Source organism: Allobosea sp. CS1GBMeth4, from assembly GCF_900185715.1.
GTDB lineage: Bacteria > Pseudomonadota > Alphaproteobacteria > Rhizobiales > Beijerinckiaceae > Allobosea.
Genome location: NZ_FYAS01000007.1, coordinates 1 through 110,626, shown reverse-complemented (window position 1 = coordinate 110,626; position 110,626 = coordinate 1). Strand labels below are relative to the sequence as shown.

At 68.3% G+C, this 110,626-nt stretch carries 110 protein-coding genes and 1 pseudogene (1 of these 111 cut by a window edge); 46 read left to right on the top strand and 65 right to left on the bottom strand.

Annotated elements, in window-relative coordinates; translation table 11 throughout:
* Positions 1-877: the start of an alpha/beta fold hydrolase gene (locus CS1GBM4_RS03875; protein WP_186417371.1), read on the bottom strand. 920 nt of this gene lie to the left of the window's left edge; only the first 877 of its 1,797 coding nucleotides appear in the window; the start codon lies at positions 875-877; its stop codon lies beyond the left edge, outside the window.
* A 156-nt stretch (positions 878-1,033) separates the two neighbouring features.
* Between CS1GBM4_RS03875 and CS1GBM4_RS03870 the strand changes: the two genes are divergently transcribed.
* The 4 genes from CS1GBM4_RS03870 (at position 1,034) to CS1GBM4_RS03855 (ending at position 6,008) form a co-directional block, all read left to right on the top strand.
* Positions 1,034-1,423 (top strand): phasin family protein, encoded by a 390-nt coding sequence (locus CS1GBM4_RS03870; protein WP_186417370.1) that lies wholly within the window; start codon positions 1,034-1,036, stop codon positions 1,421-1,423.
* Positions 1,424-1,503: 80 nt separating this feature from the next.
* Positions 1,504-3,321: a heavy metal translocating P-type ATPase gene (locus CS1GBM4_RS03865; protein WP_348522309.1), complete on the top strand. Its 1,818-nt coding sequence runs from the start codon at positions 1,504-1,506 to the stop codon at positions 3,319-3,321.
* Positions 3,234-5,033, top strand: coding sequence for a bifunctional aminoglycoside phosphotransferase/ATP-binding protein (locus CS1GBM4_RS03860; protein WP_186417369.1), 1,800 nt, complete (start codon positions 3,234-3,236; stop codon positions 5,031-5,033). Before CS1GBM4_RS03865 ends, CS1GBM4_RS03860 begins: the two co-directional genes overlap by 88 nt.
* A 126-nt stretch (positions 5,034-5,159) precedes the next feature.
* Entirely contained in the window at positions 5,160-6,008 is an 849-nt protein-coding gene (locus tag CS1GBM4_RS03855) for a universal stress protein (protein WP_186417368.1), read from the top strand.
* Between the two features lie 273 nt (positions 6,009-6,281).
* Here the strand turns inward: CS1GBM4_RS03855 and CS1GBM4_RS03850 are convergent, their stop codons facing one another.
* Entirely contained in the window at positions 6,282-7,106 is an 825-nt protein-coding gene (locus CS1GBM4_RS03850) for a hypothetical protein (protein ID WP_186417367.1), read from the bottom strand.
* Between the two features lie 201 nt (positions 7,107-7,307).
* On the opposite strand from CS1GBM4_RS03850, the gene CS1GBM4_RS03845 reads away from it, so the two are divergent.
* Positions 7,308-7,568 (top strand): DUF6455 family protein, encoded by a 261-nt coding sequence (locus tag CS1GBM4_RS03845; RefSeq protein ID WP_186417366.1) that lies wholly within the window; start codon positions 7,308-7,310, stop codon positions 7,566-7,568.
* 128 nt (positions 7,569-7,696) lie between these two features.
* Here CS1GBM4_RS03845 and CS1GBM4_RS03840 read toward each other — a convergent pair whose 3' ends face one another.
* Positions 7,697-8,002 (bottom strand): hypothetical protein, encoded by a 306-nt coding sequence (locus tag CS1GBM4_RS03840; RefSeq protein WP_186417365.1) that lies wholly within the window; start codon positions 8,000-8,002, stop codon positions 7,697-7,699.
* Here CS1GBM4_RS03840 and CS1GBM4_RS03835 point away from each other — a divergent pair.
* On the top strand, positions 7,988-8,215 hold the full coding sequence (locus tag CS1GBM4_RS03835) for a hypothetical protein (RefSeq protein ID WP_186417364.1): 228 nt from the start codon (positions 7,988-7,990) through the stop codon (positions 8,213-8,215). The two genes, CS1GBM4_RS03840 and CS1GBM4_RS03835, sit on opposite strands and share 15 nt — an antisense overlap.
* 92 nt (positions 8,216-8,307) lie before the next feature.
* On the opposite strand, the gene CS1GBM4_RS03830 is transcribed toward CS1GBM4_RS03835, so the two are convergent.
* From CS1GBM4_RS03830 to CS1GBM4_RS03805, 6 genes are all read right to left on the bottom strand, one after another.
* Entirely contained in the window at positions 8,308-8,691 is a 384-nt protein-coding gene (locus tag CS1GBM4_RS03830; RefSeq protein ID WP_186417363.1) for a hypothetical protein, read from the bottom strand.
* Between the two features lie 172 nt (positions 8,692-8,863).
* A complete protein-coding gene (locus CS1GBM4_RS03825) occupies positions 8,864-11,575 on the bottom strand; it encodes a bifunctional acetate--CoA ligase family protein/GNAT family N-acetyltransferase (RefSeq protein WP_186417362.1) in 2,712 nt (903 codons plus the stop codon).
* Positions 11,576-11,683: 108 nt separating this feature from the next.
* The gene (locus CS1GBM4_RS03820) at positions 11,684-12,280 is read right to left on the bottom strand and encodes a helix-turn-helix domain-containing protein (protein WP_244607037.1); all 597 of its coding nucleotides are present in this window, start codon (positions 12,278-12,280) and stop codon (positions 11,684-11,686) included.
* Positions 12,281-12,431: 151 nt separating this feature from the next.
* Positions 12,432-12,821: a response regulator gene (locus tag CS1GBM4_RS03815; RefSeq protein ID WP_186417360.1), complete on the bottom strand. Its 390-nt coding sequence runs from the start codon at positions 12,819-12,821 to the stop codon at positions 12,432-12,434.
* Between the two features lie 308 nt (positions 12,822-13,129).
* On the bottom strand, positions 13,130-13,753 hold the full coding sequence (gene fixJ, locus CS1GBM4_RS03810; protein ID WP_186417359.1) for a response regulator FixJ: 624 nt from the start codon (positions 13,751-13,753) through the stop codon (positions 13,130-13,132).
* Positions 13,746-15,275 (bottom strand): PAS domain S-box protein, encoded by a 1,530-nt coding sequence (locus tag CS1GBM4_RS03805; RefSeq protein ID WP_186417358.1) that lies wholly within the window; start codon positions 15,273-15,275, stop codon positions 13,746-13,748. Before CS1GBM4_RS03805 ends, fixJ begins: the two co-directional genes overlap by 8 nt.
* A 355-nt stretch (positions 15,276-15,630) precedes the next feature.
* Here CS1GBM4_RS03805 and CS1GBM4_RS03800 point away from each other — a divergent pair, with 355 nt between their 5' ends.
* The gene (locus CS1GBM4_RS03800; RefSeq protein ID WP_186417357.1) at positions 15,631-16,578 is read left to right on the top strand and encodes a lipid kinase; all 948 of its coding nucleotides are present in this window, start codon (positions 15,631-15,633) and stop codon (positions 16,576-16,578) included.
* Positions 16,579-16,686: 108 nt separating this feature from the next.
* Here CS1GBM4_RS03800 and CS1GBM4_RS03795 read toward each other — a convergent pair whose 3' ends face one another.
* The 8 genes from CS1GBM4_RS03795 to CS1GBM4_RS03760 form a co-directional block, all read right to left on the bottom strand.
* Positions 16,687-17,070 (bottom strand): carboxymuconolactone decarboxylase family protein, encoded by a 384-nt coding sequence (locus CS1GBM4_RS03795; RefSeq protein WP_186417356.1) that lies wholly within the window; start codon positions 17,068-17,070, stop codon positions 16,687-16,689.
* Positions 17,071-17,151: 81 nt separating this feature from the next.
* Positions 17,152-18,384, bottom strand: coding sequence for an ABC transporter substrate-binding protein (locus CS1GBM4_RS03790; RefSeq protein ID WP_186417355.1), 1,233 nt, complete (start codon positions 18,382-18,384; stop codon positions 17,152-17,154).
* A gap of 90 nt (positions 18,385-18,474) precedes the next feature.
* The gene (locus CS1GBM4_RS03785; protein ID WP_186417354.1) at positions 18,475-19,182 is read right to left on the bottom strand and encodes an ABC transporter ATP-binding protein; all 708 of its coding nucleotides are present in this window, start codon (positions 19,180-19,182) and stop codon (positions 18,475-18,477) included.
* A complete protein-coding gene (locus CS1GBM4_RS03780; protein ID WP_186417353.1) occupies positions 19,169-20,926 on the bottom strand; it encodes a branched-chain amino acid ABC transporter ATP-binding protein/permease in 1,758 nt (585 codons plus the stop codon). Before CS1GBM4_RS03780 ends, CS1GBM4_RS03785 begins: the two co-directional genes overlap by 14 nt.
* Position 20,927: 1 nt before the next feature.
* Entirely contained in the window at positions 20,928-21,884 is a 957-nt protein-coding gene (locus CS1GBM4_RS03775; protein ID WP_244607036.1) for a branched-chain amino acid ABC transporter permease, read from the bottom strand.
* 126 nt (positions 21,885-22,010) lie between these two features.
* On the bottom strand, positions 22,011-23,441 hold the full coding sequence (locus CS1GBM4_RS03770; protein ID WP_186417352.1) for an MmgE/PrpD family protein: 1,431 nt from the start codon (positions 23,439-23,441) through the stop codon (positions 22,011-22,013).
* Positions 23,442-23,479: 38 nt separating this feature from the next.
* On the bottom strand, positions 23,480-24,367 hold the full coding sequence (locus CS1GBM4_RS03765; protein WP_186417351.1) for an NAD(P)-dependent oxidoreductase: 888 nt from the start codon (positions 24,365-24,367) through the stop codon (positions 23,480-23,482).
* Positions 24,368-24,497: 130 nt separating this feature from the next.
* The gene (locus CS1GBM4_RS03760; RefSeq protein ID WP_244607035.1) at positions 24,498-25,427 is read right to left on the bottom strand and encodes a LysR substrate-binding domain-containing protein; all 930 of its coding nucleotides are present in this window, start codon (positions 25,425-25,427) and stop codon (positions 24,498-24,500) included.
* A gap of 143 nt (positions 25,428-25,570) precedes the next feature.
* On the opposite strand from CS1GBM4_RS03760, the gene CS1GBM4_RS03755 reads away from it, so the two are divergent.
* Complete coding sequence (locus tag CS1GBM4_RS03755) at positions 25,571-26,326, top strand: SDR family oxidoreductase (RefSeq protein ID WP_186417350.1); 756 nt, start codon at positions 25,571-25,573, stop codon at positions 26,324-26,326.
* 29 nt (positions 26,327-26,355) lie between these two features.
* Here the strand turns inward: CS1GBM4_RS03755 and CS1GBM4_RS03750 are convergent, their stop codons facing one another.
* From CS1GBM4_RS03750 to CS1GBM4_RS03740, 3 genes are all read right to left on the bottom strand, one after another.
* Entirely contained in the window at positions 26,356-27,324 is a 969-nt protein-coding gene (locus CS1GBM4_RS03750) for a tripartite tricarboxylate transporter substrate-binding protein (RefSeq protein WP_186417349.1), read from the bottom strand.
* Positions 27,325-27,403: 79 nt separating this feature from the next.
* Positions 27,404-28,369, bottom strand: coding sequence for a sulfolactaldehyde 3-reductase (yihU, locus tag CS1GBM4_RS03745; RefSeq protein ID WP_186417348.1), 966 nt, complete (start codon positions 28,367-28,369; stop codon positions 27,404-27,406).
* A gap of 34 nt (positions 28,370-28,403) precedes the next feature.
* Complete coding sequence (locus tag CS1GBM4_RS03740) at positions 28,404-28,805, bottom strand: carboxymuconolactone decarboxylase family protein (protein WP_186417347.1); 402 nt, start codon at positions 28,803-28,805, stop codon at positions 28,404-28,406.
* 178 nt (positions 28,806-28,983) lie between these two features.
* Here CS1GBM4_RS03740 and CS1GBM4_RS03735 point away from each other — a divergent pair, with 178 nt between their 5' ends.
* Entirely contained in the window at positions 28,984-29,817 is an 834-nt protein-coding gene (locus tag CS1GBM4_RS03735; RefSeq protein ID WP_244607034.1) for an N-acyl homoserine lactonase family protein, read from the top strand.
* Complete coding sequence (locus CS1GBM4_RS03730; protein ID WP_244607033.1) at positions 29,814-30,608, top strand: SDR family oxidoreductase; 795 nt, start codon at positions 29,814-29,816, stop codon at positions 30,606-30,608. The genes CS1GBM4_RS03735 and CS1GBM4_RS03730 overlap by 4 nt, the downstream gene beginning before the upstream one ends.
* 46 nt (positions 30,609-30,654) lie before the next feature.
* Here CS1GBM4_RS03730 and CS1GBM4_RS03725 read toward each other — a convergent pair whose 3' ends face one another.
* Positions 30,655-32,004, bottom strand: a complete 1,350-nt coding sequence (locus CS1GBM4_RS03725; RefSeq protein ID WP_186417346.1) for an MmgE/PrpD family protein — start codon at positions 32,002-32,004, stop codon at positions 30,655-30,657.
* Positions 32,005-32,035: 31 nt separating this feature from the next.
* Positions 32,036-34,096 carry a TRAP transporter large permease subunit gene (locus tag CS1GBM4_RS03720; protein ID WP_186417345.1) on the bottom strand — a complete coding sequence of 687 codons (2,061 nt, stop codon included), beginning with the start codon at positions 34,094-34,096 and terminating at the stop codon, positions 32,036-32,038.
* A gap of 182 nt (positions 34,097-34,278) precedes the next feature.
* Here CS1GBM4_RS03720 and dctP point away from each other — a divergent pair, with 182 nt between their 5' ends.
* Positions 34,279-35,331: a TRAP transporter substrate-binding protein DctP gene (dctP, locus tag CS1GBM4_RS03715; RefSeq protein ID WP_210201523.1), complete on the top strand. Its 1,053-nt coding sequence runs from the start codon at positions 34,279-34,281 to the stop codon at positions 35,329-35,331.
* A 146-nt stretch (positions 35,332-35,477) separates the two neighbouring features.
* Entirely contained in the window at positions 35,478-36,161 is a 684-nt protein-coding gene (locus tag CS1GBM4_RS03710; RefSeq protein ID WP_186417344.1) for a GntR family transcriptional regulator, read from the top strand.
* Between the two features lie 21 nt (positions 36,162-36,182).
* Here CS1GBM4_RS03710 and CS1GBM4_RS03705 read toward each other — a convergent pair whose 3' ends face one another.
* The 8 genes from CS1GBM4_RS03705 to CS1GBM4_RS03670 are packed head-to-tail and all read right to left on the bottom strand — an operon-like array spanning position 36,183 to position 43,872.
* Entirely contained in the window at positions 36,183-36,875 is a 693-nt protein-coding gene (locus CS1GBM4_RS03705; RefSeq protein ID WP_186417343.1) for an RraA family protein, read from the bottom strand.
* A gap of 14 nt (positions 36,876-36,889) precedes the next feature.
* Positions 36,890-37,675 carry an SDR family oxidoreductase gene (locus CS1GBM4_RS03700; protein ID WP_186417342.1) on the bottom strand — a complete coding sequence of 262 codons (786 nt, stop codon included), beginning with the start codon at positions 37,673-37,675 and terminating at the stop codon, positions 36,890-36,892.
* 25 nt (positions 37,676-37,700) lie between these two features.
* A complete protein-coding gene (locus CS1GBM4_RS03695) occupies positions 37,701-38,534 on the bottom strand; it encodes an aspartate dehydrogenase (protein ID WP_186417341.1) in 834 nt (277 codons plus the stop codon).
* Positions 38,535-38,555: 21 nt separating this feature from the next.
* Positions 38,556-39,443: a polysaccharide deacetylase family protein gene (locus CS1GBM4_RS03690; protein WP_186417340.1), complete on the bottom strand. Its 888-nt coding sequence runs from the start codon at positions 39,441-39,443 to the stop codon at positions 38,556-38,558.
* A gap of 13 nt (positions 39,444-39,456) precedes the next feature.
* A complete protein-coding gene (locus CS1GBM4_RS03685; protein ID WP_186417339.1) occupies positions 39,457-40,413 on the bottom strand; it encodes a substrate-binding domain-containing protein in 957 nt (318 codons plus the stop codon).
* Complete coding sequence (locus CS1GBM4_RS03680; protein ID WP_186417338.1) at positions 40,410-41,375, bottom strand: ABC transporter permease; 966 nt, start codon at positions 41,373-41,375, stop codon at positions 40,410-40,412. Before CS1GBM4_RS03680 ends, CS1GBM4_RS03685 begins: the two co-directional genes overlap by 4 nt.
* On the bottom strand, positions 41,372-42,373 hold the full coding sequence (locus tag CS1GBM4_RS03675; protein WP_186417337.1) for an ABC transporter permease: 1,002 nt from the start codon (positions 42,371-42,373) through the stop codon (positions 41,372-41,374). The genes CS1GBM4_RS03680 and CS1GBM4_RS03675 overlap by 4 nt, the downstream gene beginning before the upstream one ends.
* Positions 42,370-43,872 (bottom strand): sugar ABC transporter ATP-binding protein, encoded by a 1,503-nt coding sequence (locus CS1GBM4_RS03670; protein WP_186417336.1) that lies wholly within the window; start codon positions 43,870-43,872, stop codon positions 42,370-42,372. The genes CS1GBM4_RS03675 and CS1GBM4_RS03670 overlap by 4 nt, the downstream gene beginning before the upstream one ends.
* A 135-nt stretch (positions 43,873-44,007) precedes the next feature.
* Here CS1GBM4_RS03670 and CS1GBM4_RS03665 point away from each other — a divergent pair, with 135 nt between their 5' ends.
* Positions 44,008-44,979 (top strand): LysR substrate-binding domain-containing protein, encoded by a 972-nt coding sequence (locus tag CS1GBM4_RS03665; protein ID WP_186417335.1) that lies wholly within the window; start codon positions 44,008-44,010, stop codon positions 44,977-44,979.
* Between the two features lie 169 nt (positions 44,980-45,148).
* Here the strand turns inward: CS1GBM4_RS03665 and CS1GBM4_RS03660 are convergent, their stop codons facing one another.
* Complete coding sequence (locus tag CS1GBM4_RS03660) at positions 45,149-46,117, bottom strand: MBL fold metallo-hydrolase (protein ID WP_186417334.1); 969 nt, start codon at positions 46,115-46,117, stop codon at positions 45,149-45,151.
* 143 nt (positions 46,118-46,260) lie between these two features.
* Between CS1GBM4_RS03660 and CS1GBM4_RS03655 the strand changes: the two genes are divergently transcribed.
* Positions 46,261-47,175 carry a LysR family transcriptional regulator gene (locus CS1GBM4_RS03655; RefSeq protein ID WP_186417333.1) on the top strand — a complete coding sequence of 305 codons (915 nt, stop codon included), beginning with the start codon at positions 46,261-46,263 and terminating at the stop codon, positions 47,173-47,175.
* A 92-nt stretch (positions 47,176-47,267) separates the two neighbouring features.
* Here the strand turns inward: CS1GBM4_RS03655 and CS1GBM4_RS03650 are convergent, their stop codons facing one another.
* Positions 47,268-48,260 carry a Gfo/Idh/MocA family oxidoreductase gene (locus tag CS1GBM4_RS03650; protein WP_186417332.1) on the bottom strand — a complete coding sequence of 331 codons (993 nt, stop codon included), beginning with the start codon at positions 48,258-48,260 and terminating at the stop codon, positions 47,268-47,270.
* A complete protein-coding gene (locus tag CS1GBM4_RS03645) occupies positions 48,257-49,210 on the bottom strand; it encodes a zinc-binding dehydrogenase (protein ID WP_186417331.1) in 954 nt (317 codons plus the stop codon). The genes CS1GBM4_RS03650 and CS1GBM4_RS03645 overlap by 4 nt, the downstream gene beginning before the upstream one ends.
* A gap of 102 nt (positions 49,211-49,312) precedes the next feature.
* Between CS1GBM4_RS03645 and CS1GBM4_RS03640 the strand changes: the two genes are divergently transcribed.
* From CS1GBM4_RS03640 to CS1GBM4_RS03600, 9 genes are all read left to right on the top strand, one after another.
* Positions 49,313-51,076 carry a hypothetical protein gene (locus tag CS1GBM4_RS03640; RefSeq protein WP_186417330.1) on the top strand — a complete coding sequence of 588 codons (1,764 nt, stop codon included), beginning with the start codon at positions 49,313-49,315 and terminating at the stop codon, positions 51,074-51,076.
* Between the two features lie 61 nt (positions 51,077-51,137).
* On the top strand, positions 51,138-51,407 hold the full coding sequence (locus CS1GBM4_RS03635; RefSeq protein WP_186417329.1) for a hypothetical protein: 270 nt from the start codon (positions 51,138-51,140) through the stop codon (positions 51,405-51,407).
* Between the two features lie 56 nt (positions 51,408-51,463).
* A complete protein-coding gene (locus CS1GBM4_RS03630) occupies positions 51,464-52,570 on the top strand; it encodes an SDR family NAD(P)-dependent oxidoreductase (protein ID WP_186417328.1) in 1,107 nt (368 codons plus the stop codon).
* Positions 52,567-53,637, top strand: coding sequence for an SDR family NAD(P)-dependent oxidoreductase (locus CS1GBM4_RS03625; protein WP_186417327.1), 1,071 nt, complete (start codon positions 52,567-52,569; stop codon positions 53,635-53,637). The genes CS1GBM4_RS03630 and CS1GBM4_RS03625 overlap by 4 nt, the downstream gene beginning before the upstream one ends.
* Before the next feature lie 44 nt (positions 53,638-53,681).
* Positions 53,682-54,764: a glycosyltransferase family 4 protein gene (locus CS1GBM4_RS03620; protein WP_186417326.1), complete on the top strand. Its 1,083-nt coding sequence runs from the start codon at positions 53,682-53,684 to the stop codon at positions 54,762-54,764.
* Positions 54,761-55,870, top strand: a complete 1,110-nt coding sequence (locus tag CS1GBM4_RS03615) for a glycosyltransferase (RefSeq protein WP_186417325.1) — start codon at positions 54,761-54,763, stop codon at positions 55,868-55,870. Before CS1GBM4_RS03620 ends, CS1GBM4_RS03615 begins: the two co-directional genes overlap by 4 nt.
* A complete protein-coding gene (locus CS1GBM4_RS03610) occupies positions 55,867-57,009 on the top strand; it encodes a glycosyltransferase (RefSeq protein ID WP_186417324.1) in 1,143 nt (380 codons plus the stop codon). Before CS1GBM4_RS03615 ends, CS1GBM4_RS03610 begins: the two co-directional genes overlap by 4 nt.
* Complete coding sequence (locus CS1GBM4_RS03605; protein WP_210201522.1) at positions 57,006-58,160, top strand: glycosyltransferase; 1,155 nt, start codon at positions 57,006-57,008, stop codon at positions 58,158-58,160. Before CS1GBM4_RS03610 ends, CS1GBM4_RS03605 begins: the two co-directional genes overlap by 4 nt.
* Entirely contained in the window at positions 58,157-59,209 is a 1,053-nt protein-coding gene (locus CS1GBM4_RS03600; RefSeq protein WP_186417323.1) for a UDP-glucuronic acid decarboxylase family protein, read from the top strand. Before CS1GBM4_RS03605 ends, CS1GBM4_RS03600 begins: the two co-directional genes overlap by 4 nt.
* 77 nt (positions 59,210-59,286) lie before the next feature.
* Here the strand turns inward: CS1GBM4_RS03600 and CS1GBM4_RS03595 are convergent, their stop codons facing one another.
* The 6 genes from CS1GBM4_RS03595 to CS1GBM4_RS03570 all read right to left on the bottom strand — a co-directional run bounded on the left by CS1GBM4_RS03595 (position 59,287) and on the right by CS1GBM4_RS03570 (position 65,253).
* Positions 59,287-60,225 carry a beta-xylosidase gene (locus CS1GBM4_RS03595; RefSeq protein WP_186417322.1) on the bottom strand — a complete coding sequence of 313 codons (939 nt, stop codon included), beginning with the start codon at positions 60,223-60,225 and terminating at the stop codon, positions 59,287-59,289.
* On the bottom strand, positions 60,222-60,977 hold the full coding sequence (locus CS1GBM4_RS03590; protein WP_186417321.1) for a TIGR04290 family methyltransferase: 756 nt from the start codon (positions 60,975-60,977) through the stop codon (positions 60,222-60,224). Before CS1GBM4_RS03590 ends, CS1GBM4_RS03595 begins: the two co-directional genes overlap by 4 nt.
* 14 nt (positions 60,978-60,991) lie before the next feature.
* Positions 60,992-61,588 carry a histidine phosphatase family protein gene (locus tag CS1GBM4_RS03585; protein ID WP_244607032.1) on the bottom strand — a complete coding sequence of 199 codons (597 nt, stop codon included), beginning with the start codon at positions 61,586-61,588 and terminating at the stop codon, positions 60,992-60,994.
* Complete coding sequence (locus CS1GBM4_RS03580) at positions 61,585-62,682, bottom strand: inositol-3-phosphate synthase (RefSeq protein ID WP_186417320.1); 1,098 nt, start codon at positions 62,680-62,682, stop codon at positions 61,585-61,587. The genes CS1GBM4_RS03585 and CS1GBM4_RS03580 overlap by 4 nt, the downstream gene beginning before the upstream one ends.
* A 90-nt stretch (positions 62,683-62,772) precedes the next feature.
* Positions 62,773-64,191: a Coenzyme F420 hydrogenase/dehydrogenase, beta subunit C-terminal domain gene (locus tag CS1GBM4_RS03575; protein WP_186417319.1), complete on the bottom strand. Its 1,419-nt coding sequence runs from the start codon at positions 64,189-64,191 to the stop codon at positions 62,773-62,775.
* A gap of 3 nt (positions 64,192-64,194) precedes the next feature.
* A complete protein-coding gene (locus CS1GBM4_RS03570; protein WP_186417318.1) occupies positions 64,195-65,253 on the bottom strand; it encodes a polysaccharide pyruvyl transferase family protein in 1,059 nt (352 codons plus the stop codon).
* A 233-nt stretch (positions 65,254-65,486) separates the two neighbouring features.
* On the opposite strand from CS1GBM4_RS03570, the gene CS1GBM4_RS03565 reads away from it, so the two are divergent.
* Complete coding sequence (locus tag CS1GBM4_RS03565; protein ID WP_186417317.1) at positions 65,487-66,047, top strand: DUF1003 domain-containing protein; 561 nt, start codon at positions 65,487-65,489, stop codon at positions 66,045-66,047.
* A 37-nt stretch (positions 66,048-66,084) separates the two neighbouring features.
* Here CS1GBM4_RS03565 and CS1GBM4_RS03560 read toward each other — a convergent pair whose 3' ends face one another.
* A complete protein-coding gene (locus CS1GBM4_RS03560; protein ID WP_186417316.1) occupies positions 66,085-66,639 on the bottom strand; it encodes a hypothetical protein in 555 nt (184 codons plus the stop codon).
* Positions 66,640-66,743: 104 nt separating this feature from the next.
* Here CS1GBM4_RS03560 and CS1GBM4_RS03555 point away from each other — a divergent pair, with 104 nt between their 5' ends.
* Positions 66,744-67,187, top strand: a complete 444-nt coding sequence (locus CS1GBM4_RS03555; RefSeq protein ID WP_186417315.1) for an NUDIX domain-containing protein — start codon at positions 66,744-66,746, stop codon at positions 67,185-67,187.
* A gap of 136 nt (positions 67,188-67,323) precedes the next feature.
* The gene (locus tag CS1GBM4_RS03550) at positions 67,324-68,496 is read left to right on the top strand and encodes a zinc-dependent alcohol dehydrogenase (protein WP_186417314.1); all 1,173 of its coding nucleotides are present in this window, start codon (positions 67,324-67,326) and stop codon (positions 68,494-68,496) included.
* A 112-nt stretch (positions 68,497-68,608) separates the two neighbouring features.
* Here the strand turns inward: CS1GBM4_RS03550 and CS1GBM4_RS03545 are convergent, their stop codons facing one another.
* Positions 68,609-71,074, bottom strand: a complete 2,466-nt coding sequence (locus tag CS1GBM4_RS03545; RefSeq protein ID WP_244607031.1) for an EAL domain-containing protein — start codon at positions 71,072-71,074, stop codon at positions 68,609-68,611.
* 455 nt (positions 71,075-71,529) lie between these two features.
* Between CS1GBM4_RS03545 and CS1GBM4_RS03540 the strand changes: the two genes are divergently transcribed.
* Positions 71,530-71,970 carry a CMP deaminase gene (locus CS1GBM4_RS03540; RefSeq protein WP_186417312.1) on the top strand — a complete coding sequence of 147 codons (441 nt, stop codon included), beginning with the start codon at positions 71,530-71,532 and terminating at the stop codon, positions 71,968-71,970.
* Positions 71,971-72,076: 106 nt separating this feature from the next.
* On the opposite strand, the gene CS1GBM4_RS24505 is transcribed toward CS1GBM4_RS03540, so the two are convergent.
* Entirely contained in the window at positions 72,077-72,223 is a 147-nt protein-coding gene (locus tag CS1GBM4_RS24505) for a hypothetical protein (RefSeq protein WP_244607030.1), read from the bottom strand.
* On the opposite strand from CS1GBM4_RS24505, the gene CS1GBM4_RS03535 reads away from it, so the two are divergent.
* Genes CS1GBM4_RS03535 through CS1GBM4_RS03500 form a run of 8 tightly spaced genes read left to right on the top strand, consistent with a single transcriptional unit; the run spans position 72,222 to position 79,370 of the window.
* On the top strand, positions 72,222-73,130 hold the full coding sequence (locus CS1GBM4_RS03535) for an ABC transporter substrate-binding protein (protein WP_244607029.1): 909 nt from the start codon (positions 72,222-72,224) through the stop codon (positions 73,128-73,130). The two genes, CS1GBM4_RS24505 and CS1GBM4_RS03535, sit on opposite strands and share 2 nt — an antisense overlap.
* A gap of 4 nt (positions 73,131-73,134) precedes the next feature.
* A complete protein-coding gene (locus tag CS1GBM4_RS03530; protein WP_244607028.1) occupies positions 73,135-73,959 on the top strand; it encodes an ABC transporter ATP-binding protein in 825 nt (274 codons plus the stop codon).
* Positions 73,956-74,789, top strand: coding sequence for an ABC transporter permease (locus tag CS1GBM4_RS03525; RefSeq protein WP_186417309.1), 834 nt, complete (start codon positions 73,956-73,958; stop codon positions 74,787-74,789). Before CS1GBM4_RS03530 ends, CS1GBM4_RS03525 begins: the two co-directional genes overlap by 4 nt.
* A gap of 25 nt (positions 74,790-74,814) precedes the next feature.
* Positions 74,815-76,164, top strand: a complete 1,350-nt coding sequence (locus CS1GBM4_RS03520; protein WP_186417308.1) for an FAD-dependent oxidoreductase — start codon at positions 74,815-74,817, stop codon at positions 76,162-76,164.
* Positions 76,161-77,327 carry a CoA transferase gene (locus tag CS1GBM4_RS03515; RefSeq protein WP_280177672.1) on the top strand — a complete coding sequence of 389 codons (1,167 nt, stop codon included), beginning with the start codon at positions 76,161-76,163 and terminating at the stop codon, positions 77,325-77,327. The genes CS1GBM4_RS03520 and CS1GBM4_RS03515 overlap by 4 nt, the downstream gene beginning before the upstream one ends.
* Positions 77,327-78,106, top strand: coding sequence for an enoyl-CoA hydratase-related protein (locus CS1GBM4_RS03510; RefSeq protein ID WP_186417306.1), 780 nt, complete (start codon positions 77,327-77,329; stop codon positions 78,104-78,106). The genes CS1GBM4_RS03515 and CS1GBM4_RS03510 overlap by 1 nt, the downstream gene beginning before the upstream one ends.
* Before the next feature lie 13 nt (positions 78,107-78,119).
* Positions 78,120-78,455: a ferredoxin gene (gene fdxA / locus CS1GBM4_RS03505; RefSeq protein ID WP_186417305.1), complete on the top strand. Its 336-nt coding sequence runs from the start codon at positions 78,120-78,122 to the stop codon at positions 78,453-78,455.
* A 12-nt stretch (positions 78,456-78,467) separates the two neighbouring features.
* On the top strand, positions 78,468-79,370 hold the full coding sequence (locus CS1GBM4_RS03500; RefSeq protein ID WP_186417304.1) for a LysR family transcriptional regulator: 903 nt from the start codon (positions 78,468-78,470) through the stop codon (positions 79,368-79,370).
* A gap of 513 nt (positions 79,371-79,883) precedes the next feature.
* On the opposite strand, the gene CS1GBM4_RS03495 is transcribed toward CS1GBM4_RS03500, so the two are convergent.
* The 11 genes from CS1GBM4_RS03495 to CS1GBM4_RS03445 form a co-directional block, all read right to left on the bottom strand.
* Complete coding sequence (locus CS1GBM4_RS03495) at positions 79,884-80,666, bottom strand: amino acid ABC transporter ATP-binding protein (RefSeq protein WP_244607027.1); 783 nt, start codon at positions 80,664-80,666, stop codon at positions 79,884-79,886.
* Between the two features lie 83 nt (positions 80,667-80,749).
* Positions 80,750-81,427, bottom strand: a complete 678-nt coding sequence (locus CS1GBM4_RS03490; protein WP_210201521.1) for an amino acid ABC transporter permease — start codon at positions 81,425-81,427, stop codon at positions 80,750-80,752.
* A gap of 9 nt (positions 81,428-81,436) precedes the next feature.
* Entirely contained in the window at positions 81,437-82,102 is a 666-nt protein-coding gene (locus CS1GBM4_RS03485; RefSeq protein ID WP_186417557.1) for an amino acid ABC transporter permease, read from the bottom strand.
* A gap of 82 nt (positions 82,103-82,184) precedes the next feature.
* Positions 82,185-83,120 (bottom strand): transporter substrate-binding domain-containing protein, encoded by a 936-nt coding sequence (locus CS1GBM4_RS03480; RefSeq protein ID WP_186417303.1) that lies wholly within the window; start codon positions 83,118-83,120, stop codon positions 82,185-82,187.
* Positions 83,121-83,245: 125 nt separating this feature from the next.
* A complete protein-coding gene (gene thrC / locus CS1GBM4_RS03475) occupies positions 83,246-84,388 on the bottom strand; it encodes a threonine synthase (RefSeq protein WP_186417302.1) in 1,143 nt (380 codons plus the stop codon).
* Positions 84,389-84,563: 175 nt separating this feature from the next.
* The gene (locus CS1GBM4_RS03470) at positions 84,564-86,207 is read right to left on the bottom strand and encodes an MFS transporter (protein ID WP_186417301.1); all 1,644 of its coding nucleotides are present in this window, start codon (positions 86,205-86,207) and stop codon (positions 84,564-84,566) included.
* Positions 86,204-86,653 (bottom strand): DoxX family protein, encoded by a 450-nt coding sequence (locus CS1GBM4_RS03465; RefSeq protein ID WP_186417300.1) that lies wholly within the window; start codon positions 86,651-86,653, stop codon positions 86,204-86,206. The genes CS1GBM4_RS03470 and CS1GBM4_RS03465 overlap by 4 nt, the downstream gene beginning before the upstream one ends.
* Positions 86,654-86,671: 18 nt before the next feature.
* Positions 86,672-88,534, bottom strand: a complete 1,863-nt coding sequence (locus CS1GBM4_RS03460) for an amidohydrolase (RefSeq protein ID WP_244607026.1) — start codon at positions 88,532-88,534, stop codon at positions 86,672-86,674.
* 104 nt (positions 88,535-88,638) lie between these two features.
* The gene (locus CS1GBM4_RS03455; protein ID WP_186417298.1) at positions 88,639-88,923 is read right to left on the bottom strand and encodes a XapX domain-containing protein; all 285 of its coding nucleotides are present in this window, start codon (positions 88,921-88,923) and stop codon (positions 88,639-88,641) included.
* Between the two features lie 54 nt (positions 88,924-88,977).
* Positions 88,978-89,814, bottom strand: a complete 837-nt coding sequence (locus CS1GBM4_RS03450) for an alpha/beta hydrolase (protein WP_186417297.1) — start codon at positions 89,812-89,814, stop codon at positions 88,978-88,980.
* Positions 89,815-89,817: 3 nt separating this feature from the next.
* On the bottom strand, positions 89,818-90,471 hold the full coding sequence (locus tag CS1GBM4_RS03445) for a hydrolase (protein WP_186417296.1): 654 nt from the start codon (positions 90,469-90,471) through the stop codon (positions 89,818-89,820).
* Positions 90,472-90,559: 88 nt separating this feature from the next.
* Between CS1GBM4_RS03445 and CS1GBM4_RS03440 the strand changes: the two genes are divergently transcribed.
* Both CS1GBM4_RS03440 and CS1GBM4_RS03435 read left to right on the top strand, forming a co-directional pair.
* A complete protein-coding gene (locus tag CS1GBM4_RS03440) occupies positions 90,560-90,916 on the top strand; it encodes a helix-turn-helix domain-containing protein (protein ID WP_186417295.1) in 357 nt (118 codons plus the stop codon).
* Positions 90,917-91,000: 84 nt separating this feature from the next.
* Positions 91,001-91,472 (top strand): annotated as a pseudogene (locus CS1GBM4_RS03435) (tyrosine-type recombinase/integrase).
* 2 nt (positions 91,473-91,474) lie between these two features.
* On the opposite strand, the gene CS1GBM4_RS03430 reads toward CS1GBM4_RS03435, so the two are convergent.
* Together CS1GBM4_RS03430 and CS1GBM4_RS03425 are read right to left on the bottom strand one after the other, a co-directional pair.
* On the bottom strand, positions 91,475-91,684 hold the full coding sequence (locus tag CS1GBM4_RS03430; protein ID WP_186417294.1) for a hypothetical protein: 210 nt from the start codon (positions 91,682-91,684) through the stop codon (positions 91,475-91,477).
* Between the two features lie 134 nt (positions 91,685-91,818).
* On the bottom strand, positions 91,819-92,028 hold the full coding sequence (locus tag CS1GBM4_RS03425; RefSeq protein ID WP_186417293.1) for a cold-shock protein: 210 nt from the start codon (positions 92,026-92,028) through the stop codon (positions 91,819-91,821).
* A gap of 465 nt (positions 92,029-92,493) precedes the next feature.
* Here CS1GBM4_RS03425 and CS1GBM4_RS03420 point away from each other — a divergent pair, with 465 nt between their 5' ends.
* Positions 92,494-92,934, top strand: a complete 441-nt coding sequence (locus tag CS1GBM4_RS03420; protein ID WP_186417292.1) for a MucR family transcriptional regulator — start codon at positions 92,494-92,496, stop codon at positions 92,932-92,934.
* Between the two features lie 1,061 nt (positions 92,935-93,995).
* Positions 93,996-94,271, top strand: coding sequence for a hypothetical protein (locus CS1GBM4_RS03415; protein WP_186417291.1), 276 nt, complete (start codon positions 93,996-93,998; stop codon positions 94,269-94,271).
* 27 nt (positions 94,272-94,298) lie between these two features.
* Here the strand turns inward: CS1GBM4_RS03415 and CS1GBM4_RS03410 are convergent, their stop codons facing one another.
* Positions 94,299-95,006, bottom strand: a complete 708-nt coding sequence (locus tag CS1GBM4_RS03410) for a hemolysin III family protein (RefSeq protein ID WP_244607025.1) — start codon at positions 95,004-95,006, stop codon at positions 94,299-94,301.
* A gap of 262 nt (positions 95,007-95,268) precedes the next feature.
* Here CS1GBM4_RS03410 and CS1GBM4_RS03405 point away from each other — a divergent pair, with 262 nt between their 5' ends.
* The 3 genes from CS1GBM4_RS03405 to CS1GBM4_RS03395 all read left to right on the top strand — a co-directional run bounded on the left by CS1GBM4_RS03405 (position 95,269) and on the right by CS1GBM4_RS03395 (position 96,225).
* Complete coding sequence (locus CS1GBM4_RS03405; RefSeq protein ID WP_186417290.1) at positions 95,269-95,622, top strand: hypothetical protein; 354 nt, start codon at positions 95,269-95,271, stop codon at positions 95,620-95,622.
* A 132-nt stretch (positions 95,623-95,754) separates the two neighbouring features.
* Positions 95,755-96,018 (top strand): DUF1488 family protein, encoded by a 264-nt coding sequence (locus CS1GBM4_RS03400; protein ID WP_186417289.1) that lies wholly within the window; start codon positions 95,755-95,757, stop codon positions 96,016-96,018.
* A 63-nt stretch (positions 96,019-96,081) separates the two neighbouring features.
* Positions 96,082-96,225, top strand: coding sequence for a hypothetical protein (locus CS1GBM4_RS03395; RefSeq protein WP_186417288.1), 144 nt, complete (start codon positions 96,082-96,084; stop codon positions 96,223-96,225).
* 481 nt (positions 96,226-96,706) lie between these two features.
* Here CS1GBM4_RS03395 and CS1GBM4_RS03390 read toward each other — a convergent pair whose 3' ends face one another.
* Together CS1GBM4_RS03390 and CS1GBM4_RS03385 are read right to left on the bottom strand one after the other, a co-directional pair.
* Positions 96,707-97,714: a glycosyltransferase family 4 protein gene (locus tag CS1GBM4_RS03390; RefSeq protein WP_186417287.1), complete on the bottom strand. Its 1,008-nt coding sequence runs from the start codon at positions 97,712-97,714 to the stop codon at positions 96,707-96,709.
* Positions 97,715-97,732: 18 nt separating this feature from the next.
* Positions 97,733-99,340 (bottom strand): alpha-amylase family glycosyl hydrolase, encoded by a 1,608-nt coding sequence (locus CS1GBM4_RS03385; RefSeq protein WP_186417286.1) that lies wholly within the window; start codon positions 99,338-99,340, stop codon positions 97,733-97,735.
* A gap of 95 nt (positions 99,341-99,435) precedes the next feature.
* Between CS1GBM4_RS03385 and CS1GBM4_RS03380 the strand changes: the two genes are divergently transcribed.
* On the top strand, positions 99,436-99,735 hold the full coding sequence (locus tag CS1GBM4_RS03380) for a hypothetical protein (protein ID WP_186417285.1): 300 nt from the start codon (positions 99,436-99,438) through the stop codon (positions 99,733-99,735).
* Between the two features lie 31 nt (positions 99,736-99,766).
* Here CS1GBM4_RS03380 and CS1GBM4_RS03375 read toward each other — a convergent pair whose 3' ends face one another.
* The 6 genes from CS1GBM4_RS03375 to CS1GBM4_RS03350 form a co-directional block, all read right to left on the bottom strand.
* The gene (locus tag CS1GBM4_RS03375; protein WP_244607024.1) at positions 99,767-100,027 is read right to left on the bottom strand and encodes a hypothetical protein; all 261 of its coding nucleotides are present in this window, start codon (positions 100,025-100,027) and stop codon (positions 99,767-99,769) included.
* 103 nt (positions 100,028-100,130) lie between these two features.
* Entirely contained in the window at positions 100,131-100,355 is a 225-nt protein-coding gene (locus CS1GBM4_RS03370) for a hypothetical protein (RefSeq protein ID WP_186417283.1), read from the bottom strand.
* Between the two features lie 55 nt (positions 100,356-100,410).
* Positions 100,411-100,650 carry a hypothetical protein gene (locus CS1GBM4_RS03365; RefSeq protein WP_186417282.1) on the bottom strand — a complete coding sequence of 80 codons (240 nt, stop codon included), beginning with the start codon at positions 100,648-100,650 and terminating at the stop codon, positions 100,411-100,413.
* The gene (locus CS1GBM4_RS03360; RefSeq protein ID WP_186417281.1) at positions 100,637-102,007 is read right to left on the bottom strand and encodes a glycoside hydrolase family 130 protein; all 1,371 of its coding nucleotides are present in this window, start codon (positions 102,005-102,007) and stop codon (positions 100,637-100,639) included. The genes CS1GBM4_RS03365 and CS1GBM4_RS03360 overlap by 14 nt, the downstream gene beginning before the upstream one ends.
* Before the next feature lie 37 nt (positions 102,008-102,044).
* The gene (locus tag CS1GBM4_RS03355; RefSeq protein WP_186417280.1) at positions 102,045-104,327 is read right to left on the bottom strand and encodes a glycosyltransferase family 4 protein; all 2,283 of its coding nucleotides are present in this window, start codon (positions 104,325-104,327) and stop codon (positions 102,045-102,047) included.
* A complete protein-coding gene (locus CS1GBM4_RS03350) occupies positions 104,324-105,280 on the bottom strand; it encodes a class I mannose-6-phosphate isomerase (RefSeq protein ID WP_186417279.1) in 957 nt (318 codons plus the stop codon). The genes CS1GBM4_RS03355 and CS1GBM4_RS03350 overlap by 4 nt, the downstream gene beginning before the upstream one ends.
* A 476-nt stretch (positions 105,281-105,756) precedes the next feature.
* Between CS1GBM4_RS03350 and CS1GBM4_RS03345 the strand changes: the two genes are divergently transcribed.
* Entirely contained in the window at positions 105,757-105,981 is a 225-nt protein-coding gene (locus tag CS1GBM4_RS03345) for a hypothetical protein (protein WP_186417278.1), read from the top strand.
* Between the two features lie 766 nt (positions 105,982-106,747).
* On the opposite strand, the gene CS1GBM4_RS03340 is transcribed toward CS1GBM4_RS03345, so the two are convergent.
* Entirely contained in the window at positions 106,748-106,924 is a 177-nt protein-coding gene (locus CS1GBM4_RS03340) for a hypothetical protein (RefSeq protein ID WP_186417277.1), read from the bottom strand.
* A 286-nt stretch (positions 106,925-107,210) separates the two neighbouring features.
* Here CS1GBM4_RS03340 and bcsN point away from each other — a divergent pair, with 286 nt between their 5' ends.
* Positions 107,211-108,266 carry a cellulose biosynthesis protein BcsN gene (bcsN, locus tag CS1GBM4_RS03335; protein WP_186417276.1) on the top strand — a complete coding sequence of 352 codons (1,056 nt, stop codon included), beginning with the start codon at positions 107,211-107,213 and terminating at the stop codon, positions 108,264-108,266.
* Positions 108,267-108,290: 24 nt separating this feature from the next.
* Positions 108,291-110,474, top strand: a complete 2,184-nt coding sequence (gene bcsA, locus CS1GBM4_RS03330; RefSeq protein WP_186417275.1) for a UDP-forming cellulose synthase catalytic subunit — start codon at positions 108,291-108,293, stop codon at positions 110,472-110,474.
* Positions 110,475-110,626: the final 152 nt, after the last annotated feature.

Genomic DNA, 110,626 nt, shown 5'->3' with positions numbered 1-110,626 from the left:
AGACGACGAAGACCGTGAAGCCCTGGTCGACCAGATGCCGGATCAGCGAGTTCTCCGGACGCAGGTCGAGGATATAGTACTTCATGATCCAGGCAGGGACGATCAGCACGGGCTCGGCCTGCACCGTTTCGGTGGAAGGCGAATACTGGATGATCTCCGCCAGCGGGGTGCGGTGAACCACCTTTCCCGGAGTCAGCGCGACATCCTTGCCGGGCCGGAAGCGCCGCACCTCCGGCGGCCCCTCGTGTCGTGCCAGATGCGCGGCGTCCTCGAGCGCGAAGGCGGCGCCGCGGAGCAGATTGAAGCCATGTTCCCGGACGGTCGCCTCCACAACTTCGGGATTGCTCCAGGGCCAGTTCGACGGCGCCAGCAGATCGAGCGTCTGCCTGCCGACGAAATTGAGCTGGGCGAGATGGTGCGCCGTGGCGCCGTGGACGTCGCGGGTCGCCTCGTCCCAGAGACGCTCCGCCGCCAGCAGGCTTTCGGCGTAGAGCGCGTAGGGCCATTTCTGCCAGGAGGGATGGCGAAAACGCTTGTCCTGCGGCAGGGAGCGTTCGCAGGGCGCGCAGACGCTGGCGTTGGTGCTCGCAGCCAGCTCGCCCAGGCGCACCACCTCCTTCAGTCCCTGGCGCGCGAGCTCGGTGATCCGCCCCGGCGAGACGGCCATGTGGAGGGCCCAGTCGTACCAGGCCTCGGCGAGGCCCATCGGCGAGAAGCCGGCGAAGGAACGGCCGATCGCCGCATGCAGCAACTGGTCCGCGCGCGGCTCGCCGCCGTCCGCCTCCAGCGGAGGGCGCCGCAGCTCCGCCGGTAGCGCGGCCGGCGCGGCCTGCCCGGCCGGCGCGAAGATGGTCCGTTCCGAAGTTGCGGTGGTCATGGCGGTTCCGTGCGGCCCGAACGATCGGCAAAGCATGCGCCGCGGTCCCGGTGGTCGCGTTGACGTGCATCAAGGCGAGACGGTGTGCAGGGCGGCCATTGTGCTTCGTGCAGCCTGGATAGATCATCGGACATTCGCCATCGCAGGGAGGCGGAGATGAGAAAGACCAAGTCGACGCGGCAGGCGGCGGCGGGCGCGGCCGCCGGTCTGGACACGATCGCCCGCACCACCCAGTCGCAGCTCAGGGCCGCGGCCGCGATCCCACAAGTGATCGCCGAGGCTTACTGGGCGATGGCCTCGGAACTGCTGAGCTTCGCCAGCCGGCGCCTGGAGGCCCAGGCGGAACTCTGCCGCAGCCTCGGCCGTTGCCAGGAGCTCGGCGAGGCCGTGGATCTGCAGCGCCAATTCGGCGAGCGGGTCACCCGGGACTACGCGGATGAAGCGGGCCAGCTCTCAGAGGCCATCCGCAGGAACATCGCCTCGCTGTCGGCGGCCGGTGCCGACCTGGCTGCCGCGGCGACCGACAAGGACAAGCTGGCGGCGTGACCGGCGCACCGCCGCCCCGGGCCCCGTCCGCTCGATCGAGGAACGGGACTGCTCCGGAGGCGGCCGCCCGATTCCGCGGCTTGAGCAAGCGCGGAATCGTCGCGGCACCGCTCGCCGGCCTGCCGCTCGGGCTGGGCCTGCACCTGGCCGGCGCGAACGAGGCGGCGAACCTGGCCTGGATGGCGGCGACGCTGCCTGTCCTCGCCAAGCTGGCCATCGACATCGTCGTCAGCCTGCGCCGCGGCGAGTTCGGGCTCGATCTCGCCGCGGCGCTGTCGATGAGCGCAGCCCTCGTCGTCGGCGAGAGCCTGGCAGCCGCGATCGTCGCGCTGATGTATGCCGGCGGGCAGCATCTCGAGGCTTTCGCCGAGGGACGGGCGCAGCGGGACATGACCGCGCTGCTCGCGCGCCGCCCGCTTCGCGCCATGCGCTTCGACCCCGACGGGTTGCGCGAGATTCCGGCGGAAAGCGTCGTTCCGTCCGACCGGCTCCTGATCAGGCAAGGCGACATCACCCCCGTCGACGGGGTCGTGGTGAAGGGCATCGCACAACTCGACATGTCGGCGCTGACCGGCGAATCGCTGCCGGTCCGTCGCGAGGTCGGCGCGGAGGTCGCGAGCGGAGCGGTCAATCTCGGCGAGGCCTTCGAGCTCGTCGCCTCGCATGCCGCGGAAGACAGCGTCTATGCCGGCATCGTGCGCCTGGTCGAGGCCGCGCAGCGCTCCAAGGCGCCGATGTCGCGGCTCGCCGACCGCTATGCGCTGGGATTCCTCGCGGTCACCCTCGCCCTCGCGGGCCTGGCCTGGCTCCTCAGCGGCGAGGCCGTCCGGGCCGTCGCCGTGCTGGTCATCGCCACGCCGTGCCCGCTACTGCTCGCGGTGCCGGTCGCGCTCGTCGCCGGCATGTCGCGCGCCGCCCGGCACGGCGTCCTGATCAAGGGCGCGCAGGTCATCGAGGGCCTCGCCGCAATTCGCGGCATCGTGCTCGACAAGACCGGAACCCTGACCGAGGGCCGCCTGCGCCTCGCCGGCATCGTCCTGGCCGACCCGCCCGTTTGCGATGAAGGCGCGCTGTTGCAGCTCGCCGCCTCTCTCGACCAGGCGTCGCCCCATGTCGCCGCCCGCGCCCTGGTCGACGGCGCGAACGACCGCGGCCTCGCCCTCGCCGTTCCCGACGCAGTGAGGGAAACGGCCGGGGAAGGAATCTCTGGCCGGGTCGGAGCGCACCATGTCGTGCTCGGCGGCTGGAATTTCGTCGCGAGCCGGATCGCGCTTCCGGAGCTGGCTGGCCAGACGCCCGTCCCCGACGGGGCGCCGGTCGTCGTCGTCGCGATCGACGGCAGGTTCGCCGGCCGCATCGTGCTGTCCGACCGCTTGCGCGACGGCGCGGTCGACGTGCTCGGCGAGCTCCGCGCCCTCGGCGTCGAACGCGTCGTGCTGGCGACCGGCGACCAGAGGAAGATTGCGGCGGCGATGGCTGCGGGGCTGCCGTTCGATGCCGTCCTGGCCGACCAGTCCGCGGCCGACAAGGTCGCGATCGTCGAGGCGGAACGGCGGCACGGACCGGTCCTGATGGTCGGAGACGGCGTCAACGACGCCCCCGCGCTGGCGGCCGCCGACATCGGGGCCGCGCTCGGCACGCATGGTTCGGCCGCCTCGGCCGAGACCGCCGACATGGTGCTGCTGATCGATCGGCTGGACCGGCTTCCGCTTGCCGTAAAGGTGGCGCAGCGCGCCCGCGAGGTCGCGCTGCAGAGCGTGGTCGCCGGAATCGGCCTGTCGCTGCTCGGCATGGTGATGGCGGCGTTGGGATGGCTGAGCCCGGTGCAGGGAGCGCTGCTCCAGGAAGCGATCGACGTCGCGGTCGTGCTCAACGCCCTGCGGGCCCTGAGCGACTAGAGACGGATTCACCGATCAGTATGCGGTGCAAGCTGATCGGAACGGGCTCTGGCGCCGGAACCGCGCCGCCGCCGCCGGGTTCGCCCGGTGCGGGAACGGGTGCGCTTGAGAGACATCAAGGTTGCCGGCGCAGGCGCCGTCTATCCTGCAGCGGCAGCCGGAGCAGGCCGATGAACGACGACGGGCAGAACGAGATCACGGCGCTGCTGTGCTCGCGGCAGGGCTTCGGCACCGGCCAGCCGCCGGACGAGACGATCTCCACCCATATCTCGACCGTGCTGCTGCTCGGCGAGCATGCCCTGAAACTGAAGCGGCCGGTGCGGCTGCCCTATCTCGACCTGTCGAGCCCGCAGCGCCGTTTGGAGCTGTGCGAGCGCGAACTGGAGCTGAATCGCCGGACCGCGCCGCACCTCTATCGCCGCGTGCACCGGATCACGCGCGAGCCGGACGGCCGCCTCGCGCTGAACGGGTCGGGGCCGCTCGTCGACGCCGTCCTTGAGATGCGGCGTTTCGACGGCGCCCTGCTGTTCGACAGGCTGGCAGCGGCCGGACAGCTGACGGCGGCGCAGATCGAGGCGCTCGCCAACGCCATCGCCGCCTTCCATCGCTCGGCTCCGGTCGCCACCGACCCGGACGGCGCCGCGCGCCTGCGCCATGTGCTGGACGTCAATGCGCGCGCCTTCGCCGCGGCGCACCTGCTTCCCCCGGGCGCCGTGGCCGAAGCCGATGCAGCCTGCCGGGCGGCCTTGCTGCGCCATGCCGACCTGCTCGACCGGCGGGCCCGCGACGGGCGCGTGCGGCGCGTGCACGGCGATCTGCACCTGCGCAACATCTGCCTGATCGGCGGCGAGCCGACACTGTTCGACTGCCTCGAATTCGACGAGGAGCTGGCGACGACCGACCTCCTCTACGATCTCGCCTTCGTGCTGATGGATCTGTGGCATCGCGGCGCGCACGATCTGGCGAACGTGCTGTTCAACCGCTATCTCGACGCGACCGGCGACGAGGCGGGCATTGTCCTGCTTCCGCTCTTCATGGCGGTTCGCGCCGCCGTCCGGGCCCATGTGACGGCCAGTGCGGCCGCCGCCGATGAGGCGGGTCCGCAAACGTGCGCCGAGGCTCGCGCCTATCTCGATCTCTGCCGCGACCTTCTGCGCGAGACCCCGGCGTCCCTCACCGCCATCGGCGGCTATTCCGGCTCGGGCAAATCGACGGTCGCGGCCGAGATCGCGCCGTCGCTCGGCGTCGCGCCCGGCGCGCGCGTAGTCTCGAGCGATCGCTTCCGAAAACGGCAGTTCGGGGCCACCCCGCAGACCCGTCTGCCGGCCGATGCCTATGCATCCGAGGTCTCCGCCCGTGTCTACGCCGAACTCGGCAGAACGGCGGAGCTCGTCCTCGCCGGCGGCCATGCGGTCGTCGCCGACGCGGTATTCGACCGGCCGGCCGATCGCGATCACTTCGCCGGTATCGCGGCCGCGGCCGGCGTCGCGTTCCGCGGCATCTGGCTCGATGCACCGGAGACGGTGCTGGTCGAGCGCGTCAAGGCCCGGCGCGGAGACCCGTCGGACGCGACCGCCGCGGTGGTCGCACAGCAGCTGGCGCGAGGCGGCGCGGCGACCGACTGGACCGTGATCCGCGCCGACGCCGACGCAGGGAGCGTCGCGGCCGCCGTGAAAGCCGCCCTCGCGGAGGTCGCCCGCCGGCGCGGTTGAGCCGACACGGCGCCGTCAACCCAGCCTGGTTGGCCGCGCGAGGCGCACCGAAGCTTGTGGCAGATCAATGTCGTTCCCGGCATCCGGGCCGAAACTCCATCGTCCAAAGGGAGCAGGGAGATCGTCATGGAACGGATCGGGGATGCACCACGGGAATCCGGTTTCGCCAGCATCATGGTACCGCTCAATCTCGGTGCCGGCGCGGCCGACCGGGTCAGGCTCTCTCTGTCGCTCGCCGAACGGTTCGGCAGCCGGCTGATCGGCATCGCCGCGCAGGAGTTCGTGGTGCCCTATCTGGGCGATGGCGCCGTCGGCGTCGACGCGCTGCTGATCGACGAAGCGAGGAAGGCCGCCGGTGAGGACCTCGCCAAGGCGGAGACGATCTTCCGGCGCGTCGCCGGCCACTACAACGACATCGTCTGGCGCAGCGCTATCGAGACACCCCTGCCCTTCGTCCTCGGCAATGCGCGGGCGGCCGACATCGTCGTGGTCGCCCGCCAGGGCTCGCTGGATGCGCCGCAGGGCCGGATGGGCCTGACGCCTGCCGATCTCGTCATGGATCTCGGCCGCCCCATGCTCGTCGCGCCGCCGGACGTCACGGAACTGGCCGCGGAGACCATCCTGATCGCCTGGCGCGACACGCGGGAGGCACGGCGTGCCGTCTGCGACGCCATGCCGTTCCTGAAGCGCGCCCGGGCGGTGACCATCGTCTGCGTCGGACAGGGAGCGGCCGAGCAGGGAGCGGAGGATGTCCGCAGCCATCTCGCCCTGCACGGCGTCACCGCCGATGTCGACGTTCGGCCCGACATCGCCAGCCACGCGGCGCAGGAGCTCATCGATTGTGCGCGCCGGCAGAATGCCGACCTGATCGTTTCCGGCGCCTACGGCCACAGCCGGATGCGGGAATGGCTGCTCGGAGGCATGACCGCCGACCTGCTCGAGGCGGCGCCGGTCTGTTGCCTGATGTCGCATTAGAGCCGGATCCGATCAGATTGAATCGATCTGATCGGTGAATCCGTCTCTCACTCTTAGCTTAGAGCCCGTTCCGACGGGGCCGACTCGTCATTGCGAGCGCAGCGAAGCAATCCAGGGGGACGTCGCGTTCTCCCGCCCTGGATTGCTTGTCGTTGCGCGCCTCGCAAGTCACGGTTCGCGCGATCCAAGCTGATCGAGAAGGCGCAGGCACGGCCGATCTGGCTCGCCCCGCCTCGCAGCCCGGCTGGCCGCCCCCGAGATGCCGCAGGTCGGTCAGTTGGCGAGAAGGCAGGGAATCCGGCAGCGCGTCAGCATCTGCGTCGTCTGGCGCACGAGCTCGGAACTGACGAGCTGATTGCTGCAATAGGCCGGCGCGACCAGCAGGTCGGCGTCCCGTTCGATCGAGCGAAGCAGGCCTTCGCAGAGCAGCGACGAGCCGGTGCGGTCGGTGGCGCGGGCGGGAACGCCGTGACCGTGCAGGAAGTCGACGACATCGGCGACGCTGCTGTCCGGCGTCACCGACAGCACCTCGTCCATCGCGATCACCGAGACCTGCTCGGCCCGGCGCAGCAACGGCAGCGCCTCGCGCAGGACGCGCCGCGCGGGCCGGCAATCGCGCCAGGCCACGGCGATGCGACGCGGCACGGCCGGCGCCGCGCAATCGGACGGAACGACCATGACGGGGCGACCGCCGAGGCTGAGGACGGCGCGCGCATCGCAGCGGTCGTGCTCGTCGTCGGACGGGACCGCCGGCCCGATCACGATCAGGTCGGCCCGGCGGCCATTGCGCAGGACCGCTTCGGTCATCGACCCGATTCCGCCGGTGAAGGACACCCGACCGACCCTCGCCCCGACCGAATCGCGGAATCGGGTCTCGGCTGCGGCGAGGTCGAGACTGCAGCAGGTCCGTGCCTCGGCCAGCAGTTCGCCGACCATTCCGATCGTGGCGCTCGGCTCGATCTGCGGCGTCCGCGGCCAGCGGGACATGACACCGCGGAGGCCTGCGCCCAGCTGGCCGGCGAGCGCCCCCGCGAACGCCGCGCGCCGGAAGGCGGGTTCGTCGTCGCCAAGCGCGACGAGAATCTCGGCATAGGACATCACCAGCCTCCGCTGAGAACGATTTGTCGAAGTCTATCCGCCGGACCTGGCTGCGCCTTGATGCGCGTCAAAGGCCCGCCCTTCGCGCTCTCGCGAGGCATGGCGCGCAGCCGCCGCGGAAGCCGGTTTGTTCGAGATCAAGGAGCGGCTTCGCGCCGTCGCTATGATGCCGCCATCCGGGGCAGCGACGGGATGAACGCCATGGATATCTGGCTCAGGAGACGTTTCGAGCGGCAGGCCCGGTTGATGGGCGCGATGATGGAGCGGATCGGCGTGACGCCGGAGCTGGCGGCGAGCCGCGGACGGCTCTACGAGGCGGCCAATCGGCGCTGCCTGTGGTGCGACGCGCAGCAGGAATGCAGCAGGTGGATCGAGGAGCATCAATCCGCCGAGCGCAGCCCCTCCTTCTGCCCGAACGGCACGTTCTTCGACGTGACCCGGCGAGACGGCCCGCGGCACTGATCGGCTGTTCGCGCAGCGCCGCCGAACCGGGTTCGGTCGACGGCATGCCAACGGCAGAGAAATTGCGCGTTCAGTAGGGACTTACCGCAGCTTCTTCATCCTTGCTGCTTGATCGCTTCGCCAGATTTCTAGCCGTGATAGCAGCGCGGCGGCATCGCGCAATATCGATCGACGAGATCGACCAGGGCCTTGCGCAGCTGGGGATCGCGCTGGAATTGCGCCGTGCGCCATATCAGGTCGACCAGCGCATTGAGCTTTCGAGAGGCGTCGAGATCCGGCGGCGCGGCTTGGGCCAGACGCTCGAAATCGCCGACGCGATAGCCGTCGCAGGCGGCGACTCCCGAGATCGTCTCGGCGTTGGCGGAGAGTCGTCGCAGCACATTGTCGGACGGCGCGACGAAAGCGAGCATGTGGACGCCATGCGCCAGGGTCACCAGGAAGCGCGTTTCGATCCGGCTTCGCTGCTCGGCTGGCAGCCGACTGAACAGACTGACGAAATCATCGTTCATGCCCCTGCCATCCACGCCATTCCCGCCATCCCGGCCGGCCGGCTGCGCGGGGTGGAACGCCCGGCTGAGCGAGCGCGCATCCCCGGCATTCCCCTGCTGCGCGCAGCCTTCCTTCCGAACCCCAAGCCGGCAGATTAGCAGCGCCGGCCGGCGGGTCCTTGACCGACCGCAAACGGATTGCGGCATGCAGCCGTGTGCGGCATTCGAAGCGACGTGCCGGTCACGCGGGCTCACGCCGCCTTGACGGCGAGGACTGCATAGGTCCGCAGCTTGCCGTCGGCGTCGTTGATCGAGAGATATTCACCCGGCGCCATCCGGTGGCTGTCGAGCCGGAAACCGCCCTCGTCGTCCGCGTCCGTCCGGTCATCATAGTCGAACACCCAGGTCGCTCCCCCGGCCCCACCGGCGCGATGGACCAGCCTGCCGTGACGCGTCGCTCCGTCGGGGCTCAGCCGGCGGACCCGGCAATGGTCGCGCAGAGCGTGCCAGGCGGCGGTGTCGAGCCGCCCCTCGGCGTCGATCGGAGCGACGATCTCGTAGCCGTCGTGCGGGTTGCCCTCCGGGAACTCCCGGCAGCGTGCGAGCCGCAGTGAAATCGCGCTGAGACCTTTCATCGGACGTTCTCCTCATGATGGGGCCGATTCGCTCCGTGCCCGGCGAAATGGGAGCCGCACGGACGAATGGGGTGGCCGCCTGCGGCGCAGCGAAGCGCCCCCGGCGGGAACCGCCGCCTGCGACCCATCGTCAAGCTGGAGCACGCGCCCCGCCGGCATGCCTTGATTTCCCTCAAACGGCAGCCGCGGCGCGCCCGACGCTGAGCTCGACATCGACCAGCTCCGGGTCGTTCGGGTCCGGCCGAATGTGGAAGCCGAGCTCCTGGCACATCTGCAGCATGGTCGAGTTGCCGCGCATGACCTGCCCCTGGATGGTCGACAGCCCCTCCTGCCGGGCCCAGGCGATCACCAGGCCCATCAGGGTCCAGCCCAGGCCCTGGCCCTTGAGATCAGACCGGACCAGCACGGCGTATTCGCCGCGCTCGTGATTGGCGTCGGCGTGCAGCCGGGAGACCCCGAGCAGGCGGCCGTCTTCCTGCGAGATGGCCGCGAACGCGATCGCGCGGGCATAATCCAGCTGCGTCAGGCGCGCGATGAAATCATGGCTGGGCTTGCCGGGCAACGCGAAGAAGCGCCGGCGCAGATCGTCATCGGTGACGCTGGCCAGGAAATCGGGATAGAGCGCCTCGTCTTCAGGGCGCAGCGGCCGGATCCAGAGCTTGCGGCCGTCCTTGAGCGCCGCCTCGCGCTCCCAATGGCGTGGATAGGGCCTGATCACCATGCGGGGATGGTCGCCCTCGCGCCGCTCGCCCGCCGGCATCAGCCTGATCCTGGCGTCGACGACGATGACGCCGTCAGGGTCGGCCAGCACCGGGTTGAGATCGAGCTCGCAGATCTCCGGGCAGTCGGTGGCGAGCTGGGCGAGCTTGACGAGCGTCGTCGCGACGGCGTCGAGATTGGCGGCGGGAACGTTGCGGTAGGCGGCGAGGACCCGCGAGACCCTGGTGCGCGCGATCAGGTCGCGCGCCCTGTCCAGATCGAGAGGCGGCAGAGCCAGCGCCTTGTCGGCGATGGCCTCGACCGCCGTTCCGCCCCGGCCGAAGACGACGACGGGGCCGAAGGTCGGATCGTCGGCGACGCCGGCGATCAGCTCGCGCCCGTTGCGGCGCCGGATCATCGGCTGGATGAGGAAGCCGGAGATCAGCGCATCCGGCCGCACGCCGCGGATGCGGGCCAGCATGGTCTCGGCGGCCGCGCCCACGGCCTCAGCAGTCGTCAGGTCGAGCGCAACCCCGTCGACATCCGATTTGTGCACGATGTCGGGCGAGTGCACCTTGAGCACCACCGTATGGCCCTCGGCGAGCACCTCCGCCCCGAGCCTCGCGGCCTCCTGCGGAGTCGAGGCCAGGCGCGGGGTCGCAGTCGGGATGTCGTAGGCCCTCAGCACCTGCGCCGTCTCGATCGGATCGAGCCAGCTCCGGCCGCCGCCGAGGGCGTTGCCGATGACCCTCCTCGCCGTCTCCGTGTCGGGGCTGAAGTCCTGCGGCATGGCGTCCGGCATGCGCGTCAGCTCGGACTGCGCCCGCCGGTAGGCGATGAGGTGCGTCATTCCCCTGACCGCATCGGCCTCGGTCGGGAAGTTCGGAATGCCCGCGGCGACGAAGCGGTCCGGCCCCGCCTCCCTGTCGGCTCCGATCCAGGCCGTGAAGACGGGCTTGGCGAACATGCGCTGGGCGCGGCGCTGCTCGACGACCCTGGCGATCGTCTCGGCCGCCTCGCGCTGGCTGGTCAGGCGGGTCGCGACGTCGAGCACGAGCACCGCGTCGCTGCTCTCGTCGTCGAGCAGGATGTCGAGCGCCCTGGCGAACCGGTCCGCGTCGGCGTCGCCGATGATGTCGACCGGGTTGGCGCGGGACCATGACGGCGGCAGGATCGCGTCGAGCCGGTCCTTGGTCTCCTGCGTCAGGGTCGCAAGCTCGCTGCCGAGATCGATCAGGCGGTCGACGGCCAAGACGCCGATGCCGCCGCCATTGGTCAGGAGGGCGATCCGGTTCCCCTCGAAGGGCCGCTGACGCCCGAGCGTCTCGGCAGCGGCGAACAGCTCCGCGACATCATAGGCCCTGACCAGGCCCGCGCGCCTGAAGGCGGCGTCGTAGACGGCGTCGGAGCCGGCGAGCGCACCGGTGTGCGTCGCCGCCGCGGCCGCCGCCGGCGCATGGCGTCCGGCTTTGATCACGACGACGGGCTTGACCCGCGCCGCGGCCCGCGCCGCCGACATGAACTTGCGCGGGTCGGCGATCGCTTCGACATAGAGCAGGATCGCGCGCGTGCGCGGATCCATCGCGAAATGGTCGAGGCAGTCGCCGAAATCGACGTCGATCTGGTCGCCGAGCGTGATCACCCCGGAGAAGCCGAGCTGATGCGTCGCCGCCCAGTCGATCAGCCCGGCGGCGACCGCGCCGGATTGCGAGATCAGGGCGAGATCGCCCTGCTTGAGCTGGCGGGAGGCGAAGCTGGCGTTCAGGTGGCCGTAAGGCGACATCAGTCCGATGCAGTTCGGCCCGACGATCCGCATGCCGGACGAGCGCCCGAGGTCGCGTATCGCCCAGGCCGCCGAACCGGGACCGCGGCCGAGCCCGGCCGTGAGGACCAGACAGGCCGGAATCCGAAGGCGTGCCGCAGTTTCGACGATGCCGGGGGCCGCATCCGGCGGCGCGCAGACGATGGCGAGATCGGGCGGCGTGGGCAGGGACGCGAGGTCGGGATAGCAGGTCGTGCCCGCGATCATGCGGTGGCGCGGATTGACCAGGCCGAGCGCGCCCGCAAAGCCTCCCTCGCGGAGGTTGGCGACGACGGCCTGGCCGACGGATCCGGCGCGTTCGCTGGCACCGACCACCGCGACCGAACGAGGCTGCATCAGCGCCTCGAAGCGGTATGTACTCATCGCCGGCTCCACGCTCGTTCCGACTGCAGGTTATCGCTGCTGCGAGCCGGCCTTCGCAAGCATGGCCGCTCCGCGGTCCGAAGGAGCGCGGAACCGCTCCGGGCGTGTTCAGGCGTCGAGACGGCGCAGCGCGGTCCGGTCGCGCAGGATGATCGAGCGGCGATGCGAAGGCAGTTCGATCACCCCCTTCCGCTCCAGCTGCGTGAGCGTGCGCGAAACGGTCTCGATCGTCAGCCCGAGATGGTCCGCGATGTCGCTGCGCGACATCGGCAGGTCCAGATGGCTCATTTCCGAGAGCCGCCCGGACATGTCGAGCAGGAAGGTGGCGATGCGCTCCAGCGCGCTCTTGCGGCCGAGCAGAAGCATATGGCTCTGCGCGCGCTCGATCGAACGCATCATCGCCGCCACCACACGCTGCGCGAACTCGCTGTCCTCGGCCAGCATCCGCTCGAGCTGGGAGCGCGGGTAGATCCGGAGCGTGACGTCGTCGATCGCCTCGGCACCGACCCGGTGCCAGGACGAGGATTCGAAGCCGAACAGATCCCCCTTCAGATGGAAGGCGTCGATCTGCCGCCGGCCATCCTTGAGAAGCTGCGAGGTCCGCACCGTCCCGGCGACGACTTCATAGAAGTGCTGCGCAGCCGCCCCTTCGGAAAAGACGGTCTGCCCCTTCCTGAATCGTGACGGCACATCGATGTAAGCCAAAGGCCGATACTGCGCGACGGCGCCTGGAATACCCTGGCTTGGCAGGGAAGACTGAAGAGCAGCGTACATCGGCTTTTCTCCGCTTGCGATCTACGATGATGTTGTAGACCGCGCGCCGTTTCCCCGAAATCCGATACACTCCTAAGGGATATTACTGAGGCCGCTGGGACGACTGGATCAGCGCGCTGCGAATGCCGTCGAGCAGCGAGCCGTCCTGCAGGGGCTTCTCGAGCACCTCGCGGAAACCCGCCTGCCTCGCGCGCTCCTTGAGCTCCTGGTTCAGCACGCCGGTGATCAGGATGGCCGGCAGCCGGACGTCGCTGCGCCGGAGCCGGCCGATCAGCTCGAACCCGTCCATTCCGGCCATGGCGTAATCGATGACGAGGCAGCCGGAGAGCGGCAACTCGCCGGCCGAGAGCAGGCTGTGCGCATCGCCATAGGTGTGCACGGTCAGGCCCTCGATCTCGAGGGCGAACTTCAGCGAGCGAAGGACGGCAGGATCGTCGTCGACGATGATCACCGGACCGGCACGTTCGGGCATTGGCGGTTTTCTCGACAGATATCGCCGGCCCTTATCGCGCCCGCAAAGCCGGCCGGAAATTCAGGAAAACCCCCTAGTATCGCAGGCAACGCGTCCTGGCCGCCGGCGGCTCCACCTGAGCGTGCAGCACGCCGCCGCTCCGTCCGATTCGGATATCCGTTCCGCGCGCCATCGGCGCGGCGACGTGCCGGGCAGGAGTCCCGGCCCCGGCACGAACGGCGCGAGTCCAGCCGTCGGCGGACGTGTCACGCGCTCACGGGCTGCGAGACCGACCGGCCGGCCCGCCGCGCGAACCGGCCGGAACGGCCCTATGGGCGCTCGGCCTTCGCGCCGACGAGGAGGACGAAGCGAACCAGTTCGGACAGGCTGCGCGCCTGCATCTTCGTCATGACGTTGGCGCGGTAGATCTCGACCGTCCGCGGGCTGATATCGAGATCGAAGGCGATGACCTTGTTGGGGTTGCCGGCCACCAGCCCGTCGAGCACCTGCCGCTCGCGTTCGGACAGCGACTGCAGGCGCTGCCTGATCTCCTGGGATTCGTTGTCGAGCCGGTGCTGTTCGCGGTGACGACTCAGCGCCAGGCGGACCGCGCCGAGAATCGTGTCGTCGTCGAACGGCTTCTCGACGAAGTCGAGCGCACCTTCCTTCATCGCCTCGACCGCCAGCGGCACATCGGCATGGCCGGTCATCACGATCACCGGCATGGCGTATCCGCGCTGCCTGAGCCGGCGCAGGAATTCGATGCCGTCGATCTCGGGCATGCGGACATCGGTGACGACGCAGCCCTGGCCGCCGGCGCCGACCTTGTCGAGGAAGGCGACGGCCGATTCGTGCAGCCTGACCGGCAACCCGTCCGAAGCCAGGAGGAACGAAAGCGACTGGCGAACGGCCGCGTCGTCGTCGACGATGTGAACCACCGGCTCTTCAGCCATCCTGGAGTTCTCCCGGATCGATCGCACGCAGGGTAAAGCTGAAGGTGCTGCCGTGGCCAGGACGGCTGTCCACCCAGATCCGCCCGCCATGCGACTCGACGATCGTGCGGCAAATTGACAGGCCGACCCCCATACCCTGCTTCTTCGTCGTCACGAAAGGCTGAAACAGCTGCTCGGCGATGGCGGGGTTGATGCCAGGGCCGGTGTCGGCGACGCTGACCTCGATCAGCTCGCTGGACGACACCTTCGTCGCGATCGCGAGTTCACGCCGCTGCGAGTGCGACATCGCATCGAGCGCATTGCGGATCAGGTTGAGGAGCACCTGCTGCACCTGAATCCGGTCCGCCAGCACATAGGCGGCTGCGGCATCGAGGGAGAAGGTTATGCGCACGCCCCGCTCCTTGGCGCCGACGAGCGCGAGCGCGCTCGCCTCCTCGATGAGCTTGGGCAGGGCCTCGACATGCCGCTCGCTCTCGCCCCTGGCGACGAATTCGCGCAGGTGCCGGATGACCTGACCGGCCCGCAACGCCTGTTCAGCGGCCTGGTTGACCCCGTCGCGCAGCATCTGGAACTGCTCGCCCTCGACCTTCTGCAGGATGCGATGGCAGCCCTTGAGATAGTTGGTGATCGCCGTCAGCGGCTGATTGAGCTCGTGAGCCAGCGTCGACGCCATTTCGCCGAGCGCCGTGAAGCGCGACATGTGCACGAGCTCGGATTGCAGCTCCTGCAGGCGGGTCTCGGTCTGCTGGCGCTCGGTCAAATCGCGGATGAAGCCGGTGAAATAGCGCTGGCCGCCGGAGCGCATCTCGCCGACGGCGAGTTCCATCGGGAAGGTCGAGCCGTCCTTGCGCTGGCCGACCACGACCCGGCCGATCCCGATGATCCGCTTTTCGCCGGTCGCCAGATAGCGGGCGATGTAGCCGTCATGCTGGGAGCGATACGGCTCCGGCATCAGGATCTTGATGTTCTGGCCGATGACCTCGCCGGGCTGGTAGCCGAACTGGCGCACCGCCGTGGCGCTGAACGACTGGACACGAGCCTGTTCGTCGATGACGATCATGGCGTCGGGCACCGTCTCGAGAATCGAGCGCAGATGCGCCTCGCCCGCGCGCGAGGCCACTTCCGCGCTCTGGTCCTGCAAGGTCTCGCTGATGACGACGGCGAAGCCGAAGAGCCGGCTCCGGTCCCCCTCCAGGGCCGAGATCACGGTTCGCGCACGGAAGCGGTCACCGTTCTTGTTGCGGCGCGGATCGCCGAATTCGATCTGCTTCACGTCGCGGCAGCGGCGCAGATCGATCGCCGGGCGGTTCGCCTGCCGGTCGTCATCGCCGTATAGCACCTCGTGGGAGCGTCCCTGCAGCTCGCCGGCGCTCCAGCCGATGACGCCCTCGCAACCGGCACTGGCGCTGCAGATCCGCCCGTCCTCGTCCAGCACGAGAAGAGCGAAGGTCGCGGCACTGGGCTGCGGGCTGGTCAAGCCCCTGTCGGCCGGCTCGCCATCGGCCTCCGAATCGCTCTGCATGAGGGCCTCATATCAAGACGGCATCGCCGCGCGGGTCCGGGAACACTCCGGTGACAAGGCCCTGCCCTGCCGACCACCGCCTTCGCCGTTCACGCGCTTCGGACTGAAAGCTTTACCGCCTGCCGGAGCGGCGGCGCAATCGTCCGCGAGGGATGGTCGGCATGTCGGCGGGAATGCGCAGCCGGCGAACCACGCATCCGGAGGGGTCTCGCAATCCGGCACGCGCGGCGGGCCGAAGGCCCCCCGGGCCGGTTCCGCGGCCTCTCGGCGCCCCCACGCGCCGTACGGAATCGCCCGCCGGGCGCGCGGCGCGCTCGGTTGACATCGGGAGGCATGGTCCCCACCTGCCTGCCGCATGGCCCACTCCTCCGACAATCCCGCACCCGGGCCGAAACGGGCCCTGCTCCTGCGCAATCCGAAGGCGCGCCGCGGCCAGGAATCGATCGCGCCGTTGCTCGAGCGCCTGAGGGACAGCGGCCTCGACGTGACCGTCGAAACCTTCGAGGCGCTGCCGGAGATCGCCCGCGACATCGTGCGCCTGCGCCATAGGGCCGATCTCGTGATCGTGTGCGGCGGCGACGGCTCGGTGTCGTCGGCCGCGCTGGCGGCGATGGAGAGCGGCCTGCCGCTGGGCATCATCCCGATGGGTACGGCCAACGATCTGGCACGGACCCTCGACATCCCGATGGACCTGATCGGCGCGGCTGACGTCATCGCCCGCGGCGAGACGCGCCGGATCGATGTCGGCACGGTCAACGGCCACGCCTTCTTCAACGTCGCGAGCATCGGATTGAGCAGCGAGCTGGCGCAGAGCCTCGACCCGGTGCTGAAGAAGCGGTTCGGACGGCTCGGCTACGCTCTGGCCGCCGTGAAGGTCATGGCGCGCGCCGCGAGATTCAGGGCGAAGATCATCGAGAAGGGCCGACCGATCGATGTCGAGACCTACCAGATCGCGGTCGGCAACGGCCGGCACTATGGCGGCGGCAATGTGGTGCAGGAGGACGCCGAGATCGACGACGGCCACCTCGACCTCTACAGCCTCGAGATGAAGAACCTGTGGACGCTGGCGCTGATGCTTCGCTCGTTCCGGTCAGGCACGCACGGCGCCTGGCGCGAGGTCAGGACGGCGAAATGCGTCGAGTTCGACATCGAGACGCGCAAGCCGATGCCGGTGAACACCGACGGCGAGATCGTCACTGCGACGCCCGCGCGCTTCAAGGTCCACCCGAGGGCGATTTCGATCTTCGCGCCGGCGGACCGGGAGCGCCCCGGGACCGTCCGCCCCGCTCTCTACCACCGCTAGCCGTTTCAGGCGAAGCGTGCCCCCGGATGTCTCACGGCGCTTGCCATCGTCCGAGAAAGACATACGGGGCGCGCATCTCGGCGGCCTCGGTGGTCCGGAGCGGCGAGATCACCCCCCGGCCTCCATTTCCTTGAAGGCCTCGCGCGCGATCCGGAAGGAATCGACCCCCGCCGGAATGCCGGCATAGATCGCAACCTGGAGGAAGACCTCGCGGATCTCGTCCTTGCTGACGCCGTTCCGCAGCGCGCCCTTGACGTGCATCTTCAGCTCATGAGGCCGGTTCAGCGCGCTGATCATGGCGAGGTTCAGCATCGAGCGCGTCTTGCGCGGCAGTCCCTCGCGCCCCCAGACGGCCCCCCAGCAATACTCCGTCGTGAGTTCCTGCATCGGCATGTTGAAATCATCCGCGGTCTCCAGCGACTTCTCGACGAATTCCCTGCCGAGCACGTCCTTGCGGATGGCGAGACCCCGATCGAAGACGTCCTTGCTCATGTCGTTCTCCAGCTTGAGCGGTGGGAAAGGCCCGGGCGGCGCCCGGGCGGGGCGGCCGGCGCCATGGCCGGCCGGGCTTCGTCACTTCTTGGACCAGATCGCCTGCGCCAGCGCGAGATCGGGCGGGAAGACGGTGTTGGGCACGCCGTTCTGCCACTGCACGATGGTGAGGCCGGCGTTCACGCGGCGGCCCTTGTCGTCGAATTTGATCAGGCCGCCCGGGTAGTATTTCGACGGGCCGAGATCGAGCGTGCGCAGCGCCTGGGCGACGGCTTCCTTGTCGGCCTTGCCCGCCTTCTCGAGCGCGGCTGCGACGACCCAGATGTCGGCATAGGTCGAGATTCCGTTCTGGGTCATCCAGGGCTCGCCGTATTTCGTCTTCAGCTCGGCGATCAGCGGCTCGTGGCCCTTGGAGCCCCAGCTCCCGACGCAGGTCATCACGCCCTGCAGGAGGTCGGCGCTCATGGTCTTGAGCATTTCCGGCTCGGCGATGGCGATGCCGAAGGAGATCGTCGGGATGCGGGCCTGGCCGAGGCCGAACTCGTTCATCTTCTCGAGGATGAGCTTGCCGTCGGAGATCACCGTCGGAAGGAAGAACAGGAGGTCCGGCCGGGTCGCGCGGACCTTCTGGACGAGCGGAGTCGCATCGGAGAGCGGCGGGGTGAAGGTCTCGTCGACGACGAGGTTCAGCCCGTGCTCCTTGAGCAGGCGCTCGCGCATCGGCTTGACGGAAGCGACGGAGGCACCGGTGTTGTCGGTGATGATCGCGACGGTCCTGGGCCGCACGCCCGTCGCCTTCTCGGCGACCTTCATCACCTCGGGCAGGCATTGCTCGGCCTGGGATGCCGCCGTCGCCGAGGTCTGGAAGACGTATTTGAATCCGCGATCGGTGATCAGGTCGGAATAGGACAGCGTCAGCATCGGCAGGCCGGCGCGCTCCGTGACCTCCGTCGCGGCGAGGGTGAAGGAGGAGAGATAGGCGCCGCTGGCGGCGACCAGGTCACTCTCCTGCGCGACCATGCGCTGAGCCGCGTTCTTGGCCTTCTCGACCGTGTCGCCGGAATCGAGCAGGACGAGCTTCAGCCGCGCGCCGCCGAGCGCCTTGATGCCGCCCTGCGCGTTGATGTGCTCGATCGCCATCTCGGCGCCCATCTTCATGACCTGGCCGGGGCGCGCGTAGAGCCCGGACAGCGGCACCAGCAGACCGACCTTCACCTCGGCCGGATTCTGGGCGGCCGCCGGAAAGGCCAGGCCGAGCGCTGCGACAGCGGGCAGAACGGTCAGGCTTGCGGTCACGGATCGTCTCGTCGTCATGTTCGGGTCTCCTCCAGTGTGTCGCCGCTGTGGCCGCGGCTTTCGGGTCGTCTTCCAGGTGTCTCGGCTCGATCGGATGCTCTCGCGCGGTCACATGCCGAGATAGGCCTGCCGGACGCGGTCATCCGCGCGCAGCGTCTCGTTGCCGCCTTCGAGGACCACGCGGCCGGCCTCGAGCACATAGGCGTGGTCGGCCGATTCCAGCGCCTCGGCGACGCGCTGCTCGACCAGCAGGATGGTCAGCCCCGTGTCGCGGCGAATCTCGATCAGCTTCTCGAAGATGAAGTCGGCGATCGCCGGGGCGAGCCCCATCGACGGCTCGTCGAGCATCAGGAGCTTCGGCGAGGAGGCGAGGCCGCGGCCGATCGCGACCATCTGCTGCTCTCCGCCCGACAGCGTGCCGGCGAACTGCCCGCGACGCTCGGCCAGCACCGGCAGCCAGGCGAAGATGCGCTCGATATTGTGCTTCCAGTCGCGCCGCCCGGCCGCCGTGTAGGCGCCCATCTCTAGGTTCTCGATCACGCTCAGCGAGGGAAAGACCTGCCGGCCCTCCGGGACATGGGCGATGCCGAGATGGGCGCGGCCCGATGGCGGGACATGGGCGAGATCGACGCCCTCGAAGGTGATGCGACCCCGACGCGGCGCGAGCACCCCCGAGATCGTCTTGAACAGGCTCGTCTTTCCGGCGCCGTTGGGGCCGACGACGGCGACGAACTGCCCGGCATCGACCGAGAGCGAAACCTCGCGCAGGACCGGAACGGCCGAGTATCCGGCCTCGACGTTCTCAAGCCGGAGCATCGGTCACCCACTTCTTGCCGAGATAGGCCTCGATCACGCGCGGATCGCGCGTCACGGCGAGCGGCTCGCCATCGACGAGGACGGCGCCGTGGTCGAGGACGAGGAAGTGATCGACCAGCTTCACCATGGCCTGCATGGTGTGCTCGATGATCACGATGGTGACGGAGTCGGCGGCGAGGCGCCGGATCACGGCGACGACCTCGTCGGCCTCGCCATGGCCGAGGCCGGCCAGCGTCTCGTCGAGCAGAAGGAGCTTCGGCTGGCCCGCCAGCGCACGCGCCAGCTCCATCAGCCGCAGTTCCTTGGTCATCAGTTCGCCGGCGAGCTTGTCGGCGACGTGGGAGAGGCCGACCCGCGTCACGGCCTCGGCGGCGAGGCGCCGGGCCTCCTCGTCGTCGGCCGTCGCGACATAGGCGCCGAGCACGACGTTCTCGGCGACGGACATGCGCAGGAAGGGGCGCATCACCTGGAAGGTACGGCCGACGCCGAGCGCGCAGATCTGGTGCGGCTTCATCCCGACCGTCTCGCGGCCATAGACCCTGACCTCGCCCTGGTCGGGCGCGAGGAAGCCGTTGAGCAGGTTGAACAGCGTCGTCTTGCCGGCCCCGTTGGGGCCGATGATGCCGAGGATGGCGCCCTCCGGCACGTCGAAGGAGATGTCCTGGTTGGCCTTCAGCCCGCCGAAGGATTTCGAGAGGTTGCGCACGCCGAGCGCGACCCGGGAGGCCCCGGCCGGCTTCTCGCGGGTCGGCGGGTCCGCCTGGTCCATCGCGGCGGATGCGACCGGGCGCGCATCGCCCTGCGCGCGCCGGCCGAAACGGTCGCGCAGCTTCCAGTAGACACCCTCCGGCGCGATCAGGACGACCCCTATGATGGCGAGGCCGTAGACGACGCCCTGAATCCCCGGGAAGCGCGCGCCGAGCTCGGCGTGCAGGATCTCGGCGACCGGAATCAGGAAGGCCGCGCCGATGACCGGGCCCCAGACGCTGCCGATGCCGCCGAACATGGCGACGGTGAGCGCCTGGGCCGAGACCAGCATGCCGAACACCGAAGGCGGCGTCACCACCAGCAGCACGGTCGCATAGAAGCCGCCGACCATCCCGGCGATCGCGCCCGAGATGGCGATGGCCTTGAGCTTCCAGGACAGCGTGTCGATGCCGGCGGCCTCGGCCGCCGCCTCGTTCTGCTTGATCGCCATCAGGGCGCGGCCGAAGCGCGAGCGCTCGATCCGTTGCGAGAACAGCATCACCGCGACGAGCAGCGCGAGCGCCAGCAGGGTGTAGACCCTGTGGTCGGCGAACTGCATGTAGGCCGCCGGGTTCTCGCGCTTGATCGGCAGCGTGAGCTCCTGATAGCCGAGCCATTCGAAGACGTAGAGCAGGGCCAGCGGATAGGCGAGCATGGCGAGAGCAAAATAGTGCCCGCGCAGCCGGAAGGTCGGGAAGCCGACCGCGAGCCCGGCCAGGCCGCCGACCAGCGCCGAGACCGGGATCATCAGCCAGGGCGTCAGGTCGAAATGAATCTGCCCGAGCGCGGTCGTATAGGCGCCGAGGCCGAAGAAGGCGGCGTGGCCGAAGGAGACGAGGCCGGTATAGCCGGAGAGCAGGTTCCAGGAGAGGCCGAAGCAGGCCCAGACGAGGACCAGCGTCAGCATGAGCTGATAGTAGGAGTTGGTCACCAGCAGCGAGAGCAGCGCATAGGCCGCGGCGAAGACCAGGACCGGCGCGAGCGAGGACAGGCGCATGTCAGGTCCTCTCCACGACGCGGCCGAAGAAGCCCTGCGGCCTGAGGAAGACGATCAGCAGGAAGACCACGAAGATCGCGGCGTTCTGGAGCTGCGTCGGCAGGATCAGGGTGGAGAGCTGCTGTACGAGGCCGATGGTCATGCCGCCCCAGAAGGCGCCGACGATCGAGCCCATGCCCCCGAGCACGACGCCGGCATACATGACGATGACGTATTCGAGACCGATATAGGGCTGGAACGGATAGTTGGTGGCGAGCAGCGCGCCGGCGATCGCGGTGATGCCGACGCCGAGCGCGAAGGCGATCCTGTGTGCCCTGTCGACGTCGATGCCCATGTAGGTCGCCGCTTCCGGATTGTCGGCGGCGGCGCGCAACGACTTGCCGAGCCGCGAGCGGGCGATCATCAGGGCGAGCACGGCGATCGTCGCGACCGAGAACAGGGCGGCGATGCCGCGCGACTTGTTGACGAAGACGCTGACGAAGTCGCCCCAGAACGGCCCGATCTCCCAGGCGCTGCTGGAGAGCGGCGTCCGGATCGAATGCAGCTCCGAGCCGAAGACGATCATGCCGCCGTTCTGCAGCACGAGCGCGATGCCGAGCGTCAGGATGAGCTGGGCGTAGTGCCCCTCCCCGTCGAGCTGGGCGGTGCGCGTCCCCGTGACCCTCGAGATCAGCGCCTTGTGGATGCCGTAGCCGAACAGGAAGAGCAGCGGCCCGGCCAGGAGGATTGCGAGATAGGGACCGGCGAAGCTGCCGGCGAGCGCCTGGATGCCGAATGCGCCGAACAGGAAATAGGCGGCGTACATGCCGAGCATCATGAAGTCGCCATGGGCGAAGTTGATCACCCGCATGACGCCGAAGATCAGGCCGAGGCCCACGCACATCAGCCCGTAGATCGCGCCGGCGAGCAGGCCTGCGGCGAGCGCCTGCAGGATGTTCTCGATCAGTTGCGCCGTCATCGCAGGGCCCTCCCCGCGGCCGCGTCGCGCGGCCGTCCGGTCACCACAGGCATGTCCCACTCCCCGTCCGTTCGCGCCGGATCGTGTCGCCCGGCCTCGGTCTTCCGCGCCTCGAGATGGCGCGGGTCAGGCTTTCGCCGGCATGCGCCGCGCGCGCGCCGGCGCGACGCCCTCGCCGGCCAGGCAAAGCCGGCCGATGCGGCCCGCGTCGGCCTCCGTCTCCAACCCGTCGATCAGCGCCTCGATCTCGTCCGCCCGGCGCAGGCCGAGCCGCTCGCCGGCCGCGCTCCGGAAGCGGGCCCGGATCTCGGATTCCGTCGCGGGCACGACATCGGACAGGCGATGGTTGATGCGCGTGCCGTTGCGCAGCGTGACCGCGACCTCGGCGCCCTGGCGCCCGGGGAACGCCGCCGTGAAGCCGGCGTCCCGGCGCAGACGGGCGAGCCGCGCGAGGTGGAGGATCATCGGCTCGTCGAGACGGGCATAGTTGGCCTCCTCGACGACACCGCGCCGGAGCGCGGCCGCGACGCCGTACTGGATGCTCATCTTGGCCTGCAGCGCATGGGCGAAGGGGCCGGCGAAATCGCAGCCGGGATAGCGGATCGCGGCGTCGGGCAGATCCACGGTCAAGGTCTCGATCTCGCCGGCATCCTCGATCTGCTCGGCGACGCGGAGCGCCGCCTGGCAGGCGGTCTGGGCAAAATTGCAGGCCGGAACCGGCTTGTTGTAGACCGCGAGGATCTCGGCCTCGCCGTCGCCGAAGAGGGCAAGCGGCGCGCGCGGCGGGCCGCGACGGAACGCTGCGAAGAGTCCGGCCTCGCCTTCGAGGATCGTCTCCGAGGCATGGGCGCCGGCGGCCGCCAGCTCGACGGCCGTCACCGCGCTGCGGGCGGCGAGGCCCGGATGGAAATACATGTCGCCGGCCCCGGTGTGGGGCCATTGGTTGAGCCCGCCCGACATGTTGGCCGCGAGGCCCAGCGCGCAGACGGCCCCGTCCTCGTCCAGGCCCAGCATGACGGCGCCGGCGAGCGCCCCGCCGATCGGCCCGACCGTTCCGGTCGGCCGGAAGAGACGCGCCAGATCGGCGTCGAACAGCGCGCGGCCGAGCCGCGCACCGCCCTCGTAGCCGACCAGCGCCGCCTCGAGCATCGCCGCGCCGGAGCGGCCGTGCTCCTGCGCGAGCGCCAGCAGGGTCGGCCATATGACGACGCCGTGGTGGCTGATGCTGCCGGCGTGCATGTCCTCCCGCACCAGGCCATGGCCGGCCACGCCATTGGCGAAGGCGGCCTCGCCCGGCGTCGCCAGGAGGTTCGAGCCGATGATCGTCACCCCGTCGGAGAGCGATCTGGCGACGGCGCGCGCCTGCCGGCTGGTCGGCAGGTCGAAGGCCTCGAAACAGCAGGAGAGGAAGTCGATCAGGCAGATCTTGAGCTTGGCCTCGACCTCCGGGCCAAAGCTCGCGAGCTCGGCCGCCAGCGCCGCTCGCGCCATCAGGCGCGTCAGCGAGGGAGCCGCTCCGGGCGCGGGCTTCGTCACGTCGGGGTGGGCAGCGGGCATGGCGCGCTCCTTCCGGGACCGGCCTGTTCGGGGCGGGGTCAGCCGCGAATCTCGACCCCGGCCCATTCCTCCAGGACCTTGGCAATGCTGGTGAAATCCGACTGCGCACCGAATTTCGCCTGCGTCACCGCCAGCATCTGTCGCACCGCGGCGCCGACCACCATCGGCACGCCCATGGCCTCGGCCTCGTCGACGCAGAGGCGCACGTCCTTGTAGGAAAGCCCGGTCGCGAAGCCGAAATCGAAGGTGCCGGGCAGGACCGCGCGCGGGAACTTGTCCTCGCTGGCGCTGTTGCGGCCGCTCGAGACGTTGATGATGTCGATCAGCACCTTCGCGTCCAGGCCCGCCTTGACGCCCATCGCCATCGCTTCGGAGGTGATCACCAGCGCGGCCGCGGCCATCAGGTTGTTGGCGAGCTTGGCCGTCTGGGCGAGGCCGGGCTTCTCGCCGGTGAAGAAGATCTTGCCGAAGGTCTTCAGGATCGGCTCGAGCTCGGCGAAGGTCGCCTTGGGGCAGGACACCATCACGGCGAGCGTGCCGTTGGTCGCGCCCTTGATGCCGCCGCTGACCGGACAATCGACCGAGACGATGTTCTTCGCGGCCAGGCCATCGGCGACCGCGACGGCGGCGCCGGGGCCCGAGGTCGAGAGATCCACCATGACGCGGACGCGCTTGCCCTCTCCGACGCCGTCGGGGCCGAGAGCCACGGCCTTGACGACGTCCGGCGTCGGCAGGCTGACGAAGACGATCCCGGCCTCGTCGGCCACCGCCCGCGGCGAGGCCGCGACCTTCGCGCCCTTGGCGGCGAGCGCGGCGGTCGCCTGCTTCTGGGTGTCGAAAACGACGAGCTCGTGCCCGGCGTCGATCAGGCGCGAGACCATCGGCGTGCCCATCCGGCCGACGCCGACGAAGCCTAGAAGTGCCATCTCGAGTTCTCCCTGCGCCGGGCGCTGCGGCTCCGACGTCTTCATTCGTTGTCGCTACGCTAGCGAAACCGTGCAGCCTGCGGCATCGCCAAGGGTCGAATATCAGTCATGTCGATCGCGGCGGGTTTTCTCAGCGGCCCCTGGGCAGCCAGAGCCCCTGCTCGGTCAGGCTGCGGACCTGCTGGCGCACCATGGCGACGAGCGAGCGCATCGCCGGCGTGGTCGGCCGCTGACTCGATGTCGCGAGAATGAGCTGGCGCGTGATGCCGGGCTCGACGATCCGCCAGGCGCGCATGCGGCCGGCCTGCACGCGGGCATGGGCGGTCGAGTAGGACAGGATGGTATAGCCGACGCCGTTCTCGACGAGGCCGAGCGTGGAGGGCATCGCCTCGACCTCGATCTCGACGCGCGGCGCGATGCCCGCCTCGCCCAGCATGGAATCGACCAGCATGCGCAGGCCGTGCGGGCGCGCCGGCAGGATCAGAGGGATCTGCGAGAGCAGGCGCGCCGGCACGCTCTCGGCGTCCGGCACGACGCCGCCCTGCGCGGGACCGAGGAGGAAGAGCTCGTCGGTCAGCAGGGGTTCCGCCCTCAGGCTGCCGGTGCGGGGGGCGTTGTAGAGCACCGCGACGTCGATCTTGCCGGTCAGCAGCCATTCCAGCACATGGCCGCTGAAGCCTTCGATCACCCGCAGCGAGATCAGCGGAAAGGCTTCGCGGAAATGCTGCACCAGCGGCACGGTCAGCACGATGCCGACCGAGGGCGGCAGCCCGATCACGATGGTGCCGCGCGGGCTCGACTTCAGCGCCATGACCTCGCCGGCGGCGCGGTCGACGGTCTCGACCAGGTCCTTGGCATATTGGTTCAGGACCTTGCCGGCCTCGGTCAGCACGGTGCCGCGCCCGTTGCGGTAGAACAGCGCGACGCCGAGCTCCTGCTCGAGCGCCTTGATCTGCCGGCTGAGCACCGGCTGAGCCACGCCGAGCACGCCCGCCGAGCGCGAGAAGCTGCCGAATTCGGCGAGCGTCGAGAACGCCTTGAGCTGCTTGAGGTCGATCATCGCCCGCCCGCTCCGAGGCTGGATCCGGCATAACAGCTAGCACGCCGGCGACGGCGGACAGTCTGCGAGCGCTGTGGCAGTTTCGGCGGCGAGGACCGTTCACGGGCGGGGCGCCGACGGCGGCCGCCCCGCAGGAGAGAGCCATGGCTGCCGAGACTTCCGCCGTCGAGACCACACGCACCGTCCTGCTGACCGGGGCTGCCGGCGGGCTCGGGCGCGCCTTCGCCAGGGCGCTCGTCGGCAGCGGACGGCGCGTGATCCTGGTCGATCGCGACAAGGAGCGGCTCGACGGGCTGGCCGCCGAGCTGGGGCCCTCGACCTGGCCGATCGTGCTCGACATCAGCGACGCCGCGGCGGTCGACGCCCTTCCGTCGCTGATCCCGGCGGAATTCCAGCCGATCGACGTGCTGTTCAACAATGCCGGCCACGATATCGGCGGGCGCACCGCCTTCGCCGATGGCTCCGCCGACGACTGGACCGCGATCATCGAGACCAACCTGATCGGCCTGATGCGCGTCACGCGCGCGATCCTGCCCGGGATGATCGCCCGCAACCGCGGCCACATCCTCAATATCAGCTCGATCAACGCGGTCAGGATCATCCCCGACATGACCGCCTACAGCACCAGCAAGGCCGGCGTGCACATGTTCACGCAGACCTTGCGCGGCGAACTGGCGGAGACGGCGCTGCGCGTCACCGAATTCCAGCCCGGCCTCGCCCGCACCGGCATCATCGTGACGCGCTATCGCGGCGACACCGCCAAGGAAAAGGCCTATTTCGATCAGTTCAAGATGGCGCTCGACCCGGAGGACGTCGCCCGCTGCGCGCTCTTCGTGCTCGACCAGCCGCCGCATGTGCAGATCGCCGAAATGATGATGCTGCCGGTCAACCGCTTCTGAGCGACGCGCGATCCCGGCGCGCGCCGGCCTCATTCCGGCTTCACGCCGGCGCGCGTCATGGCAGCCGACCACTTCTTCAACTCTGCCGCGAGGAAGGTCTCGAGCGCCTTCGGCGTCGCCTCCTCCCGCGTGACCGGCTCCATGCTGAGATCGGCGAAGCGCGAGACCACCGTCGGGTCCGCCAGGGCCGCCTGCAGCGCCCTGGTCAGATCGGCGATCACCGGCTGCGGCGTGCCTGCGGGCGCGTAGAGCCCGTACCAGGTCGATACCTCGAAGCCCGGCAGGCCCGCTTCGTCGGCGGTCGGCAGATCGGGCAACGTCTTCAACCGTTTCCTGGTCGTCACCGAATAGGCCTTGATCTTGCCCTCGCGGATCAGCGGAGTCGTGCCCGTGGCGGGGTCGCAATAGATGTCGACATTGCCCGACATCAGATCGGTCACGACCTGCGAGCCGCCGCGATAGGCGACCCAGGTCAGCGGCCGGCCGACCGCGTCCATGAACAGCACCCCGCACAGATGGGCCGCCGAGCCGCGGCCGCTATGGCCGAACGTCACCTTGTCGCCGCGTGCCTTCAGATCGGCGACGAGCTCGCGCAGGTCTCTGGCAGGATAGTTCGGCCGCCCGACCAGCGTCATCGAGACGTCGGTGACCAGGCCTATCGGCGCAAGGTCTCGCACCGGATCGAAGGCCAGCTTCTCGTAGAGGGCCGGCGCGGTCGCGAGACCGGTATGCATCAGCAGCACGGTGTAGCCGTCCGGGGTGGCCTTGGCGACGCGCGCAGTGCCGATCGTGCCGCCCGCGCCGAGGACGTTCTCGATGATCACGCTCTGGCCGAGGGCGTTCTTCATCGCATTGCCGAGCAGCCGCGCGATCGTGTCGCCCGGGCCGCCGGCCGCGAACGGCACGACGATGGTGACGGGCCTGGCCTTGGGGAAATCCTGCGCCGGGGCAGCGCCCGCCACGGCCAGGGCCGATGCGACGACAGCGATCTTGAGCATTCCATCCTCCGGTTGTCGGTGGACCGCGCGCCTCGGACGGCGGCGGCCTTCTGTCATGCGGTCGGCAACGAGCGGCGCCTCAGCCGGCAGCGGCCTGCCCGGGCTTCGAGAACGGGTCGACTTCCTGCTGCGAGGTGGGCGTGTACGGAATCTCCGCGGGCAGGCCGGCGAGTTCGCGAATGACCGGGTAGATCGCGGTGTAGTCCTGCGCACCGCGCCCGAGCGAACGGGCGATCGAGTAGCTCTGCAGCGCGGCCGCTCCCAGGAAGACCGGGACATGGCTGCGCGCCGCGAGCTCGATCGCAAGGCCGAGGTCCTTGTGGGCGAGATCGACCTGGAAGCCGGCCGAGAGATCGCCGCGCAGCACCTTGTTGGGATAGGTGATGTTCATGTGGCCGAGCCCTGCGATGGTGCCGCGCATGACATCGAGCGCCAGGTTGACGCCGATGCCGGCCGCCTCGGCCAGAGTCAGGGCCTCGGCAGTGAGGGCATTGAGCGATATGCCCATGAAATTGTTGACGATCTTGGCGCGCGAGCCGCCACCGACGGCGCCGCAGTCGACCGTTTGGCTGCCCATCACGTCGAACGCGGCCTGCGCCCTGCGGATGTTGTCCGGCTCGCCACTCGCGAGGATCAGGAGCGCGCCGCGCCGGGCCTCGATCGCGGAGCGGCCGACCGGCGCATCGAGCATGCGCAGGCCGCGCGCCTGCATCTCGGCGGCGATCGCGTCGGTCTCCTGCGGCAGGATCGTCGACATGTTCACGAAGACGGCGTCCTCGCCGAGCGTGTCGGCGATGCCGAGCGGGCCGAACAGCGCGCTGCGCACATGCGAGGCGTTGGGGAGCATCGCGATGACCAGATCGGCCCCGTCCGCAGCCGCCGCGGCCGAAGCCGCGACCCTGCCGCCTGCGGCGGAGAGCGCCTGGCACGCCTTGGGCACGAGGTCGAATCCGGCGACCCTGAACCCCGCCGAAACGAGATTCTCGGCCATGGGCAGCCCCATCGTGCCCAGGCCCACGAAGCCGATGCGCTTGTCCTGTGCCATCGCCTGTCCTCCCGTTCGTTGGCGCGGCGGCGCCTCAGCGGCCCTCGTCGATGTCCTTGAAGACCTCGACCGCGACCTTCATGCAGTCGAGCGCGGCGGGGACGCCGCAATAGATCGCGGCCTGCAGCACCACCTCCCGGATCTCCTCGCGGGTGACGCCGTTGTTGAGCGCGCCGCGGACATGCAGCCTGATCTCGTTGGGGCGGTTCAGGGCGGTGAGGAAAGCCAGGTTGAGGAAGCTGCGGGTGCGCCGGTCGAGGCCGGGGCGGCCCCAGACCTCGCCCCAGCACCATTCGGTGACGAGCTTCTGCAGCGGCGCGGTCATGTCGGTGGCGCCCTCGACGGATTTGTCGACATAGGCCGAGCCCAGCACCTCGCGCCGGATCTCGAGCCCCTTCTGGAACTGTTCTCCCTGGAATTCCGGGCGGATCGTCATGTGCGGCTATCCTGTCTGGTCTGGCCCCGGGGGCGCGGGCGGCGGGGCGTCTGACGCCATGCATAGGACAGAGAGGTCCGGAGCGTCAATGATTGTATGACGGTATTATTGTGTGCTGATATGAAGGCAAGCGCCCGGCCGGGGCGGCGCGCGCCGCAACCTTGGAGGAGATGACGAGATGACGACGACGCAGCCGATCCGGGCGGGCATGCCCGAGCCGTTCGCGCTCTACGCGCTGCGCTACGCCAACCATGGCGGGCGCAAGGCCTGGGACAACATGATCGGCGGCGACCCGCACGAAGCAGCCTCCGACCTCGACTATTTCATCTGGGTGGCGCAGCGCTCCGATCGGACCTTCGTCATCGACACCGGCTTCGACACGGAGCAGGCGGCCGCCCGCAAGCGCGACCTGATCCGCAAGCCGCACGAGGCGCTCGCCCTGATCGGGATCGACGCGGCCCGGGTCGACGAGGTCATCCTGACCCATCTGCACTATGACCATGCCGGCACGCTCGGAGCGTTCCCGCGGGCCTGCTTCCATGTCCAGGATTCGGAGGTCGCCTATGCGACCGGGCGCTGTATGTGCCACGGCTTCCTGCGCCACCCCTTCCATGTCGAGGACGTCGTCTCGTTCGTGCGCCACGTCTATGCCGGTCGCGTCGCCTTCCATGACGGCACGGTGGAACTGGCGGACGGGCTCAGCCTGCACCGCACCGGCGGGCACTCGGGCGGGCTCCAGGTGGTGCGGGTCTGGACGAAGCGCGGCTGGGTGGTGATCGCCTCCGACGCTTCGCATCTCTACATGAACATGCGGAAGGGCGTGCCCTTCCCGGCCGTGCACGATGCCGGCGCGATGATGGAGGGCTATCGCACCATCCATCGGCTCGCCGATTCGCCCGAGCATGTCGTGCCGGGCCACGACCCGCTGGTGACGGCGATCTATCCGCCGGTCTCGGCCGAGCTCGCCGGAATCGCGGTCCGGCTCGACGAAACGCCGAAGGCGCTGCCGTGAGCGGCGCGATGCTGCAAGGGCGGCACGCCCTCGTCACCGGTTCGGTCGCGGGGCTCGGCTACGCCATGGCGCGCGGGCTGGCGCTCCAGGGCGCCGCGGTGACGTTGAACGGCCTTGCCGCGCCGGGCGTCGGCGAGGCCGCGGCCGCCGCGCTCGCCGCGGAGGCCGGCGTTCCCGTCGTCTTCGACGGCACCGATCTGGCGCAGCCGCCCCAGATCGAGGCGATGATGGCCGCCGCCGAGCGGCGTTCCGGGCCCGTCGACATCCTGGTCAACAATGCCGTGATCCGGCACTTCCGGCCGATCGAGAGCTTCACCGCGGCGCAGTGGGACGCCTCGCTCGCCGTCAACCTCTCTGCGGCCTTCCATGCGGTGCGCCTCGCCCTGCCCGGCATGAAGGCGAAGGGCTGGGGCCGGATCGTCAACCTGTCCTCGATCTATGGCGCGCGCGGCGCCGAGAACCGGATCGACTACGTCACCACCAAGACGGCGCTGCTCGGAATGACCAGGGCCATCGCGATCGAGACCGCGCGCACCGGCATCACCTGCAATGCGCTCGCGCCAGGCACGGTGCCCTCGCCCGCGATCCTCGAGCGCATCGCCGGCATCGCACGAGCGCAAGGCATCAGCGAGGAAAAGGCGGCGCAGGACTACATCGCGCCGCGCCATCCGACCGAGCGCTTCGTCGCGCTGGAGAGCGTCGCTGCCATGCTGGTCTTCCTGTGCAGTTCGGCCGGCCAGGACATCACCGGCGCGACCCTGCCGATCGACGGCGGATGGCAGGCGCGCTGACCGATCGGGCGAGGTCGTGCTCGGCTCGCATATGCCCGAGCCGAGTTCAGCCGAAGGCGGCGAGCGCGATGACGCTTCCCGCATCCGGCGCCTCGTCGAGGCGCCAGAGCGCGTCGAGCAGCGGCTCCGGATCGAAGCCCGGGCAGCCATGGGCGGCGAGCGTCCTGAACTTGGCCGAGATCTCGGCGTCCGACAGCGGATTGCCGCTGCTGCCGCGCGCCGCCGTCACGATCTGGTCGAGCACCGTGCCGTCGCCGAGCCTGATCTCGACGCGCGCGCCATCGACGCCGTGGCCGGCCTCGTGATGGACGGAGACCTTGCCGCGCAATGCCAGCACGTCCCGGGCCTGGACGCGCGCGTCGCTGAACTCGCCGAACCCGGCCCGCCCGTCGAGCCAGGCGACCGCGACCGCATGCTGCGCGCTGACCTGCGCTTCGCGGCCGCTGGCGACGGCGGGGCGATCCGCCCGCTCGCCGAGCAGGGGATGGCCGAACACGCGGATGCCGGCGATGCGCTCGGCCGGGACAGGGCCCAGATCGATCCGGCTCTGCTCGCGCAGGCTCAGCACCGCGTCGATCACCGGGTTCAGCACCACGCCGCACGGATAGGGCTTGTAGGTGTTGCGCGGCAGCTCCCAGCGCTCGCCGAGGCCGGCGGCCAGGCTCGCGAGATCGGGATCGCAGCCCATGACCTGCAGGAAGCCACGCGGGCCCTCGAGCGGCCGCTCCGGCCCCTCGACGCCGTTCCGCGCCAGCAGGGCCGCGAGCAGCCCGCCCCGCGCCGACTGGCCGACGCCGACGCTCTTGGCCATCGTGCCGAGCGTCTCGACCAGCCCGCAGGACTGAGCCGAAGCGTTGCCCAGCGCCCAGAGCATCCGCGTCGCGTCCAGGCCCAGAACCTTGCCGATGGCGGCAGCCGCACCGAAGACGCCGCAAGTCGCGGTGATGTGCCAGCCCCTCTTGTAGTGGAAGGGCGAGACGGCGTTGCCGAGCCGGCATTCGATCTCCACGCCGAGGATGAAGGCGTGGAGCAGCTCGGCGCCGCTCATCGCCCGGCGCTGCGCGAAGGCGAAGAGCGGTGGCGCCACCGGCGCGGAGGGGTGGATGATCGTGCCGGGATGGGTATCGTCGAAATCGAAGACATTGCCGGCGAGCGCATTGACGAAGGCCGCGTCGAGGCAGCTCATCCGTTCGCGCCGGCCGATGATGGTGGCCTCCGCCGGCGCCGAGAACGGTGCCAGCGTCTCGGCGCTGCGGCGCGCGGCGGCGTCGCCCGAGCCGCCGAGCGCCGTGCCGACGACGTTGACGATGGAGCGCTTCGCTTCATGGCGGAGCGCGTCGGGAATCCTCCGCCACGATGACTCGACGACGAAGCGGGAGAGGCTGCGGGAGATCATGCGATGGCCTCGATCGATGCGGCGACTGCAGTCAGCCGACCTGCTTCGGCAGCCAGGTGACGATGCCGGGGAAGAAATACAGGATCCAGATGAAGCCGAGCATGACGAAAATATAGGGGATGACGCCGAGCGCGATGTCGCGCAGCGCGACATGGCCGCTCATGCCCTTGAGCACGAACAGCACGAGCCCGACCGGGGGCGTCACCAGCCCGATCTCGACCAGCAGAACCAGCACGACGCCGAACCAGATCGGGTCGAGCCCGATCGAGACGATGACCGGGAAGGTGACGCTGAGGGTCATCAGCATCATCGCGATCGATTCGATGAAGCAGCCGAGGATCAGATAGATGCCGACGATGATCGCGAAGACCAGCCAGGGCGCGAGGTTGGCATCGGTGACGAGCTGCACCATGGCGCGCGGCAGGCGCAGAAAATCGAAGACCCAGCTCATGATCGCAGCGCCGACGACGATCAGCATGATGAACGCCGTGACCTTCACCGTGTCGATCAGACAGGCATAGAAACCGTCCCAGTCGAGACGGCCGCGCTTCACAGCCATGCCGAGCGCGGCGACGGCACCGAGCGCGCCGGCTTCGGTCGGCGTCGCGATGCCCAGATAGAGCGAGCCGAGCACCGCCGCGATCAGGAGCAGGAAAGGCAGCACCCCGGCCGTGGCGGAGAGCTTGCGGCTCCAGGAATAGGCTTCGCCCTTCGGAATCGCGCTCGGCGAGACCAGCCCCCAGAGCACCACCGTCAGCATGAACAGGGCCGACAGCAGCAGCCCGGGGAGGATGCCGGCGAGGAAGAGCTGCGTGACGGCGACGCCGACGACGTTGCCGTAGATGATCATCGCGATCGAGGGCGGGATCAGGATGCCGAGCGTGGCTCCCGCCGCGACGACGCCATAGGTCAGCCGCGGGCTGTAGCCGCGCTCGACCATTTCCGGCGCCGCCACCGACCCCAGCGTCGCGGCCGTGGCGAGGCTCGAGCCGCAGACGGCCGCGAAAACGGCGGAGGCCGCGACGCTGGCATGGGCGAGGCCGCCCGGCGCCCTGCCGAACCAGGCGACCAGCGCGTCGAACAGCTCGGTGGTGATGCCGCTGCGCACGAGCAGCGCCCCCATCAGCACGAAGCTCGGCACGGCGGTCAGGGTGAAGCTGTTGATGCTGGTCCAGGAGCGGTCCGCCAGCACCGGCAACTGCGCCTGCGGCAGCAGGAAATAGAGTCCGAGCAGGCCGACGAGCCCCATGGCGAAGGCGACGCGCACGCCGGCGAAGAGCAGCACGAGCAGGGTTAGGCCGAGCAGGCCGCCTAGCCAGGGGAGCGAGGCGCCGCGCCAAGAATAGAAGATCAATGCGAGGCCGGCGCAGACGAGCACTGTGGCGGCTGCGATGCGCCAGCCGCTCCAGGCGATCATGGCGACGGTGATCGAAGCGCAGATGAGGATCGAGCCCCAGTCGAAGCGCGTGCCGGGGATGCGCCAGTCCGAGCGCCCCATGAGGTAGAGGCCGAGCGCCAGCGCCGCCGCCACGACAGGGACGGTCCATTGCGCCGCGAGGGCGCGCGGCGGCCGCAACTCGTGCAGATCCCGCAGGATCGCGACGGCGAAGAGGACGAGCCCCAGCGTCATCGGGACCTGCGGCAGCCATTGCGGCGTGCCGAGCAGACCCCAGTCGCGGGCGCCATGGAGATAGTCGAGGAAGGTGAAGCGCGCCGCATGCCAGGCCGTGAACACGACGAAGACCAGGCCGAGCCAGAGCGTCACCAGTTCGAGCCGGGTGCGCCAGGGCTTCGAGACGGAATCGACGAGAATCTCGACCTGGATATGGGCATTCGCGCGCTGGGCCGGAGCCATGCCGAAGAAGACGATGGCGACGAACAGATAGGTTCCGATCTCGGTGACCCAGCTCGTCGGCTCGTTGAAGACGTAGCGCGAGATCACCTCGAACACGACGATCGCGGTCATCGCCAGCAGGGCCAGCGCGCCGATGAAGGCGCCGAGATCGGACAGCCGGTCGATTCCCCTGATCACCGCGGAGCGGGGCTCCGCAGCAGGATGCGGCACTCCCATCGCCATCATCGCGTCGGCCATGACGTTTCTCCCAGGATCCCTGGTCGAGGTGCCTAGCACGGCCTCCGATTGACATGCAATAAGACTGTCATATTGTATGACGAGATGACGGCCCTCGCACGATTATCGAGATCGTGCCGGGCGCCATCCGAGGCGGGCGCGACGTTCCGCCGGCGACGTCTCGCACCATGGGAGGGTTCTTCATGCCGATGTCCACGAAGGCAGCCGCCGAGGGCCGACGCAGCGGCCTGCTCGCCGCATTGCTGGTGGCGGCTTTCGCCATCGCCGGCCCGGAACCGGTCCGCGCACAGCAGATCGACCTGACGATGGGGATCATCGTCTCGCCGGGCGATGCCTATTCGGCGATGACCGCGAGCGTGCCCGAGCGCATCGCCAAGGCGACGAACGGCCGGGTGCAGGTGACGGTCAGCGATTCTCTCGTGGCTCCCGCGCAGATCGCATCGGCGGTGCGCGACGGCCGCCTGCCGATGTCGGCCGCGCTGCACACCTATCTCGCCGCCGACGAGCCGCGCATGGGCATCTTCAACCTGCCCGGCCTGATCAGCGACATAGAGGAATACCAGAAGGTGCGCGACGCCTTCTGGGCCAGGGACGTCGCCGGGATCTGGGCCGAGAAATGGGGCGCGGTCGTGCTCGCCGAAGGCGCCTGGTGCCCGACCCGGCTGTTCTCGAAGACGCCGATCCGCACCGTCGAGGACTTCAGGAACAAGCGTCTGCGCGTGCACAACCCGCAGACCGCGGCGCAGATGAACGCGCTCGGCGCCAAGCCGACGCCGATGGCGACGACGGAGATCATGCCGGCGCTGGAGCGCGGCGTCATCGACGGCGTCTTCATCTCGACCTGCGTCGGCGGCGCAATGGAATTCTGGCGGCTGGCGAAGAACGTGCAGGACTGGGGCGTCGGGGCGATCACAGGCTGGGCCATCCTGATCAACAAGGCGGAATGGGAAGGCATGCCGGCCGATGTCCGCGCGCAGGTGAAGAACGCCATGGACGAGTTGCAGAAGGATGCGTTCGGCACCTACAACGCCTTCGTCCAGGCCGCGCTCGACAACATGAAGAAGAACGGCATCGAGCCCTGGTCGGCCTCGGAAGCGGAGCGCGCCGCGCTCAACGATCCGAAATTCGCCAAGGCGGCCTATGACAGCTGGCTGGCGCGGGCCAAGGAGGTCGGTTTCGACGGGCCGGCCTATATCAACCGGGTCCGGCAGGCTCTCGGCAAGCCGACGCAGTGAGGGGACGAGGACGCCGGCGACGCCCCTGCCCCGCCGGCATTCCGATTATGCGTGGTGGCTAGCCTGCGCTAGGATATCGCCGGCTGATGTGACAAGGGCGTTGCCGGCGCGCACTTGCAGGTGCCGGAACAGAAGGGCGGACGGCGATGAACGAGGCGGCGTTTCCGGAGCGTGACTTTCGCGTCGAGCGCGTGGCGGCGCCGCTGCGCCACAGCGTCACCGAGAACATCCGGTATGCCATCGCCACCGGCCGCTTCAAGGCCGGCGAACGTCTGCCGGAGCGCGAGCTCTGCGAACTGACCGGCGTCAGCCGGACGCTGATCCGCGAAGCCCTGCGACAGCTCGAATCGGAGGGGCTGATCGAAGTGGTGCCGCATCGCGGCCCGGTCGTGGCGACGCTCACGGCCGACCAGGCCCGCGACATCTACCAGGTCCGCATCCTGCTCGAGGGGCTCGCCTGCAAGCTCTTTGCCGAGAACGCGAACGACGCCCAGCGCGCATCGCTGTCCCAGGCCTTCGAACGGCTGCGCGCCTCCTTCGACATCGCCGATCCGATGGTCCGGCTCGACGCCAAGAACCGGTTCTACGACTGCCTGATCGAAGGCTCCGGCAACAGCGCACTGGGCCTCAGCCTGAAGATGCTCAATGCCCGGATCATGCTGCTGCGTGCGACATCCCTTCAGGCAGCGGGGCGCAGCCGCGAGAGCATGCGCGAGCTGGCCGAGATCATGGATGCGCTCGCCTCGCGGGACGGCGAGGCCGCCAGGCTCGCCGCCGTCCGGCATGTCGAGAGCGCCGCCCGGGCGGCCATGGGCTTCCTCAAGGGCTGAGGCGCGCCGCTCGCTCCACCGTCAGACGTGGCCGTACTTCGCGAGAGCATCGGCGAGCGAGAGCCCGCGCGAGAGCTCCTGCCGGATCGAGACCTCGTCGGCGGTCAACCGCTCGGCTTCGGCCAGCACCTCCTCGATCCGCTCAGCCGGAATGACGATGGCGCCATCCTCGTCGGCAAGGATGAAGTCGCCCGGCTTGATCTCGACGTAGCGGCTGGTCGCGCCGCGCATCAGCACCGGGACCTGGCTGGCGTTGACCTTCCAGCGGCCGATCGACTGGACCGGCGTGCGGTAGCGTGCATAGACCGGGAAGGCCTGCTCGCCGATCCAGCGAATGTCGCGGATGCCGCCGTCGACGAGCGCGCCGACGCAGCCCTTCTCCTTCATGCCGATCGCGATCAGCTCGCCGAAATAGCAGATGCCTTCGCCGTCGCCGCTCCAGACCGTGACCTCGCCGGGCGAGACGCCCTGGCAGGCCTTCATCTTCTCGGCGTCGCCGCCGAGCGGGAACGGCGTCATCTGGCCGCGGATCGTATAGGCGAAGCCGGCGAGACGGCCGGTCGTCGCGGGATAGGGTGCGAATTGCGGCGCCAGCCCCTGGTCGGGCAGGCCGAGCGTGTCGAGCACGTCGGCGACGTTTGAGGTGTCGACGGCGAGGAAGCGGCGGCGGATGTCCTCGCGCCAGATGGCGTCGCGCCGGGGCAGTTCGGTCATGGTCTCAGATCCTTTCAGATGCTCTGGAGATAGCCGCCATCGACCCGGATGACCGAGCCGGTGATGTAGGCGGCGCGGGCGCTGGCGAGGAAGGCGACGGCGTCGGCGTATTCCTCCGGCGTGCCGTAGCGGCCGAGCGGGATCGAGCCCGTGCTCTCGGCGACGATGTCGGCGACCGGGCGGCCCTCGCGCCTGGCCTTCTGCTCGTCGAGAAAGAGGATGCGGTCGGTGGCGATCCGCCCCGGCAGGATGACGTTGCAGGTGATGCCCGCCGCCGCGACCTCGCGCGCCAGCGTCTTCGACCAGCCGACGAGCGACAGCCTCAGGGCGTTCGAGATCGCGAGGTTGGGGATCGGCGCGACGACGCCCGACGAGGTCGAGGTGACGATCCGCCCGAAGCCGCGCTCGCGCATGCCCGGCAGCACCTTGTCGGTGAGCGCGATGACGGAGAGAACCATCGCCTGGAACTGCGCCGCCCAGGTTTCCGCCGGTACGCCGGCGGCGAGGCTCGGCGGCGGGCCGCCGGTGTTGTTGACGAGGATGTCGACCGGGCCGAGCGCCTCGCCGATCGCGGCAAGGTGCCCGTCAGCCTCGTCGAGGCGGCCGATGTCCCAGCGCCGCGCCAGATGCGGAGCGCCGAGCGCGGAGAGATCCGCCGCCGTCGCGGCGAGTGTCGTTTCGTCGATGTCGGCGAGCGCGACCCTGGCGCCTTCCCTGGCGAGCGTCCTGGCGATGGCGCGGCCGAGCCCGCCGCCGGCGCCCAGGACGAGCGCCGTGCGTCCAGCGATTTCGAGATCCATGATGGGTTCCTCGTGAAGCCTCGGCCTACGAGCCGATGCGCAAGGGGGCGTCGAGCTTGCGCAGATAGGAGATGACCGAGAGCGCGGTGATGCGGCCGGTCTTGGGATTGTCGCTCGGCACGTTCTCGATGGTCATCGAGAAGCTGGCGGAGTCGGCGTCGACCTCGATCGTGTGGGTGTTGCGCGTCAGCGCCGGGTCGGCCCAGATCTCCAGCGTCGTCCGGTCGGGTCCGATGCCTGCGAGCGAGAGCGCGACCGCGACGTTGAGATTGGCCGGGAAGCCGATCGCGGCCTCGCGCGGCGTGCCGCTGAACACCCGCGTCGGCTCGGTCACGTCGTCGAGGGCGATGTTGTTCTCGACCAGATAGGGCGCGCCGACGAGGCCACGCACAGGCTTGCGGGTGACCATCCGCACCGACCGGATCACCCCCTCGGCCGCGGCGGTGACGGCGTCGAGCCCGAGCAGGGCACCGGTCGGCACGACGATCTGGCCGCCATGCTGCCGGGCGATCTCGATCAGCCCCTCATGCGACAGGATGGCGCCGGAGCTGAGCACGATCACCGTCTTGCCGGCGCGCAGGAAGGGCTCGGCGATGGCCGGCAGCAGCGCGGCCGGGGCGCATTCGACGACGATGTCGGCGAGCGCTTCGAGCTCGTCGATCGCGACGACGGGGACCGGCCGGGAGAGATGCGCGAGGCGCGCGCGCGCCTTGTCGCGGTCATTGGCGGAGACGGCGACGAGCTCGCAACCGGGCACGCCCTGGTCGAGCACGCTGGCGATCTTGAGGCCGACCGCGCCGAGACCGGCGATGGCGACCCGCCGGCGCGGATGCGCGCCGGGTGCGGAAGGGGACGTCATGGGCGTTTCCTTGTCTTGTCGTCAGCCGGCCGGAGGAGCCGGGAACAGGCTGGCGTAATGGCGCGCGCAGGCGCCGGCCGTGGTGAACCAGATGCGGTCCTGGTGCTTGTTGAGATGGTCGAGCACCCGGCGGAACTGCCGGATGCGGAAAGGCTGGCCGACGATGAAGGTGTGGATCGTCATGCCGTAGACCAGCGCCTGCTGCTCGGACTGGACGAGCATCTCGTCGAGATTGTCGATCGCCATGTCGGCGAAGGCCCGCGCCGTACCGTCGTGGAGCACGACCATCGGCACGTCGTTGACCTCGTGCGGATAGGGCATCGCCAGCAGCGGGCCGCCCTTGGTCTTCAGCCAGACCGGCTGGTCGTCCATCGGCCAGTCCATGGTGTAGCCGTAGCCGGCTTCGGCCAGCAGGTCCTCGGTGTTGGCGCTGGGATGGGCACCGGGGCTCATCCAGCCGGCGGGCGGCGCGCCTTCATGACCCGCGATCGCCTGCGTCGCCTGCGCGATCAGGCGCCGCTCGGCCTCGATCGCCATGCCGTTCTGATGCTCGGAATTGGTGCGGCCATGGGCGACGATCTCGTCGCCGCGGCGGCGATGGGCCGCGACCAGTTCCGGGCAGTGCTCGTAGCATTCGGTGTTGAGCAGCACCGAGAGCGGCAGCCTGTATTCGTCGAAAAGCTCGATCAGCCGCCAGCCACCGACGCGGTTGCCGTATTCGCGCCAGGCCCAGTTGTAGGTGTTGGGATGCTGAAGCCCTGGCGAATAGGGCAAGCCGAGCCCCGAGCCATAGGCGAAATGCTCGACGCAGAGCGCGACATAGACGGCGAGCCGCCTGCCGCCCGGCCAGGTGAAATCCGGCCGGTCGACGATCGGCGAGTAGGGGAAGCGTCCGGGGCTAGGCAGCATGAGCGTGCGTCCGTCAGGGGCGATAGTCGGCCGGGGCGACGACCGAGGAGAGGTCCACGGTCGCGACATTCTCGCGCGTCACCAGCAGCGCCGGCAGCACGACGCGCGCCTCGACGGGCTGCTTGGCCGCAGCCTTCAGCGCCTGCGCCATCGCGGCTCTCCCCTGCGCGACGACCTGCTGGATCGAGGTGCAGGCGATGTCGCCATCCTTCAGCATCTGCTGGGCGGTCGGGCTGAAATTCGAGGCCGAGACCTTCACCGGCTTGCTCGCGGCCTTGAAGGCAGAGACGACGCCGGCGGCCATGTCGTCCGTCGCGGCATAGATGCCGGCGAGATCGGGGAAACGCTGCGTCCAGTCCTCGGCCGTGCCGAGCGCGGCGTTGCGATTGTCGGCGAGGCGCGATTCCGCGACGATCCTGGCGTCCGGCGCGGCCTTGGCGAGCGCCTCGCGGAAGCCCTTGGCGCGCAGGTCAGACCAGGCCTGGCCGGCCGGGCCCGCCATCATCGCGATCGTGCCCTTGCCGCCGATCGCCTTCGCCAGGCATTCGGCCTGGAGCTTGCCCATGTCGGCATGGTCGGCGCTGACGAGCGAAGCGAGCTTCGGGGTGTTCGGCGGCGAGGAGATGCCGACGACAGGTATCCCAGCCTCGATCGCGCGCTCGACGATCGGCTTCACCGCATCGCCATTGGTGGCGCCGATCACGATCGCCGCGACCTTGCGCTGGATCAGGTCCTGCACCTGCGCGATCTGCTGCGAGGCGTTGGCGTCGCCGCCGGCATTGAGCTTGAGCAGCCTGACGCCGCCGGTCTTCGCCTCGCTCTCCATGCCGTAGACGGCCGAGATCCAGAACGAGGAGGCGAGGTTCGGCACGGCGATGCCGATCGTCTTCTCCTGGGCGAAGGCGGGCTGTGCCAGCGCGGCAATGGCGATCGAGACGAGCAGGAGGGAGCGGCGGGACCGGGACGTCATGGCGATATGTCCTTGGGCTGGCGGTTGCGGGAAAGGAGCGAGCGCAGGGCCGTGTCCATCAGGCCGGAGCCGAGGATGACGACGCCGACGGTGACCTGCGCCAGGAAGGGTGAGACGCCGGTGAGGTTGAGCCCCGTCAGCACGACCTGGACGAAGAAGGCCCCGGCGGCGACTGCGATGGCGTTGGCGACGCCACCGGACAGGGCGGTCCCGCCGATGATCGCGGCGGCGATCGCCTGCAGCTCCATGCCGGCGCCCTCGGTCGGCAGGCCGGCGCCGGCCCTGGCCGTCATCAGCGCTCCGGCGAGTCCGGCGAAGAGGCCGCAGAGCTGGTAGGCGCGGATCTGGAGGGCCCCGGCATCGGCGCCGACCAGACCGACCGCCTCGGGGTTGGCGCCGAGCATCAGGATGCGGCGCCCGAGCGTGGCGTGGCTCAGGAGGACCTGTGCGCCGAGGACGCAGGCGAGAGCGGCCCAGGCGAGCGGCGGCAGGCCGAGCACCGGATCGAAGGCAAGGCTGGTGGTGCGGCCGGCCGCGGCCAGCGGCACGGCCTGGCCGTCATCGCTGACCAGCAGCGCAACGCCCTTCAGCGCAACCAGCGAGCCGAGCGTCGCGACGATCGGTTGCAGGGAAAGGCGGCCGACGAGCCAGCCGTTCAGCGTGCCGCAGGCGACGCCGACCAGCGGCGCGACGAACAGGCCCGCCAGCCCGACCGCATTGGCGGCCATGGCAGCGAGGGTCCCGGCGAGGGCGGCGATGGCGCCGACCGAGATGTCGAAACCGCGAGCGGCGAGAGCGAACATCTGGCCGGTCGCCAGCAGGACGAGAACCCAGCCCTGGCCGGCGATGCTGCCCGCATTGCCGAACGAGAGGAAGCCGGGCGCGATCGCGGCGAAGACCAGGCCGGCGGCGAGAATGCCGGCCGGCGCGACCAGCAGACGCGGAGAGACGGTCGGGCTCATCCGCGCCTCCTGGCGGTCAGCACGCGGACCGCCTGGCCGAGGAAGGCCCAGTCCCGCTGCAGCAGCACGGCCGTGAGGACCAGCGTGCCCAGCAGGATGAGCTGGTAGGCGGTCGGCAGGTTCAGCAGCACCACGATGTTGTTCAGCATGGCGACGATCAGCACACCGCAGGCGACCATCGGGACATTGCCGCGCCCGCCGCCGAGCGGCAGTCCGCCGACGGCGCAGGCGGCGATGGTCTCGAAAGGCAGGTTCGGCGCGAGCATGGGCTGGCCGGACGCGAGGCGGCTCGTCAGGATGACGGCGCCGAGCGCACAGAACAGGCCGGCGACGGCATAGCCGGAGAAGACGAGGCGCGGCACAGAGAGGCCGGCGAGCCGGGCGGCGGCCGCATTGGCACCGGCCAGGTACCAGCCGCGTCCGAGCCGGGTCTTCGCGAGCAGCACATGCAGGATGGCGAAGGCGGCGGCCGCGCAGAGGATCGGGACCGGAACGCCGAGGAGGCGGCCCCGGGCCGGAAAGGAGAAGGCGTCGGAGGGTGGGGCATCGATCGGCAGGCCGCCGGCCAGCCAGGCGGCCAGGCCGGACGCGATCATCAGCATGCCGAGCGTCTGGATCACCGGCGGCACGGCGAAGCGGGCGACGAGCAGGCCGTTGACCATGCCGATCGCGACGATCAGCAGACCGCCGAGGAGGAAGGCGCCGACGACCCCGGTGGCGGGAAGGGCCATGACGATGACGACGCTCGCCAGCGCCGCCGAGGCGCCGAAGGAGAATTCGATGCCGCCGAGGATCACGACGATGGCCTGGCCGCAGGCGACGATGCCGAGGATCGCGGCGATGCGCAGCACGTTCTCGACATTGCCGAGCGTGCCGAAGCGCGGCACCGTCAAGGCGGCCAGCCCGAAGAGCAGCGCCGTCACGATCACTATGGCGGGCGGGCGCAGGAGCGCAGGCATGCCGGACGGCCCCCGTTCGCCGAGAGGGAAGCTGCTCATGCCGCGGCCTTTCCGGCGAGCGCGGCCATGATCGCCTCGGGCGAGGCGCTGCCGGGCAGTTCCTCCGCTATCGTTCCGTCGCGGACCACGAGATAGCGGTCGCAGAGCGCCGTCAGCTCGTCGAGATCGCTCGACGCGATCAGGACGGCGACGCCGCCACGGGCCATGTCGATGACGGCGCGATGGATCATGGCGCGGGCGGCGACGTCGACGCCGCGCGTCGGCTCGAGCAGGACCAGCGCCCTCAGGTTCGGCAGGGCAAGGCAGCGCGCGATCAGGAGCTTCTGCTGGTTGCCGCCGCTGAAGCTCGCGGCCTCGGCATCGGGACGGGCCGGATGCAGATGCAGGCGGCGCAGCAGCGGCTCGATCACGGCCCGCTCGCGCGCCTTGCCGAGAAGGCCGCGGGCGGAGAAGCGCGCGAGGGCGCTGGCGGAGGCGTTGCCGATCGCGCTGACCGGAGGAAACAGCCCCTCGGCATGGCGGTCCGCCGGGACAAAGGCGACGCCGAGGCGGACCGCCTCGCGCCGGTCGCCGAGGGCGAAGCGCTGCCCGCCGACGGCGATCTCGCCGATGCCGGGTGCGGCGCCAGCCATGGTCGCGGCGATGGTGAGCGCGCCGGAGCCGACCAGGCCGGCGAGGCCGGCGATCTCGCCGGCCCGTACCGCGAGATCGAGGCTGGCGCCCGTCGCCATGCGCACGCCGGCCGCCGTCAGCATTCGCTCGGCCCGGGCGCTGCCGGAGCGGTGCTCGTGCTCGACCTGCATGCCCAGCATGGCCTTGACCAATGTGGCGCGGTCATGCCGGCCGACCGGCGCGGCGTCGATCACGGTGACGCCGTCGCGCAGCACGGTGACCTCGTCGGCCAGGCGCTCGATCTCGTCGAATTTGTGCGAGATGAAGAGGACCGCCGCGCCCTGGGCGCACAGACCGCGGACCACGGCGAAGAGCCGGTCCGCCTCCGCGCCGTTCAGCGCCGCCGTGGGCTCGTCGAGGACGAGGATGCGGCAATCGCGGCCGACGCCGCGGGCGATCTCGAGCAGTTGCCGCTCCCCGAGCGAGAGCGAGGAGACCAGACGGTCGAGATCGAGGTCGAGCCCGACGCGGGCCAGCCAGGCCCGCGCCTCCTCGCGGCGCAGAAGCGCCGTGCGGCTGAGGCCCGCCCGGCCGGCGGCGAGCCGGAAGGCGGAGAGATTGTCGAGAACCGAGAGCTCGGGGAACAGGCTGAGATGCTGGTAGATCGGCACGATCCCGGCGGCGATCGCCTCGGCGACCGAGCGGAAGGCGACTGGCTTTCCCGCCAGGGTGACGCTGCCGCTGTCGGGCTTCACGGCGCCGACGATGATCTTCACCAGGGTCGACTTGCCGGCGCCGTTCTCGCCGAGGAGAGCGTGGACCCGGCCTGCGCGAAGGGTGAGGTCTGCGCTGCGCAGCGCGCAGGTCGCACCATAGCGCTTGGCGATGTCGCGCATGGCTAGCGCGAGCGCTGGCTCGATCGTCATCGGCAGTTCCCCGTTCACCTGAGGCCTTGCGGCAGCACCGGTGTTGCCCTGACGATGGCGCCGCCACGCAGCTGTCACAAACGAATTGTTCGGCGCTCATGCATGAACTACCCTCATGCATGAGCGAGGTGATGCATGCGAAAGAGGCGTCTGCCGCCATTGAATGCGCTGCGCGGTTTCGACGCCGCGGCGCGCCATCTGTCCTTCACGAAAGCAGCCGAGGAGCTGAACCTGACCCAGGGCGCGGTCAGTCGGCAGGTGAAGGAGCTCGAACTTCACCTGGGCCAGGAGCTTTTCCGCCGCTTCACCCGCAGGATCGAGCTCACCTCCGAGGGCGAGCAGTTCTTCCAGAGCGTCGAGAGCATGCTGGACGAGCTCGAGCGCGCCGCCGGCCGTTTCACCCGGCGCCGCGAGCGGGCGACGCTGACCGTTTCGGTGCTGCCGACGATCGCCTCGGTCTGGCTGATGCCGCGCTTGCACAACTTCACCAGCCAGCATCCGGAGATCGAGCTGCGCGTGGTCTCGTCGATCGAGCCCGCCGACCTGCTTGCGCATGACGCTGATGTCGCGATCCGCGTCGGCCGCCTGCCCGGCCGCCATTACGAGCGCCATCAGCCGCGCATCGAATTGTCGATGCTGACGCGCTGGGATGGCGTCCATGCCGACGAGCTCTTTCCGGATCGGCTCGTGCCGGTCTGCTCACCGGGCCTGATCGGCCAGGCCGGCATCACTGCAGCCGACCTGCCGCGCTGGCCGCTGATCCATACCTCGACGCGCCGCCATGCCTGGCCGGACTGGCTGAAGGCCCATGGCGTGCGTGCCGCGATCGAGATCGAGCAGGCGCTGCAGTTCGGACATTTCTTCATGTCGCTGGATGCCGCACGACAGGGCCGCGGCATCGCGCTCGTGCCCGATATCGTGCTGGCCCATCAGGAAGGCATGCGCGGGCTCGTCATGCCTGTCGCGGGCGGTCCCGAAAGCGCCGGCGAATACTATCTGCTGATCCATGAGACACGGCTGGACGAGCGGCATGTTCAGCAATTCCGCTCCTGGGCGCTCGCCGAAGCCTTCCGGGCACGGGATACCTTGCCGCGGCAACCGGCATGAGCCGGCCTCGGGCCGTCTCGCGGGCTGTCGCGACATCTCCAGCGCGCGGCCGGCCCGGACGAGACGCGCGCCGCGCAAGCGGTCGCGCGCCGCCCTGGTCGACGATCTCCGCGGTGCATGGGTCCACCCTGCCCTCGCCGGTCTGGGCCGCCGTCGGCGCCGCGCCCGATCAGGCCTGCAACGCCCAGTCCGCCACTTGCCAGCGCATCCGGCCCCGGTCGGAAACGACGCGGCCCAGCCCCGGGAAGGGCATATGCGTCGCGGCGATCAGCGCGCCCTCCGCCGCGGCGACCGGAAAGAACCGGTCCCGCATCGCCTGCGCCGCGGCGCGATCCTGCTCGAACAGGAAGTTCACATCGGTCGCGGCCGGGTGCACCACCGGGAAGAGCATGTCGGACACCATGATGAGGCTGCGGCCGGCATCCTCGATCCGCACCCCGATATGGCCGGGCGTATGCCCGGTCAGGTCGACGATGGAGATGCCGCGGGCGATCTCGCGCGGTCCGTCGATGGCCTGCAGACGCGGATAGAGGCGCACGACGTCCGCCGCCATGCGAAAGCTGGTCTGCAGGTAATCCGGGGCGCCGCTGCGCCTGGCCGGATCCGTCCAGTGGGTCACGTCCCGCCGATCGATGTACAGCTCGGCCCTGGGAAAGTTGTTCTGCCCGCCGGCGACCAGCCCGCCCATATGGTCCTGGTGCATATGGGTCACGATCACCGCGTCGATCTGGTCGTTGCGTAGACCGAGCGCGGCAAGCGCCTGCGGCAGGGCTCCCGTCTGCCCGATCGAGCCGGCCGGCCCGGCATCGATCAGGATCTTGTGCTCGCCGTCCTCGACCAAATACTGGTTGAACACGAAGCGGACGCCGCTCGGACGGGCGACGAACTGCGCCGCCGCCGCGTGTTCGACCTCGGCGGCCGAGCGGCCGGGGAAGAACGTATAGGGCATGTCCGCATAGCCATCCGTCAGCGCCGTGACGGTGAAGCGGCCAATCCGGATCTGCGCCAGCGGCGGCACCCGGGCCGCAGGCGGGGCGGCCGCCAGGCCGGGGGCGAGACCGGCCGGAGGGACGAGGCCGCCGCCGACGACGGCGAGCGGGAGGCCGGCCGCGAAAGCGCGGCGAGAGAATTGAGCCATGACTTGCTCCGTCTGATGGAGACGCGACATCGGCGCGCCAACCGGGCGGGCCTCGCGCGTCCGACGGCAAGCTAGAGCCTCCCCCAGGAATGTAGTATCCAGCGACTTTGGGAGCCGTCCTCCCGGAAATCGGGAGGAGGAGCGTGGACCGTTTCGACGCCATGGCGGTGCTGCTGGCCATCGTCGAGGCCGGCAGTCTTTCGGGAGCGGCGCGGCAGTTGCGCGCCCCGCTCTCCACGATCAGCCGCAAGATCGCCGAGCTCGAACGGCATCTGGGTACCCGGCTGTTGAGGCGCTCCAGCCGCGGCATCGCCCTGACCGATCCGGGCCGTGCCTTCGTCGCCGCGTCCCGGCGCATCCTCGGACAATTGGAGGAGGCCGAGCGCGAGGCGGCCGGCGAGTACAGGACCGCCCGGGGCGAGCTGCAGGTCACGGCACCGATCGCCTTCGGGCAGCACCATCTGATGCCTGTCGCGCTGGACTTTCTGGCGGAGCAGCCCGAAATCAGGCTGCGGCTGATGCTGACCGACCAGCAGCTCAATCTCGCCGACGAGCATATCGATGTCGCCCTGCGCATCGGGCATCTGGCGGACAGCGCGCTGATCGCGACCCGGCTGGGCACGGTCCGTCGCGTCATTTGCGCCAGCCCCGGCTACCTCGCCCGGCGCGGCGTGCCGCGCACGCCGGAGGATCTGGCGCGACATGACGGGATCAGCTTCCAGGGCTTCGCCGTCGCTCCGGAAACGCGCTACCGGCGGGACAGCGCGGCCTTTGCCGTCGATCCGCACCCGAGGCTGGCGGTCAACACGACGGAGGCAGCGATCCAGGCCGCGCTGGCGGATTTCGGGATCATCCGCCTGCTGTCCTATCAGGTGGAGGAGGAATTGCGCTCCGGCCGGCTGCAGGTCCTTCTGCCCGAGTTCGCGCCGGAGCCGCTGCCGGTCAGCCTCGTCTATCCGGAGGCGGAGCTGCTGCCGCTGAAGCTCCGCTGTTTCCTGGACTGGACCGTGCCGCGCCTGCGGGAACGGATGGCTGGGCTCCATGGCGGCGATCCGTGAGGACGGCTCATCACCCATGGCGGTCCGCTCCCAGCGACCGAGCTGCCGGATCGGCGGGACCAGCGGGGCGGCGGCGCAGCACCGGTCGATTCTCATCGCCGATAGATGCGGTCCAGCACCTCGGCGACATCGACGAGCCGTTCGCTCTCGGGATCATGACGTCCGCCTCGTGCGAGCCGGCGCGCCCAGTCGCAGGCTGCCCGGCCGCCCCACCTGTCGGGCGGCACCGTCATCGTCCGGCCTGTCGTGCCGCTGAAATGCTCGGTGACGAAATCGTAGAACGAGCCGTCGATATTGCGAAACGCCGCACCGCCCCGGCTGCCATAGACCTCCGCGGCGATCACCGCGTCGCGGCCCGCATGCAGCCGCCACGAGCAGGCGAGGCGCACGACCGCGCCGCTGTCGAGCTCGAGCGTGGCCGCCGCGTAATCCTCGACACGCTCGCTGTCCGGCGCGAGCGGTTCGCCGCCTGCGAAAAGATGCGAGCCGACCGCGTGGACCTTTGGAAAGTCGAGCAGCCAGAGCGCCAGGTCGACGAGATGGATGCCGAGATCCATGACGCAGCCTCCGCCTGCGAGCCGCCGGTCGTAGAACCAGGGCTTGTCCGGGCCGTAGGCGTTGTGGAAGACGAGATCCAGCGCATGGACACGCCCGAGCGTCCCGGTGCGGACCAGGTCACGCAGGCGCTGCATGCCCTCGGTCCAGCGATAGGACAGGTCGACGCCGAGCAGCCGGTCCGCCTCCCTTGCAGCAGACACCACCTCCCGCACCTCCTCTGCCGTGCGCCCGAGCGGCTTCTGGCAGAAGACAGCGACGCCGGCCCGTAGCGCGGCGAGGCTCTGGGCGGCATGGAGCGCGTTCGGCGTCGCCACGACGAGGCCGTCGAGGCCGAGCGCGAGCAGGTCCTCCAGCGAGGAGAGCTGCCGGGCTCCGGGGGCGAGCCCATGCGCTTGCCCGGCCGCTTCCGGCGCGGGATCGACGAAGCCGGCGACCTCGACCGTTCCCGAAGCGAGAATGGCCTTCATGCGATCGAGCCCGATCCAGCCGAGGCCGAGAAAGCCGAGACGCGGCCGAGACGCGATCATGGCCGGACGACGGCCTTCACGAAGCCGTCGGGACGATCGCGGGTGGCGTCGAGCGCCGCGCCCAGCCGTTCCAGCGGGAAGCTGTGGCTGACGAGTTCGTCCAGATCGAGCCGGCCGGCCGCGACAGCGGCGATGCCGGCGCGCATGCCCTCGACATAGATCCTCGGATCGCGCTCATGCGCATTGACGACGTCGAGCCCACGCCAGTTCCACAGCCACATGTTCACCTGGCGCGGCCCGTCCTGATGGTAGCCGGCGACGATCAGGCGCCCGCGCTCGCGGGTCAGCTCGCCGGCGAGGTCGAGCGGCGCCTGCTTGCCGACCGCCTCCACGACCCGCTCGCAGAGCTGACCGCCGGTCAGCTCCTTCACCGCTCCGATGAGCGAGGCGTCGTCCGACAGCGGCAGCGCTTCCGCGGCGCCCATGCGCCGCGCCAGCGCGAGCGCAAAGGGGCGGCGCGAGATCGCGATCACACGCGCGCCGGCCTCGCTCGCCAGCCGCGTCAGGAGGAGGCCGAGAAAGCCGGCTCCGACGATGGCGACGGTCTGCCCTGCGGCGATCTCGCTGCGTCTGAAGATGTTCATCGCGCAACCGAGCGGCTCGCCCGGCAGCGGCTTGCCCGCGAGCGCCGCGGGCAATGGCACGACGGCATCGGCTGCGGCGATGTCGTATTCCGCATAGGCCCTGTAGGAGAGCGCGGCGACGCGCTCGCCCGGGCGGATGCCGGCGACGTCCTCCCCCACCGCGTCGACAACGCCCCAGCCCTCATGGCCGAGATCGCCCGGTGCGGTCGGAAAGCTCATCCAGGCCGGGCCGGACCAGGGCACGAGATTCGAGGCGCAGACGCCGCAGCCCTCGAGCCGCACCCTCACCTCGCCCGGTCCCGGCTCCGGCACCGGCACCGCGCTCATCTCCACCCGGCCGGGAGCCGTGATGACGGCGGCGCGCATGGTGCGGACGGCTCGCCGTGTCGGAGCCGGGGCCGGAATCGCATCCAAGAAATCGCTCCGCTGGCTGGGACCGGATGATCGCCAACGTCGCAGGGAACAAAGATGTTCCGGGCCGCTTGCTCGGGGATGCTGGTCTTCGGCGAACGCAGGCGGTCCGAATGCCCTCGCCAGCTGCTCCAGGAGCTGCAGGCGGCAGCGGCGCGGCCGATCGAGGGGCGGGCCGACTGGATCGACCGGCATGGCCGCCTCGTCGATCTGTTCATCGCGGCCGCAGGTCTGGCGCAGGGGCTGCTCGACGAGAGATTCGCGCGGGAGCGCCGCGATCGGCTCGATGCGGCCGTCACGACCGTGGACGCCGTCCTGCGGCGCCTCGCCGGTTCGGTGATCGACTCCTGGACCACGGGGGCAACGCCGTCGCCCGCGGTCACGACGGGGGCCATCGCCGCGCTCGCGACATTGCAGCTGCCGGAACGGGTCGAGAGCAAGGAGGCCGAGGGCTACGCCTACTACGCTCTCTATCCGGAAAGCTACGCCATGGCGGCGCGCGGGCTGGCGGGCACCTCCCCCACGGTGATCGGGTTGAGGAGCATCGGGCTCGGCCTCGGCGCCGTCGTCGCTGCCGGAACCGGGGCCTCGCTGTCGCTCTCGCTGCGCCCGATCGGCCACCCTTTCGAGCGGAAGCTGGCCTTGGCGAACGGCCTGCGCGACAGCCTGGCGGGACGCCGTGATCGGCTGTTCGCCGTGGTCGACGAGGGGCCGGGCCTGTCCGGCTCGTCCTTCGCAGCGGTTGCGGACGTGCTGGAGCGCCTCGGCGTGCCGCGGCGGAACATCCATTTCTTCCCCTCGCACCACAATCCGCCCGGCGGCGCGGCGAGGCCGGAGACCGTGGCGCGCTGGCATGCGGCGCCCCGGCATGTCGTCGGCTTCGACCGGCTCGCCCTCGACACGCCGGAGCCCCGTCACCGGCTCGCCGCCTGGGTCGAGGACCTGACCGGCCCGGCGCTGGTCCCGCTGCAGGACATCGGCGCCGGCCGCTGGCGAGAGCTGAGCTCCACCGGGAGGGTCGCCCCCGCGAGCCCACGGAAGGAGCGGCGCAAATTCCTGCTTCGCGGCGAGCGTGGCGTCTTCCTGCTGCGCTTTGCCGGACTCGGGCGGACAGGCCGGGCCGCGCTTCGCCGCGCCCGGATCCTGGCGGGGAGCGGCTTCACGATCGAGCCGCTCGGGCTGCGGCACGGCTTTCTCGTGGAGCGCTGGCAGGAGGAGGCCGTCGCGCTCGACGCGAACCGGGATCGTGCAGGGCTGGTCGTCCAGCTTGCCGACTACCTCGCATTCCGAGCCCGCCATCTGCCGGCACCGGCGCAAAGCGGTGCGACTCTCGCCGAGCTCGACGAGATGCGCCGCCGGAACATTGCCGGGCTGCTCGCATCGGCTGCGCATGAGGCGAGGCTGCCGGCCCCGCCGCCCGAACATCTCGTTCGGCGCGTCGAGACGGACAACCGCATGCATGCCTGGGAATGGCTGCTCCGGCCCGGCGGGCGGCTGGTCAAGACCGACGCGATCGATCACTGCGATGCCCATGACCTGATCGGCTGCCAGGACATCGCCTGGGACGTCGTCGGCGCCGGAATCGAGCTCGGTCTGTCCGACGGCGAATTCGACGCGCTGTGCGCAGGCCTGCGCTCCAGGGGCTGCGCGCTCGAGCCCCGCCTGATCGACTTCTACGAAAGCTGCTACCTCGCTTTCCAGGCGGGCAATTTTACCCTCGATGCGCAGGCGCCTCTTCTGGAAGTCGACCGCCGTCTACTTTGTACGCTGACGTACAGATACGTCGCATTATTGAAAAAGCGATGCCTTCGAGAGCTTTGAGCAGGAACCATCTTTGTAGCTGCCTGTTGACGTCTTGTCCCGGAGACGAAGGAGCTTCCTGATGTCCCACGGCAATACGACGACCAACCATTCAAAGATCCGCCGGTGGGCGGAGGCACGCGGCGGGCGACCGGCGCGGGTGAAAGGTACCGGCCGGAAGGAAGACGATCCAGGATTACTGAGGCTCGATTTCGGCGAAGCTGACGAAGGCTTGGAGGAAATCTCCTGGGAAGAGTTCTTCGACAAATTCGAGGAACGCAAGCTCGCGCTCCTCTACGAAGAGGACACGAATAGCCGCTTCAACAAATTGATCGAGCGCAAGAAATCATAGCCCAAGCGTTCATCTCCCAAGAATTCATCTCCCAAGAATTCATCGCCGAGGAATTCATGAAGAGCGTGTTGATTACCGGGGGCGCCGGCTTCATCGGCTGCCACCTCGCCGAGTCTCTGCTCCGCCACGGCTATCATGTCCGGGTTCTCGACAGCCTGATCGAGCAGGTGCACGAGCGCGGCGAGAACGGCCTGCGCCTCCCCCGCGAGGTCGAGATGATCGCGGGCGATGTCCGGGACGCCGGGAAGGTGAAGCGCGCACTGGCCGGCACCAGCCACGTCGTGCATCTCGCGGCCGAGGTCGGCGTCGGCCAGAGCATGTATGCGGTCGACCGCTATGTCTCGGTGAACGATCACGGCACCGCCGTGCTGTTCCAGCAGCTCATCGACAGGCCGGTCGAGCGCGTGGTGGTGGCCTCTTCCATGAGCATTTATGGCGAAGGCCTCTATCGCGACGCCGACGGCAATCTCGTCGACGACGCGGTCCGCGGCGAGATCGGCGGCGGCAGCTGGGAGCCGCTCGACGGCGCCGGCCGCCCGCTCGTTCCCGCGCCGACACCGGAATGGAAACGCCCTTCCCTCGCCTCTGTCTATGCCCTCGGCAAATATGTCCAGGAGCGCCTGACGCTGATGCTCAGCGCCGCCTATGGCATGCAGGGGACGGCGCTCCGGCTCTTCAACGTCTATGGGCCCGGCCAGGCGCTGTCGAACCCTTATACCGGCGTGCTCGCCATCTTCGCCTCGCGGCTCCTCAACGGCCGTCCTCCCCTCGTCTACGAGGATGGTCTGCAGCGCCGCGATTTCGTCCATGTCCGCGACGTGTGCCGGGCCTTCGTGGCGGCGCTCGAGCATCCGGCCTCAGCGGGCAAGGTCTACAATGTCGGCAGCGGCGAGCACCGGACCATCGCCGAGGTCGGCGCCCTGCTGGCGCAGGCGATGGGGCGTGCATCGATCCAGCCCGAAATCACCGGTAAGGCGCGCTCGGGCGATATCCGCCACTGCTTCGCCGATGTCGGCCAGGCCGAGGCACAGCTCGGCTTCCGGGCACAGCAGGATTTCAGCGAAGGTCTGGCCGAGCTCGCCGAATGGGTGGCGCGGCAGCAGGCATCCGACCGCGCCGAGGAGGCGCGGCGTGAACTCGAAGTCCGCGGGCTGGTGGCATGAGACCGGATCCCGCCTCCTCCCGTTCCGTATTGGTGACTGGCGGAGCCGGCTTCATCGGCAGCAACCTGGTCGACCGGCTGGCGCGGGAAGGATATCGGGTCCTGATCTATGACAGCCTGGCTCGCCCCGGCGTCGCGCACAATGTCGCCTGGCTGCAGCAGCGGCACGGCGAGCGCGTCACCCTCCGTCACTGCGACATTCGGGACGCCGGCGCCGTCGCCGAAGCGGTTCGCGGCACGACGGCCGTGTTCCATCTCGCGGCGCAGGTCGCGGTCACCAGCAGCCTCGCCGATCCCGTCGACGATTTCGGCGTCAACCTGTGCGGCACCCTGCATGTCCTCGAGGCGGTGCGGAGCCTGTCCGAGCCGGTGCCGGTGATCTTCGCCAGCACCAACAAGGTCTATGGCAGCCTGTCCGACATCGATCTCCTCGAGCAGGGTGACGCCTATCTGCCGATCGACGAGATCCAGCGCTCGCGCGGGATCGCCGAGGAGCGCCCGCTCGACTTCCACACGCCTTACGGCTGCTCAAAGGGAGCCGCGGATCAGTACGTGCTCGACTACGCACGCTCCTTCGGCATCCCCGCCATGGTGATGCGGATGAGCTGCATCTACGGACCGCATCAGCACGGCACCGAGGATCAGGGCTGGGTCGCGCATTTCATGATCCGCGCGCTGCGCGGTGAGCCCATCACGATCTATGGCGATGGACGCCAGGTCCGCGACATCCTGTTCGTCGACGATGCCGTGGAGGCCTATCTGCGCGCCTGGCGCAATATCCGCCGTATCGGCGGCCGGGCCTTCAATCTGGGCGGAGGCCCCGCCAACGCCGTCAGCCTGCTGCAGCTCATCGCCCATGTCGAAGGTCTGATCGGCCGGCGCGTCGAGGTCGACTTCCAGGACTGGCGCGCCGGCGACCAGCGCTACTACGTCTCGGACACGAGGCGCATCGCCCGCGAACTCGATCTGCCCGTGCCGACACCCTGGCGGGTGGGGCTGGCACGCCTCGGCGACTGGCTGGCGGAGAGCACGCGCGGGATCGAGCGCCGCCAGGCGGCGGGAGCGTAGCCATGCAGCCGATGCGCCGGAATCCATGCCCGCTGCGGATCCTGATGACGGCCGACGCCGTCGGGGGCGTGCTGACCTATGCCCTCGACCTCGCCACCGGGCTGGCACGTCACGAGGTGCGCACCACGCTGGCGTTGCTCGGCCCGGCGCCGAGCGAGGGCCAGCGCCGCCTCGCGGCGGCGATCCCAGGGCTGCGGCTGGTCGAGACGGGCCTGCCGCTCGACTGGCTGGCGGAGAATCCGGAAGTCGCCGAAACCACGGCTCGGGAGATCTCCGACCTGGCCCGCCGCCACGGCGCCGACCTCGTGCATCTGAACACGCCGGCGCTGGCCATCGCCAGCTTCGAGAGCGCGGTGGTCTCCGTCGTCCACTCCTGCCTCGCGAGCTGGTGGGCGGCCGTCAAGGGCGGCCCCTTGCCGGCCGATTTCCGCTGGCGGACGCAGGTGATGGCACAGGGTATCGCCGCAAGCGACACCCTGGTGTGCCCCTCCAGCGCCCTCGCCACCGAGATCGAGCGAATTTACGGACGCCGCCCCGCGGTCGTTCACAATGGCAGGGCGCCGGCCGAGCTCCCGCCTCACGGCGCGCGGCCGCATTTCGCCCTCACCGCGGGCCGGCTCTGGGACGAGGCCAAGGACATCGCCACGCTGGACGCGGCCGCCGGCTTCACCGAGCTGCCGGTCCTCGCCGCCGGACCGACCACCGGCCCGAACGGCAGCAGGATCGAGCTTCGCCGATTGCAGGGGCTCGGCCCGGTCGGCCCGTCCGACGTCCGCGCGCTGCTCGCGCGCCGGCCGATCTTCGTGGCCACGGCGCTCTACGAACCGTTCGGATTGGCCGTGCTGGAGGCGGCGCAGGCCGGCTGCGCGCTGGTGCTCTCCGAAATCCCCACCTTCAGGGAGCTGTGGGACGGGGCGGCCGTCTTCGTTCCAGCCCGCAATGCCGAAGCTTTCGGGCGGGCGCTGACCCAACTGGCCGCGGCGCCCGAGCGCCGGGCGATCCTGGGCGCGGCGGCGAAGGAACGCGCACGGCGCTACGCGGTCGAGGCCATGGCCGCGCAGATGCTCGAGATCTATGCGGCTGCGGCTGGCCGCGAGCGGCGCCGCCGAGAGGGAGCGGCGGCATGAAGATCGTCTACTTCACCCATTCGCTGACCTCCTGCTGGAATCACGGCAACGCGCATTTCCTGCGCGGGGTGCTGCGGGAGCTGATGGAACTCGGCCACGAGGTGGTCGCCTGCCAGCCATCCGACGCCTGGAGCCTCGCCAACCTCCTCGCCGACCATGGCGAGGCGGCGCTCGAACCCTTTCGCGCGGCCTATCCCGAACTCCGCGTCGTCTCCTATGCGGCCGAGCCCGATCCGCAGGAGCTGCTGGACGGCGCCGCGCTCGCCATCGTGCACGAATGGACCGAGCCGGCGCTGGTCGCCGCGCTCGGCCGCTACGGGAAGAGTCATCCGGGACTGCGCCTGCTCTTCCACGACACCCATCATCGTGCCGTCAGCGAACCGGACGCGATGCGGGTCTACGACCTGTCGGGCTATGACGCCGTGCTCGCCTTCGGCGCCTCCCTGGCGGAGGTCTATCGCAGCTGGGGCTGGGGCGAGCGCGCCTTCATCTGGCACGAGGCGGCCGACACGCGTCATTTCCGGCCACCGCCGAGCGCAACCCGGCGCGAGGGGCTGGTCTGGATCGGCAACTGGGGCGACGGCGAACGCACCGCCGAGATCGAGAGCTTCCTGCTCGCGCCGGCCGCGGCCGCCGGGCTCAGCCTCGACATCCACGGCGTGCGCTATCCCGCCAGCGCGGACCGGCTGCTCGCCCGTTATGGCGCGCACTACCGCGGCTGGCTGGCGAACGCCGCCGTGCCCGCGACCTTCGCCCGCCACCTCGCCACCGTGCATGTGCCGCGCCGCTATTATGCCTCGGCGCTGCCGGGCATCCCGACCATCCGCGTCTTCGAGGCGCTGGCCTGCGGCATCCCGCTGGTGACCGCACCATGGCAGGACAGCGAGCATCTGTTCGATCCCGGCCGCGATTATCTCGTCGCCGCGGACGGCGCCGAGATGACACGCCATCTGAGGGATCTGCGAGAGGATGCGGCGCTGCGCTCCGAGCTCGCCGGGAACGGCCTCGCCACCATCGAGGCACGCCACAGCTGCGCCCATCGCGCCCGGGAACTGCTCGCCATCACGGCGCGGCTCGGCCGCGAGCAAGCGGAGGTCGCGGCATGAAGATCGCCTTCTACGGCTCCAGCCTGCTCTCCTCCTACTGGAACGGCGCGGCCACCTATTATCGCGGCCTGCTGCGCGCGCTCGCGGCCCTCGGCCATGACGTCACCTTCTACGAGCCCGACGCCTTCGACCGCCAGCAGCACCGCGACATCGATCCGCCCGACTGGGCCCGGGTCATCGTCTATCCCGCCACGCCCGAAGGTGTCCGCCGCGTGATCGCCGAGGCCGCCGCGGCGGAGATCGTGGTCAAGGCGAGCGGCGTCGGCGTGTTCGACGATGCGCTGCTGGACGGGGTCGTCGCGGCCTCGAGGCCGGAGGCGGTCCGGATCTTCTGGGACGTCGACGCTCCGGCGACGCTCGCGTCGCTGCGCGCGCTGCAATCGGCGCCGGCAGGTGCGGTCCCGGCGATGTCCGACCAGGGAATGTCCGCCCATGTCATTCAGCGGGCGCTGCCGGCGCTCGATCTCGTCCTCACCTATGGCGGAGGGCCGCCGGTGGTCGCCGCTTACGAGTCGCTGGGCGCGGCGCGCTGCGTACCGATCTACAATGCGCTCGATCTGACGACCCATCATCCGGTCGAGCCCGATCCGCGCTTCGCATGCGATCTCGCCTTCCTCGGCAACCGCCTGCCCGACCGCGAGGAGCGCGTGACGCAGTTCTTCCTGATGCCGGCGGCGCGGCTGCGCTCGCGCAGCTTCCTGATCGGCGGCAATGGCTGGGAGGAGCGGGCGATGCCGCCGAACGTGCGCTCGCTCGGCCATGTCTACACGCGCGAGCACAACGCCTTCAATGCGACGCCGCTCGCGGTGCTCAACATCGCCCGCGATTCGATGGCGCAGACCGGCTTCTCGCCGGCGACGCGCGTCTTCGAGGCGGCCGGGGCCGGAGCCTGCCTGATCAGCGACGCATGGGAAGGCATCGAACTCTTTCTCACGCCGGGCGAGGAGGTGCTGCTGGCGCGGGACGGGCTCGACGTCGCCGGGCATCTCGAAGCGCTCACGCGGGAGCGGGCCCGCGAGATCGGACGCGCCGCACTCGCGCGCGTGCTCTCCGAGCACACCTATCAGCAGCGTGCGGTCGAGGTGGACGCCATCCTGCGCAAGACCGTCGCTCTCAAACGGGAAAGGAAGCTGGCATGACAGCCATGCGCCTCGTCGTGCTGGGGCTGTCGCTGTCCTCGTCCTGGGGCAACGGCCACGCCACGACCTATCGCGCGCTGCTGCGGGCCCTCGCCGCACGCGGCCATCACATCGTCTTCCTCGAGCGCGATCAGCCCTGGTATGCCAGCCATCGCGACATGCCGGACCCCGACTTCTGCCGCCTGCAGTTCTATGACGAGACCGACGATCTCTCCCTGTTCGAAAACCTGATAGCGGAGGCCGACGCCGTCATCGTCGGCTCCTATGTTCCCGACGGCATCGAGATCGGCAGGCTCGTGCAGCGGATCGCCCGCGGGGCCACCGCCTTCTACGATATCGACACGCCGGTGACGCTGGCGAAGCTGCGCGACGGCAGCTGCGAATACCTGTCGGCGGAGCTGATCCCGCTCTATGACCTCTATCTCTCCTTCACCGGCGGGCCGACGCTGGACCTGCTGATGAACGATCATGGATCGCCGGCCGCACGGGCGCTCTATTGTTCGGTCGACGAGCACGCCTATCGGCCGATCGCCGGGGTGCGGCGCTACGATCTGGGCTATCTCGGCACCTATTCTCCGGACCGGCAGCCGACGCTGGAGAAACTCCTGCTCGAACCGGCGCGGCGGCGCCCCGACCTGCGCTTCGCGGTGGCGGGCGCGCAATATCCCGCGGACATCGACTGGCCCGGCAATGTGACGCGGCTCGAACATGTGCCGCCGAGCGAGCATCCAGCCTTCTATGGCGCGTGCCGCTTCACGCTGAACGTGACCCGCGCCGACATGATCAGGGCGGGCCACAGCCCGAGCGTGCGGATCTTCGAGGCGGCCGCCTGCGGGACGCCGATCCTGTCGGACATCTGGGCGGGCATCGACGCGGTGCTCGCGCCCGGCCGCGAGATCGCGCTCGTGCAGGACCCCGACGAGGTGCTCGCCTGGCTCGGCTGCGACGAGCCGAGACGCGAGGCCATGGCCGCGGCGGCGCGCCACCGCACCCTCGCGGCTCATACGGCCACCCATCGCGCCGCCGAGCTCGAGGACCATCTCCGGGCCGCCGTTTCCAGGCGCGAGCGGGCGGCCGCGCGCGTCGATCTCACCGCGCCGTTTGGCCGGACCGCCGCCCCGCCCGCGAATCCCCGAGAGGCAACAGCATGAAGAACGGACACGAAACCATCGCCGTGGTTGCCGGCGGAGCGGGGTTCATCGGATCTCATCTGGTCGACGCCCTGCTCGCCGAGGGCATGCGGGTGGTCTGCATCGACAATTTCCGCACCGGCCGCATCGAGAACCTGCGCCATCTCGAGCGCGAGCCGGCCTTCGACCTGATCGATGCCGACATCATCGATGCGCCGCCGGCCAAGCTCATGCGCTCCGCGCGCAAGCCGGGCTTCGTCTTCAACCTCGCCTGCGCCGCCTCGCCGCCGCACTATCAGGCCGATCCCGAGCACACCCTGCTGACGAGCGTGATGGGCACCCATCACCTGCTGCAACTCGCGGAGGCGACCGGGGCCCGCTTCGTCCAGGCGTCGACCAGCGAGATCTATGGCGACCCGGAGATTCACCCGCAGCGCGAGAATTACTGGGGTCATGTCAATCCGACGGGGCCGCGCGCCTGCTATGATGAAGGAAAGCGGGCCGCCGAGGCGCTGGTCTTCGACTTCCTGCGTGCCCGGCGCGGCGATGCCAGAGTGGCGCGGATCTTCAACACCTACGGGCCGCGCATGCGCGCCGACGACGGCCGCGTCGTGTCGAACGTGATCACCCAGGCCCTCGCCGGCGACGACATCACGATCTATGGCAGCGGCGAGCAGACCCGCTCCTTCTGCTATGTCGACGATCTCGTCCGCGGCCTGATCGCCCTATCGCGCCATGACAACAGCTATCGCGGCGCGATCAATCTCGGCAATCCAAAGGAGATCAAGGTTCTCGAACTGGCCGGGCGGGTCGTCGAGATGACGGGCGCACAGTCGACCATCGCCTTCCGGCCGCTCCCGGTCGACGATCCGCGCCGCCGCAGGCCGGACATCACCCTGGCCCAGCGCGTGCTGAAATGGCGGCCGACGGTGCCGCTTGCGGTCGGTCTCGCCAGGACGATCGCGTACTTCGCAGCGGAAGCGGAGGCGCTCGCGCATCTGCCGACCGGACGCGGCATCCGGCAAGCACGGCAGATCGAGAGCCGGGCGGCGGCGCGGCCGGGAGGCTGAAGCCGGACCCGATCAGATTGGTTCAAGCGGATCGGCGCATCCGTCTGCCACTTTTAGCCTGGAGACCGTTTTGCCGATCAGCCGGTCGGCATCACGAGCCTGTCGGCCGCCGTGAAAGCCGGCGTCGAGCCCGCGCCATAGCGCCGGATCATCCGGCCGCAGAACTCCGCGAACTCCTCGGGCAGAACCGGCGGGCTGGTGTGGTGCGGAGCAAGCCCGCGGTGCTCCGGCGTGAAGCAGAAGGTGACGGTGACGTCGAAATCCTCCAGCGCCGTCATCATCCGGTCGAACCATGCATCGGCATTCGGGCGGAAGCTGTCGGCCCAGGAGAGGCCGGTGCGCAGGTAGGTGACGCCGAGCCGCTTCATCCAGGCCACGGCGTCGTCGAGGCGCGGATCCTCGAAATGGAACCATTGCACCAGGCCCATTTCGGGCGTGTAATGGGAGAAGCGCTGCAGCGCCGGCTTCGGCGTGCCGTCCGCCCGCAGCAGGCCCATGTGGAAGTGCCGATAGTAGGACGAGCCCTCGGCTTCCTTGTGCCGGGTCGTCGCGCCCCAGGCCATCGGCAGATCGTAAAGACTGTACCAGTGGATGCGCGGCGCCTGGCCGAGCAGGAGCTCGGCGGTGCGTTCGAGCCCCCAGAGCTGGACCTCGTCGGCGCCGAAGGTGGAGATCCCGACCTCGCTGACCCAGATCGGCAGGTCGGTGACCGTGCGGATCTCGGCGATCCTCTCCGGCCATTCGTGAATTTGCCAGAGATTCCAGTCGAGCGGGAAGCCGTGCACCGCCACAGCATCCAGGCGGTCGAGCACGCCGCGGCCCTTCATGTTCGTCATGAACACCGGGTCGATCGGCGAGATGCCGCCGAGCACCCGCGGCAGGCCGCTATTCTCCGCCGCGATCGCGTCTGCGGCGCAGCGGGCCATGCCGGCGAAGAGAGCCCAGTCGGGATCGAGCGCGGGGTCCCAATGCGACTTGTTGTTCGGCTCGTTCCAGATCATCGCCGCTTCGATCATGGCTCACCTCGCGCAGGATGGACGGCGCCCTCCCCGGCCGGACGGCCGGCGGCGCGGCAGAGATAGACCTCCGCCTCCGGATGCGAGAGGATCTCGAAGCCGGAGGAACGCAGCATCGCCTCGGCGCAGGCCGCGTTCGGAATCCACCAGTTGGTGGGGTCGTCGGCATAGCGGTGCTCGATGAAATGCAGGCGCGGGAAGCCCGGCTTCTGGAACAGCTCGGTGTTCCAGAAATGATGGTTCTCCCCGACCTCGGCGCTCTCGCCGCCGCCGCGCTGCATCGACTGGAACAGCATCAGGTCGCCGACCACATGCTCGCGGATCAGGTCGAGCGCCAGCAGCGGGTGCCGGAGATGGTAGAGCACCCCCATGAAGAGGACGAGGTCGAAACGCTCGCGCAGCGCCGCGACGTCATAGACCGACAGCTTGGCGAAGGAGATGTCGAGATCGGCCATCTCCGCGGCGAAGCGGGCCTGCTCGAGATAGGTATCGTCGAAATCGATGCCCAGGACGCGCTCGGCGCCGCGGCGCTTCATCTCCAGCGAGTAGAACCCGGCATTGCAGCCGATGTCGAGCACGGACAGGCCGGTGAGGTCCTGCGGCACGGCGCCTGCGAAGTGCCGCCATTTCTGCCGCGGATAGTCGCCGAGGAAATGGTCCGGCGCCGTTTCGACGCCGCCGAGGTCGAGATTGTGGAACCACGGGCCGAGGGCCGCGACACGTTCCCTGATCTGTTCGGACGTCAGCTTCATCAGCGGCCCTCCGCTCAGTGGATCACCTCGTTGAGGCCAAGCAGTTGCGCGCCGTGCCCGGCAAGGACCAGGCGCGTGATCGAGGCCGGGCTGACCTCGATGCGCCACCAATCGTCGGCGGCGAGGCCGAGATGATGCAGAACCGCGGCCTTGATCACGTCCGCATGCGTGACCAGCCCGATCGCCGCGCCGGCATGGCGGCCGGCGAGCCGCTCCATCGTTCCCACGATGCGACGGGCGACGTCGGCGAAGCTTTCCCCGCCGGGCGTGACCGCCTCGCTGCGCCGGGCGTTCCAGGCGCGCCAGGTCTCGTCGGCATCGAGTTCCGCGAAGCTCTTGCCGGACCAGCCGCCGAAATCGATCTCGTCGAGCGCGTCCAGCACCTGCGGGGCTTCGGCCGCGCCGGCGGCCGCGATCGCGTCCGCCGTCTGCCTGGTGCGCTCGCGCGGGCTGCAATAGAGCGCGGCGAGGCGCTCCCGCTTCAGCCGCTCGGCGAGGCGGCCGGCTTGCGCCCGCCCGGCCTGCCCGAGCAGAATGCCGGGCGTCCGGCCGGCCAGAAAGCTGCCGACATCGTCATGCGCCGCGTGGCGCAGGAGCAGGAACAGGGTCACGCCGGCACGGCCGCCGCTTCGGCGCCGGCGATGAAGCGGCGGGTCAGTTCGCGGGCCTCGTCGTCGGTGAACTGCTGCGGCGGCGATTTCATGAAATAGCTCGACGGCCCGACGAGCGCGCCGGCCTCGCCGCGGTCAAGGGCGAGCTTGGCGCAGCGCACGGCGTCGATCACGACACCGGCGGAGTTCGGCGAATCCCAGACTTCGAGCTTGACCTCGGCATTGAGCGGCACGCCACCGAAGGTCGTCCCCTCGAGCCTGATATAGGCCCATTTCCGGTCGCCGAGCCAGGGCACGAAATCGCTCGGGCCGACATGGACGTCGTCGGCGGGAAGCGGGATGTCGAGCTGGCTGGTCACGGCCTGCGTCTTGGAGATCTTCTTCGAGGTCAGCCGTTCGCGCTCGAGCATGTTCTGGAAATCGGTGTTGCCGCCGAAGTTGAGCTGGTAGGTCCGGTCGAGCCGCACGCCGCGCTCCCGGAACAGGTTGGCGAGCACGCGGTGGACGATCGTGGCGCCGACCTGGCTCTTGATGTCGTCACCGATCAGCGGCAGGCCCCTGGCGGCGAAGCGGGCGGCCCATTCCGGCCGCGAGGCGATGAACACGGGCAGACAGTTGACCACGGCACAGCCTGCCTCGAGGGCCTGTTCCATGTACCATTCGTTCGCCTGCTGCGAGCCGACCGGCAGATAGGAGACCAGCACGTCGGTGCGGCTTTCGACCAGCGCGCGCGCGACGTCGACCGGCTCGCAAGGTGCCTCCGGAACCGCATCCGCGACATAGCACCCGATGCCGTCGAGCGTCCGGCCGCGCTTGACCTCGACGCCGAGCGGCGGAACCTGCGCGAAGGCGCGGGTGTTGTTGGGCGGGGCGAAGATCGCCTCGGATACGTCCTTGCCCACCTTGCTGCGCGCGACGTCGAAAGCGGCCGAAATCTCGATATCCGACACGTGATAGCCGCCGAGCGAGGCGTGCATCAGGCCTGGTATCGGCTCGTTGCCGTCGGCGTCCCGATAATAGCTCAGCCCCTGGACCAGCGAAGACGCACAATTGCCGACGCCGACGATGCCGACACGGAGTTTTCCCGTACTCAAGATCTGTCTCCGCGGTCAGAAGGGCGGACATGAACGCAACGCGACCCCGTAAGCTTTGTTCCTGCCCAGGCCGAGCCGGCGGATCGGGCGCTATTGGCGGCCGCTGCGCCCGTCGCGGAAGCGGTTCTCGACCCAGTCGACGAACCTGCCGAGACGGCCGCGCGAATAGGTGAGCGCCTGGTAGATCGCCAGCGCCGCCCGCGCCCACAGGAGGTAGAGCGACGGCAGCCGGAGCGCTCGCGCCAATCGGAAGACGCGGTGGCTCCAGCGGCTGATCGACGCGCGCATGCGGTAGACCAGCCTGCGCCTGAGCGTGATCCCGTCCGATCCCGGCCGGACGCGCTTGCGCGGCGCCAGGCCGCGCCGCCGCCAGCCGAGCCGGTAGGCCAGGCCTTCGCGCCGCTGCCGAAATCCGGCCTCTTGCGTGCGCCGGACGAAGTCGCCGTCGACCTCCGTCAGCGCCAGTCGTCCGGCTTCCAGGCCGGCTCGGACGATCGCATCGAGCTGCGCGGACCTGACGATCACGACATTCGTGCCGCGCCCGTCCGAGGCGTAGGGCTCGACCCAGGCGTCGCCGAAGGCGATGTCGGCCGTCTCGGCGACGAGGTCGTCGCAGTAGTTGCAGGCGGAGCTCTGGAAGAAGCCTGCGCCCCAATCGCCATCGGCGAAGTGCCACCAGTCCTCGGCGACGCGCCGGCCGTCGTCGAGCGTCAGTTCGGCGCGGTACCAGTTCGCCGGCCGCCTCGCATCCTTCAGCCGGAAGTCGATGGCGGCGACCGTTCCGGGATCCGCGCCGGTCTGCCAGGCGAAGCTCTCGACCATGCGGGCGCTCTTCATGTGCCCGCAGAACAGGCCGAGCGTGAACGCGACGCGCTCGCGCAGAACCTCGTCCTCGCGACAGAGCAGGCGGACGGCCTTGATGAAGCAGGGAATGCCGATCACGGCATAGCGGCCGGGAGTCGCGCGCATGCTGGCGACGGCTTCCGACAGCTCGACCGGATAGTACCGTGACCGGCTGCCGCGCCGGACCTCCTGCTCGCTGCGCGACAGCCGGTAGCCGAACAGGCGCCGGTCGGGCTCGGCCGGGTCGAGCGGTGCGACATGGACGACCGCGTCGACCCAGCCGCGACGCAGCAGCTCGACCGCCACCCATGTGACCATGCCGCCCGAGCTGCCGCTGGCGCGCAACTGGCCCTCCGCCGCATGGCCGACATAGGCCGCCCGAAAACGCCCGATATGCGCGTCCCGTTGCGGGGCGTCCGGGAAATGCTCGGCCGCGAGCGCGTCCTCATCGGCCGAGTGCGGCGAGAAGGGGCAGGTGCGGGCGAGCTCCGCCGTCCGGGTATGGCGCCAGCCGTCCGATCCCCGGGGTTCGAGCTGGCCGAAGCTGTTCCATGCCATCCCCGCATCGGATGCCGACGCCAGCGCGACGCAGGCGCCGCAGCCGATGCAGAGCCCCGCATCGATGACGTCGCGAGGGGCTATCCGGTCGGGGACGGTCCGGTCCATGGCTCAGTGCAGAGCCCTGTCGAGATAGTCGAAGGACGCAGCGCGCAATGCGCCGATGCGGCGCATCACGCCGTCGCCAGGCGGCTCGCCGAGCAAGGCGTCGACCTGCGCTTGCGAGCTCCGGTCGTCGACGAGGCGCTCGCCGAGCCCAAGCAGGGCCGAGAGGTCGCGCACCTTGTTGAAGCGATAGGCCGAAGGCGAACAGGCGAACGGCTTCGATTGGAGCAGCGCGAAGACGCAGCCATGGAAGAAATTGGTGACGACCGCGCGCGCTCCGGCCATGTGCGCGGCGAAATCATGGGGTCCGGCGGCCAGATGCTGCTCGTCGGCCCAATCGTTGCGGTAGCCGACGCTGCGGATGGCGCAGCCATGGCGGCCCGCCCAGGCCCGCACCATGCTCCGGACCCCGCATGGGAAGCCGTGCCCGTAGACCGCGAGGTAGTTGCCGGTCTCACCGGCGTGGTCGAGGCGCGGCGGAAACTGGAGACAGGGATCGAGGACGATGACCGGGCGGCGGCTCGTCGCCACCCGAACCAGCGCCGAGGAGTTCGCGTCCCGCACCGAGATGCAGGCGAACCTTGCGAGCCAGTCGCGCCATGGCACGCCCAACCCCTCCGCCGCGTCATGATTGCCGAAGCTCGCCGCGTAGGAAACCAGCCCCCGGGTCGGAAGTCCGCTGCCGAAGAAGGCCGGAACGCCACCATACCAGGGGTGGCGCAGGTTCCAGACCTCGTCGCTGCCGACCACGACGAGGTCGCACGCCGCCATGGTCCCGGGACTGGCGAGGTCGAAGGGCTGCGACAACGGCAGGGCTGCGACCGCGCTCTGGAAGGAGCGGACCTTGGCCCGATAGAGCGCGCGGTCGGATGCGGGCGACTGTTCCGGTAGCAAGGGTGCGAGCGCGCACCGCCACTCCGCGCGCTTCGCGGCGGCGGAATCGTGATCGAGCAGGACCGCATCGTGCCCGAGCCCCCGCAGGCCTTCGACAAGGCAGCGCGCCTGCCAGTAGGAGCCGTAGTTGATGCAGCGATGGAAGGTCAGCACGCCGACGCTCGGTGCCATGACAAGCCCGTCTGCAGGGCGATCCGCACCCGTCGATCGCCGACGTGCGCAGCGCCGCTCAACAACGCATGAGAACAGATTGCGATCCCGCGGCGGGCAACCGCCGGACGGGGAACGCCCGAGACGCCACGGCGTTGATCGGTCTGACCGGCCGTCAGCGTCCGAGGCTCGCCGTGACAGCGCAATCCGAAGCTCCTCCCGGGGGAAAGACCGCTTCGTCCGCCGAAGGCGACATGATCGCGGTCGTTCGCCGCAATATCCGGTCGATGGAGGACGCGGAGAGGAAGCGTCGCTCGCAGCTGGGCTGGCAGGAGCGCCTCGCGGAGCTGATCACCCGCTTTGCCGGCAGCATGCCCTTCGCCTATCTCCATCTCCTGGTCTTCGGCTTCTGGATCTCGGCCAATGCCGGCCTGCTTCCGGGCGTTCGAGCCTGGGACCCGAGCTTCGTGATGCTGGGGATGGTGGCCTCGGTCGAGGCGATATTCCTCTCGACCTTCATCCTCATCAGCCAGAACATCATGGTGGCCGCAGCCAACCGCCGCGCCGAGCTCGACCTGCAGGTGAATCTCCTGGCGGAGCACGAGGTCACAAAGCTGATCGGGCTGGTCTCGTCCATCGCCGAGAGGATGGGCGCCACCCTGCCGCGCGAGGAGGAACTGCGCGAGATCGCGCAGGACGTGAAGCCGGAAGTCGTCATGCGGGCGATCGACGACGAGGAGAAGCAATACTCCGGCACGGCCGATCCGAGGCCCGCGCAGGACGACGCCGATCATGGACGGGGCCGGGACGGCTGATCGCCGAACGGCATTCGGCAGCGCGTCCCGGCAGGCTTCACGATGGCAGCCGGCCGATCTCGGCGAGCACGTCCCGCAGCGTGTCGTCGGTGCTGTCGCGGGCGATGCCGCTCCGCAGCTCGTCCAGCGCCGCGGCCATCAATCCGCTGGCGGCATAGGCTCGGACGATCTCGTCAGGATAGGCGTCCAAGATCGAACGCGCTTCCGCCTGCACCTCCAGCATCACCCTTTCACCGTCGACGGTGAGCTTGCGCAAATCAGAATTCCGGCGTGTCGGATCGGTTCTCATCGCTTCACCTCCCGAGGGATCGGTCGAACTGCGCCGGTCGAACCTGACGGGGGCGCAGGCGACGAGGACCCGGATTCGCTGGCCCGCAGCCTCATGGCCAACCGCAAACATCAGTCCGCCGGCGAAGTTCCGGTACGCGGCCGCACAGTCGTCCGACGTGTCGCAGCCGCCCGCGAGCTTGACCGACCGCGCCGCAAGGTCCGCCGACGAGCGCGATCCCGAGCATCCGGCCGGGTACGCGACCGTACGATCGCGAGAACCCTGCAACCAATTCTGGTCGCCGAGGTTTTTCGGCCGGCGCACGAATCCGCCACGCTTGCCGGGCGCCTGGCCCAGCCCGCGAAGGCGCCATTCTCGGGTCCGGCCGGCGCAGCGCTGTTCGTCACCTTCGAGGAGCGCGCGATCAGATGCCGAAACGACCTGGCCGACAAGTTGCAGCCCTGCCGTTCGTGAGAGATGCGGTCGGCCTGCGCCTCCTGCTGATCACCTCGCGCCGGACCAGGCGCTGGATCATCCCGAAGGGTTGGAAGCCGAGACGGATGAAGGCGCGCAAGGCCGCGGCCCGCGAAGCCCGCGAGGAAGCCGGCATCATGGGGAAGACCAGCAAGCAGCCGCTCGGCGAGTTCTTCTACGAGAAAGAGAAGGCCGATAGCCGCCTGACCTGCAGAGTGAGGGTCTTCGCGCTGTCGGTGGACAGGCAGCTGCCGGAATGGAAGGAGCAGGGTGAGCGGTCCTTGCGGTGGTGCCCCCCCGACTTGGCGGTCGAGCTCGTCAGCGATGCCGGCCTCGCCGAGCTCATCGCCAAACATTTCATCGCAGGCGAGGACGTCCGGAAGAGCTCGGGGAAGTAGGTCTGGTGGCGCGCCATCCGCCGGCGACGACCGCGGCCCCGGCCTCTCGCCCGGCGCGGCCCAGATCGCACCAGCGTGGAACGAAACGCCTTTGCGCCCGGTTCTTGTCTGATCGGTGGACAGAGGAGCTGAGCGCATGCGCGCCCTGTGCTGGCACGGCAAGAGCGATATTCGCTGCGATATCGTGGACGACCCCGGGATCGAAGCCGATGGCGACGTGATCATCAAGGTGACCGCCTGCGCGATCTGCGGCTCCGACCTGCATCTCTACGACGGCTACATGCCGACGATGGAGAGCGGCGACGTCCTCGGCCACGAAACGATGGGCGAGGTGGTCGAGGTCGGCCGCGGCGTCGGCAAGCTCAAGGTCGGCGACCGGGTGGTGGTGCCGTTCAACATCGCATGCGGCGAGTGCTTCTTCTGTCGCAAGCAGCTCTTCTCCCTCTGCGACCGCTCCAATCCCAATGCCGAGATGGCGCGGAAGGCGATGGGGCACTCCCCCTCGGGCCTGTTCGGCTATTCGCATATGCTGGGTGGCTTCGCCGGCGGCCAGGCGGAATATATGCGGGTGCCCTATGCCGATGTCGGGCCCATCAAGGTGCCCGACGGCCTCGCCGACGAGCAGGTGCTGTTCCTCTCCGACATCTTTCCGACCGGCTACATGGCGGCGGAGAACGCCGAGCTCGAGCCGGGCGACACCGTCGCGGTCTGGGGAGCGGGGCCGGTCGGCCAGTTCGCGATCCGGAGCGCCTGGATGCTCGGTGCCGGACGCGTGATCTCGATCGACAATGTGCGCGAGCGGCTCGCCATGGCGGCGAGCGACGGCAGGACCGAGATCGTCGATTTCGACGATGGCGGGGTCTATGACCGGCTGATGGAGCTGACCCGTGGGCGCGGCCCCGACCGCTGCATCGACGCGGTCGGAGCCGAAGCCCATGCCGGCGGCACGCTCGACGCCGTGGTCGACAAGATCAAGGCCGCCACCTATCTCGGCACCGACCGGCCGCATGTGCTGCGCGAAGCGATCATGTGCTGCCGCAAGGGCGGCACCATCTCGATGCCCGGCGTCTATCTCGGCTTCCTCGACAAGATCCCGATGGGCGCCTTCATGAACAAGGGCCTGACCCTGAGGACCGGGCAGACCCATACCCACCGCTATCTCGTCCCGCTGCTCGACAAGATCGCCAATGGCGAGATCGACCCCTCCTTCGTCATCACGCATCGCGCCACGCTGGAGGACGGACCGGCGCTCTACCAGCGATTCCGCGACAAGGAGGACGGCTGCGTGAAAGTGGTGATGAGACCATGAGAGGACGGGCCGTGCGCGGGCTCGGCAAGGCCGCGCCGGCGGCAGCGGCACTCGCGCGGTGCGGCCGAGTCTGGAACGACCTCCGGCGGTCCTGGGGGCACCGCCGGCGAGATCAGCTCGCAAATGCCATTCGCACGACATTGGGGGCCGAAGCCGCCGCCCTTGACACCTCCGCGCCAGCGATGGCGTCCGCGAAGCTCTCGATCGGCTGCGGCCTCCCGAACAAATGGCCCTGAAGCTCCTCGCATTGCTCGGCGACGAGGAACCGCATCTGATCCATGGTCTCGACGCCTTCTGCGACGACGCGAATGCCGAGGCTGCGTCCCAGGCCGAGGACAGCGCGGACGATGACCGCGGCTTGGGGATTGACCTCGATCTGTCCGACGAAGGATTGGTCGATCTTGATCTTGTCGAAGGGAAAGGACTGCAGGGTCGCGAGCGAAGCGTGGCCGGTGCCGAAATCGTCCATCGCCAGGCTGATGCCGGCCTCCTTGAGGCGCCGCACGACCAGGAGAGCCCGGTTCGTATCGGCGAAGATCGCCGTCTCCGTGATCTCGATCTCCAGACGCTCGGGCGGCAGCCCCGTCTCGCTCAGGATACCGAGAATGAGCTCGGGAAGGTCGTCCTGCTGAAACTCGCGGGGTGACAGATTGACCGCGACCTTGAGTGGCCGCGCCCAACGCGTCGCCTCCGCGCAGGCCGTTCGCAAGACCCACTCTCCGAGCTGCGCGATGAGACCCGTCTCTTCGGCCAGCGGGATGAATTCGCCGGGCGGAATGATGCCACGTTCGGCATGGCTCCAGCGGAGGAGCGCCTCGAAACCAACGAGCTCGCCCGTGTGAGCCCTGACCTGAGGCTGGTAATGCAGCTGAAGCCCCCCGCCCAGGAATGCCTTTCTCAGGTCGCGTTCGAGCTCATGGCGCTGGATGATCGCCGCGTCCATCGCCGTATCGAAGAATCGATAGTTGTTCCGGCCCTCGGCCTTCGCCCGGTATAGCGCGCGATCGGCCCGGCTGAAGAGAAGCTGCTCGGCGAGACCGTGCTGCGGTGCGCACGCTATCCCGACGCTGAGGCCGATCTCGATCATCTGGCCATCGAAAACGAAGGGCTGTCCGACCGCGGCGATGAACATCCGGGCCAGATTGGCGAGGTATTCATCTGTCGGATGGCTCTTGACCAGTACGGCGAACTCGTCGCCGCCGAGCCGGGCCACCGTGTCCGTGGGATGAATGCACGCGGCGATTCTCGCAGCGACGAGCCTCAGCAATTCGTCGCCAGCCATGTGCCCGGCCGTGTCATTGACGATCTTGAAGCGATCGAGGTCCAGGCACATCAGCGCACAGGCGCCGCCATCATCGGCGACCTCCTGCAAGGCGCGGCGCAGCAGATCGTGGAAGCAGGTCCGGTTGGCCAGCCCGGTCAGGCCGTCATGGCGGGCCATGTGAGCAATCTGCTCTTCTGCGATCTTGCGAGCGCCGATGTCGATATGAGTGCCGACCATGCGCCCGGGGCGGCCCAGCGGATCGCGCTGCACGACTTTTCCGCGCGCCAGGACCCAGCTCCAGCCACCGTCCTTTCGGCGCAACCGGTGCTCGAACTCGTAGACCGGCGAGCGGCCGCCGAGATGCGCGTCCAGAGTGTCCAGGGCCTTCGCCTCATCGTCCGGATGGATCAGGCGCCGCCACGTCCGCACATGGCCCTCGAGCTCCCCGGGCCCATAGCCCAGCATGGTCGAGCAGCGGTCGGACAGCCACACATGCCCGGTATCGATATTCCAGTCCCACAGGCCGTCGCTTCCGGCATCCAAGGCCAGGGCCAGCCGCTCTTCGCTGTCGCGCAGCGCCGCGCCATGCGAGGCCAGGGCGCGATTGGCCCGCCTGAGATGGTCGGCGAACAGGGTCAGCGCGGAGAAGGCCAGGATCGCCAGCATCACGGCTGCTATGCCCGCGGCGAGCGCCCCGCGCGCCAGCCCGTCATCGGGCACGGCCATCGAGGGATCCGGCGCCGCCCGCGCCGCGGCCATCGACAGGAAGTGCAATGACCCGATGGCCCCGGTGAGTAACGTGGCGGCAATCGCGCGAGGGTAGCGGCCGATCCGGTGGAGGAAAACGAAGAGGGCCGCGCAGGTCAGGACAGCTCCGGATACAAGAGCGGCGGCCACGAGCCGCTCGTCCCAAACGAAAAGGCCGGGGATGCGGACACCCGCCATTCCGGCGAAATGCATCGCGGCGATACCAGCCGTCAGCACGATGGCGCCTGCGATGATGGTCGCGGGACCCGCGGCCGCCCGGATCAGCGTTGCGGCGCCGGAAGCGGCTGCGATCGCAACGCCCAATGACGCCAATGTCAGGCGCAGATCATAGCCGATGGCGACCGGCGGATTATAGCCGAGCATCGCGATGAAATGCGTACTCCAGATCCCTGCACCGGCCGCCGAGCCGGTAGCGACGAGCCAGGCTGTGGCCGCCCAGCCCGTACTCTCGCGCGCCTGTTTGAGCAGGCCGAACGTCGTATGGCAGGATACCCAGCAGACCAGCCCGGATAGCGGCAGCACCCACGCAGCATGCTCATCGGTCAAGCACGACAATGTTCGGTACATGGCGCCTTCGCATCCGGGCGGGTCGAACGCGTCGTTCTAGGCGGGAATGCGAACGAGATCGTGAGGGCAGAGGCTAAAATTGCAGGCACCACCCGCAGTTCGGCAATCACAGGCGCTCGGGCAGCCGGCAACAACGGCATTCGGGACGGGCATCGGCACGGTTGTGGACAAGACGAGCCAAAGCGCAGGACCATCACGTCTCCAGGGTCCAGCTCGTCTGATGGCGGTGCTGGCGAGCCCCTGCCGCCTGGATGTTGCCGCTGTCGGTCGATGCGTGCGAGACCGGACCGAGCCCATCTCGAGCGCGGCGGCGATATGGTCGATGACGACCCTCGCGGGCGAAGGCATCGGGTGTCAGGTCCGGGATGAGCGCCGTGTGGCGCGCATCTCACAATTCAGCCGACCGTACGCATTCTCAGCTTCCAGAGGCATTGATGACGGACATGCTGTTGGCGCTCGATGCCGCGCAGGAAAGCCCCAATAAGGTGCGCCAGGTCGGCGCCTGCCTGCGGCTGGCCGACGGGAGCGTCATCACCGCCTGCAACACCTTCCCCAGCGGGGTGCGCGACCTGCCCGAGCGGCACGAGGGCGATGGCCGCTTCGTCTGGATGGAGCATGCCGAGCGCCATGCCATCTTCGCCGCGGCGCGGCAGGGCCATGCCACGGCCGGGGCGCGATTGGCGACGACCTTCTTTCCCTGCATCGATTGCGCGAGGGCGATCGTCGATGCCGGGATCACTTGCGTCGAGACGCCGCCTCCGGCCTTCGAAGACGCTGTATGGGGGCAGGCCTTCCTGCGATCGAGCGTGATCCTGGAGGAAGGCGGCGTGACGGTACGGCACGTGTCGCTGCCCCGGGGCGGGACAGCCGGCTGAGCATCCGCAGGGCAGCTGACGCCGGATTGGGCACGATCTCATTACGGCAACGCTTCGGGCGAATTATTCTTCTATCTGAGTACGCTCGGCAGTGCTCTAATCCTCCTCAAGACGCCTCGAAGCGTCGTGAGAAGGGGACCGTCATCATGCCGAGCAGCCGACGCACATTTCTCACATCCGCCGCCGCGGCGGCGATTTCCGGACCGTTGATCGCGTTCGAGGCTGCCGCCCAAGGCAAGACGATCGTCAACATGCAGCTCGGCTGGATCACCGGCGGCAACCAGATCGGCGAGGTCTGCGCCAAGGCGATGGGCTATTACGAGGCGGAGGGCCTCGAGATGCGCATCCAGCCCGGCGGCCCCAATGTCGACGGCGTCGCCGTCGTCGCCAGCGGCCGCTTCGAGATCGGGCAGGTGTCGTCGAGCCCGTCGCTGATGCTGGCGGCCTCGCAGGAGCTGCCAGTGATCTGCTTCGCCGCAGGCTGCCAGAGGCATCCCTACACCTTCTATTCGCTGAAGAAGAACCCGGTGCGGGAGCCGAAGGACTTCGTCGGCAAGAAGGTCGGAATCCAGTCGACCGGCATCATCCTGCTGCGCGCGCTGCTGGCCCAGAACAAGATCTCGGAAAAGGAGGTCACCATCGTCCCGATCGGCGCGGAGATGACGCCTCTCCTGACCGGCCAGGTCGATGTCGTCACCGGCTGGGAGACGAACACCTCGGCGCTCAAGGTCCTCGGCCCCGATCGGGTCGGAATGTCGCTGTGGGATGCCGGCGTGAAGCTCTACGCCCTGCCCTACTACGCGACGGCCGAGACGCTGAAGACGAAGAGCGACGCGCTGGCGAAATATCTGCGCGCCACCGCCAAGGGCTGGGCCTATGCCCATGCCAATCGCGACCAGGCTGTGGCGCTGCTGGTCAAGGAGTATCCCAACCTGATCGCCGCCGACGAGCGCCAGGCGATCGACGTGATGCTGTCCTTCTCCTTCGGCCCGCAGACCAAGGCGGAGGGCTGGGGCACGATGGACGCGGCCGTCTGGCAGCAGCAGATCGATCTCTACGCGGCTCTCGGGCAGTTCACCAAGCACACGCCCAAGCTGTCGGAGGTCATGACCCTCGACGTGCTCGGCAAGACCGCCGATGCTCGGCCGCGGATCGGCTGAGCCGATGGCCGCGCTCGCCATGGCGGAACCGCGCGACGCCGACGCACCGGCGCCGGCGGCAAGCTCCGCGGTCGGCTGCCGCAACCTCTCGGTCCGTTTCGTCACCGAGCGGCGCACGGTGACCGCGCTGGAGAATGTCAGCTTCTCGGTCGAGAACGGCGGATTCCTCAGCCTGCTCGGCCCCTCCGGCTGCGGCAAGTCGACCTTGCTGCGGGTCGTGGCGGACCTGATCGCGCCGAGTTCCGGACAGATGACCGTGCTGGGCCTGTCGCCTCAGCAGGCGCGGCTGCAACGGGCGCTGGGCTTCGTCTTCCAGGACGCCGCCCTGCTGCCCTGGCGCACGGCCCTGCAGAATGTCGAGCTCCCGCTCGAGGTCGGCGGGAGGCCGCGCCTGCCGGCCGGAATGCCGACGCCGCGCGAGCTGCTCAAGCTCGTCGGGCTGGAAGGCTGGGAAAGCAGCTTCCCACACGAATTGTCGGGCGGCATGCGCCAGCGCGTCTCGATCGCCCGTGCGCTGCTCGGGGGTCCGCGCCTCCTGCTCATGGACGAGCCTTTCGGTGCGCTCGACGAGATCACTCGCGACCGGCTGAACGAGGAACTGCGGCGCATCTGGCGCGAGACCGGCACCACGATCCTGTTCGTGACGCACTCGGTCTACGAGGCGCTGTTCCTGGGCGAGCAAGTGCTGGTGCTCGCCGCCAATCCCGGCCGTGTCGCCGCGCAGGTCGATATCGACCTGCCGCGCGACCGCACGCTTGCGATCCGGGAGACACCGGCGTTCATGCGGGTCGCGACGCGGTTGCGGGCGGCGCTGGGAGGCACGGAATGACGCTCGCCGCCGCCATCCCGCCCGATGCGACCGTCTCGGAGGCGGAGGAAAGCTTCCGCCGAGTCCGCCGCCGCGCCCAGTTGCGCCGGCGCCTCCTGCCGCTCCTGGGTATCGCCGTCTTCCTCGGCCTCTGGGCGGCGCTGGTCTACCTGTTCAAGGTCCCGCCCTTCGTCGCCCCCTCGCCGCTTCTGGTGGCGCAGACGCTCGTCGCCAAGGGCGACGTGCTGCTCGCCAACCTCGTTCCGACCGCGATCGAGGCCCTCTCAGGCTTCCTGCTCGGGAACATCGTCGCGATCGTCATCGCCACCGCCTTCGTCCACAAGAAGACGCTGGAGGAGACCTTCTTCCCGACGGTGGTGCTGATCAACACGATCCCGGTCGTCGCCAAGGCACCGATCCTCGTGTTGCTGCTCGGCAACGGCATGGAGCCGAAGATCGCGATCGCGGCGCTGATCTGCTTCTTCCCGACGCTGGTGAACATGGTGCGCGGGCTGGAGGCGGTGAATCCGCAGGCGATGGAGCTGATGCGGGTGCTTTCGGCCTCGAAGCGCCAGGTCTTCTTCAAGCTCAGGCTCTACAACTCGCTGCCCTATCTGTTCTCCGCGCTGAAGATCTCGGCCTCGACCTCGGTCGTCGGCGCGATCGTCGCCGAATGGATCGGCTCCAACTCCGGCATCGGCGCGCTGATCATCCAGGCGACCTACTCCTTCGACTCGGCGCTGCTCTACGCGACCGTGATCGTCGCATCCTGCTTTTCGATGCTGTTCTTCCTCTGCGTGACCATGCTCGAGCGCCTGATCGTGCGCTGGCAGCCCTCGAACGCCCATTGACGCGACCCGCAATCCGGAGAGCACCATGACTGCGACCACCATCGCCGAACCGGGCGGCTCCGTCCCGGTCGTCGCCAGGGCCGACGTGCTCGTCGTCGGCGGCGGGCCGGCCGGCATGTCGGCCGCGATCGCTGCCCGCCGCGAAGGCTGCGCCGTGACCATGGTCGAGCGCTACCCTTATCTCGGCGGGCTGGCCTCGGGCGGCATGGTGCTGGTGCTCGACGACATGCACAACGGGGACGATGTGACCGTGCAGGGCATCTGCATGGAGATGATCGAGCGCATGGCGGCACGCGGCGCCTGCGTCTACCCGCCGCCCGAGGAGCGCCGCCAGGACTGGGCGATGCATCGCAAATGGGCGCGCTGGGGGGCTCACGACTTCCGCGCCCAGACCAAGCCGCAGCCCATCGTCATGGCCGCCGCCTTCGACCCCGACGGCTGGAAGCGCGCCGCCAACGACATGGTGAGCGAGGCGAAGATCGACGTGCGCCTGCATTCCTGGTTCTCCCGCACGCTGGTCGAGAACGGCAAGGTGACCGGCATCGTCTGCGAGACCAAGGCCGGCCGCCAGGCGATCCTGGCCGAGGTCGTCGTCGACGCCTCGGGCGATCTCGACGTCGCCGCCTCGGCGGGGGCGGCGCATGAGAAGGGATCCTTCATCGTCACCACCGTGTTCCGCCTCGGCGGCGTCGATACCGACGAGGCGGAGCGATTCCAGCACGAGGAGCCGGAGGCCTTCGCCGCCATCGACCGCCAGGCCAAGCGCATCATGGGCGGATCCTGGGACATGTGGTGGCTCAAGACGCCGCTGCCGGGCGTCGTCTGGTGCAACTGCCCGCACATGGCCGGCTTCGACGCCCTGGCGGTGGAGGATCTGACGCGCGCTGATTTCGAGGGCCGCAACAAGCTCTACGCGCTGGTCGACTACGTGCGCGAGAATATGCCCGGCTTCCGCCGCTGCTTCGTGATGGACGTCGCGCCGCAGCTCGGCGTGCGCCAGACCCGGCTCCTGCAGGGCGACTATGTCGTGACCAAGCGCGACATACTCGACCGGGTCCATTTCACCGACACGGTCGCGCGCGGCCGCGACTACTACACGCCCTACCGGGCCATGCTGCCGCGCGAGCTCGACGGGCTCGTCGTCGCCGGCCGGCATTACTCTGCGACCGAGCAGGCGCAGAAGATGTCGCGCGAAATCCCGCCCTGCATGGCGATGGGGCAGTCGGCCGGCGTCGCGGCGGCTCTCTCGGTCGCGAGCGGGCAATGCCTGCGCAACGTCCCCACGCAGGAGATCTGCAAGCGCGTGCGGGCCCAGGGCGGGGACCCTGGCGACATCCCTTCCGCCAACGCCACCACCCTGGAGAACGCCGCGTGACCATCCCTGCCGCATTGCCGCTGTCGGGCATCAAGGTCGTCGACTTCACCCAGGTGATGATGGGTCCGGTCGCCACCCAGATGCTCGGCGATTACGGCGCCGACGTCATCAAGATCGAGCGCCCGCCGACGGGCGACCTCTCGCGCACCTCCTTTCCCAATGATCCGGCGGGGCTGCAGGGTCCGGTGTTCTGCTCGCTCAACCGCAACAAGCGCTCGGTCGTGCTCGACCTGCGCAAGCAGGAGGGCAAGGACGCCGTCCTGCGGCTGATCGACGAGGCGGATGTCGTGGTCAACAATTTCCGCGCCGGCGTGATGGAGCGGATGGGCTTTTCCTACGAGGCCCTGTCGGCCCGCAATCCGCGGCTGATCTATGCGGTCGGCACCGGTTTCGGCTTGACCGGACCCTATGCGCACAAGGGCGGGCAGGATGTGCTGGCGCAGGCGCTGTCGGGCGTGATGCATCGCCGGGCCAATGCCGACCAGCCGCTCGCCGTGCTCTCGACCACCTTCGCCGATTATTCGGCCGGCATGCATATGGTCCAGGGCATCCTGCTCGCCCTGCTCCAGCGTCAGCAGACGGGCAAGGGCCAGCGCATCAGCGTCTCGCTGTTCGATTCGATGCTGGCGGCGCAGACGCAGGAGGCGGCCGCCCAGATGATGCGCGGACGCGAGGTGAACTGGGGCGCCATGCCGCTGACCGGCGTGTTCGAGACGCAGGACGGCGCGCTCGTCATGGTCGGCGCCTTCAAGGCCGATCCGCTCGGCGACATCGCCGCCGCGCTCGACCTGCCCGGACTCAAGACCGATCCGCGCTTCGCCGGCCACGTGCTGCAGGTCGCCAACAAAGCCGCCCTCCAGGCGCTCTTCGCCGAGCGCTTCCGCAGTCAGAGCACGGCCTATTGGCTGTCGCGGCTCGAGGAGCAAGACCTGCTCTGCGCGCCGGTACGCCGGCTCGAAGAGGCGCTCGCCGACGAGCAGACCAGCGTCAACGGCATGATCCTGGAAGCGGACGGGCCGACCGAGCGCGTGCGCGTCGTCGGCTCGCCGATCCACATGGAGGCGGCGCCAGTGGCGATCAGGATCGTGCCGGCCGCGCTGGGCGAGCATACCGAGGCCGTCCTGAGCGAGATCGGGCTGCCCGCCTTCGGCAAGGTCGCCTGATGCCGGTCAGCCTTTCCGTCTCGGGCCACGTCGCCCGCATCACCATCGACCGGCCGGAGGTGCTGAACGCGCTCGACCAGGAGGCGGAGACGCAGATGGAGGCGATCTGGCAGCTGATCGAGGCCGATGCGTCCGTCCGCGTCGTCGTGCTGACCGGGGCGGGCGAGCGGGCCTTCTGCACCGGCGCCGACATGCGCAATGTCGACCCGGAGCAGACCGGCCTCGGCTACTGGGCACAGTCGCGGCCCGCGGGCTTTGGGGGCATCGCATTGCGGCAGACCCTCGATGTCCCGGTGATCGCCCGCGTCAACGGCCATGCCGTGGGCGGCGGCTTCGAGATGGTGCTCGGCTGCGACATCGTGGTGGCGGCGGACGAGGCGAGCTTCGGCCTGACCGAGCCGCGCGTCGGCCGGCTGCCGCTCGATGGCGGCATGGTGCTGCTGCAGCGCCAGATCGCCCATCGCCACGCGCTCGGCATGCTGCTGACCGGCCGCCGGATCAAGGCCGCCGAGGCGCTGGCCTTCGGGCTCGTCAACGAGGTGGCGAGCCGCGACGCGCTCGATGCGGCGGTGGATCGCTGGGCCGCGGAGATCCTCGCCTGTGCCCCGCTGTCGCTGCGCGCGATCAAGCAGGTGGTGCGCCGCACCGCCCATCTGCCGCCGCCGGAAGCGCATGCACTGAGGCTGCCGGCGCTGGTCGCCGCGCTGCGCTCGGAGGATTCCGAGGAGGGCGTGCGCGCCTTTCGCGAGAAGCGCAAGCCGGTCTGGCAGGGCCGCTGAAAGGAGCCGGCCGATGCCCTTCGTCATCACCGACGCCTGCATCGACGTCAAGGACAAGGCCTGTCTCGCCGCCTGCCCGGTCGATTGCATCTATGAGGGCGGGCGGACGCTCTACATCCAGCCCGACGAATGCATCGATTGCGGGCTGTGCGAAACGGTCTGCCCCGTCGCCGCGATCCACGCCGAGGACCGCCTGCCGCCGGAGCTGGAGGCCTGGCCCGCGGTCAACCGCGACTTCTTCGGCCCGGAGGTCACCGGCTGGGGCAAGCCCGGCGGCGCCGACCGCTCTTTGACGACGACGCTCGACCATCCGATGGTGGCAGCCTGGCCGGAGAAGGCCGCGAGCTGAGGAACCCGGCCGATGCATGCCGCCGCCCTGTTCTATTTCCGGGAGGTCGCGCGGCTGGGCTCGATCCGTCGCGCCGCGGGGCAGCTCAACGTCGCCGCGAGCGCGATCAATCGCCAGATCCTGAAGCTGGAGGACGAGTTCGGCGGCGCCCTCTTCGACCGGCTGCCCGGCGGCATGCGCCTCACCGTCGCCGGCACGCTCCTGCTGCAGCACGTCACCTCGACCATCGAGGGCTATGGCCGGGTGCGCGCCGCGATCGACGACCTGCGGGAGGCCCGCTCCGGCCATGTCACGATCGCCGCGCTCGATTCGCTGCTGGTCGATTTTCTGCCCCGGGCGCTGGCCCGCTTCGGCCGGGATTTCCCGGCGATCAACCACACGGTTCTCGCGGTGGCCCCGGCGGAGATCGCCCAGATGGTCAGCGACGGCACGGTGGATATCGGATTGACCTTCGTCAGCCCCCTTCCCGCCGCCGTGCATTTCATCGCGGAAGTCCCCGCGCCGATCGGCGTGGTGATGCCGGTCGATCACCCGCTCACGTCCCGCCTGAGCGTCACCTTCGACGAGGCACGGTCCTATCCCGTGCTCGACCAGGCCGGGCCGCTGCCGCGCGGCGCGGATATCGACGCGGATTTCAGCCAGTTCAAGGCGCTTCTCAAGCCCAAGATCACGTCGAACTCGATCCAGATGATCCGCGTCTGCATCGAACTGGGGCTCGGCATCGCCTTCTTCACGCGGCTCGGCTTCCTCAAGGAAATCGAGAACGGCGAGATCGCCTGGCGCCCGCTGACGTCTCCCGGGGTCAACGCGCTTCGCATCGGGCTGATGAGCCCCGCCAGCCGCGAGCCGTCGCCGCCGGCCGTCCAGCTCGCGAAGAGCCTGATCGACGATCTGCGGCGATTGAGCTCGAACTGAGCACCGGCCCGGTGCCCGGCTCGCTCCATGCCGGTGGGGCAAGCGCCAGTCCGAGCGGTGATGCGGCGGGCCTCATCGACGAAGAGAGGCGGGCATCCGGCGGCGAGCTCCGCAACGGCGTCGGCGTTCGGGCATGAGGCGAAGGCCGCCAAGCTGCTGCGGCCGATCGGCGCCAGCCCAGCTCCGGGGCGACGAGGCGCAGGACGTCATCGAGAATCGGCTCATAGTCCGACGGCTCGAAATTGCAGGGAAGCTCGAGCCGAAGGCCGTCGCACAGGGCAGGAGGGGGTCGGCGCGCAGCGGCGCGAGAATGGCGTCCGCGCTACCCACCAGATCGGGGGCGAAGAGCGTGCGCTTCGGCCCTTGCGGCGCGAGCGTGCGAGCGAATTGACGACGCCCCCCTCCCCGCCTGTTTCAACGGGCGCCGAGCGGCCGAACATGGGCTCGGCACGCAGCCATGCTGGGTGAGCCAAATCCGTTGTCGTCAGGGAAGGTCCAAAGCACGATACGACTTCAGCGGCTGAAAATCCCGTGGAAGCGACCGAGGAAGCTGCGCAGGCGCTCGCTCTGCGGATTGTCGAACACTTCGGAAGGGGCGCCGGCCTGCGCGACCCGTCCCTGGTCGAGAAACAGGACGTGGTGCGAGACCTCGCGGACGAAGAGCATCTCGTGGCTGACCAGCAGCATCGTCATGCCGGATTCGGCCAGAGACTGCATCACGCCGAGCACCTCGGCCACCAGCTCCGGATCGAGCGCCGAGGTGACCTCGTCGAACAACAGGAGGCGCGGCTGCATGGCGACGGCGCGCGCAATGGCGACGCGCTGCTGCTGGCCGCCCGAGAGCTGGTAGGGGTAGTGGTCGCGACGCTCGGCGAGGCCGACGCGGCCGAGCCAATGATCGGCGATCTCGCGTGCCTCGGCCGTGCTTTTGCCCTGCACCTTGGTCAGCCCGAGCATGACGTTCTGGCCGGCGGTGAGATGCGGAAACAGGTTGAACTGCTGGAAAACCATGCCGATGCGGGCGCGCTGGGCCGAGATCTTCGTCTCGCTCAGACGCTTGCGGGTCTCCCCCGCCATCCGGTAGCCGATCGGGTCGCCGTCAAGCAGGATCTCGCCACCATCATGCTCTTCCAGCAGGTTGACGCAGCGCAGGAAGGTGGTCTTGCCCGAGCCGGAGGCGCCGATCAGCGAGACGACCTGCCCCTGCCTGACGGTGAGGTCGATGCCCTTCAGCACTTCGATCTCGCCGAAATGCTTGCGGACATTGGTGGCCTGAAGCAGGGCAGTCTCGGTCATCGTAAGTCGCGTCCCGTTCAGATCAATCCAGGAGTCCTGGAGCATGCTTCACGCGAAAAACCGGTTCCCACTTTTTCGCATGCTCAATAGCGCAGATAGGAGGTCTTGCGTTCCAGCAGCGCGCCGAGCTGCGCCAGCGTGAAGTTGATGATCAGGTAGAACACCGTCGCCAGCAGGTAGAAATCGATGATCATGTAGTTGCGTGCCATCTGCTGCTGGACCGACAGCAGCAATTCGACGACGCCGATGATCGAGAGCAGCGTCGTGCCCTTGACGATCTCGAGCCCGGTATTCACCCAAGGCGGCAGCATGCGGCGGAAGGCCTGCGGCAGGATCACATAGGTCAGGCGCTTGCCGAAGGTCAGGCCGATCGCCTTCGCCGCCTCCATCTGCCCGGCCGGCACGGATTCGACCGCGCCGCGGAAATTCTCGGCGACGTGAGCGGTGGCGAAGGCGCCGAGCGCGATGACGCCGGCCCAGAAGGCGGCGACGTTCACGCCGAACAGGGCAAGCCCGTAATAGGTGAACAGGATCAGCACGAGCACCGGGATGCCGCGCATCAGGTCGACATAGAGCCGGGCCAGCAGCCTCAGCCACCACCAGCCATAGGAGAGCGCGACCCCCATCAGGATGCCGCAGACCGTCGCCATGACGATGCTCAGCGCCGAGCTCAGCATGGTCACGCCGAGGCCGGAGAGCAGGGAGGCGCGGGCCTGCCAGGCCTCGAACAGGAAGGTGCCCGGAGCCATCGAGAAATCCATCGTCGGCTCCTAGCGGATCGAGGCGTAGCGGCGCTCGACCAGGCGCAGCGCGAACGCGATGAGATAGGCGGTGACGAGGTAGAGTGCGCTCGCCGTGAGCCAGACCTCCATGACCCGGAAGGTGTTGGCGTTGATCTGCCGGGCGACGAAGGTCAGTTCCGGCACAGCGATCGCGGCCGCGAGCGAGGTGTCCTTGAACAGCGAGATCAGGTTGTTGCTGACCGCCGGCAGGGTGATCCGGAACATCACCGGCAGCACGACATAGGCCTGGCGCTGCCAGGGCCGCAGCCCGATCGCCTTGGCCGCCTCGACATATTGCTTCGGGATCGAGGAGAGGCCGGCGCGGAAGACCTCGGACATGTAGGCGCCGGCATAGAGCGACAGCGAGAGCACGAAGCTCCGGGTCTTGTCGAGGAAGGTGATGTCGAATTCGGGCAGGCCGAAATAGAGGAAGAAGATCAGCAGAAGCAGCGGTGTGCAGCGGATGAACTCGACATAGGCCCAGACGGGAGCCGAAAGCCATTTCTTGCCGGAGAGCCGGGCATAGGCGGTGACGATGCCGATGACGCAGCCGATCGCCAGCGAGATCACCGCCAGCCAGAGTCCGAGAACAAGGGCGTCGACGAGCTTGTCCCAGTTCCGTGCGATGACGGGCCAGTCGAAATGATAGTCGATCATGTCTGTCGCGAAGGTCCCGAAAGCGGCGGGCCGCAGGTACGGCCCGCCATCGCCACGTTGCCATCAGCGAAATGCGGGATCAGGCGAACTCCTGCGGGAAGCCGACCTTGGGGATCGGCAGGTCGATGCCGAACCACTTCTTGTAGGAGGCGGCGAAATAGTCGAAATCGACGCCCGTCATCGCCTCCTTATAGGCGGTGTTGACCCAGTTCAGCCAGGTCGGGTCGCCGGGCTTCACTGCCGAGGCATAGGAATTCGGCATCCAACCAAAGCCGGAATCGACAAAGCGGCCCGGCGCCTGCTGCATCAGCCAGCGCATGGCCGACTGGTCCTGCATCGAGGCGTCGATGCGGCGGGCGTTCAGCGCCTGCATCGCCGAGTCCGGGCTGTCGAAAGCGTCGACCTTGGCTCCCGGCAGCGCCTTGTGGATCCACTCCTCCAGGAAGACGTTCTGCATGCCGCCGACGGAGACCTCCTTGCCGGCCGCCTTCAGCTCCTCGTAGTTCTTGTATTTGCCGCCGCGGGCCAGCATCAACAGGCCGACGCCCTCGCGATAATAGGGGATGGTGAAGTCGACCTGCTGGGCTCGGCCCGGCGTCACCGTCATCCATTGCACGACGATGTCGACCTTGTCGGTGACCAGGCTCGGGATGCGGGCATCGGAGCCCTGCAGGACGAACTCGACCTTCTCGTAGTCGTCGAACAGGCCCTTGGCGAGCAGCCGGGCGAGATCGATGTCCATGCCGACGAGCTTGCCGCTGGCGTCCTGGAAATGCCAGGGCGGGTTGGTGCTACCGGTGCCGACGATCAGCTTGCCGCGTTCCTTGATCGTATAGAGCTTGCTCTTGGCCACCGTCTGGGCCTGGGCGGAGGCAGGGGTGAGCAGCCCGCCTGCGGCTGCGCCGATCGCGGCGCCGGCGAGGCCGAGGCCGAACAGGCTGCGGCGTTCCAGCGTCAGGCCCTCGTCCTTGGGGGGCGTGGCGCCGTCGAAAGTTCCGTCGTCATGAATGCCCATCACGAACTCCCCTCTTTGATCCACGTGCCCTGCGGCCTTCAGCCCACAGCCGGACGAGCGTCGCAAGAAAAGTGCCGAGTGCAAAGCCGGATAATTCGCCCTCCTCCACGGAACCGCGGAGATCCTCAGGCCGCCGCCAGCGCCGCCTCGCAGAGCCCGGCGACTGCAGCGATGTCGGCGGGATCGGCGACGTGGTGGGTGCGCACCGGCATCTCCTGATAGACCTTGCCGTCCTTGAAGCCGTGCCCCGTCACCATGCAGACGACGCGCGAGCCCGGCGGCAGCGCACCCTGTGCCAGCAGCCGCGGCAGCGCCGCGATCGGGCTCGCGCCGGTCGGCTCGGCATAGACGCCTTCGCTGCGGGCGAGCAGCCGCATCGCCTCGCGCAATTCGTCGTCGCCGACCGCGACCGCCAGGCCGCCGCTGTCGCGGACCAGCTTCAGCGTATAGGTACCGTCGCGCTCATAGCCGATCAGCGGGTCGCTGATGCCCGAGGCGATGGTCTGCGGCGTGCCCCAGGCGCTCACCTCCCCGGCTCCGGCCGCGAAGGCCTGCACGATCGGTGCGCAACCCTCTGCCTGAACGGCGATCAATCTGGTCGTGCCACCGGCATCGGCGACACCCTGCCAGACGCCCTTGACCAGCGGGCCGCTGCCGGTCGGAACCAGCACATGGCTCGGCGCGCCGCCGAGCTGCTCGACCAGCTCGGTGCCGACCGCGGTGAGACCGGCGACGGCATAGGGGTTGATGAAGGTGGTGGTCAGATTGGCGAAGCCATGCCGCTCGGCCAGAGCGAGCGCGAGATCATAAGAGCGGCTGTAATGCCCTTCGACCAGCAGCAGAATCGCGCCATAGGCGGCGATCTGCGTCACCTTTCCGAGAGGAGTATGGGCCGGCACGATGATCACCGCCGGGATGCCGGCGCGCGCCGCATAGGCGGCGGTCGCGGCCCCGGCATTGCCGGAGGAGGCGCACACGACCTTGCGGATCCCGAGCGCCAGCGCCCGGCCCATGGCGGCGCCGACGAGCCGATCCTTGAACGAGCCGGATGGGTTGCGGGTCTCGTCCTTCAGCCAGATCTCGCCGGAGAAGCCGGGAAGCGAAGCCTCGATCCCTTTTGCGCGCAGGAGCGGCGTGACAGTTTCGCCGAGTGAAACCGCGGGCGTGCCGTCATGGCCGACAGCCTCGAGGATGCCGCCGCAGGATTGACAGCGATAGAGCAGCTCCAGCGGGTGGGCCTTCGCACAGTCGACGCAGCGCAGTTTCATCGCAAGTCCGGGGCCATGCCATTTCTCGAAAGGACGACGGTGCCAGCATAGCCCGAAAACAAGGGAAAGGCGCTCGATCCCGCCGGATGTTCAGACGGCACTTCTCTGATCGAACGCCACCCGGCCTTGAATCCGGATGACGCCCAGCCGCGATTGCCGGCCTGCCACCCAGTCGTCACGAATGGTTGCCGGCGCTGTCCGAGTCGCCATCATCATGCGCGCTCAATCCGAGCAGGTGCCGGACCACCGGCGCCTCCGGCCCGCTATGGAAGCGCGCCATCTCCGCCTGGATATCGGCATCGGCCTGGGAGACGCGCCGATGCTGGCGCAGGTGCTCGGCCCAGGATTCGACCATGAACCATTCCACGATGCGCTCCGGGTCGGCGGCATCCTCGCTGACTCCCCAGGAGAAGGCGCCGTCGCGGCGGCGCTCCGGTGCGAGCCGGGCGATGGCGGCGAGGAAGGCGGCACGGTTCTCGCGCGCGATGCGGTATTCGATCGTCACCGTAACCGGGCCGCGATCGTGCTCGACCGGCTCGGCCAGCGCCGGCTCCGGCCAATGCGAAGAGGGCGTGAGGTCGGCCTCACCCTTCGGCAGGGGCAAGCGCATGACCGCAAGAGCGACGAGGGCGAGCGCGAGCGCCGCCGCGACCAGGGTGCCGTGCACGCCGAGCATCTCGGCAATCAGCCCCCAGAGCAGGCTGCCAACGGCCAGGGCGCCGTTGAAGACGGTCAGGTAGATCGCGAGCCCCCGGCCGCGCACCCAATTCGGCAGGATGGCCTGCACCGTGCCGTTGAGCGTCGTCAGCGCGGCGATCCAGGCACCGCCAAGGACGAGCAGCAGCAGGATCGCGAGCCATTGCGGCGGAGTGGCGGCCAGGGCTGCGGTGATCGCCGAGGTGACGAGGGCGGCGCCGAGCATGATCCCGTCAGCGTCGGCGCGGAGGCGGATGTGGGGAAGCAGGATCGCGCCGATGATCGCCCCAGCCCCGACCGCTGCCAGCAGCAGGCCGTAGAAGCCGGCGCTGCCGCCGAGCAAATGGCGTGCGACGAGCGGGAGCAAGGCCCAGATCGCGCTGGCGCAGATGAAGAACAGCGTGGCGCGCAGCAGGACCCGATGCAGCTCGCGGCTGGCGCGCGCATAGCGCAGACCGGCCCGGAAGGCACCGCCGAACTGCTCGCGCAGAGCGTCATCCGCCCCCGCGGGTCGGCGCCACCAGACCAGCGCGGCGATGACGAAGACATAGCTCAGGACGTCGGCGCCATAGGTCGCCGCCGCGCCGAAGCCGACGAGCAGCGCGCCGCCCAGCGCCGGCCCGATCGAGCGGGCGATGTTGAAGCCGAGCGAGTTGAGCGCGACGGCATTGCGCAGCTCGGATTTCGGCACGAGTTCGGGCACGATCGATTGCCAGGTCGGCCCCATCAGCGCGGCACCGACGCCGCCGACGAAGGTCAGGCCGACCAACATCTCGACGCTCAGCCGGTTGGCGAAGGCGAGCGCCATCAGCGCGGCGCTGACCAGCGCGAGCAGGAGCTGGACGAAGATCAGGAGCTTCCTGCGGTCGACGATATCGGAAAGCACGCCGGCCGGGATCGCCAGCAGGAAGATCGGCAAGGTGCCGGCGACCTGGACCATCGCGACCGCCGAGGGCGAGCCGGAGAGCTCCGTGACGAGCCAGGCGCTCGCCACGTCGCGCATGAAGGAGCCGACATTGCCGAGGATTGTCGCCGCCCAGAGCACGGCGAAGACCGGCTGCCGCAACGGCGAGAAGGCCGATGAGGCCGGTTTCGGTGCGGCGGCGTGCGGAGCCTCGGTCATCGGGGGCGCCCCGCTCTGGCCGGGTCTGCGGTGAGGATCGCCAGCAGGGCGAGCCCGCCGACGATCGAGACATGCTCGAAGAAGATGTTCCGGTGCAGGAAACGCTCGGCCTCGGGCTTCAGCCAGAAGGCGTGGGCATAGAGCGTCGCCACGATGGTGAAGCCTGCGAGCGCGGCGGCGCCGATCCAGGCGAAGCGGCCGCCCGCGATCAGCAGGGCCGAGCCGGCGAGCTGGGTGACGATGACGAGCACCGCAAGGAGAGCGGCCGGCTCGAGCCCGGTCAGGCCACGCAGCTCGGCGATCGCGCCGTTGAAATCGCCGAGCTTGGCAAGGCCGCTGAGCAGGAACGGCAGGGCGACGGCGATGCGGGCGAGGAGCGCGAGCCAGGGCTGGGCGAGCAGCCGCTCGATGCCCTGCCCGGCCGCGGCGAGTGGTCCGTTCGGCATGGCGGCCTCCTGCCCTTCTCAGAAGGCCCAGCAGGAGCAGCCGAGCGCCCCCCAGAACGAGCGTTCGTCGCGAGCCGGCGCGGCGGCCGTCAGCGCGCTCGCATGGGCATGGCCATGGACGCCGCAGGCGCTGGCGCAGCCGCAACCCGCAGCGAGGGCATATTGGCTGCCGCCGTCCTGGACAGCGCGCTTCCGGTAGCCGCCGAAGATCCTCACCGGCGACCAGTCGGGCATGGCCGGCGGCAGCGGCGGGGCGAGATCGGCATAGTCGCCCGTGCCGTGCACCGGCTTGCCGCCGAGCAGGGTCATCACGCTCTCGATGTCCTGGATCTCGTCCTCGGGAACCGAGAAATAGTCGCGGTCGAGTACGACGAGGTCGGCGAGCTGGCCCGGCTTGATCTGGCCCTTCTTCCCCTGCTCGGTCGAGAACCAGGTATTGGCTTGCGTCCAGAGTCTCAGAGCGCTCTCTCGATCGAGCAGGTTGCGCTGCGGGTAGAGCTTGAGGCCACCCAGCGTCTTGCCGGTGACGAGCCAGGCCAGCGAGACCCAGGGGTTGTAGCTGGCGACGCGGGTCGCGTCGGTGCCGGCACCGACGGGGACGCCCGCCTCCAGCATGCGCGCCACCGGCGGGGTGCGCTCGGCCGCCCTGGCGCCGTAGCGCTCGACGAAATCCTCGCCCTGATAGGCCATGCGGTGCTGCACGGCGATGCCGCCGCCGAGTGCGGCGATGCGGTCGATATTGCGGTCGCTGATCGTCTCGCAATGGTCGAAGAACCAATTGAGGCCCTGGAGCGGGATGTCCTTGTCGACTTTCTCGAAGACATCGAGGGCGCGCGAGATCGTCTCGTCATAGGTCGCGTGCAGACGCCAGGGCCATCGGTTCTGCGCGAGCAGGCGCACCACCGGCTCGAGGTCGTCCTCCATCGATGGCGGCATCTCCGGCTGTTCGACCCGGAAATCCTCGAAATCGGCGGCGGTGTAGACCAGCATCTCGCCGGCGCCGTTATGACGGTAGAGGTCGTCGCCCTGGCCGGGCTTGACCTGCTTCGCCCAGGTCTCGAAATCGTGGAGTTCCTGCTTCGGCTTCTGGGTGAAGAGATTGTAGGCGATGCGCAGCGTCAGCTCGCCATCGGCGTGCAGCTTCTCGATGATGGCGTAGTCGTCCGGGTAGTTCTGGAAGCCGCCGCCGGCGTCGATCACGGTGGTGACGCCGAGCCGGTTCATCTCGCGCATGAAATGGCGGGTGGAGTTGAGCTGGTACTCGGGCGGCAGCTTCGGCCCCTTGGCCAGCGTCGCGTAGAGGATGGTGGCGTTGGGCTTGGCGAGCAGCAGCCCCGTCGGGTTGCCGGCGACATCGCGCACGATCTCGCCGCCGGGAGGGGCAGGCGTGTCCTTCGTGTAGCCGACGGCGCGCAGGGCCGCGCCGTTGAGCAGGGCGCGGTCGTAGAGATGCAGGATGAAGACCGGTGTGTCGGGGGCGACGGCGTTGAGCTCCTCCAGCGTCGGCAGGCGCTTCTCGGCGAATTGATGCTCGGTGAAGCCGCCGACGACGCGCACCCATTGCGGCGGCGGCGTCACCGCGACCTGCTTCTTCAGCATCTCCATCGCCTGGGCGAGCGAGCGCACGCCGTCCCAGCGCAGCTCCATATTGTAGTTCAGCCCGCCGCGGATGATGTGCATGTGGCTGTCGATCAGGCCGGGGACGGCGCGCCGCCTGCCGAGGTCGACGATCTGCGTCGTGGGACCGGCGAGCGCACGCATGTCCCGCTCGCCGCCGACGCCGACGAAGCGGCCGCCGGCGATGGCGACGGACTCGGGGTTCGGGTTCGATCGGTCGAGCGTCGTGAAGCGGCCGTTGACGAGGATGAGGTCGGCGGTCATGGCGGCTGGTCCTGTCGTGGAAGTCTGGGCGGCGGCGCCCGGCCCGAGGAGCGCCGTCAGCGCCCCGGCCGCGCCGCCGAGCGTGGTTTGCCGGCGTGTCGGGTTCATGACCGGGAGCTCGCGGATCCGCTGGAATCGGCGGGCGTCGCAACGCCGCGCGACGGCAAGGCGCCGAAGACGTGCTCGCCGCATTCGCTCCTGAGCCAACCCAGGCTGAGTGTCTCGCCGGCGATGACGCGCCGGGCGACCGGCACGATCTGCTCGCCGACGAGGATGCCGAGCAGGCCGATCAGCGCGATCGCCGGTGGCGCCGGCGAGCGCACGTTGAGCAGGCTGTAGACGATGCCGACCAGCAGGCCGGCGCCGAGCGAGACGAGATAGAGCTTCATGGGGCCTTCCGGTCGTGGCGCGGAGGGCGGCGCGGCACTGCCGCGCCGCGGGGATCAGCCTTCGATGAAGGCGAGCAGGTCGGGGTTGATCACGTCGGCATTGACAGTGAGCATGCCGTGCGAGAAGCCCGGATAGGTCTTGAGCGTGCCGTTCCTGAGCAGCTTGATCGAGAGGCGGGCCGAGGCGTCGATCGGCACGATCTGGTCGTCCTCGCCATGCAGCACCAGCGTCGGCACGCTGATGGCCCTGAGATCCTCGGTCTGGTCAGTCTCCGAGAACGCCTTGATGCCGTCGTAGTGGGCCTTGGCGCCGCCGGTCATGCCTTGGCGCCACCAGTTCTGGACCACGCCTTCGGAGACCTTCGCCCCCGGCCTGTTGAAACCGTAGAAGGGGCCGGCGGGCAGGTCGCGGAAGAACTGGGCGCGGTTGTCGGCGAGCGCCGTGCGCAGCCCGTCGAAGACCTCGAGCGGCAGACCTTCCGGGTGGGTTTCGGTCTTCGCCATGATCGGCGGCACGGCGCTGACCAGCACAGCCTTGGCGACGCGGCCCTGCGGCTCGCCATGCCGGGCGACGTAGCGGGCGACCTCGCCGCCGCCGGTGGAATGGCCGATATGAACGGCACCACGCAGGTCGAGATGCTCGGCCACAGCCGCGGCGTCGGCGGCGTAATGGTCCATGTCGTGGCCCTCGCTCACCTGCGCAGACCGGCCGTGGCCGCGGCGGTCATGGGCGACGACGCGGTAGCCCTTGGACAGGAAGAACAGCATCTGGCCGTCCCAGTCGTCTGACGAGAGCGGCCAGCCGTGATGGAACATGATCGGCCGCGCTTCCTTCGGCCCCCAATCCTTGAAGAAGATCTCCACCCCGTCCTTTGTGGTGACGCTTGGCATAATTCAGTGTCCTTCCTGTGCGCCGAACATCGTCTTGGCGTAGATGATGCCGAGCCCGTAGGCGCCGCCGAACTTCTTGGCGATACCGGTGGTGAGGTCGTAGGTCTCGGCGCGAGCCCAGTCGCGCTGCAGCTCGAGCAGGTATTGCAGCGCCGTCATCGGTCGCGCCCCGGCCTGGACCATGCGGTCCATGGCGCGCTCATGCGCCTCGTCCGAGACGTCGCCGCAGGCATCAGCGATGACGTAGACCTCGAAGCCCTGCTCCAGCGCCGAGAGCGCCGGCCCGACGATGCAGACGCCAGTCCAGAGCCCGGCGAGCACGACGCGCGGCTTGCCGATCTCGTTGACCTTCGCGATGACGGCTTCGTCCTCCCATGTGTTCATCGAGGTGCGGTCGAGCAGCTTCTGGCCCGGAAAGGCCTCGGTGATCTCGCTGAACATCGGTCCGGAGAAGCTCTTTTCGGCGACGGTCGTCAGGATCGTCGAGACGCCGAAACCGGCTGCGGCATGCGAGATCAGCGCGGCGTTGTTGCGCAATGTCACAGCGTCGATCGACCTGGTCGCGAAGGACATCTGCGACTGGAAGTCGATCAGGATGAGCGTGTGATCCTGCGGCGTCAGCAGGGCTTTGCCGGGAGCGGCTTTGGCGTGGGACACGGGCGGGGTCTCCGGTTAGAATTGCGGAGACGCTAGCGCCGCATCACGGCAATGACCATTAGTTACAGACGGGATACTACCTCGGTCCATGCAGAACGAAGTTCAGATTCAGTCAATCGGAGAAGATGGGTGTCTTGCCGATCCTCTGCTGAAATTCTTCGCTCAGGAATGGATGAGCCACGTCGTGTTTGCGCTCGCTCGCCATGGGACGCTGCGCTTTGGCGCCCTGCGACGCCAGTTGCCGTCAGGCATCTCCGCCCGCGTCCTGTCAGCGAGATTGAAGGCGCTCGAGGCGGCCGGCTATGTCGAGCGTCGCGATCTGAGTGAGCGTGTGCGCCATGTCGAATACGCCCTGACGGCACAGGGACGCGAGGTCGACGCAGCGCTCGCGCGCAGCGAAGCCTTGCTGCGTCGGCCGGACCGGCGGCCTCAGCCGCCAGCCTGAGCGAATGAAGGATGCGGTTGCGCTGGACGAGGTTGCGGAGATGACGCGCCAAAGCGGTGCCCTTTGTAGCAACCGGGCGGGCAAATGACGGTGCAGCAGGCCAAGAACCGAGAGTTTGACGGGGTTGTGGTTACAGTGGGCGATGTCGTGCTTGGCGGAACCGTAAGGTTGAGAACGTCGATCATCCAGCAGAAAACCGGCCGGTGCCATTCGAACTGACCGATCCGACCCGCGAAGCGCTGACGGCCTGGCTCAGGAGACGACCGGCGGCAACTGGCGATTGGCTCTTCCCTAGCCGCAGCCGACCGGCGACCATGTGACGACCCGGCAATATGGCCGCCTGCTCAACGGCTGGGTTGGCCTGATCGGCCTCGATCCTGCACTCTATGGGACACACAGCCTCCGGCGTACGAAAGTCGCCTTGATCTACAAGCGCACCGGCAACCTTCGCGCCTGCCAGTTGCTGCTTGGGCACTCCAAGCTCGAAAGCACCGTCCGATACCTCGGCATCGAAGTCGATGATGCTCTGCTCCTGCCTGAGCAGACGGACTTGTAGCACTAACCAGCGCGACGGCTGCCCGTCGCGCTGGACTCCCGGTCGCGTGCGTCCTTTTCCAGACGCAGTTGCTTCAGCCTTGCCGTGTTCGCATCGCGCGCCAGGGCGATGCTTTCGCTCTCGGACATGATCCTGTTCCGCGCCAGCCATTTCGTCTGGATCCTGAGAAAGTGATTGTCGGCTGCGATGCGCTGCTTCGAATGTTCAGCCATGTCCGTCTCCGCTCTGGTTCTCGCTGTCGCCAGCGGCAATAAAAAAGGCCAGGCAGAAGCCTGGCCTTTTCTCGAGTGACCTGTCTGTCGACAATGCCAGTACATCCGTGGTCATTGTCGTGAAGACCGTCAGATCACGCGGCCTGAAGCTGCTCCGCAGCCATTTTGCCGGACCTGTTGTCGCGTGCGACCTCAAAGCCGATCTTCTGGCCTTCGCGCAGGTCGCGCATGCCGGCGCGCTCGACGGCGGAGATGTGGACGAACACGTCCTGGCTGCCGTCGTCAGGCTGGATGAAGCCGAAGCCCTTGGTCGAGTTGAACCATTTCACTGTGCCGGTGGTCATAATGAACCCTCCTTATGGCAAGACCTGTCGTTCGCCGAACGGATGCTCGGCGAATTCAGAACGATTTCGAAAGGAGGGATTCATCAGAGCCGCGCCGAAACGCGAAAATAACTAGGGCCGCCCAAGCAATATCGACGGAACTTATATAGCCAAATCCTCGCCAATGTCAATGACTCAATTATGTCACGCTGGTGAGAGCCATTGAATCTCTGGGAAATTCATTCCAGACCGCAATATTTATTTGACCGAATAGCCCGAAAAAGGCACCTATCGGAGCTCGCCGGCCGAGCCAGGAACGAGGCGAGGCTCCACTTCAGCATAGGCGGGCTTTTCCGCGTGATGCCCGGTCAGTGCCTGCGCTTGGATGTGACTCCAGGGAACAGCGAGGCTGTCTCGGGGAGGGGCAAGCTTGCCTTCCAATGGCACGGCGCTCGTACGAAGGCGCCTCCCTGAACAGGAAACGCAATGTCCGATAAAGCCAAGGAACTGCTCGGCCTCGCGACGATGGTCGTATCGGCCTATGTCCGGCATAACCGCGTTCCGCAAGCCGATCTCGCCGGCCTGATCGAGAGGACACACGCCGCCTTGCTCGGCCTGGGAATGGAGCTTGGGCCGGCAGCTCCGATCGGAAAGCCAGTCCCCGCCGTTCCGATCCGGAAATCTGTCACGCCCGATGCGATCTACAGCCTCGAGGACGGCAAGCCGTTCAAGTCGCTGAAGCGGCATCTGCGCACGGCCTACAATATGTCGCCGGAAGAATATCGCGCCAAATGGGGTCTGCCGGCGGACTACCCCATGGTCGCGCCGAACTATACCGAACAGCGCTCGCAGATGGCCAGGACGCTAGGGCTTGGGCGCAAGCAGGGACAGAGTGTTCCTCCGAAGGAGCGCAACAGCCCTCGGTGAGGCACACCGATATTGTGATTGGACCGGGTCGACCATCCGGACCGCTGACCATTCTCAGCACCCAAACCGCCTGCGGCCGCTGCCAAGATGCCGAGGCGGCGAAGCGGAAGGCCGAGAGAGCTGGGGCGTAAGGTCAGCCAAGGGCCGGAAGCGGATTGCACTCATCTCAGCCGAGCCGACCCGGCGGTTCTAAGTGAGCTCCCTTCCGACGACGGGGTAGCGATGGGCAAACCCGATCGAGGACAGCTGCGCTTTCGCATCCTCTGTCACAACGACGCTTCCCCCGATGCGGTGCGCCATCCGATCAGCCGCACCGCATGTTGCCGTCAAATCCGCGCTGATGCCGTAGAGTGCCCCCGTAGCGTCACGGACGGCCCACCCTTGAGCGGTACGGCAGACCGTGAACATATGCGCCATCGAGACCTCCGCCGAACATGGAGCAACGAAGGGACAGGCATTAAGTTCCGATGGACCTGTCGTCAGGCAGCCCGACGCATCCTGCGTCCGGATATTGCGAGCTATCGGTCGCTGAAGTGGACGACCACGAACTGAACAGCTGTGCCGTCCTCGCAGATGAGGTCCATTCGATCGCCGTAGGAAGCGGGATCGAGGACCGAGTTGTGAAAATATAGATTCCCCGACCTCACCTCGTCCAAATCGCTGCCGAACTAAAAATTGAGCAGGAGTTCGCGTCCATCTTCGAGGATCAGCGAGCCTTTACCAGTGTGCATGACAGGTCTCCGCCTGGGCGGCATCAACATGCGCCGCGAGGTCATTTCCATAAGCGGCATGGAGACAATGCGGGGCTGACCCTAGCGGAATAAAGAGGCGCGTCCATGTCACTTGACCATGGCAGCGCCGAATGGCCGAGACGTACGAAATTTCCGTGAGCAGGCTGCTCTTGCAAAGCTCGGCTCCTTTCAAAATCGGCGGCTGTCGCGGATCCCGTCCACCGCGCCCGACGCCAGGGCCGACTGATCCAGCCGAATTTTTCCTGCGAACCGCAGCATCGTGCTAGCATGCAGCTCAGCTTCTGAGGCTGAAAGCACGAAGGAGCAACCATGGAACATCGTTATGCGGCTGGAGATCGTGTGAGCCTCGCTTCTGGCTTTTACGACACCGATGCAGTTGGGGTTTATGTCGTCACGCGCCAGCTGCCATTTGTCGTCGGCGGCGAACCACAGTACCGCGTGAAAGGGGCCGATGACCGCGAGCGGGTCATTGGCGAGTTGCAAATTCGAGGAGCGAGCCGGCAGGCCAATTGGCAGCAAAGGCCGCCAAGTCCGCATAACGCGATCACCAACGCTCTCGATCGTCTTTCGCCTAAGGAGAAGTAGTTGGCGCTCGCCCACTGCGCGGACAACTCACGCCGTCGGCGTGAGCGCATAGGCCTGGAAAACGGCGCCATAGAAGCAGCCGGAAGCGACGAGCACGAAGGCGTGCCAGATGGCATTCTGGAAGGGAAGCGTCTGCCAGACGTGGAAGACCACGCCCAGCGTGTAGAGAAGACCGCCCGTCACGATCAGCCACAAGGCGAGGCGGGGAAGCTGCGCGATGCTCTCCCAGGCAAAGACGCCGCTCCAGCCGATCAAAAGATAGAGCACGATTGAAACGCGGTCGTATCGGCCTGGCAAGGCGATCTTGAGCAGAACCCCAACGGCCGATGCGGTCCAGACGACGGCGAGAAGGACGTGCGCCACGAAGTTCTCGCCCATTCTCGCGAGGAAGGGCGTGTAGGTTCCCGCGATCAGGACGTAGATCGCCGAATGGTCGAAGCGCCGGATCAGCCACTTCACCGGGGAAACCGGTAACAGGTTGTAGACGGCGGAGATGACGAGGACCGCGATCAGCGCGGAGCTGTAGATCGCAACCGGGATCACGGCGGTCATCGGGGCCGCTGCGACGACGCGCACGATCAGATAGGCGACCGCGCCGAGCCCAAGCACGATCCCGAGGGCATGGATCAGGCCATCGGCCCAAAGCTCGGCGCGATCGAAGTGGAAGCGGCCTTGTGTCGGTCGGTGCAATTCAGGCCCTTTCCCAGTCGCGCCAATGTCGCTTGTACCCGTCACGGGCCGGCGTGGATAGCAAGCACACCCGCCAAGGATATGAGGTAGCCAAGGAAAGAGCGCCAAGCGATATCCGGCGAGCTTTCGCGAGTTCTCTGGAGCATGTGGCGCCAAAGCATAAATCGGCTTATGGCTCGTTCGTTTTCAATCGCGGGATTTCGGCAGGAAAATAAAACGCCCGTATTAAAAAAGGCGATCAAGCTCACCCAAAACGTGATATGATGTTTCACGGGAGATTTTCTTCCGGTTCGGAAAGCCCAACATCATGAAAATTCCAGCAGACCTGAAGCCGGCCGCCTGGGGCGCCGTCGGCGGGGCCATTGCCCTTGCGATTATCGGCTTCACCTGGGGCGGCTGGGTGACGCAAAGCACAGCGGAGCGCGAAGCCAGGACGCGTTCGAGCACTGCTCTTGTGGCAGCACTCTCGCCGATCTGCGTGGCGAAGTTCCAGCAGCAGGCCAATGCGACCGAGCAGCTTGTCGAATTCAAGAAGATCAGCTCCTGGCAACAAGGCGATTTCATCGCGAAAGGCGGGTGGGCGACGATGCCGGGCAGCTCCTCGCCCGATTCCGACGTGGCCAAGGCCTGCGCGGCAGCCCTCGGCGTTCCGAAAAGCTGAGAGGTTTCGTTGGTCGCACGGCACTGCGACCGCTACGCGCCTTGCCGTGCGACGTGTTCTCGGCGTCGCGCGGCCAATGTCCGAGCGTGTCGAGGATAGGCGTGAACCTGATCGCCACGGGAGGATGATCCGATGAGCCTCGACTTCCCCAATCCAATCCGGCGATATGATACCGCACGGGACTGCGTCTGCTTCTGGGGCTCCGATTCCGCCCTGGAGATCGCATTCGAGGTCGAACTCGCGGCGCTGCGCAGCATCGACCCTTCAGCCGGCACGGACGAAGGGTCGACGCTGAGGGCCTATGACGGGCATCTCGCTACCATCCGGAAGGCTGCTGGCGCAGCCTACTCCCGCAAGCGCCAGAGCTACCATCGCTTGACGGCTTCCGACTTCTAGTCGTGCTTGAGCTTGTCTCCCGACTGCCCCCCGGACTTCCCCGGGGCTTCTGGCTCCCGCGGCGTGACCTTTCCGGCAGTCGGCGCGGGTTTGGCCGACGGCGCCATCGGGGCGTTTGCCGGCTTGTTGGTGTTCGCAGCCGGTTTCGGCTCGATCGCCCTGAAACGGATCATCACTGTCCTGTCGGTTGGCTCGCTCGCTGCATGAACTCGGTCCCCAGGGGCTGTCCCCAAGAGCTCAGAACGCTATTTCCTCTTCGGCGCTGCAGCCTTCACGACCGCAGCGGCAAGGCTGTTGGGGGCGGGAGCCACGAGCTTCGGCTTGTCCTGTTTCGGCTTCTTGGCCTCGCGGTTCCCGCGTCGTTCGCCTTTTGACATGCCGTTCTTGTCCTTGTTCGGAGATCGCGGGTCGCGATCTCTCAGGTCGTACCGGTCCGAGCCAGGGCCTCGCAGGCGGTCCCTATCGGAACGCGCACGCCTGAATGCAGGCGCAGATCTGATGCGGGGAGGTGAGCAGATGCTCGATTGGCGCGGCCGGCTAGCAGCTGCCGCGGCTACCTGGGACGAACCCGGGCAAGTCATGTCGAAGCAGAATTACAGCCTAGGCCAGGGCCGAAGAAAGTGCACGTTGTTTCTTCGCGGCTATCCATTGGGTCCGCGCTCCTGCGTCCGGCGGGCGCATGTGTGGGTCATCCGAGGATGGACCGATACAGTTCGAGATAGCGATCGGCCATGTGGTCGACGGTAAAGCGCGACGCGACCGCCGCTCGGCAGGCGGCGCGGTCGATCTCGGGAAGACGCGCGATCGCCGCCACGGCCTCCTCAATGCTATCCACCAGGAATCCAGTGACGCCGTGGTCGATCAGTTCCGGCATCGAGCCCCGTCGGGAGGCGATGACGGGCGTGCCGCAGGCAAGCGCCTCGATGACCGACAATCCGAACGGCTCCTCGAAGTTGATCAGGTGCAGCAACGCCTTGGCCGAGCCGAGCGTATGCGTGCGGGCGCTGCCGCCGACCGGCCCGAGATAGACCACGCTCTCGCTTTCGAGCGCGGGCGTGACCTGCGCTTCGTGGTAGCCGCGGTCCTGGACGATGCCGGCCATGACCAGGCGCCGGCCGGCTGCGCGCGCGGCGGCGATCGCCTCGGCCGCGCCCTTGTCGGGGTGGATGCGTCCGAAGAAGAGCAGGTCCTCGCTCCCGACCGGATCGAACGGGAAATCCTCGATCAGGATGCCGTGATGGATCGTCGCGGCGTAGCGCAGATCCGAATGCCGATCGGCGGCGCTGATCGCGACATAGTGGACCCGGTCCTCATAGGCCTTGAAGGCCGGCAGGATGCGTTCAGAGGAGAAGCCGTGGATCGTCGTCACCACGGGCGTGTCGACCAGGCGCGAGAAGGCGAGGGGCACGAAATCGGCCTGGTTGTGGATCAGGTCGAACTCGCCGGCGCGCTCGAAGACATGGGCGACATGCAGCAGCTCCCAGACCTTGGCGTCGATCGTCGGGGCCTCGGAGTATGGCGCCGGGCAGACGCCGGCCAAGGTCCCCGCGGTCCAACTGTCCCGGGTGGCGAACAGGGTGACGTCGATGCCGCGTGCCACCAGCGCCTCGGTCAGCAGGCTCGTCACCAGCTCCCAGGGGCCATAATGGCGTGGCGGCGTGCGCCAGGAGATCGGCGCCAGCATGGCGATGCGCATCCGTTCGCCTCTCTTTGGTCAGTCGGCGGTCGTCAGGACCACGCCTTCATTCGGCCGCAGGAGCAAAGTGCCGTCCTGCGCCGGCACCGAATCGGCGAGCGTCGATAGAAGGGGGCGGCAACCATGCGCCCAGTCCGGCAAAGCCAGGCGTTGCGGTCGCGCCCCAAGATTGAGCGCCACGATCAGGCGCTCCGCACCGTGTCGGCGCTCATAGGCGAGCATGTCGTCCTCGGCATCCAGTAGCGCGAAATCGCCGATCGCCAGTGCGGGATGGGTGCGCCGGGCCGCGAGCAGCCGGCGATGCAGTGCCAGCATCGAGCCGGGCTCGGCCGATTGGCGCGCCACGTTCCGTGCCGGCCAATCGGCGTTGAGCGGCAGCCAGGGCGCGGCGGTGCTGAAGCCGGCATGCGCGCTGTCGTCCCACGGCATCGGCGTGCGGACCGGATCGCGCCCGAGGCCCTTGCCGGGCTGGCGCAGCTCGCGCGGATCCTGGACCTGACCGGGCGGGATCGGCACATCGCTCAGGCCGAGTTCGTCGCCATAATAGAGGGTAGGCGTGCCGCGCAGGGTCAGTAGCAGCATTGCCGCCACCCGGGCCTGGCTTTCCCCAAGCCTGGTCGCGACGCGCGGTCGGTCATGATTGCCGAGGACCCAGTTCGGCCACGCGCCCGGCGGCAGCGCCGCCTCGTAGGCGGCGATGAGCACAGCCAGCGAGCGTGCCTGCCAGGGCGTCTCGATGAGCTGGAAATTGCCGGGCAGATGCACGCCGGGCCGATCCTCGCCGTAATAGCGCATCAGCCGCTCGACCGGCAGATAGATCTCCCCGATCAGCAGGCGCTCGCCCTGTCCCGCTGCCCGATAGTCTTCGGCAAGAGCGCGCATGCGGGCCGCGATGCCATGGACCTCGGGCTGGTCGGTCGAACGCAGCTGGAGCAGGCGGTCCATCTCGCCGAGCGCTGGCGTGTAGGCCGAGTTCGGCGGATTGTCCGGGAAATCGGCCGCCTTGATCAGGTGCCAGAGCACGTCGATGCGGAAGCCGTCGACCCCGCGGTTGAGCCAGAAGCGCATCACATCGTGCATCACCCCTTGCACAGTCGGATTGCGCCAGTTGAGGTCCGGCTGCTGCTTCAGGAAGGCATGGTAGTAATACTGGCCGCTGGCCTCGTCCCATTCCCAGGCCGATCCCCCGAAATCGCTGATCCAGTTGTTGGGCGGCCCGCCTCCGGGGGCAGGGTCGCGCCAGAGATACCAGTCCCGTTTCGGACTGCTGCGCGAGGAGCGGCTCTCGGCAAACCAGGGATGCCGGTCGGAGGTATGGTTCGGTACGAAATCGAGCAGGACCTTGAGCCCGCGTGCATGGGCCTGCGCCAACAGGTCGTCGACATCGGCGAGCGTGCCGAAGCGCGGATCGACGTCGCAGTAGTCGGAAACATCGTAGCCGAAATCGGCCATCGGCGACGGATAGATCGGCGACATCCAGATCGCATCGACGCCGAGTTCGGCGAGATAGCTCAGCCGCTTCGTGATGCCCCGGAGGTCGCCGATCCCATCGCCGTTGCTGTCCTGGAACGAGCGCAGGTAAATTTGGTAGATCACGCCGCTCTGCCACCATGACGCGGGCATCATTGCGTCACCGCGCTCGGCCGGGACACAACGGCCTCGTATCCGAGCAGGTTCGACGCAAACCGGAACAAAGGCCTTGCGGCGACGGTTCGGTCGTCATGGCCAATCCCCGCAAGGTCCCGTCGATCCGTCACGATCCTGACCCGCAGACAGGCAACCCGCCGATCACCGACCACGACATGGAGCTGTCGCTGCCGGCGGATGCTCCGCGCAACGTCGTTCGCAAGCGGCAGCAGCGGGCCGCGCGCTCGCTGGCAGGCCGGCATATCGATGCGGCGCTTTCCCAGCTCCCAATCTCCGACCAGGCGAAGGCGTCGCGCAAGGCGAAGCTGATCGAGCTGCCAGACGAGACCCCGATCAAAAGGCTCGCGAAGCGATCCAGGCCCGGCCCGCCCTAGCCCGCCTCTGCGCGTTGCCGGGCGGATGTGCTCAATCATCGACGCCGGGACGCGATTCTTCCGAAACCCGTCGGCAGGTTCCCCGGGTAAAGCGCTCGATCTCGGCCAGCGCGGCATCGAGCGACCCAAATGGGCCTCGCCGCATGGCCTGCATCGTCTCGATCGCCTGGCCGGCAGGGTAGATCATGAATTCGCCCTCCGCCCGGTCCTCGATATATCCCATCGTCCGGCCAAGCAGGTCGGTCAGCAGCCAGGCCGTTCCATCGGGCTTTCGCGTCACGTCGATGTCCAAGCGATCTCCGTTCGTCAGGGCCCGCATCTGGCGGGCTCAAGGGGCGGGCTTCAGCCAGCCGGGGCAGAGGTCCGGGTGGTCGAGCCCCGAGCAGTGGCGCCCGTCAGACAGGCCGTTTGCGCTTGGGCACCAGTGGCGCCAATGCCGCAGCGTCGCGGTCAGCCGCCTCCTTCTGCAGCCGCAAGGCCCTCAGACGCGCCGTGTTGGCGTCGCGCGCCTGATTGATGGCCGCCGTTTCGGACAGCAGGCGATTGCGCGACATTGATCGAGTTTGCGTTCTCAGGAACGCGGCATCTGCGGTCACGCGGGATTTCGAGTTCTCAGCCAAGTGTTTCCTCCGAAGTGGATGGGTTTGGAGCGGGATGCCGGCCACACAGCGAGCCTCACCCGATGCGGGTACGCGCCGATCGGGGGCCGTCCGAAACAATCTGGTCATGGCCGATCGCCCGCTCATGGCCGTCGGCGCCGCGAACGCGGTATTCGCGCTCGCCGCTCGCCCGCGTCGGCATGATCCGCACGATCTCGTAGTCTCCGGCACCGGACTGATCGGCGAAGCCGAAGGACAGCCGGACCACGTCTCCCGGCGCGATCGAGCGGTGGGTCGTGGGCTTATCTTGGCTCATGTTCGTGCTCCTTCTCAGGGAAGGCGCCCTGCCGCAGATCAAGCGTTTCGTCGGCGGTGACCGGGCTCAGGGCCTGCAGCAGCGCCTCGATCCTGATCGTCGCGAAATTGCAGTAGGTGTCGGAGACCGCATAGGGCAGGACGATCTGGTTCCCATGGCGCATCGCACCGCAGGTGTAGACGACGTTGGGAACATAGCCTTCGCGCTCGGACGGCTCCGGCCGGACCAGGGGCTCGCGTGAGCGCGCCAGCACCTTCGACGGATCCCGTTTGTGGAGCAGGACGGCGCCGATCGCATAGCGCCGCACCGGCCCGACGCCATGGGTGAACAAGAGCCAGCCCTCGTCGAGCTCGATCGGCGAGCCGCAGGTCCCGATCTGGATGAACTCCCAAGGATATTGCGGCTTCAGGATCGCGACGCCGCCATCCCAGTTCATCAGATCGTCGGAATAGACGAGATAGAGATTCTCGTTGTCCTGCCGTGCGATCATGGCGTAGCGCCCGTCGATCTTGCGCGGGAACAGCGCCATACCCTTGTTCACGGCAGCGCTGCCTCGTAGCGGCGACATCCGGAACGACAGGAAGTCGGTGGTCTCGATCAGCTCGGAGCGTATCCCCCTGCCGTTATAGGCCGTGTAGGTCGCGCGGAACACGCTTCGCCCGTCCTCGTCGAACTCGACGAAACGCGCATCCTCGATCCCGTTCGAATGCGAGGCCGTGATCGGAAAGATCACCCGCTCGCTGATGTCACCGTCCGGGGAGAACGCCACCTCGACGTCGTCGCCATCGAGGCGCGCCATGCGATTGCGGAAGGTCGCGATCGTGGCGAGGCGCGAGGTCGGATCGACGCTCAGGCTGCCGTCGGCGGCGATCGTCCCGGAGCGGAAGGTCAGGGACGAGATATGCCCCTCGCCGACCGCGCGCAGGCTGAGGACGAAGCGCCGCCCGCCCGGCGGCGCGCCCGACTGGTCGGGGTGCGAGACGATGCTCGGATTGAACAGCGCCGCCGCCTCGAACGAATACTCGTGCAGGAAATAGGATCCGACGAGCTGGCGCTGCGTGTTGCTGAATTCGCGGTGCGTCGTGAACACCTCCTCCATTTCCTCGGCGCGCGCCTCGAAGCGCTCCAGCAGGTTCCGGTGCCGGCCGTTGAAGTTCTCCAGCACCTCGGCGAGCTGGCTTGCCGCCGCATCTCGGCTCAGCCCCATCACGCGCGCGACGATGTGGTTCGCGCGCAGCTTGTCGGTCGGGTTCATGTCGCGCGGATCGGGCGCGGGCCCAAAACGGCGCACCACGACCCGAGCGGGATCGGGATGCAGGTGCAGAGCCTGCCGGTTCAGGAAGGTGGCTTGCGGCAAGGCGGCCCCAGTTCGGTTTGTGCGGATCGCCGGAGGCTCAGGCGTGCAAAACCCGAAGCGGCGCCAGTTTCGGGCGGTCCCCGCTCATGCGGGAGAGCTGGCGAATCTCGGCCAGGCTGAGAAGGTAGGATACCACGGATTCGCCACCGCGGTTCTCATTGGGCCGATCACGGTGAAGACCATCGCGGCAGGCGCCGGTTTCGAGGTCGACCAGCGGTGTCGACAGATCGTTCTCGCCCATGAACCAGGCGAAGGCGCGCATCGCTTCCGCCCGCCATTGCGCGTCGCCATCGGCGCGCCAGGCGGCCAGGCAGGCCGAGATCGTCGCCGTGGCCTCCAGAGGTTGCTGGTCGAACGCCTTCGGCGGGCTGAGCCTGTCGCCGAAGCTCTCCGAGCCCACCGGCCGGAACAGGCCGGCAGGCGTGCTCTGCACCCCGACCAGCCAGCGCAGCGAACGCAGGCCGGCCTCGACATAGGCGGGAATCTGCATCGAAAGCCCGGTCGCGATCAGAGCCTGCGGCAATCGGGCATTGTCGTAGGAGAGGCCTTCCTCGAACCAGACCCAGTCCGGCGTCTCGACCGTAGACAGCAAAGCGAGCAGACGGTCTGCCAGCAGGGAGCGCAGCTGGATGGTGGAGGATGGCGCCGCGATCACGGCGCAATAGGCGTCGAGGCCGACCAGGGCAAAACCCCAGGCACGGGGCGAGCTGAAGCTCTCGACCGCGGGCAGCGCTTCGGCGAACAGCGCGGCCGCCCAGCGCCGCTGTGATGGGCTGGTGCCGCTGCGGGCGCATTCGCCGAGAGCCCAGAGCGTCCTGCCATGGCTGTCCTCCGAGCCGACCTCCTCGAGCCAGCGTCGATCGAAGCCCATGAAGTTGCGGAAGCGCTGCGCCTGCGGATTCCAGGCATGCTGGAGGAAGGAGGCGAACCGCGCCGTCAGAGGCTCGGGCAGGTGCTGCTCGCCGGCGCTGCCGAGAAGGCAGGACAGCAGCAGCGCCCGAGCGTTGTCGTCGACGCAGTAGCCATGCGCACGATCCGGCACGGAATGGACGGCGTGCTGGAACAATCCAGTGTCGTCGCACAGGCAGTGGAGGTGATCCGTCCGCAGCTCCGGCGGCGCGGAAAGCTGAAGGGATGGTCTTGCCTGTGCCGTCCCGGCAATCACGTTCAGCAAACGGCTACGCCGCGCCGCCTCGAATGTGGCGAGATAGCGCTTTGCGGTCTGCTCCCAGGTCATGGAGCGGCTGCTGGCATAGGCGCGCCGGCGCATGGCCTGTCGCCTGGCCGCATCGGTCAGCAATCCCGCGATCTCGTTGCCGGTTGCGACGACATCGCTGAACGGCACCAGCACGCCGCGGCCATCGGCGAGCAGTTCCTGGGCATGCCAGTAGGGCGTCGAGACGACCGCTTTGCCGAGTCCGAAGCTGTAGGCCAGCGTGCCCGAGGTCATCTGCGCCTCATTGAGGTAAGGCGTGACGTAGACGTCGCACATCGCGATGAAGCCGAGCAGCGTCTCGCGATCGACGAACTGATCGAGGAAGACGACATGATCCTCGATGCCGAGTTCATGGACGCGCTTCTGCAGGCCGATGCGATAGGCTTCGCCCTGCTCGCGGACGAGATGGGGGTGGGTGGCTCCCAGGACGACATAGATGGCATCGGGCCTGCGTCTCAGGATCGACGGCATCGCATCGATCATCACCTCGATGCCCTTGTTGGGCGAGAGCAAGCCGAAAGTCAGGATCACCGAGCGGCCGGCGAAGCCGAGCCTGGCCTTGGCCTCGTCGGGCTCGACGAAAGCGAAATCGGGGATGCCGTGCGCGATCACCTCGATCTTGTCGGCGGGTAGCCGATAGATGGTGCGGAGCATGTCGCGCCCCTTCTCCGCCATGACGACGACGCGGGACGAGGCGTCGACGATGCGCTCCATGACGCCGCGCTGCGCCGGACTCGGTTTCGACAGGACGGTGTGAAGCGTGGTGACGACCGGCATGGTCAGCCGTGGCAACAATCCGGCGATATGCGCGCCCGCTTCGCCGCCGAAGATGCCGAATTCGTGTTGCAGCGAGACAACGTCGAACCGGCCCTGGTTCAGGAAGTCGGCGGCGCGTGCATAGTCCTCTACTCGGTCATCGCGGATCTGGAACCCGACAGAGCCCGGATAGTCGTAGCCATCGCTATCGTTCATCGCCACGATCGAGGTCGCCAGACCAGAGGCCGACGCCTCGACCGCCTGCTGCAGATCCGTGGTGAAGGTCGCGATGCCGCAGCGACGCGGCAGCGAGTTGCCGATGAAGGCAATCCGGTGAAGTGCAGTCATGCTCGTGCCTCTGTGGCTGGAATCTGCACATTCGCCCGCGCGGCGAGCAGCAGAGGGTGGTTGATCGTGCTGGGGGCCGGGGTGGTCGCATTTCGGACTGCGATCGGCCGCAGAAGATCATGGTCGGGTAAGGCGGCGTCATAGGCGACCAGGCAGGTCAGGCCGGTTCGCCCGGCGGCGAGATGCGTGGTCTGCGCCTGCACGAAGCAGCCTTCGCCCATTTGCGCCCGCCACGGCCCGACCCGGCCCTCTCCGGCGATCACCAGCAGCCAGGTCTCGGCCTGCGCGCGCAGTTCCCATAGGGATTCCGGCGCAAGCTCGAAGCGCTCAAGTGTGAAGAATGCGGTCGCGAGGAGCAGCGTCCTGGCATCGCTTAGGCGTCGCGCCGGCACCTGCTTTGCGGCCGGCCCGGCACGGGCGCTGGCAACACCGTGCTCGATATGGAGCTCGCGCTGGCGCCCATGATCGAACAGGCGGAACGTCGTATCGCTGCGCTGCTGGATCTCCGCAAGGACGAGGCCTGGACCGATCGCGTGGATCGTCCCCGCCGGCACGAAGATCACATCTCCCGCCGCGGCCGTTCGCCAGAGCATGCGTTCGGCGATCGAGCCGTCCTCGATCGAGCCGCGCAATTGCGCCTGCGAGAGCGACGACTGCAGGCCGAGCGCCACCACGGCGCCGGGCTCGGCAGCAAGCACGTACCAGGCTTCAGTCTTGCCGCGCGCAAGCCCCATCGCATGGGCTGCGTCGTCATCCGGATGCACCTGGATCGACAGCGCCTCGCAGGTGAACAGCAGCTTGAGGAGCAAAGCGGGTTCAAGAGCCGAATCCTGGCGTTGCAGCCAGATTTCGCCGATGGCGACGTCGGGATGATCGATACCGCTCCACGGCAGGAGATCGTATGCCCCCCAAGGTTTCGGCACGGCCTGCAAGCGAGCCAATTCGAGGGGCATGGCGAACTCCAAAATCGCCGGGCTTCAATGGTTCGACGGGATTGTCGAACGACGCTGCGGCGGGGCCGGCAAGGCATGGATGTCGGCGAGAGAACCGCGGAGGAGGGCGTGCCAGGGAGAGCCCGGCCGCTTGCGGTCGGCAATTTCAAGACCGACTGATTACGCCCAGATATGGGATGAACTTCAATTAAAACAAGCTAATAAAGATATTTATCTTACAAAAGCGCAGACATATACAATTTTCATCGGATATTTTTCCAATTATGGGTTCAGATAAAACCTTGGGTGCGCGTGGGTAATTTACAAAATTTTGGAATTTTTACCATTTATTATTTTCATTAATCTGGCGATTAAGAAGGTGAATCCCCATATCATGGAGGCTTGCCCCGCGAGCGGCACACGGATGCGACCGAGTTGGCGACCCGTCACGCCGGGCATGCGCGGTGTTTCACCCCTGATGCAGAAGGATTCGAACCATGGCTCGTTTGATCACGAAGACAGGACAACGGGCCGAGATGATCTGCGACATGTCGAAAGAGAGATCGGGCAAGCTCATCTGCGACCCGAGCATGTTGGCCCTTGCCGACCTTCAAGGCGACCTGATGCTCGAGACTGATGACGGCGCACGGTGCCATATCAGGATCACGTCGATCGGCGCGGACCATCTGACATTTGCCGGACGTGTGATTGAACGCGCCTGAGTCGGATTTTCGAGGGCTGGATTCTTAGCCCGGCCGATGATCGAGCCATGGAGCGGTTCGGCAAACGGGACGAGGCGGCGCCCTCTGGCGAGCCTGGTAGACATGCTGTCAGAAGCGCAGGCTCCAGATGGCATCGGTAATGCGAGGGCCGTGCCTATTCCCCACAGCAGAATTTCGGAGCCCGCAATGACCAGCGTCATGCCGCACTGGAACTCATACAGGATTTGGCTTTTGAGCAGATATCCGATCTGGCTGGCCTATGGCGGGCTGACTGCGGCCATGGCGCTGGCTTTCGCGATTGTATCGTATTGACCCGCGTTGATCGCCAAAGCGTAGAGGCCGAAGCGGCCTCCACCTACTATGCTCCCGCACCCGTCGGTTCGGCGCTGACTTATGGCCTGATCAGCGTCTGCCTTTTTGCAGTGGCCCTGTGGGGGCTCGGAAAATTCTACAGCATCGACCTTCTTGCGTATGCAGCGCCGCTTGCCGTCAGCGCCTTGCTACCATTCGTATTCGGTCTGTGGCTGAGGCGAAGGCGGAAACGTCGTCACATGCGCGTTCACTCGGTGGAGCCAGGGAAGTCGATAGCTCCGATGTGAGCCGCCACTAGCAGCAAACATCGACTACCTTTCGCATCAGCACGATTGTCTGTTCAGCTAGCAACCTGATTGCGAAGGTCTGCCTCGGGGCAATGAGCCAATGTCTGCAATTGGCGCAACGCGGCCGGGAGGCTCTGCCTGCTTCAAACGACCTCGCAGAAGCCGGATCAGAATCGCAGCTCGAGCCTGCCTTTGAGGATGTGGCTGCGCTCGCCGACGACGCGGAGTACGTCATCCGACGTACCGCCGGCCGATCCGAACGAGGTGTCGTTGCAGATGATCAGCGTGGCATTCTGGCTGTCGTAAGCCAGCGACGCCGTCAGGAGGACAAGGTTCGAGGTCACCGTCGAGGATTGGCCACTGACCCGCCGCTCGCAGTCGGGATGGTGTAGCCCGTCGCCGCCGAGCAGCTGCGGTTCTCGGCGAGAACCTGGACGGTGCCAACCCGGCTTGGCGCCGATCCCAGGACCGCCCGCGCCGTCCCTGCGCCCGGAACGGCTTCAACCGGGGCCGGATCGTTTTCCACCGACGGAACAGCCCTTCCGGCTCACGACCAGAATTATCCCCCGCGTGTTGCTCGGCCGGTCCACACCGTATCGCCCTTGCTCGACACGGTCAGTTGGAAGGCCGGTGCGAATCATCTGTATTGCGGACCGGATCCTCGCTCCCCTGCGCCGTTGCCCAGCCTGCACAGGGGTTAACGACTCGTTAACCAATGTTAATCGATGGTCAATGCATGACGGCGCACAGCAACCGCCTCCGGCGACAATGACGATTCATCGCCGAATGACAATCGCGGCCCGCGAGGGTCTTGTGGTTTTGTCCGCGCGAAGGACGATTCTGCTATGGGTCGCGGCCTCAGCCCTCTTCCTGGCCGGCTGCGGCGAGCAGCGCCTGTCGGAAAGCGAGCTCAGCTTCTCCAGCCGCGCCATCGCCGTCGATCCGAGCCGGGCACTCGTCGTCCTGCCGCCCGGCAGCCCGGCAGTGATCGGCGTCACCCAGCGCAATTACGACAACGCCGTTGCGCAGACGATCGCGCTGTCGACGCGCGGCCGCACCCCCGGCGAGAACGCGATCCAGGTCGCCTTCTTCACCGCGGAGGACCTGCCGGACAGCGCCGGGGTCGAGGGCAACCTGCTCAAGCTGCCGGGGATCGACGACTTCGCCGTCGCGCAGGACATGGAAGGGCGGCTGCCCGGCGTCGCCATGGCGCTGTCGGCAGTCTTTGTCCAGAACAAATACGGGCCGTTCGGCTATGCCTTCGGCCGCGGCGCCGGGGGCGAAGCCTGCCTCTATGCCTGGCAGCGCATTGCCGCCGGCGACAGCCTCTTCCGGCCGAAATCCGGCGCGGTCTCGGTCCGCATGCGCATTTGCGATCCGATGGCGAGCGAAGCCTCGCTGCTGCGCCTTGCCTACGAATATTCGCTCAACGCCTCGCTGCGACGCAGCGGATGGGATCCCGTCGGCGACGCGCCGGCGCCTGACCCGGGCCTCGGAAAGGCGGGCGCACCGATCTACCCGCTGCCGCAGGCTTCGGCTCCCGAAACCGCAGTCCCCCGACGCGCCGCACGGCCGCGACCGGCGCGGGTTCCGCAGGCCGAAACCATCGATCCCCCCGCCGCGCGGCCGGTCCCGGACAGGCCGCTGGAGGGATACCCCACCGTTCCACCGCCGCCCACGCCCTGAGGAGGCCGAGCGCCCCGAAAGCCGATGCGAACCGCGAGCTACGTCATCTTCTGGGCCATCGCCACGGCCGTGGTCGTCGCGCTGATCACGCTGCCGATCAGCTTGCAGGCGCATCTGATCGCCGGAACGATTGTGGTCGGGGCGATGGTCCTGCTCAAGTTCCTGCGCCCCTACGGCGTCTGGCGCCTGATCGCGCTCGGCCTCGGCACCGCGATGGTGCTGCGCTATGTCTATTGGCGCACGACGAGCACGCTGCCGTCCGTCAACCAGCTCGAGGACTTCATTCCCGGGCTGATCCTGTATCTCGCCGAAATCTACAATATCGGCATGCTGTTCCTCAGCCTGTTCGTGGTGGCGATGCCGCTGCCGCGGCGCGAGCGCGCCCCGCCGATCCCCGCTGACGCTCCGACGGTCGATGTCTTCGTCCCCTCCTACAACGAGGAGCCCGAGTTGCTGGCGACGACGCTGTCGGCCGCGCTGGCCATGGACTATCCCGCCGGTCGGCTCACCGTCTACCTGCTCGACGATGGCGGCACCGACGAGAAGTGCAATGCCGACAACTTCGTCGCAGCCAGCGCGGCGCGGGAGCGGCGGGGGCAGCTGCAGGCGCTCTGCGACGGACTCGGCGTCACCTATCTCACGCGCGAGCGCAATCTCAGCGCCAAGGCGGGCAACCTCAACAACGGCCTCGCCCACTCCACGGGCGAGCTCGTCGTCGTCTTCGATGCGGATCATGCGCCGGCGCGCAGCTTCCTCACCGAGACCGTCGGCCATTTCGCGCAGGATCCCAAGCTGTTCCTGGTCCAGACACCGCACTTCTTCATCAACCCGGATCCGCTGGAGCGCAATCTCAAGACCTTCAAGACGATGCCGTCCGAGAACGAGATGTTCTACGGCATCATTCAACGCGGCCTCGACAAGTGGAACGCCTCGTTCTTCTGCGGCTCGGCCGCGGTGCTGCGCCGCGCGGCCTTGCAGACCACCAGCGGCTTCTCCGGCCGGAGCATCACGGAGGATGCGGAGACCGCGATCACCCTGCACGCCGCGGGCTGGAACAGCATCTATGTCGACAAGCCGCTGATCGCGGGACTGCAGCCGGCGACCTTCGCAAGCTTCATCGGCCAGCGCTCGCGCTGGGCGCAGGGCATGATGCAGATCCTCGTCTACCATCGCCCGATGCTGAAAGGCGGCCTCTCGCTGCCGCAGCGCCTGTGCTACTCGTCCTCGGCCCTGTTCTGGCTGTTCCCCTTCGTGCGCCTGACCTTCCTGGTCGCGCCGCTCTGTTACCTCTTCTTCGGCCTGGAGATCTTCACCGCCTCGGGCGCCGAGTTCATCGCCTATGTGTTCAGCTACATGGCGGTGAACCTGATGATGCAGAACTATCTCTATGGCCGCTATCGCTGGCCGTGGATCTCCGAGCTCTACGAGTTCATCCAGTCAGTCTACCTGCTGCCGGCCGTGATGTCTGTGCTCGTCAATCCCGGCAAGCCGACCTTCAAAGTCACCGCCAAGACCGAGGAGCTGGAGACCAGGCGCGTCTCCGAGCTCGGCCTGCCCTTCTTCATCATCTTCGCCGTGTTGGCGGCCGGCGTCGCCGCCACCTATTGGCGCACCATCACCCAGCCCTACAGCGCCGACACCACGCTCGTGGTCGGGCTGTGGAACATCCTCAACCTGCTGATGGCTGGCTGCGCCCTCGGCGTCGTGTCGGAACGGCCGGAAGGCCGCGGCGCCCGGCGCTTCCCGGTGAAGCGCCGCGGCGAGATCTGCATCGACGGCCGCAAGGCCCCGATCGTCACCGAGAACGTCTCCGTGGACGGCGCCGCCGTCCGGATCCTGTCCAAAGGCTTCGACAAGCTGCCGGTGAACAGCACCGGCAGCATCGCCTTCGAGACGTCGATCTCGATGCCGCAGGGGGCGCTCCCGGTGCGAGTCGCTCGCATTGCCTCGGACCAGAAGGGCCTGATCCTGGGCTGCCGTTACGAACCGAGCGAGCCGCTGCACAGCCGCATCATCGCCGACCTCGCCTTCTCCGACGCCGGCATCTGGAGCGCCTTCCAGACGGTGCGGCGCCAAAACATCGGTGTCGTCTACGGCACCTTGCGCTTCCTGCGCCTGGCGGTGTTCCAGACCAGCCGCGGCCTGTCCTATTTCTTCGGCCTCTCTCGCTTCGCCCGGTCCAGTCCTGCGCGGAGAGCGGCGGAATGAAGACGCGCTTCCTGCTCGCCCTTGCCGCGGCGGCGATCGTCACGAGCGTGTGGCCGGCCTCCGACCTCCGGGTGCAGGAGGCGCAGCCGACGCCGTCGCGCGAACCGGCCCCGTTCATGATCGCGCCGCCGGCCCGGCAGCCGCCGGCCCCC

Coding starts and splice junctions, on each gene's coding strand:
- CS1GBM4_RS03870 (WP_186417370.1), top strand. CDS start 1,034: ATGAGAAAGACCAAGTCGACGCGGCAGGCGGCGGCGGGCGCGGCCGCC.
- CS1GBM4_RS03860 (WP_186417369.1), top strand. CDS start 3,234: ATGGCTGAGCCCGGTGCAGGGAGCGCTGCTCCAGGAAGCGATCGACGT.
- CS1GBM4_RS03855 (WP_186417368.1), top strand. CDS start 5,160: ATGGAACGGATCGGGGATGCACCACGGGAATCCGGTTTCGCCAGCATC.
- CS1GBM4_RS03850 (WP_186417367.1), bottom strand. CDS start 7,106: ATGTCCTATGCCGAGATTCTCGTCGCGCTTGGCGACGACGAACCCGCC.
- CS1GBM4_RS03845 (WP_186417366.1), top strand. CDS start 7,308: ATGGATATCTGGCTCAGGAGACGTTTCGAGCGGCAGGCCCGGTTGATG.
- CS1GBM4_RS03835 (WP_186417364.1), top strand. CDS start 7,988: ATGCGCCAGGGTCACCAGGAAGCGCGTTTCGATCCGGCTTCGCTGCTC.
- CS1GBM4_RS03830 (WP_186417363.1), bottom strand. CDS start 8,691: ATGAAAGGTCTCAGCGCGATTTCACTGCGGCTCGCACGCTGCCGGGAG.
- CS1GBM4_RS03825 (WP_186417362.1), bottom strand. CDS start 11,575: ATGAGTACATACCGCTTCGAGGCGCTGATGCAGCCTCGTTCGGTCGCG.
- CS1GBM4_RS03815 (WP_186417360.1), bottom strand. CDS start 12,821: ATGCCCGAACGTGCCGGTCCGGTGATCATCGTCGACGACGATCCTGCC.
- fixJ (WP_186417359.1), bottom strand. CDS start 13,753: ATGGCTGAAGAGCCGGTGGTTCACATCGTCGACGACGACGCGGCCGTT.
- CS1GBM4_RS03805 (WP_186417358.1), bottom strand. CDS start 15,275: ATGCAGAGCGATTCGGAGGCCGATGGCGAGCCGGCCGACAGGGGCTTG.
- CS1GBM4_RS03800 (WP_186417357.1), top strand. CDS start 15,631: ATGGCCCACTCCTCCGACAATCCCGCACCCGGGCCGAAACGGGCCCTG.
- CS1GBM4_RS03795 (WP_186417356.1), bottom strand. CDS start 17,070: ATGAGCAAGGACGTCTTCGATCGGGGTCTCGCCATCCGCAAGGACGTG.
- CS1GBM4_RS03790 (WP_186417355.1), bottom strand. CDS start 18,384: ATGACGACGAGACGATCCGTGACCGCAAGCCTGACCGTTCTGCCCGCT.
- CS1GBM4_RS03785 (WP_186417354.1), bottom strand. CDS start 19,182: ATGCTCCGGCTTGAGAACGTCGAGGCCGGATACTCGGCCGTTCCGGTC.
- CS1GBM4_RS03780 (WP_186417353.1), bottom strand. CDS start 20,926: ATGCGCCTGTCCTCGCTCGCGCCGGTCCTGGTCTTCGCCGCGGCCTAT.
- CS1GBM4_RS03775 (WP_244607036.1), bottom strand. CDS start 21,884: ATGACGGCGCAACTGATCGAGAACATCCTGCAGGCGCTCGCCGCAGGC.
- CS1GBM4_RS03770 (WP_186417352.1), bottom strand. CDS start 23,441: ATGCCCGCTGCCCACCCCGACGTGACGAAGCCCGCGCCCGGAGCGGCT.
- CS1GBM4_RS03765 (WP_186417351.1), bottom strand. CDS start 24,367: ATGGCACTTCTAGGCTTCGTCGGCGTCGGCCGGATGGGCACGCCGATG.
- CS1GBM4_RS03760 (WP_244607035.1), bottom strand. CDS start 25,427: ATGATCGACCTCAAGCAGCTCAAGGCGTTCTCGACGCTCGCCGAATTC.
- CS1GBM4_RS03755 (WP_186417350.1), top strand. CDS start 25,571: ATGGCTGCCGAGACTTCCGCCGTCGAGACCACACGCACCGTCCTGCTG.
- CS1GBM4_RS03750 (WP_186417349.1), bottom strand. CDS start 27,324: ATGCTCAAGATCGCTGTCGTCGCATCGGCCCTGGCCGTGGCGGGCGCT.
- yihU (WP_186417348.1), bottom strand. CDS start 28,369: ATGGCACAGGACAAGCGCATCGGCTTCGTGGGCCTGGGCACGATGGGG.
- CS1GBM4_RS03740 (WP_186417347.1), bottom strand. CDS start 28,805: ATGACGATCCGCCCGGAATTCCAGGGAGAACAGTTCCAGAAGGGGCTC.
- CS1GBM4_RS03735 (WP_244607034.1), top strand. CDS start 28,984: ATGACGACGACGCAGCCGATCCGGGCGGGCATGCCCGAGCCGTTCGCG.
- CS1GBM4_RS03725 (WP_186417346.1), bottom strand. CDS start 32,004: ATGATCTCCCGCAGCCTCTCCCGCTTCGTCGTCGAGTCATCGTGGCGG.
- CS1GBM4_RS03720 (WP_186417345.1), bottom strand. CDS start 34,096: ATGGCCGACGCGATGATGGCGATGGGAGTGCCGCATCCTGCTGCGGAG.
- dctP (WP_210201523.1), top strand. CDS start 34,279: ATGCCGATGTCCACGAAGGCAGCCGCCGAGGGCCGACGCAGCGGCCTG.
- CS1GBM4_RS03710 (WP_186417344.1), top strand. CDS start 35,478: ATGAACGAGGCGGCGTTTCCGGAGCGTGACTTTCGCGTCGAGCGCGTG.
- CS1GBM4_RS03705 (WP_186417343.1), bottom strand. CDS start 36,875: ATGACCGAACTGCCCCGGCGCGACGCCATCTGGCGCGAGGACATCCGC.
- CS1GBM4_RS03700 (WP_186417342.1), bottom strand. CDS start 37,675: ATGGATCTCGAAATCGCTGGACGCACGGCGCTCGTCCTGGGCGCCGGC.
- CS1GBM4_RS03695 (WP_186417341.1), bottom strand. CDS start 38,534: ATGACGTCCCCTTCCGCACCCGGCGCGCATCCGCGCCGGCGGGTCGCC.
- CS1GBM4_RS03690 (WP_186417340.1), bottom strand. CDS start 39,443: ATGCTGCCTAGCCCCGGACGCTTCCCCTACTCGCCGATCGTCGACCGG.
- CS1GBM4_RS03685 (WP_186417339.1), bottom strand. CDS start 40,413: ATGACGTCCCGGTCCCGCCGCTCCCTCCTGCTCGTCTCGATCGCCATT.
- CS1GBM4_RS03680 (WP_186417338.1), bottom strand. CDS start 41,375: ATGAGCCCGACCGTCTCTCCGCGTCTGCTGGTCGCGCCGGCCGGCATT.
- CS1GBM4_RS03675 (WP_186417337.1), bottom strand. CDS start 42,373: ATGAGCAGCTTCCCTCTCGGCGAACGGGGGCCGTCCGGCATGCCTGCG.
- CS1GBM4_RS03670 (WP_186417336.1), bottom strand. CDS start 43,872: ATGACGATCGAGCCAGCGCTCGCGCTAGCCATGCGCGACATCGCCAAG.
- CS1GBM4_RS03665 (WP_186417335.1), top strand. CDS start 44,008: ATGCGAAAGAGGCGTCTGCCGCCATTGAATGCGCTGCGCGGTTTCGAC.
- CS1GBM4_RS03660 (WP_186417334.1), bottom strand. CDS start 46,117: ATGGCTCAATTCTCTCGCCGCGCTTTCGCGGCCGGCCTCCCGCTCGCC.
- CS1GBM4_RS03650 (WP_186417332.1), bottom strand. CDS start 48,260: ATGATCGCGTCTCGGCCGCGTCTCGGCTTTCTCGGCCTCGGCTGGATC.
- CS1GBM4_RS03645 (WP_186417331.1), bottom strand. CDS start 49,210: ATGCGCGCCGCCGTCATCACGGCTCCCGGCCGGGTGGAGATGAGCGCG.
- CS1GBM4_RS03640 (WP_186417330.1), top strand. CDS start 49,313: ATGTTCCGGGCCGCTTGCTCGGGGATGCTGGTCTTCGGCGAACGCAGG.
- CS1GBM4_RS03635 (WP_186417329.1), top strand. CDS start 51,138: ATGTCCCACGGCAATACGACGACCAACCATTCAAAGATCCGCCGGTGG.
- CS1GBM4_RS03630 (WP_186417328.1), top strand. CDS start 51,464: ATGAAGAGCGTGTTGATTACCGGGGGCGCCGGCTTCATCGGCTGCCAC.
- CS1GBM4_RS03625 (WP_186417327.1), top strand. CDS start 52,567: ATGAGACCGGATCCCGCCTCCTCCCGTTCCGTATTGGTGACTGGCGGA.
- CS1GBM4_RS03620 (WP_186417326.1), top strand. CDS start 53,682: ATGACGGCCGACGCCGTCGGGGGCGTGCTGACCTATGCCCTCGACCTC.
- CS1GBM4_RS03615 (WP_186417325.1), top strand. CDS start 54,761: ATGAAGATCGTCTACTTCACCCATTCGCTGACCTCCTGCTGGAATCAC.
- CS1GBM4_RS03610 (WP_186417324.1), top strand. CDS start 55,867: ATGAAGATCGCCTTCTACGGCTCCAGCCTGCTCTCCTCCTACTGGAAC.
- CS1GBM4_RS03605 (WP_210201522.1), top strand. CDS start 57,006: ATGACAGCCATGCGCCTCGTCGTGCTGGGGCTGTCGCTGTCCTCGTCC.
- CS1GBM4_RS03600 (WP_186417323.1), top strand. CDS start 58,157: ATGAAGAACGGACACGAAACCATCGCCGTGGTTGCCGGCGGAGCGGGG.
- CS1GBM4_RS03595 (WP_186417322.1), bottom strand. CDS start 60,225: ATGATCGAAGCGGCGATGATCTGGAACGAGCCGAACAACAAGTCGCAT.
- CS1GBM4_RS03590 (WP_186417321.1), bottom strand. CDS start 60,977: ATGAAGCTGACGTCCGAACAGATCAGGGAACGTGTCGCGGCCCTCGGC.
- CS1GBM4_RS03575 (WP_186417319.1), bottom strand. CDS start 64,191: ATGGACCGGACCGTCCCCGACCGGATAGCCCCTCGCGACGTCATCGAT.
- CS1GBM4_RS03570 (WP_186417318.1), bottom strand. CDS start 65,253: ATGGCACCGAGCGTCGGCGTGCTGACCTTCCATCGCTGCATCAACTAC.
- CS1GBM4_RS03565 (WP_186417317.1), top strand. CDS start 65,487: ATGATCGCGGTCGTTCGCCGCAATATCCGGTCGATGGAGGACGCGGAG.
- CS1GBM4_RS03555 (WP_186417315.1), top strand. CDS start 66,744: ATGCCGAAACGACCTGGCCGACAAGTTGCAGCCCTGCCGTTCGTGAGA.
- CS1GBM4_RS03550 (WP_186417314.1), top strand. CDS start 67,324: ATGCGCGCCCTGTGCTGGCACGGCAAGAGCGATATTCGCTGCGATATC.
- CS1GBM4_RS03540 (WP_186417312.1), top strand. CDS start 71,530: ATGACGGACATGCTGTTGGCGCTCGATGCCGCGCAGGAAAGCCCCAAT.
- CS1GBM4_RS03535 (WP_244607029.1), top strand. CDS start 72,222: ATGCAGCTCGGCTGGATCACCGGCGGCAACCAGATCGGCGAGGTCTGC.
- CS1GBM4_RS24505 (WP_244607030.1), bottom strand. CDS start 72,223: ATGTTGACGATCGTCTTGCCTTGGGCGGCAGCCTCGAACGCGATCAAC.
- CS1GBM4_RS03530 (WP_244607028.1), top strand. CDS start 73,135: ATGGCCGCGCTCGCCATGGCGGAACCGCGCGACGCCGACGCACCGGCG.
- CS1GBM4_RS03525 (WP_186417309.1), top strand. CDS start 73,956: ATGACGCTCGCCGCCGCCATCCCGCCCGATGCGACCGTCTCGGAGGCG.
- CS1GBM4_RS03520 (WP_186417308.1), top strand. CDS start 74,815: ATGACTGCGACCACCATCGCCGAACCGGGCGGCTCCGTCCCGGTCGTC.
- CS1GBM4_RS03510 (WP_186417306.1), top strand. CDS start 77,327: ATGCCGGTCAGCCTTTCCGTCTCGGGCCACGTCGCCCGCATCACCATC.
- fdxA (WP_186417305.1), top strand. CDS start 78,120: ATGCCCTTCGTCATCACCGACGCCTGCATCGACGTCAAGGACAAGGCC.
- CS1GBM4_RS03500 (WP_186417304.1), top strand. CDS start 78,468: ATGCATGCCGCCGCCCTGTTCTATTTCCGGGAGGTCGCGCGGCTGGGC.
- CS1GBM4_RS03495 (WP_244607027.1), bottom strand. CDS start 80,666: ATGACCGAGACTGCCCTGCTTCAGGCCACCAATGTCCGCAAGCATTTC.
- CS1GBM4_RS03490 (WP_210201521.1), bottom strand. CDS start 81,427: ATGGATTTCTCGATGGCTCCGGGCACCTTCCTGTTCGAGGCCTGGCAG.
- CS1GBM4_RS03480 (WP_186417303.1), bottom strand. CDS start 83,120: ATGGGCATTCATGACGACGGAACTTTCGACGGCGCCACGCCCCCCAAG.
- thrC (WP_186417302.1), bottom strand. CDS start 84,388: ATGAAACTGCGCTGCGTCGACTGTGCGAAGGCCCACCCGCTGGAGCTG.
- CS1GBM4_RS03470 (WP_186417301.1), bottom strand. CDS start 86,207: ATGACCGAGGCTCCGCACGCCGCCGCACCGAAACCGGCCTCATCGGCC.
- CS1GBM4_RS03465 (WP_186417300.1), bottom strand. CDS start 86,653: ATGCCGAACGGACCACTCGCCGCGGCCGGGCAGGGCATCGAGCGGCTG.
- CS1GBM4_RS03460 (WP_244607026.1), bottom strand. CDS start 88,534: ATGACCGCCGACCTCATCCTCGTCAACGGCCGCTTCACGACGCTCGAC.
- CS1GBM4_RS03455 (WP_186417298.1), bottom strand. CDS start 88,923: ATGAAGCTCTATCTCGTCTCGCTCGGCGCCGGCCTGCTGGTCGGCATC.
- CS1GBM4_RS03450 (WP_186417297.1), bottom strand. CDS start 89,814: ATGCCAAGCGTCACCACAAAGGACGGGGTGGAGATCTTCTTCAAGGAT.
- CS1GBM4_RS03440 (WP_186417295.1), top strand. CDS start 90,560: ATGCAGAACGAAGTTCAGATTCAGTCAATCGGAGAAGATGGGTGTCTT.
- CS1GBM4_RS03430 (WP_186417294.1), bottom strand. CDS start 91,684: ATGGCTGAACATTCGAAGCAGCGCATCGCAGCCGACAATCACTTTCTC.
- CS1GBM4_RS03425 (WP_186417293.1), bottom strand. CDS start 92,028: ATGACCACCGGCACAGTGAAATGGTTCAACTCGACCAAGGGCTTCGGC.
- CS1GBM4_RS03420 (WP_186417292.1), top strand. CDS start 92,494: ATGTCCGATAAAGCCAAGGAACTGCTCGGCCTCGCGACGATGGTCGTA.
- CS1GBM4_RS03415 (WP_186417291.1), top strand. CDS start 93,996: ATGGAACATCGTTATGCGGCTGGAGATCGTGTGAGCCTCGCTTCTGGC.
- CS1GBM4_RS03405 (WP_186417290.1), top strand. CDS start 95,269: ATGAAAATTCCAGCAGACCTGAAGCCGGCCGCCTGGGGCGCCGTCGGC.
- CS1GBM4_RS03400 (WP_186417289.1), top strand. CDS start 95,755: ATGAGCCTCGACTTCCCCAATCCAATCCGGCGATATGATACCGCACGG.
- CS1GBM4_RS03390 (WP_186417287.1), bottom strand. CDS start 97,714: ATGCGCATCGCCATGCTGGCGCCGATCTCCTGGCGCACGCCGCCACGC.
- CS1GBM4_RS03385 (WP_186417286.1), bottom strand. CDS start 99,340: ATGATGCCCGCGTCATGGTGGCAGAGCGGCGTGATCTACCAAATTTAC.
- CS1GBM4_RS03380 (WP_186417285.1), top strand. CDS start 99,436: ATGGCCAATCCCCGCAAGGTCCCGTCGATCCGTCACGATCCTGACCCG.
- CS1GBM4_RS03365 (WP_186417282.1), bottom strand. CDS start 100,650: ATGAGCCAAGATAAGCCCACGACCCACCGCTCGATCGCGCCGGGAGAC.
- CS1GBM4_RS03355 (WP_186417280.1), bottom strand. CDS start 104,327: ATGACTGCACTTCACCGGATTGCCTTCATCGGCAACTCGCTGCCGCGT.
- CS1GBM4_RS03350 (WP_186417279.1), bottom strand. CDS start 105,280: ATGCCCCTCGAATTGGCTCGCTTGCAGGCCGTGCCGAAACCTTGGGGG.
- CS1GBM4_RS03345 (WP_186417278.1), top strand. CDS start 105,757: ATGGCTCGTTTGATCACGAAGACAGGACAACGGGCCGAGATGATCTGC.
- bcsA (WP_186417275.1), top strand. CDS start 108,291: ATGCGAACCGCGAGCTACGTCATCTTCTGGGCCATCGCCACGGCCGTG.